101 protein-coding genes, 1 tRNA gene and 1 pseudogene (1 of these 103 running past the window's edge) are annotated in these 115,343 nt (G+C 64.0%); 49 read left to right on the top strand and 54 right to left on the bottom strand.

Going from position 1 to position 115,343, the window contains the following annotated elements; all coding sequences use genetic code 11:
• Positions 1-637 (top strand): annotated as a pseudogene (locus GPA25_RS08895) (DUF4384 domain-containing protein); the annotation flags it as partial.
• Positions 638-649: 12 nt separating this feature from the next.
• On the opposite strand, the gene GPA25_RS08900 reads toward GPA25_RS08895, so the two are convergent.
• Positions 650-1,885: a formylglycine-generating enzyme family protein gene (locus tag GPA25_RS08900; protein ID WP_425486373.1), complete on the bottom strand. Its 1,236-nt coding sequence runs from the start codon at positions 1,883-1,885 to the stop codon at positions 650-652.
• Between the two features lie 219 nt (positions 1,886-2,104).
• On the opposite strand from GPA25_RS08900, the gene GPA25_RS08905 reads away from it, so the two are divergent.
• The 3 genes from GPA25_RS08905 (at position 2,105) to GPA25_RS08915 (ending at position 3,835) form a co-directional block, all read left to right on the top strand.
• Positions 2,105-2,527 carry a DUF4399 domain-containing protein gene (locus tag GPA25_RS08905; protein ID WP_169260023.1) on the top strand — a complete coding sequence of 141 codons (423 nt, stop codon included), beginning with the start codon at positions 2,105-2,107 and terminating at the stop codon, positions 2,525-2,527.
• A gap of 72 nt (positions 2,528-2,599) precedes the next feature.
• Positions 2,600-3,022, top strand: coding sequence for a DUF4399 domain-containing protein (locus tag GPA25_RS08910; RefSeq protein WP_169260024.1), 423 nt, complete (start codon positions 2,600-2,602; stop codon positions 3,020-3,022).
• Between the two features lie 243 nt (positions 3,023-3,265).
• A complete protein-coding gene (locus GPA25_RS08915; RefSeq protein WP_169260025.1) occupies positions 3,266-3,835 on the top strand; it encodes a carbonic anhydrase in 570 nt (189 codons plus the stop codon).
• A gap of 42 nt (positions 3,836-3,877) precedes the next feature.
• Here the strand turns inward: GPA25_RS08915 and GPA25_RS08920 are convergent, their stop codons facing one another.
• The 10 genes from GPA25_RS08920 to GPA25_RS08965 all read right to left on the bottom strand — a co-directional run bounded on the left by GPA25_RS08920 (position 3,878) and on the right by GPA25_RS08965 (position 13,566).
• Positions 3,878-4,180, bottom strand: a complete 303-nt coding sequence (locus GPA25_RS08920; protein ID WP_169260026.1) for a chaperone modulator CbpM — start codon at positions 4,178-4,180, stop codon at positions 3,878-3,880.
• A 3-nt stretch (positions 4,181-4,183) separates the two neighbouring features.
• Complete coding sequence (locus GPA25_RS08925; protein WP_169260027.1) at positions 4,184-5,152, bottom strand: DnaJ C-terminal domain-containing protein; 969 nt, start codon at positions 5,150-5,152, stop codon at positions 4,184-4,186.
• A gap of 25 nt (positions 5,153-5,177) precedes the next feature.
• Positions 5,178-5,435, bottom strand: coding sequence for an acyl carrier protein (locus tag GPA25_RS08930; protein ID WP_169260028.1), 258 nt, complete (start codon positions 5,433-5,435; stop codon positions 5,178-5,180).
• 12 nt (positions 5,436-5,447) lie between these two features.
• Positions 5,448-6,575 carry a dihydrolipoamide acetyltransferase family protein gene (locus GPA25_RS08935; RefSeq protein WP_169260029.1) on the bottom strand — a complete coding sequence of 376 codons (1,128 nt, stop codon included), beginning with the start codon at positions 6,573-6,575 and terminating at the stop codon, positions 5,448-5,450.
• Positions 6,568-7,539 carry an alpha-ketoacid dehydrogenase subunit beta gene (locus GPA25_RS08940; protein WP_169260030.1) on the bottom strand — a complete coding sequence of 324 codons (972 nt, stop codon included), beginning with the start codon at positions 7,537-7,539 and terminating at the stop codon, positions 6,568-6,570. Before GPA25_RS08940 ends, GPA25_RS08935 begins: the two co-directional genes overlap by 8 nt.
• The gene (pdhA, locus tag GPA25_RS08945; protein WP_169260031.1) at positions 7,536-8,537 is read right to left on the bottom strand and encodes a pyruvate dehydrogenase (acetyl-transferring) E1 component subunit alpha; all 1,002 of its coding nucleotides are present in this window, start codon (positions 8,535-8,537) and stop codon (positions 7,536-7,538) included. The genes GPA25_RS08940 and pdhA overlap by 4 nt, the downstream gene beginning before the upstream one ends.
• Positions 8,534-10,297 (bottom strand): acetate--CoA ligase, encoded by a 1,764-nt coding sequence (acsA, locus tag GPA25_RS08950; RefSeq protein ID WP_169260032.1) that lies wholly within the window; start codon positions 10,295-10,297, stop codon positions 8,534-8,536. The genes pdhA and acsA overlap by 4 nt, the downstream gene beginning before the upstream one ends.
• 46 nt (positions 10,298-10,343) lie before the next feature.
• On the bottom strand, positions 10,344-11,771 hold the full coding sequence (locus GPA25_RS08955) for an RtcB family protein (RefSeq protein ID WP_169260033.1): 1,428 nt from the start codon (positions 11,769-11,771) through the stop codon (positions 10,344-10,346).
• Between the two features lie 162 nt (positions 11,772-11,933).
• Positions 11,934-12,359, bottom strand: a complete 426-nt coding sequence (locus GPA25_RS08960; RefSeq protein ID WP_169260034.1) for an archease — start codon at positions 12,357-12,359, stop codon at positions 11,934-11,936.
• 49 nt (positions 12,360-12,408) lie between these two features.
• Entirely contained in the window at positions 12,409-13,566 is a 1,158-nt protein-coding gene (locus GPA25_RS08965) for a methyltransferase (protein ID WP_246265527.1), read from the bottom strand.
• 629 nt (positions 13,567-14,195) lie between these two features.
• Between GPA25_RS08965 and GPA25_RS08970 the strand changes: the two genes are divergently transcribed.
• Entirely contained in the window at positions 14,196-14,618 is a 423-nt protein-coding gene (locus tag GPA25_RS08970; protein ID WP_169260036.1) for a hypothetical protein, read from the top strand.
• Between the two features lie 160 nt (positions 14,619-14,778).
• On the opposite strand, the gene GPA25_RS08975 is transcribed toward GPA25_RS08970, so the two are convergent.
• From GPA25_RS08975 to tig, 6 genes are all read right to left on the bottom strand, one after another.
• Positions 14,779-14,854, bottom strand: a tRNA-Val gene (locus tag GPA25_RS08975).
• A 40-nt stretch (positions 14,855-14,894) separates the two neighbouring features.
• The gene (locus GPA25_RS08980; RefSeq protein WP_169260037.1) at positions 14,895-15,167 is read right to left on the bottom strand and encodes an HU family DNA-binding protein; all 273 of its coding nucleotides are present in this window, start codon (positions 15,165-15,167) and stop codon (positions 14,895-14,897) included.
• A gap of 196 nt (positions 15,168-15,363) precedes the next feature.
• Positions 15,364-17,784, bottom strand: coding sequence for an endopeptidase La (gene lon, locus GPA25_RS08985; protein ID WP_169260038.1), 2,421 nt, complete (start codon positions 17,782-17,784; stop codon positions 15,364-15,366).
• 81 nt (positions 17,785-17,865) lie between these two features.
• Positions 17,866-19,134 carry an ATP-dependent Clp protease ATP-binding subunit ClpX gene (gene clpX, locus GPA25_RS08990; RefSeq protein WP_169260039.1) on the bottom strand — a complete coding sequence of 423 codons (1,269 nt, stop codon included), beginning with the start codon at positions 19,132-19,134 and terminating at the stop codon, positions 17,866-17,868.
• Positions 19,135-19,151: 17 nt separating this feature from the next.
• A complete protein-coding gene (gene clpP / locus GPA25_RS08995; protein ID WP_425486374.1) occupies positions 19,152-19,781 on the bottom strand; it encodes an ATP-dependent Clp endopeptidase proteolytic subunit ClpP in 630 nt (209 codons plus the stop codon).
• 28 nt (positions 19,782-19,809) lie between these two features.
• Positions 19,810-21,114 (bottom strand): trigger factor, encoded by a 1,305-nt coding sequence (gene tig, locus GPA25_RS09000; RefSeq protein ID WP_169260041.1) that lies wholly within the window; start codon positions 21,112-21,114, stop codon positions 19,810-19,812.
• Positions 21,115-21,385: 271 nt separating this feature from the next.
• Here tig and GPA25_RS09005 point away from each other — a divergent pair, with 271 nt between their 5' ends.
• From GPA25_RS09005 to GPA25_RS09025, 5 genes are all read left to right on the top strand, one after another.
• Positions 21,386-23,308: a PrkA family serine protein kinase gene (locus GPA25_RS09005; protein ID WP_169260042.1), complete on the top strand. Its 1,923-nt coding sequence runs from the start codon at positions 21,386-21,388 to the stop codon at positions 23,306-23,308.
• Between the two features lie 60 nt (positions 23,309-23,368).
• Positions 23,369-24,637, top strand: a complete 1,269-nt coding sequence (locus tag GPA25_RS09010; protein ID WP_169260043.1) for a YeaH/YhbH family protein — start codon at positions 23,369-23,371, stop codon at positions 24,635-24,637.
• Positions 24,634-26,181, top strand: a complete 1,548-nt coding sequence (locus GPA25_RS09015; protein WP_169260044.1) for a SpoVR family protein — start codon at positions 24,634-24,636, stop codon at positions 26,179-26,181. The genes GPA25_RS09010 and GPA25_RS09015 overlap by 4 nt, the downstream gene beginning before the upstream one ends.
• A 130-nt stretch (positions 26,182-26,311) precedes the next feature.
• Positions 26,312-27,817: an NAD(P)H-hydrate dehydratase gene (locus GPA25_RS09020; RefSeq protein WP_169260122.1), complete on the top strand. Its 1,506-nt coding sequence runs from the start codon at positions 26,312-26,314 to the stop codon at positions 27,815-27,817.
• A gap of 112 nt (positions 27,818-27,929) precedes the next feature.
• A complete protein-coding gene (locus tag GPA25_RS09025) occupies positions 27,930-29,180 on the top strand; it encodes a cyclic di-GMP phosphodiesterase (RefSeq protein WP_169260045.1) in 1,251 nt (416 codons plus the stop codon).
• A 59-nt stretch (positions 29,181-29,239) separates the two neighbouring features.
• Here GPA25_RS09025 and GPA25_RS09030 read toward each other — a convergent pair whose 3' ends face one another.
• Entirely contained in the window at positions 29,240-30,130 is an 891-nt protein-coding gene (locus GPA25_RS09030) for an EamA family transporter (RefSeq protein ID WP_169260046.1), read from the bottom strand.
• Between the two features lie 114 nt (positions 30,131-30,244).
• Here GPA25_RS09030 and nadC point away from each other — a divergent pair, with 114 nt between their 5' ends.
• A complete protein-coding gene (gene nadC, locus GPA25_RS09035; RefSeq protein WP_169260047.1) occupies positions 30,245-31,093 on the top strand; it encodes a carboxylating nicotinate-nucleotide diphosphorylase in 849 nt (282 codons plus the stop codon).
• A gap of 61 nt (positions 31,094-31,154) precedes the next feature.
• Here the strand turns inward: nadC and GPA25_RS09040 are convergent, their stop codons facing one another.
• The 4 genes from GPA25_RS09040 to GPA25_RS09055 all read right to left on the bottom strand — a co-directional run bounded on the left by GPA25_RS09040 (position 31,155) and on the right by GPA25_RS09055 (position 35,977).
• On the bottom strand, positions 31,155-31,772 hold the full coding sequence (locus GPA25_RS09040) for a class I SAM-dependent methyltransferase (RefSeq protein WP_169260048.1): 618 nt from the start codon (positions 31,770-31,772) through the stop codon (positions 31,155-31,157).
• Between the two features lie 5 nt (positions 31,773-31,777).
• Positions 31,778-33,223: a threonine synthase gene (gene thrC / locus GPA25_RS09045; RefSeq protein ID WP_169260049.1), complete on the bottom strand. Its 1,446-nt coding sequence runs from the start codon at positions 33,221-33,223 to the stop codon at positions 31,778-31,780.
• 99 nt (positions 33,224-33,322) lie between these two features.
• Entirely contained in the window at positions 33,323-34,633 is a 1,311-nt protein-coding gene (locus tag GPA25_RS09050) for a homoserine dehydrogenase (protein WP_169260050.1), read from the bottom strand.
• A gap of 45 nt (positions 34,634-34,678) precedes the next feature.
• On the bottom strand, positions 34,679-35,977 hold the full coding sequence (locus tag GPA25_RS09055) for a pyridoxal phosphate-dependent aminotransferase (RefSeq protein WP_246265530.1): 1,299 nt from the start codon (positions 35,975-35,977) through the stop codon (positions 34,679-34,681).
• Positions 35,978-36,149: 172 nt separating this feature from the next.
• Here GPA25_RS09055 and GPA25_RS09060 point away from each other — a divergent pair, with 172 nt between their 5' ends.
• The 6 genes from GPA25_RS09060 to GPA25_RS09085 all read left to right on the top strand — a co-directional run bounded on the left by GPA25_RS09060 (position 36,150) and on the right by GPA25_RS09085 (position 41,794).
• Positions 36,150-36,527, top strand: coding sequence for an Mth938-like domain-containing protein (locus GPA25_RS09060; RefSeq protein ID WP_169260051.1), 378 nt, complete (start codon positions 36,150-36,152; stop codon positions 36,525-36,527).
• Between the two features lie 113 nt (positions 36,528-36,640).
• On the top strand, positions 36,641-37,114 hold the full coding sequence (locus GPA25_RS09065) for a peroxiredoxin (protein ID WP_169260052.1): 474 nt from the start codon (positions 36,641-36,643) through the stop codon (positions 37,112-37,114).
• 52 nt (positions 37,115-37,166) lie between these two features.
• On the top strand, positions 37,167-38,573 hold the full coding sequence (locus GPA25_RS09070; RefSeq protein ID WP_169260124.1) for a PhoH family protein: 1,407 nt from the start codon (positions 37,167-37,169) through the stop codon (positions 38,571-38,573).
• A gap of 112 nt (positions 38,574-38,685) precedes the next feature.
• Positions 38,686-40,584, top strand: coding sequence for a DUF294 nucleotidyltransferase-like domain-containing protein (locus tag GPA25_RS09075; RefSeq protein WP_169260053.1), 1,899 nt, complete (start codon positions 38,686-38,688; stop codon positions 40,582-40,584).
• Complete coding sequence (locus GPA25_RS09080) at positions 40,581-41,225, top strand: 3'-5' exonuclease (protein WP_169260054.1); 645 nt, start codon at positions 40,581-40,583, stop codon at positions 41,223-41,225. Before GPA25_RS09075 ends, GPA25_RS09080 begins: the two co-directional genes overlap by 4 nt.
• A 17-nt stretch (positions 41,226-41,242) precedes the next feature.
• Complete coding sequence (locus tag GPA25_RS09085) at positions 41,243-41,794, top strand: C40 family peptidase (RefSeq protein WP_246265528.1); 552 nt, start codon at positions 41,243-41,245, stop codon at positions 41,792-41,794.
• Between the two features lie 182 nt (positions 41,795-41,976).
• Here the strand turns inward: GPA25_RS09085 and GPA25_RS09090 are convergent, their stop codons facing one another.
• The 3 genes from GPA25_RS09090 to ligD are packed head-to-tail and all read right to left on the bottom strand — an operon-like array spanning position 41,977 to position 46,504.
• Entirely contained in the window at positions 41,977-42,804 is an 828-nt protein-coding gene (locus GPA25_RS09090; RefSeq protein WP_169260055.1) for a tetratricopeptide repeat protein, read from the bottom strand.
• Between the two features lie 4 nt (positions 42,805-42,808).
• A complete protein-coding gene (gene ku / locus GPA25_RS09095; protein WP_169260056.1) occupies positions 42,809-43,687 on the bottom strand; it encodes a non-homologous end joining protein Ku in 879 nt (292 codons plus the stop codon).
• Positions 43,688-43,705: 18 nt separating this feature from the next.
• Complete coding sequence (ligD, locus tag GPA25_RS09100) at positions 43,706-46,504, bottom strand: non-homologous end-joining DNA ligase (protein WP_169260057.1); 2,799 nt, start codon at positions 46,502-46,504, stop codon at positions 43,706-43,708.
• A 25-nt stretch (positions 46,505-46,529) separates the two neighbouring features.
• Here ligD and GPA25_RS09105 point away from each other — a divergent pair, with 25 nt between their 5' ends.
• Complete coding sequence (locus tag GPA25_RS09105; RefSeq protein WP_169260058.1) at positions 46,530-47,243, top strand: DUF72 domain-containing protein; 714 nt, start codon at positions 46,530-46,532, stop codon at positions 47,241-47,243.
• A 217-nt stretch (positions 47,244-47,460) separates the two neighbouring features.
• On the opposite strand, the gene GPA25_RS09110 is transcribed toward GPA25_RS09105, so the two are convergent.
• On the bottom strand, positions 47,461-50,070 hold the full coding sequence (locus GPA25_RS09110) for a bifunctional aconitate hydratase 2/2-methylisocitrate dehydratase (RefSeq protein WP_169260059.1): 2,610 nt from the start codon (positions 50,068-50,070) through the stop codon (positions 47,461-47,463).
• 351 nt (positions 50,071-50,421) lie between these two features.
• On the opposite strand from GPA25_RS09110, the gene acnA reads away from it, so the two are divergent.
• From acnA to GPA25_RS09130, 4 genes are all read left to right on the top strand, one after another.
• A complete protein-coding gene (acnA, locus tag GPA25_RS09115; RefSeq protein ID WP_169260060.1) occupies positions 50,422-53,139 on the top strand; it encodes an aconitate hydratase AcnA in 2,718 nt (905 codons plus the stop codon).
• Positions 53,140-53,156: 17 nt separating this feature from the next.
• Entirely contained in the window at positions 53,157-53,543 is a 387-nt protein-coding gene (locus GPA25_RS09120) for a YchJ family protein (RefSeq protein WP_169260061.1), read from the top strand.
• A 109-nt stretch (positions 53,544-53,652) separates the two neighbouring features.
• On the top strand, positions 53,653-54,036 hold the full coding sequence (locus GPA25_RS09125; RefSeq protein WP_169260062.1) for a DUF6394 family protein: 384 nt from the start codon (positions 53,653-53,655) through the stop codon (positions 54,034-54,036).
• Positions 54,037-54,050: 14 nt separating this feature from the next.
• On the top strand, positions 54,051-55,781 hold the full coding sequence (locus GPA25_RS09130; RefSeq protein ID WP_169260063.1) for an NAD-binding protein: 1,731 nt from the start codon (positions 54,051-54,053) through the stop codon (positions 55,779-55,781).
• Between the two features lie 52 nt (positions 55,782-55,833).
• Here the strand turns inward: GPA25_RS09130 and GPA25_RS09135 are convergent, their stop codons facing one another.
• Positions 55,834-56,052: an RNA-binding S4 domain-containing protein gene (locus tag GPA25_RS09135; protein WP_169260064.1), complete on the bottom strand. Its 219-nt coding sequence runs from the start codon at positions 56,050-56,052 to the stop codon at positions 55,834-55,836.
• Between GPA25_RS09135 and GPA25_RS09140 the strand changes: the two genes are divergently transcribed.
• On the top strand, positions 56,018-57,028 hold the full coding sequence (locus GPA25_RS09140; RefSeq protein WP_343034881.1) for an ATP adenylyltransferase family protein: 1,011 nt from the start codon (positions 56,018-56,020) through the stop codon (positions 57,026-57,028). The genes GPA25_RS09135 and GPA25_RS09140 overlap by 35 nt on opposite strands.
• Before the next feature lie 8 nt (positions 57,029-57,036).
• Here GPA25_RS09140 and GPA25_RS09145 read toward each other — a convergent pair whose 3' ends face one another.
• Genes GPA25_RS09145 through GPA25_RS09160 form a run of 4 tightly spaced genes read right to left on the bottom strand, consistent with a single transcriptional unit; the run spans position 57,037 to position 59,852 of the window.
• The gene (locus tag GPA25_RS09145; protein ID WP_169260065.1) at positions 57,037-57,366 is read right to left on the bottom strand and encodes a YkgJ family cysteine cluster protein; all 330 of its coding nucleotides are present in this window, start codon (positions 57,364-57,366) and stop codon (positions 57,037-57,039) included.
• Positions 57,367-57,391: 25 nt separating this feature from the next.
• A complete protein-coding gene (locus GPA25_RS09150; protein WP_169260066.1) occupies positions 57,392-58,117 on the bottom strand; it encodes a UPF0149 family protein in 726 nt (241 codons plus the stop codon).
• A gap of 20 nt (positions 58,118-58,137) precedes the next feature.
• Positions 58,138-58,842 (bottom strand): tRNA (guanine(46)-N(7))-methyltransferase TrmB, encoded by a 705-nt coding sequence (gene trmB / locus GPA25_RS09155; RefSeq protein WP_169260067.1) that lies wholly within the window; start codon positions 58,840-58,842, stop codon positions 58,138-58,140.
• A 14-nt stretch (positions 58,843-58,856) separates the two neighbouring features.
• Positions 58,857-59,852 carry a tRNA dihydrouridine synthase gene (locus GPA25_RS09160; RefSeq protein ID WP_343034882.1) on the bottom strand — a complete coding sequence of 332 codons (996 nt, stop codon included), beginning with the start codon at positions 59,850-59,852 and terminating at the stop codon, positions 58,857-58,859.
• A gap of 222 nt (positions 59,853-60,074) precedes the next feature.
• On the opposite strand from GPA25_RS09160, the gene rpmE reads away from it, so the two are divergent.
• The gene (gene rpmE, locus GPA25_RS09165) at positions 60,075-60,293 is read left to right on the top strand and encodes a 50S ribosomal protein L31 (protein ID WP_169260068.1); all 219 of its coding nucleotides are present in this window, start codon (positions 60,075-60,077) and stop codon (positions 60,291-60,293) included.
• Positions 60,294-60,494: 201 nt separating this feature from the next.
• Positions 60,495-62,135: an ArnT family glycosyltransferase gene (locus GPA25_RS09170; protein WP_169260069.1), complete on the top strand. Its 1,641-nt coding sequence runs from the start codon at positions 60,495-60,497 to the stop codon at positions 62,133-62,135.
• Positions 62,136-62,339: 204 nt separating this feature from the next.
• Here the strand turns inward: GPA25_RS09170 and orn are convergent, their stop codons facing one another.
• Entirely contained in the window at positions 62,340-62,891 is a 552-nt protein-coding gene (orn, locus tag GPA25_RS09175; protein WP_169260070.1) for an oligoribonuclease, read from the bottom strand.
• Between the two features lie 75 nt (positions 62,892-62,966).
• Between orn and GPA25_RS09180 the strand changes: the two genes are divergently transcribed.
• The gene (locus tag GPA25_RS09180; protein ID WP_169260071.1) at positions 62,967-64,226 is read left to right on the top strand and encodes a M48 family metallopeptidase; all 1,260 of its coding nucleotides are present in this window, start codon (positions 62,967-62,969) and stop codon (positions 64,224-64,226) included.
• Between the two features lie 15 nt (positions 64,227-64,241).
• On the top strand, positions 64,242-65,192 hold the full coding sequence (rsgA, locus tag GPA25_RS09185; protein WP_169260072.1) for a ribosome small subunit-dependent GTPase A: 951 nt from the start codon (positions 64,242-64,244) through the stop codon (positions 65,190-65,192).
• Between the two features lie 84 nt (positions 65,193-65,276).
• Here the strand turns inward: rsgA and GPA25_RS09190 are convergent, their stop codons facing one another.
• A complete protein-coding gene (locus tag GPA25_RS09190; protein ID WP_169260073.1) occupies positions 65,277-66,458 on the bottom strand; it encodes an acetyl-CoA C-acyltransferase family protein in 1,182 nt (393 codons plus the stop codon).
• Between the two features lie 19 nt (positions 66,459-66,477).
• Positions 66,478-67,404, bottom strand: coding sequence for a CobD/CbiB family protein (locus GPA25_RS09195; protein ID WP_169260074.1), 927 nt, complete (start codon positions 67,402-67,404; stop codon positions 66,478-66,480).
• Between the two features lie 270 nt (positions 67,405-67,674).
• On the opposite strand from GPA25_RS09195, the gene GPA25_RS09200 reads away from it, so the two are divergent.
• The 9 genes from GPA25_RS09200 (at position 67,675) to GPA25_RS09240 (ending at position 73,651) form a co-directional block, all read left to right on the top strand.
• Positions 67,675-68,460: a DODA-type extradiol aromatic ring-opening family dioxygenase gene (locus GPA25_RS09200; RefSeq protein WP_169260075.1), complete on the top strand. Its 786-nt coding sequence runs from the start codon at positions 67,675-67,677 to the stop codon at positions 68,458-68,460.
• A 150-nt stretch (positions 68,461-68,610) separates the two neighbouring features.
• Positions 68,611-68,820, top strand: a complete 210-nt coding sequence (locus tag GPA25_RS09205; RefSeq protein ID WP_169260076.1) for a hypothetical protein — start codon at positions 68,611-68,613, stop codon at positions 68,818-68,820.
• 141 nt (positions 68,821-68,961) lie between these two features.
• Positions 68,962-69,540: a Tll0287-like domain-containing protein gene (locus GPA25_RS09210; RefSeq protein ID WP_169260077.1), complete on the top strand. Its 579-nt coding sequence runs from the start codon at positions 68,962-68,964 to the stop codon at positions 69,538-69,540.
• Between the two features lie 88 nt (positions 69,541-69,628).
• The gene (trxC, locus tag GPA25_RS09215; protein ID WP_169260078.1) at positions 69,629-70,072 is read left to right on the top strand and encodes a thioredoxin TrxC; all 444 of its coding nucleotides are present in this window, start codon (positions 69,629-69,631) and stop codon (positions 70,070-70,072) included.
• Positions 70,073-70,200: 128 nt separating this feature from the next.
• Positions 70,201-70,680: a D-aminoacyl-tRNA deacylase gene (gene dtd, locus GPA25_RS09220; protein WP_169260079.1), complete on the top strand. Its 480-nt coding sequence runs from the start codon at positions 70,201-70,203 to the stop codon at positions 70,678-70,680.
• 132 nt (positions 70,681-70,812) lie between these two features.
• Positions 70,813-71,133, top strand: a complete 321-nt coding sequence (locus GPA25_RS09225; RefSeq protein WP_169260080.1) for an MliC family protein — start codon at positions 70,813-70,815, stop codon at positions 71,131-71,133.
• 55 nt (positions 71,134-71,188) lie between these two features.
• Positions 71,189-71,836, top strand: coding sequence for a leucine efflux protein LeuE (leuE, locus tag GPA25_RS09230; RefSeq protein ID WP_169260081.1), 648 nt, complete (start codon positions 71,189-71,191; stop codon positions 71,834-71,836).
• A 266-nt stretch (positions 71,837-72,102) separates the two neighbouring features.
• Positions 72,103-73,137 (top strand): HD domain-containing phosphohydrolase, encoded by a 1,035-nt coding sequence (locus GPA25_RS09235; protein ID WP_169260082.1) that lies wholly within the window; start codon positions 72,103-72,105, stop codon positions 73,135-73,137.
• A 163-nt stretch (positions 73,138-73,300) separates the two neighbouring features.
• Complete coding sequence (locus GPA25_RS09240; RefSeq protein ID WP_169260083.1) at positions 73,301-73,651, top strand: Hpt domain-containing protein; 351 nt, start codon at positions 73,301-73,303, stop codon at positions 73,649-73,651.
• Positions 73,652-73,658: 7 nt separating this feature from the next.
• Here GPA25_RS09240 and GPA25_RS09245 read toward each other — a convergent pair whose 3' ends face one another.
• The 4 genes from GPA25_RS09245 to GPA25_RS09260 all read right to left on the bottom strand — a co-directional run bounded on the left by GPA25_RS09245 (position 73,659) and on the right by GPA25_RS09260 (position 79,001).
• Entirely contained in the window at positions 73,659-75,893 is a 2,235-nt protein-coding gene (locus GPA25_RS09245) for a PAS domain-containing hybrid sensor histidine kinase/response regulator (RefSeq protein ID WP_169260084.1), read from the bottom strand.
• A gap of 411 nt (positions 75,894-76,304) precedes the next feature.
• Positions 76,305-77,651, bottom strand: coding sequence for an NYN domain-containing protein (locus GPA25_RS09250; protein WP_169260085.1), 1,347 nt, complete (start codon positions 77,649-77,651; stop codon positions 76,305-76,307).
• A 160-nt stretch (positions 77,652-77,811) separates the two neighbouring features.
• On the bottom strand, positions 77,812-78,021 hold the full coding sequence (locus tag GPA25_RS09255; protein ID WP_169260086.1) for a hypothetical protein: 210 nt from the start codon (positions 78,019-78,021) through the stop codon (positions 77,812-77,814).
• An 11-nt stretch (positions 78,022-78,032) separates the two neighbouring features.
• Positions 78,033-79,001, bottom strand: coding sequence for a 2-hydroxyacid dehydrogenase (locus tag GPA25_RS09260; protein WP_169260087.1), 969 nt, complete (start codon positions 78,999-79,001; stop codon positions 78,033-78,035).
• A 294-nt stretch (positions 79,002-79,295) separates the two neighbouring features.
• Between GPA25_RS09260 and GPA25_RS09265 the strand changes: the two genes are divergently transcribed.
• Together GPA25_RS09265 and GPA25_RS09270 are read left to right on the top strand one after the other, a co-directional pair.
• Positions 79,296-80,414: an NAD(P)/FAD-dependent oxidoreductase gene (locus tag GPA25_RS09265; RefSeq protein WP_169260088.1), complete on the top strand. Its 1,119-nt coding sequence runs from the start codon at positions 79,296-79,298 to the stop codon at positions 80,412-80,414.
• A 174-nt stretch (positions 80,415-80,588) separates the two neighbouring features.
• Complete coding sequence (locus GPA25_RS09270) at positions 80,589-81,413, top strand: hypothetical protein (RefSeq protein WP_169260089.1); 825 nt, start codon at positions 80,589-80,591, stop codon at positions 81,411-81,413.
• A 33-nt stretch (positions 81,414-81,446) separates the two neighbouring features.
• Here the strand turns inward: GPA25_RS09270 and GPA25_RS09275 are convergent, their stop codons facing one another.
• Positions 81,447-82,373 carry a LysR family transcriptional regulator gene (locus tag GPA25_RS09275; RefSeq protein ID WP_343034883.1) on the bottom strand — a complete coding sequence of 309 codons (927 nt, stop codon included), beginning with the start codon at positions 82,371-82,373 and terminating at the stop codon, positions 81,447-81,449.
• A gap of 137 nt (positions 82,374-82,510) precedes the next feature.
• Here GPA25_RS09275 and aspA point away from each other — a divergent pair, with 137 nt between their 5' ends.
• The 3 genes from aspA (at position 82,511) to cuyB (ending at position 86,909) form a co-directional block, all read left to right on the top strand.
• Positions 82,511-83,929, top strand: coding sequence for an aspartate ammonia-lyase (aspA, locus tag GPA25_RS09280; RefSeq protein WP_169260090.1), 1,419 nt, complete (start codon positions 82,511-82,513; stop codon positions 83,927-83,929).
• 73 nt (positions 83,930-84,002) lie between these two features.
• Entirely contained in the window at positions 84,003-85,322 is a 1,320-nt protein-coding gene (locus GPA25_RS09285) for a dicarboxylate/amino acid:cation symporter (RefSeq protein WP_169260091.1), read from the top strand.
• A gap of 126 nt (positions 85,323-85,448) precedes the next feature.
• A complete protein-coding gene (gene cuyB / locus GPA25_RS09290; RefSeq protein WP_343034884.1) occupies positions 85,449-86,909 on the top strand; it encodes a cysteate racemase in 1,461 nt (486 codons plus the stop codon).
• A 295-nt stretch (positions 86,910-87,204) separates the two neighbouring features.
• Here cuyB and GPA25_RS09295 read toward each other — a convergent pair whose 3' ends face one another.
• From GPA25_RS09295 to GPA25_RS09360, 14 genes are all read right to left on the bottom strand, one after another.
• A complete protein-coding gene (locus GPA25_RS09295; RefSeq protein WP_169260093.1) occupies positions 87,205-88,251 on the bottom strand; it encodes a U32 family peptidase in 1,047 nt (348 codons plus the stop codon).
• 1 nt (position 88,252) lies between these two features.
• Entirely contained in the window at positions 88,253-89,155 is a 903-nt protein-coding gene (locus GPA25_RS09300; protein WP_169260094.1) for a hypothetical protein, read from the bottom strand.
• Entirely contained in the window at positions 89,152-89,841 is a 690-nt protein-coding gene (qhpE, locus tag GPA25_RS09305) for a subtilisin-like serine protease QhpE (protein WP_169260095.1), read from the bottom strand. Before qhpE ends, GPA25_RS09300 begins: the two co-directional genes overlap by 4 nt.
• The gene (locus GPA25_RS09310) at positions 89,838-91,556 is read right to left on the bottom strand and encodes an ABC transporter transmembrane domain-containing protein (protein ID WP_169260096.1); all 1,719 of its coding nucleotides are present in this window, start codon (positions 91,554-91,556) and stop codon (positions 89,838-89,840) included. The genes qhpE and GPA25_RS09310 overlap by 4 nt, the downstream gene beginning before the upstream one ends.
• A 236-nt stretch (positions 91,557-91,792) precedes the next feature.
• Positions 91,793-92,890, bottom strand: a complete 1,098-nt coding sequence (peaD, locus tag GPA25_RS09315; protein WP_169260097.1) for a quinohemoprotein amine dehydrogenase subunit beta — start codon at positions 92,888-92,890, stop codon at positions 91,793-91,795.
• Positions 92,891-92,893: 3 nt separating this feature from the next.
• Positions 92,894-93,214: a quinohemoprotein amine dehydrogenase subunit gamma gene (gene qhpC / locus GPA25_RS09320; RefSeq protein ID WP_169260098.1), complete on the bottom strand. Its 321-nt coding sequence runs from the start codon at positions 93,212-93,214 to the stop codon at positions 92,894-92,896.
• On the bottom strand, positions 93,211-94,641 hold the full coding sequence (peaB, locus tag GPA25_RS09325; RefSeq protein WP_169260099.1) for a quinohemoprotein amine dehydrogenase maturation protein: 1,431 nt from the start codon (positions 94,639-94,641) through the stop codon (positions 93,211-93,213). The genes qhpC and peaB overlap by 4 nt, the downstream gene beginning before the upstream one ends.
• 12 nt (positions 94,642-94,653) lie before the next feature.
• A complete protein-coding gene (gene peaA, locus GPA25_RS09330) occupies positions 94,654-96,258 on the bottom strand; it encodes a quinohemoprotein amine dehydrogenase subunit alpha (protein ID WP_169260100.1) in 1,605 nt (534 codons plus the stop codon).
• Positions 96,259-96,325: 67 nt separating this feature from the next.
• Entirely contained in the window at positions 96,326-97,828 is a 1,503-nt protein-coding gene (locus GPA25_RS09335) for an aldehyde dehydrogenase family protein (protein ID WP_169260101.1), read from the bottom strand.
• Positions 97,829-97,889: 61 nt separating this feature from the next.
• Positions 97,890-98,363, bottom strand: a complete 474-nt coding sequence (locus tag GPA25_RS09340) for a tellurite resistance TerB family protein (protein ID WP_169260102.1) — start codon at positions 98,361-98,363, stop codon at positions 97,890-97,892.
• Between the two features lie 26 nt (positions 98,364-98,389).
• A complete protein-coding gene (locus GPA25_RS09345) occupies positions 98,390-99,367 on the bottom strand; it encodes a WD40/YVTN/BNR-like repeat-containing protein (RefSeq protein WP_169260103.1) in 978 nt (325 codons plus the stop codon).
• Between the two features lie 10 nt (positions 99,368-99,377).
• Entirely contained in the window at positions 99,378-101,741 is a 2,364-nt protein-coding gene (locus GPA25_RS09350; protein WP_169260104.1) for an efflux RND transporter permease subunit, read from the bottom strand.
• Positions 101,742-101,801: 60 nt separating this feature from the next.
• Positions 101,802-103,604 (bottom strand): DUF1302 domain-containing protein, encoded by a 1,803-nt coding sequence (locus tag GPA25_RS09355; RefSeq protein ID WP_169260105.1) that lies wholly within the window; start codon positions 103,602-103,604, stop codon positions 101,802-101,804.
• A 27-nt stretch (positions 103,605-103,631) separates the two neighbouring features.
• Positions 103,632-105,011: a DUF1329 domain-containing protein gene (locus GPA25_RS09360; protein ID WP_169260106.1), complete on the bottom strand. Its 1,380-nt coding sequence runs from the start codon at positions 105,009-105,011 to the stop codon at positions 103,632-103,634.
• Between the two features lie 309 nt (positions 105,012-105,320).
• Here GPA25_RS09360 and GPA25_RS09365 point away from each other — a divergent pair, with 309 nt between their 5' ends.
• Positions 105,321-106,355, top strand: a complete 1,035-nt coding sequence (locus GPA25_RS09365; protein ID WP_169260107.1) for a helix-turn-helix domain-containing protein — start codon at positions 105,321-105,323, stop codon at positions 106,353-106,355.
• A 49-nt stretch (positions 106,356-106,404) separates the two neighbouring features.
• On the opposite strand, the gene GPA25_RS09370 is transcribed toward GPA25_RS09365, so the two are convergent.
• Positions 106,405-108,423, bottom strand: a complete 2,019-nt coding sequence (locus GPA25_RS09370; RefSeq protein ID WP_169260108.1) for a methyl-accepting chemotaxis protein — start codon at positions 108,421-108,423, stop codon at positions 106,405-106,407.
• Positions 108,424-108,807: 384 nt separating this feature from the next.
• On the opposite strand from GPA25_RS09370, the gene GPA25_RS09375 reads away from it, so the two are divergent.
• From GPA25_RS09375 to GPA25_RS09405, 7 genes are all read left to right on the top strand, one after another.
• A complete protein-coding gene (locus tag GPA25_RS09375) occupies positions 108,808-110,079 on the top strand; it encodes an HD-GYP domain-containing protein (protein ID WP_169260109.1) in 1,272 nt (423 codons plus the stop codon).
• Between the two features lie 136 nt (positions 110,080-110,215).
• Positions 110,216-111,076: an HDOD domain-containing protein gene (locus GPA25_RS09380; RefSeq protein WP_169260110.1), complete on the top strand. Its 861-nt coding sequence runs from the start codon at positions 110,216-110,218 to the stop codon at positions 111,074-111,076.
• A gap of 14 nt (positions 111,077-111,090) precedes the next feature.
• A complete protein-coding gene (locus tag GPA25_RS09385; RefSeq protein ID WP_169260111.1) occupies positions 111,091-112,698 on the top strand; it encodes a B12-binding domain-containing radical SAM protein in 1,608 nt (535 codons plus the stop codon).
• A gap of 115 nt (positions 112,699-112,813) precedes the next feature.
• Positions 112,814-113,029, top strand: coding sequence for a DUF465 domain-containing protein (locus GPA25_RS09390; protein WP_169260112.1), 216 nt, complete (start codon positions 112,814-112,816; stop codon positions 113,027-113,029).
• 28 nt (positions 113,030-113,057) lie between these two features.
• Positions 113,058-114,362 (top strand): O-acetylhomoserine aminocarboxypropyltransferase, encoded by a 1,305-nt coding sequence (locus tag GPA25_RS09395; protein WP_169260113.1) that lies wholly within the window; start codon positions 113,058-113,060, stop codon positions 114,360-114,362.
• Positions 114,363-114,365: 3 nt separating this feature from the next.
• Complete coding sequence (locus GPA25_RS09400) at positions 114,366-115,181, top strand: alpha/beta fold hydrolase (RefSeq protein WP_169260114.1); 816 nt, start codon at positions 114,366-114,368, stop codon at positions 115,179-115,181.
• 57 nt (positions 115,182-115,238) lie between these two features.
• Positions 115,239-115,343 carry the 5' portion of a DUF2189 domain-containing protein gene (locus GPA25_RS09405; RefSeq protein ID WP_169260115.1) on the top strand. It continues 708 nt past the right edge of the window, so the window shows 105 of its 813 coding nt (coding positions 1-105); the start codon lies at positions 115,239-115,241; its stop codon lies beyond the right edge, outside the window.

Genomic DNA, 115,343 nt, shown 5'->3' on the forward strand with positions numbered 1-115,343 from the left:
GCCGTGCTCCGCCTTCACGGCCGCGGTCAGCGAGCACTCACTCGAGGTGCAAGGTTATTTGCCGGAGCGATTCGGACTCGCGCGCCTCAAGGAGGTATTGAATGCAATCCCCGGCGTAACGCGTTTGACGACCGACGTGCAGCAGGTGAGCGACGACAAATGCAGTGTGATCGAGTCGTTCGCGCCCTACTGGAGCAGGAACCGGCAAGCCGGACGGGCCACCTCGATCCGAATGCGCGCCACCAATGCGGAGCTGACGGAAGGCGACTCCTTGATCGCCGACATCACGACGCCCGGCTACGAGTCCTACGTCCATGTCGATTATCACGTTCTGGACGGCAGCGTCGTCCATCTCGTACCGAGCCGGCGATCGCGGGCCAACCAGGCACCGCCCAACCACACGGCCACCATCGGCACCCTCGCCGGCTGGACGATTTCGAAGCCCTTCGGCTCGGAGTTGATCGTGCTGCTCACCACGCCCGTACCGCTGTTCGACAAACTGCGTCCGGAATCCGAATCCAGATCGGACTATCTACGCGCGGTAGAACTGCGGCTGCGCGAAATCTCGGCCAAGTACGGACAGGATCGCATCGCCGCGGATTTCGTCCAGATCACCACCCACGCGCGCGAACGGTGACGCGCTGCGGCGCTATTTCACGTCGCGTGCGACGCGAAATCCATTCTGGGAATGGCGGACGCTCGCGTCGTACTTGAAGCGGGTCGAAGACAGCATGTAGTCCACGCCGTCACGCCATGATCCGCCGCGGATCACGCGCACGCGGCAGTTCGCTTCGTCCCAGGAACGGCCGTCCTCCGGCGCCCCCTTGAAGGAGTTGTGCCAGCAGTCGCTGACCCATTCCCACACGCTTCCGTTCATGTCGTACAGCCCGTAAGGGTTGGCGGCAAAGGAGCCGACGCTGACGGGTCCGTCCGCAGTCCAGGGTTCGCCGCAGGCCTTGCAATTCGCATGGCCGGTGCGCATCTGGCCGCCCCACCAGTATCGCGTCGAGGTGCCGCCCCGCACCGCATACTCCCACTCCGCTTCCGTCGGCAGCCGATAGGATTTGCCGCTGGTCTTGCTCAGCCACTGGACATATTGCCGGGCGTCGTCCCAGCTCAGGTCGCGCACCGGGGCATTCTTCACGGCGTTCGCATCACCGCTCAAACGCGGGCACCCGCCGCCGTCCACACAGGCGGCCCACTGTTCGTTCGTCACCTCGTACTTGCCGATCGCGAAGGGCTGGGCGATCGATACCCGGTGCGCCGGCCTTTCCGTCGGATCATCGGTGTTGCTTCCCATCACGAACTCGCCTCGCGGCAGTCCGATCACGACCGGACAAGCGGGACAATCCTTGATCTCCGTGAGGGCGGCGACGGCGCTCGCGGCTACCGCCGGCGCCGGCGGGGCCGGCGGGGCCGATGGTGCGGCGCGCGCCCGCTCCGGCGCTGCAGGGGCAACAGGCGCCGGGCGCGCCCGTTCCGGAGCCGGTGGGGCGGCGGCAGGCGCCGGACGCGCCCGTTCCGGCGCCGGTGCTGCAGCAGGGGCCGGACGCGGTGCCGGCACCTCGACCTTCGGTGCCGCCGCGCGCAAGCGCTCGATGCGCGCCCGTGCCAGGGCAGCGAATCGCCCGTTCGGGTAGGCCTTCAGGTACGCCTCGTAATCGCTGGCGTGCTCGCTGTCCTTGACGGAGTCCCAGAACGTGAGCTCGTATTGCTCGGCGCTATCCTTGGGAAGGATCCCGCCCTGGACCTGTGCGCTCGCGCACACCCCCAACATCCCTATGATGAGCAGATTTCGCCACATGTCCGTACCCCGTTTGCTTTGCAGTTGAACTGGCAGCATCCGTCGGAAACGCAACTCTCCGGCGCCGCAGGGGCGATCCATCAGCCCCTCCGGGAAGCCGCACGGAGTAAGACATGGCCGAAACTGACAAGATTCGCTTGCTGTTTTGGTCGTCGAAGTCGCGCCATATCTCAGTTCATTATATGTATCTTTCTGCCAAGTTCCGTCCTAATCTGAACTCGTGATTAGCTCGGGCGGACCGGCCCGTTCATGGGGCCGTGCGACGCATGCGTCAGACATTTATCGCGGAGGATGCGCAAAATGTTGAGGAAAATCACTCTTGCCGCACTCGCAACTGCGGCCCTGACAATTGCGCCGGCGTTGGCAGCAGGGACGCCCTCGCCATCGAATGCCGAGGCCTACATTCTCTGGCCGCCGGATGGTGCGGTCATCGTCGGCGGCAAGCTATGGGTACGGATGGGCCTGCGCAATATGGGTGTTGCCCCGAAAGGCGTGGAAATGCCCAATGTCGGTCACCATCACCTCCTCGTCGACACCGAACTATCGACCGACGGGCAGATTCCGTCCGACAGAAATCACCTCCATTTCGGTGCAGGTGAGACCGAGGCACGCATCGAGCTTCCGCCAGGCAAGCACACCCTGCAACTGCTCCTGGGCGATCATGACCACAAGCCGCATGACCCCCCTGTGCATTCAAGGAAGATCACGATCACGGTCCCCTGAGCAGCCGGGTTGCCCACACGTCCGAGGTTTCGGTTTCATCGTCATGCAGGCAAAAAAACTGGGAGCGAATCCATGTACAAGTCATTCGTTGCCGCCGTCGCGGTCTTGCTCTTAACGGACTGCGCACTCGCCGGCAGTACCCCCGCCCCGGCAAATGCTTATCTATACATCGGCTGGCCCGTCGATGGCCAGGTCATGCCGGCCGGAAAACCGTTTCGGGTGTGGTTCGGACTACGCAACATGGGCGTCGCGCCGAAGGGCGTCAACTTCCCCAATACCGGCCACCATCATCTGCTGATCGATACGGATTTGCCCTCGGCGGACGCGGAAATTCCTTCCGACAGAAATCACCTGCATTTCGGAGCAGGTGAAACGGAAGCCATGGTGGAGTTGGCTCCGGGCAAGCACACCTTGCAGTTGTTGATGGGCGACGACAAGCACATTCCCCACAACCCGCCGATTCATTCCAAGAAGATTTCGATCACCGTCAGGTGACGGTCAGGGGGATCGCACGTTCCCCCGCACAACGGCATCGGCGATACCGACGTCGGACTGGAGCTGCCGAGCGGACAGTGCGCGCGCGGCCGGCAAGGCGCCGACGGCGCCAGCGCGTCTTGCATGATCCCGCAAGCCCAATCCCGCAGCATGAGCGCATGCGTAAATGCAATTCGCATTAATTCATTTACAATCCGTGACGGCAACATCCCGTCCCTGATCCCTTGAATGAATGCGAAAAAAATGAATCCCAGACACCCATGCGCCTGCCATCACGACCAGGCCAATACCCTTCCCACGTCCCGCCGCAACTTCCTGCAACGCGCCACCCTCGCCACCGGCGTCGCCCTGCTTGGCACCGTCGCCCATAGCGGTAAAGCCAGCGCCGGCGGCCATACCGACATCCTGCTGCTGACCTGCATGGATTTCCGCCTGATGGACAGCGTCGAGCACTACATGGCCGCCCGTGGCCTCACCCACAAGTACGACCACGTCGTGCTCGCGGGTGCGTCGCTCGGCGCCGTCACCGACAAGTACCCGGCATGGAACCGCACCTTCTGGGATCACCTCGGCGTCGCCATCCAGCTCCATGACATCCATAAGGTTGTTGTCATGGATCATCGCGACTGCGGCGCCTACAAGGCCATCCTCGGGGAAGACCTGGCGAACGACCCCGTCCGCGAGCAAGAGATCCATCGCGACCACCTCGACCGATTGGCGCTTGCGATCAAGACCCGGCACCCCGGTCTGGAAGTCGAGACCCTCCTGATGGCCCTCGACGGCTCGGTCGAAACCCTCGGCACTTTCGCATAAGCCCGGCGGGGACGCCGTCCGGGGCGAATCGCAAGCTTCCGCTTACCCCGGACGGCCCAGACGCGCCCGAAGTTCGTCCACCTCTTCGAGCAGGTCCGCCATCAGCGCCGCCAGTTCGGGTACCGCATCGAAGTCGCGCTCGAGCTGCCGCATGCGTCGCGCGCGTGACAGCATCGTGCCGGAAAAACGCCAGATGCCGGCGACGCTCTCGACATGCGGGAAAAGCCCCTCGTCGATGTGTCGCACCAGCCAGTCCGGCTCGACCTTGCAGGCCGCTGCGACCTGTTCGAGCGTGAGCCAGCTCTCTTCCATCAGGCTGCCGATCAGGATCTCTTCGTCGCGCATGGCTCATCTTCTCCCGTTACGAGGGGAATCGACGGCTCTGGGGTCGAACGCCAGCTCCCGCGCCATCGTTTCGTAGAATTGACGCGCCTCCGGGCTGTCGGCGGGCGGCAGCACGACCTCGATGGTAAGCAGTACGTCGCCTGCCGGCGTACCCGGAATCCCCTTGCCGCGCACGCGCAGCTGCCTGCCGCTCTGCGTGCCCTCCGGGATGCGTACCTTGATGCTGCCATCGGGCAGATCCACCGCCACGACCGCCCCCAGGGCCGCCTCCCACGGTGCCACCAGCAACGTCAGATGCAGGTCGCGTCCGTCCGGACGAAAACGCGCATGCGGGCGGAAATGCACCTCCAGCAGCAGATCGCCCGCCGGCGCGCCGCCTGCGCCCGGCGCTCCCTGCCCGGCGAGGCGGATCACCTGGCCTTCATGCACACCGCGCGGGATCTTCACATTGAGCGTGCGCGTCGCCAGCTGGACATGACCCTGCTCGTCCACCTGCGGCGCTCGCAGCGAGATCTGCCGCGTGGCGCCGCTGAACGCGTCGTCGAGATCGAGCAGTACTTTTGCGTGATGATCTTCGCCGCGTGCGCGAAATTGCCCACGGTGTGCGCGGAACCCCCCCGGCGCGGCGCCCATGCGGCCAAACAGCTCGGCGAAGAAATCGCTGTAGTCGGCTGCTTCGTGCGGCGAGGCGCCGTCACCGGAAAACTCGAAGCCCGCATCCCAGTCCGGCGGCGGACGGAATTCCTGGCCCGGGCGGTAGCCCCGCCCCAGCTGATCATACGCGGCGCGCTTCTCCGGGTCCGACAGCACCGTATAGGCTTCGTTGATTTCCGTCATCCGCCGCTCTGCGTCCGGCTCCTTCGAGACGTCCGGGTGATATTTCCGCGCAAGCTTGCGGAATGTCTTCTTGATGTTCTCCGCGGTCTCGTCGCGGGCGACGCCGAGGATCTGATAGTAGTCCCTGAATTCCATCTGTACTCCCTCCGGGGGCCTGCACCTAGCCAAGCTTCGTGCGCAGATAGTCGAGCAGGTCGCCGAGCGTCACGAGGCGGCCGTAATCCGCTTCGGGGATGCTCACGTTCAGCTGCTCGCTGATCCCGATCAAGAAGTTGAGCCAGTCCATCGAATCCAGATCGACCTGCTGGCGTAACGGGTGGTCGTCGCGGAGCTCCGCTTCCTCGATCTCGGGGGCGATGCTTCCGAGGATCGCGATCACCTTCCCGCGCAGATCCGGATTTGCTGCCGTCTTTTCCATTGCCACTCCCTTTTAGAGATCCTGCGGCTGCTGCAGCCGCGCGCGCAGTTCGGCGAGGAACAGCGCGCCGCGATGCCCATCGGAGACCCGGTGATCGGCCGCAAGACTCGCGACAACCGTCGGCATCACGCACAGCGCATCATCTTCGACCCACGGCCGCAGCGCGACGCGGCCGAAACCGACGAGCGCGACCTGCGGCGGATAGATCACGCCGACGACCGACTCGACGCCCTGTTCGCCGAGATTGGTCACGGTGATCGTCGGATCGCTCATCTCGGAACTGCGCAGCGAGCCGGCGCGCGTGCGTTTGACGAGATCGGTCAGCTCGCGCATCAGCTGGTCGAGCGGTTTCTTGTCGACCTCGTGCAACGCCGGCGCAATCAACCCGCCCTGCCGCAACGAAATCGCGACACCGAGGTGCGCCGCCGCAGCGGGCTCGAAACGGCCGTCACGGAAGAAGCCGTGCAGATCGGGGTATTTCGTCAGCGCAAGCGCCACCGCCTTCAACTGCAGCACTGCCATCAGCAGCCGCTCGGTGATCGGCCGCCCTGCGTTGATCCCGGCGAGCCATTGCTGCGCGCGCGCCATCGGAATCGTTTCGAGCAGGTAGTAATGCGGGATCTCGCGTTTCGAGCGGCTCATCGCCGCGGCAATCGCGCGCCGCATCTCGGTCTGCTTGTCGGCGTCCACGGCCTTCGCCGGAACCTGCGCGGGCGCTTTCGACCCTGCCGGTGTCGCGACTGCAGCGTCGACGTCGGCGAGCGTCAGCGCTCCGCCCGGGCCGCTGCCCTTGAGCCGTGCAACATCGACACCCAGCGCCTCGGCACGCTTGCGCGCGGCGGGCGAAATGCGCTGGCGCCCCGCCACCGGCGCCCTGGCCGTCGGTGCAGCGCCCGGCTTCTCGCCGGGCTCCAGCAGCGTCGCGAGCACCGTGCCCACCGGAATCGTCTCACCCGGCGCGATCAGCAGCTCGTGCACCGTGCCGTCCTGCCAGATCTCGACATCGACCGCGGCCTTGGAGGTATCGACGATCGCGACGACCTGGCCCTTGCGCACCGCGTCGCCGGGTTTGACCTTCCATTCGAGGAGCTTGCCCTCGTCCATGTCGGCGCCCAGCGAGGGCAGTTTGAATTCAAACATTCAGCACCTCTTTGACCGCGGCGACGATCTTCGCCACCTGCGGCAGCGCGGCATCCTCCATGTGCTTCGCGTACGGAATCGGCACTTCCTCGCTGCATACGCGCAGCGGCGGCGCATCGAGGTCAAAGAAGCATTGCTCGACGATGCGCGCCATCACTTCCGCCGCGAGGCTGCCGCTGCGCCAGCCCTCGTCGACGATCACGGCGCGATGGGTGCGGCGCACCGACTCGGCGATCGTGCGGGTGTCCAGCGGGCGCAGCACGCGCAGGTCCACAACCTCGACGTCGATGCTCTCGCGCGCGAGCGCCACCGCCGCGTCGAGCGCCTTCGGCAGGCTGCCGCCGTATGCGAACAGGCTCAGCCGGCTGCCCGGGCGGCGGATCGCGGCGCGTTCAATGTCGCAATGCCAATCGTCGAGGAGTTCGTCTTCCGTGTTGTAGAGCTGCGCATGCTCGAAGATCACCACCGGGTCGGGGTCGGCCAGCGCCGCACCGAGCATGCCGCGCGCATCGGCGACGGTCGCGGGTGCCAACACGCGGATGCCGGGGATGTGCGCGAACCAGTTCTCCAAGCTGTGAGAATGCTGGGCCCCGAGCTGGCGACCGGCGCCGGTGGCCATGCGGATCACGAGCGGCACCGAGAACTGCCCGCCCGACATGTGGCGCAGCAGGGCGGCACTATTGACGATCTGGTCGAGCGCCAGCAGGCTGAAATTGACCGTCATGATCTCGACGATCGGGCGCATGCCGCCGAGCGCCGCGCCGATGCCGGCACCGACGAAACCGAGTTCGGACAAGGGCGTGTCGCGGATGCGCTCGGGGCCGAACTCCTCGTAGAAGCCTTTCGACACCGCGTCGGTGCCGCCGTAGCGGCCGACGTCCTCGCCCATCAGGAACACCCGCGGGTCAGCGGCGAGCGCCTCGCGCAACGCCTGCCTGATCGCCTCGCGATAGCTGATCCTCATGCTGTCGCTCCCCGTGTGGTGACGTCCTTGAGCAGATCTCCGACCGGCTCCCACGCGGCGGCCTCGGCAAACGCGACCGCGGCGGCGACTTCCGAGTCGGCCGCCGCATCGAGTTCGAGGAAGCCCTCCTCGGTCAGCTCACCCGCAGCCTTCAGCTGCGCCGAGAAACTGTGGATCGGCCCGCGCTTCTTCCACTCCTCGACCTCGGCCTTGTCGCGGTAGAGTTCCGGGTCGAACATCGAGTGCGCGCGGAAGCGGTAGGTCTGCAACTCGACGAAGAACGGCCCGGCGCCGTTGCGCACCTGCTGTGCGGCCCGGCACGTCGCCTCATGCACCGCCACCACATCCATGCCATCGACCTTCAGCGTCGGCACCTTGTAGCTCGCCACTTTCTCGCACAGGTCGGTCTGCGACTCCGAACGCGCGAGCGCGGTACCCATCGCGTACAGGTTGTTCTCGCACAGGAACAGCACCGGCAGACGCCACAGTGCGGCGAGGTTCATGCCCTCATGAAAGGCGCCTTCGGCCATCGCCCCTTCGCCGAAGAAGCAGGCCGTCACACGACGAATGTCCTGCATCCGGTCGGCCAACGCGAGCCCCACCGCCAACGGCAGCCCGCCGCCGACGATCGCATTGCCACCATAGAAGCGCCGCGCCGCATCGAAGAGATGCATCGAACCGCCGCGCCCGCGCGAACAGCCCGCGGCCTTGCCGAACATCTCGGCCATGATCGCGTCCATCGGCACGCCGCGCAGTAGCGCGTGGCCGTGCTCGCGGTAGGTCGCGACGACGTTGTCGGTCGCGTCGAGCGCATGCATCGCGCCGCTTGCACAGGCTTCCTCGCCGATATAGAGGTGCAGGAAGCCGCGGATCTTGCCGGTGCCATACAGTTCGGCGCATTTTTCCTCCATGCGGCGGATGCGCAGCATATCGGCGAGCAGGCGTAGCGCGAACGGCTGCTCGCCCGCGGCAGCCTTGGCCTTGCGCTTCGCGTTCATGCTCCAGCCTCCAGCGTCGACGTATCGCCTTCGGGCAGCCCCAGTTCGCGCGCCTTCAGCAACCGGCGCATGATCTTGCCACTGCGCGTGCGCGGCAGCGTCGCGACGAAGTCGATCTCCTTCGGCGCGACCGCGGCGCCGAGCTTCTTGCGCGCGTGGCCGAGCAACTCCATGCGCAGCGCATCACCGGGTTCGAAGCCCTTCTTCAGCGACACGAAAGCCTTCACGATTTCGCCGACCATCGCGTCGGGCTTGCCGATGACGCCGGCTTCCGCGACCGCCGGGTGCTCCATCAGCGCGCTCTCGACCTCGAACGGCCCGATCAGGTGGCCCGCCGACTTGATCACGTCGTCGCTGCGCCCGACGAACCAGAAGTAGCCGTCGGCGTCGCGCCGCGCGAGGTCGCCGGTCAGATACCACACGCCGGAGAAGCACTTGCGATAGCGCTCCTCGTTGTTCAGGTAGCCGTGCAGCATCGACGGCCAGCCACGCATCAGTGCGAGCTCGCCTTCGACGTCCGGCTCGTGCACCACCTCGACCAGACCGTCTGCACCCTGGCGCACGATCGCCGCTTCGACGCCCGGCAGCGGCTTGCCCATCGAGCCGGGCTTGATGTCGAGCGCCGGCAGGTTCGCGATCATGATGCCGCCGGTCTCGGTCTGCCACCAGTTATCGTGGATGGGCAGGCCCAGCACCTCCTTGCCCCACCACACCGCCTCCGGATTCAGCGGTTCGCCGACGCTGGCGATGAAGCGCAGCTGCGGGAATGCGAAACGCCTCGCAAGTTCGGCGCCCGCCTTCATCAGCATACGGATCGCCGTCGGCGCGGTGTACCAGACGGTCACCCCCTGCTCCTGCAGGATGCGGTACCAGCGTTCGGCATCGAAATCGCCCTCGTCGACGATCGAAGTGACCCCATGCAACAGCGGCGCGATGATGCCGTAGGACGTGCCCGTGACCCAGCCCGGATCGGCAGTGCACCAGAAGACGTCGTGCGGATGCAGGTCGAGCGCGTAGCGCCCGGTCGCCCAGTGCGTCGTCACCGCACCATGCACGTGCATCGCGCCTTTCGGCGCGCCAGTCGTGCCGCTGGTGAAGTGCAGCAGCGCGAGCTCGTCGGGCCGCGTCGCGACGGTCGCGAAATCGTCCGCGGCGGCTGCCATCAGCTTCCCGAGATCGTGCGTACCGGGCACGTCCGTGGGCTGGCCGTCCTCGCCGACTAGCAGCACGTGGCGCAGCGTCGGCAACTGCTCGCGGATCTTCGCCACTTTGCGCTGGTACAGCAGCCCGCTCGTCACCAGCACCGCCCCTTGGCCGAGATTCAGCCGTGTGGCGATCGGCTCCGGGCCGAACGCGGAAAACAATGGCGACACCGCGCAGCCCATGCGCAGGCTACCGAGCACCGCGACGTACAGCTCCGGAATGCGCCCGGTCAGCACGAACACGCGCTCGCCGCGCGCGACCCCGAGCGACTGCAGCGCATTGGCGAAGCGCGCGGTGAGTGCCGCGAGCTCGCCGTAACTCACGTCGCGAACGATTCGCTGGCCGAGGAAGCGGAAGGCAAGGTGCTCGCGCAATGGCCCGCCTGCGTGGCGCACCACCGCCTCATGCGCGATGTTCAGCGCCCCGCCCGGCAGGCCGGAAAGCGCCTCCCGCGCCGCCTCCCACGAGAAGCTGCGACAGGTATCCGCATAGTCGGCGAGGTTCGGCGCGACGCGCAGGTCGGCGGCGGTCTTGTGGATGATTGCGGGACGCTGCATGAATCACTCCTTGGCTATCGACCGACGACGCTCACCCCGACGACACTCACCCCTTTACGCACACCAGCGGTTTCAACCGCGCCACCTTCACCGCCAGCCCGGCCTGCTCGGCAGCCTCGACGACCGCGCCGACATCCTTGTACGCGAGCGGCGCCTCCTCTGCGACACCGCGGAAGCTCGGGCTGCGGATCAGAATGCCGCGCGCCGCAAGTTCATCGACAACATTGCGTCCGTGCCAGCGCCGCAGCGCCTCGTGGCGACTCATCGCCCGCCCTGCGCCGTGACACGCGGATCCGAACGCGCGCTCCTCGGTACCCGCCGCGCCGGCCAGGATCCATGACGCGGTGCCCATGCTGCCACCGATCAGTACCGGCTGACCCGCCTCGCGGAATTCGCGCGGCAGCTCGGCATGACCGGGGCCAAAGGCCCGCGTCGCGCCCTTGCGGTGCACGAACAGGCGCCGCCGCTCCTCACCGACACGGTGCATTTCCTCCTTGCAGGTGTTGTGCGACACGTCGTACAGCAGCGGCAGGCGCACGCGCGGGAACACGTCGGCGAAGGCTGCGCGCGCGAGATGCGTGAGGATCTGCCGATTCGCCAGCGCGCAATTGATGCCCGCCCGCATCGCGCCGAGGTAGCGCTGGCCGAGCTTCGACTTCAGCGGCGCACAGGCGAGTTCGCGGTCCGGCAACGCGATGCCTGCGGGTGCTGCGATCACCATCTCGCGCAGGTAGTCGGTACCGATCTGGTGCCCCAGGCCCCGCGAACCGCAGTGGATGCTGACCACCACGTCGCCGACCGCGAGGCCGTAGGCCTGCGCGATCGCCGTGTCGAACACCGCTTCGACGACCTGCACTTCAAGATAATGGTTGCCCGAACCCAGCGTGCCCATTTCGTCACGCTGACGCTTCTTCGCCATGTCGGATACCGCAGACGGGTCCGCGCCGGCGACACAACCGGACTCCTCGATCCGTGCGAGGTCGGCCTCGCTGCCATACCCCTCCTTGACCGCCCAGCGCGCGCCGCCGTGCAGCATCGCGTCCAGCCCCGCGGCCGACAGGCGCAAGGCGCCGGTGCTGCCGATACCGGCAGGGATGCGCGCATACAGCACGTCCGCGAGTCGCGCCTTCGCGGCCTCGACATCGGCGAGCTTGAGCCCGGTATGCAAGGTGCGCACGCCGCAGGAAATGTCGAAGCCCACACCCCCCGCCGACACGACGCCACCCTCGTCGGCATCGAAGGCCGCCACGCCGCCGATCGGAAAGCCGTAGCCCCAGTGTGCGTCCGGCATCGCATAGGACGCCCCGACGATACCGGGCAGGCTCGCGACGTTCGCCACCTGCTCGGCGACTTTTTCGTCCATCGCCTCGATCAGGTCGCGCGACGCATAGATCACGCCCGGCACGCGCATGCGCCCCGTCGCGGGCATCACCCACTCGAAGGGGCCGCGTTGCCGGAATTTCGCGAGTTCCATCGTCGATCTCCTGCGGGCTTCAGCGCCTCGGTTCAGTGTCTCAACTCGCGCAATTGCCCTTACAACCTGCACCGGGCCGCCGACGAACCCGCTCTTTGTGCGGCACATCGCTCACCCCGGCGCACTCACTATTTCAGCATAGTCAAAACCGCGCGGCATGGCTCAGACATCTACCACACATTGTGCAAGCCACTGTCCATCGGCCTGCAGACCGACCTTGAGTTCGCAGTAAGAGACGCCTTTCACTTCCGCCGCAGGCTGGTGGCGGCCGACGTCCACCGGCTCGCCCCACACCGTCGCCAGCAGGCGGGAGTCGTCGCCCGCCACGTCGATGAGCACGTCGAAGCGCGAGAACAGCATCCGCCGCGTCGCCATCTCAAACACCAGCGCATTGAGCCAGTCGACCAGCAGCAACTCCACATCGGGTGCAGTGGACGCGATCGCGACCGCCTCGCGCGGCGCCACCGCGGCAGGATCGCAGATCGCCGCCGTCAGCGCCGTCGCCGCGCCCGCGAAAGCCTCGGCGAGCGTCGCGCCAGTCCCGCGCACGCCGATGTCAGCCTCGTGAGCGAAGGTCTCCCATGCCATGTCCCCTCCCCTGCACCGCCGACATACAACGACGAGCTACCGGCACACACTAACGATTCCGCACCCCGAGCCGCCACAGCGAAGTCACCTCCGCGGCCCGCGCCGCATGTAGCGGGTCACTGTCGTCCGACGCGCGCGGATGTTTCGGCCGCACGCCGGAGCGACCGATCACCACCAGCCCCGCCGCATCGATGAGTGCCAACAACTCCTCGCGCGAACGCAGTCCCAGGTGCTCGGCGAGATCGGACAGGATCAGCCAGCCCTCGCCGCGCGGCGTCAGGTGTGCCGCCAGGCCCGCGAGAAAACCGCGCAACATCTGGCTGTCCGGGTCATACACCGCGTATTCGATGGGCGAACTCGGCCGTGCCGGCACCCACGGCGGATTGCACACCACCAGCGGCGCCCGTCCTTCCGGGAACATGTCCGCCTCGATGACCTCCACCCGCTTGGTGAATCCGAGCCGGGCGATGTTCTCGCGTGCACAGGCCAGCGCCCGCGGATCCTGATCCGTCGCCACGATCCGCTTCACACCCCGCCGCGCCAGCACGGCCGCGAGCACGCCAGTACCCGTGCCCACATCGAAAGCCAGATCCTCCGCCCCCACCGGCAGCGCCGCCTCCGCAACCAGTTCGACGTATTCCCCGCGCACCGGCGAGAACACGCCGTAATGCGGGTGAATGCGCGCAACCAGCGGCTGAATCTCGACGCCTTTCTTGCGCCACTCGTGCGCCCCGATCAACCCGAGCAACTCGCGCAGCGACGCCACGAAAGGCTCGCCCGCCGCTGGCCCATATGCCTCCGTGCAAGCCTGAAGCACATCCGGCGCGCGCCGCAACGGGATACCGTAATTGCCGTCGAACGGCAGCAACAGCATCCCCAGTGTCCGCGCGCGCTGCGCCTGTGCCTGGCGATGCAGATGGAAGGCCTCGGTCGGCGACGCCACCGGCTTGCCGCCCTTTGCCGTCCCCCCCTTGCCCGGCTTGCGATCGATGCGCCGCACCAGCGCCTGCAGCAGCTGGCGCGCGTTCTGGAAATCGCCCCGCCACAGCAGTCCGGTCCCCTCGCACGCCAGTCGGTAGGCCGCATCGGCACTCATCGTGTCGTCCGCCACCACCACCCGCTTCGGCGGTCGTGCCCCGCTCTCCGAGCGCCAGCGCGCCGAGCGCTCCTCGCCGTCCTCGGTCCACGCAATCGTCTGTTCTTCCAAGAATTCTCTCCAGATCCTTTTCACGCGCCCCGGCACGCAAACGTCGGCATCGCCCCCGGCCCACGGTGGGCCATTCACGGGCGCTGACGAGCACGACGTCCTTGCCTGCTGCACGCGTACACCGGTGCACGGCATGCCGTCGACGCAAAAAAAACATCCTGGCACTTGGCCAGGGTGCGACTTGAACCAAGTCAATTCAGCAACAAGGGAACAATTCCCAGCATCTAATACGCGAAAAAGACCATTCGCACCATAGCCGGCAGGCACGGGCGGAAAGGAATTTGATCGATCCCCCTGCCGGTCATCACGTCGCCGCACGGGAGCAAGGTGATCTGCGTCACGCGAATCTCCAGTGGCCGGACTACGCCATCTGGCAAACACCTTCGTCATGACCAGCGAACTGTGCGATGTCGTCCCCGGTTCGATCCCGGGTGACGCAAGCGAACTCGTGCCCGTCACCAATGCAGCCTGGCGATAGCGCTAAGCCTGATGCACGCGGCCGGCTTCAAGCATAGCGTGATCCTGCTCAACCCGCGCGGCGCTCCTTCCTCTCATTACCTGACGATACCGGTCACATGCGACGCATGCGTGTTAGGGTTCAGCAACACTATAGGACGGAGAGCGCTGGGATGACTCTGAACACGGCGTCGCACTCGTCGACCACGGATCGTGGGGCACGCGTCGCATTAATCTATGCGCTGGTCGCCGAACGCTTGTCGACTTACTACGAACATGATCAGTGGCTGACCGAAGCCCAAGGGGCCAGCCTTTGCGCCGACTGGTTATCCAGGTCGAAACGCAGCCTGCCGCTTGCCGACAGAAAGCATCTGTCCGCCTTGAGCGATCAATTGGCCAGGCAAATTGCAGAGTCACTCTCCCGGGAAGCGGGTCTCTACACCGCCCACGAGATGATGGAGTCACTGGATCCGAACCATGATTCAGACATCGGCCGATCGCTCATGGTGGAATGCCAGCGTTTTCTGGACAGCGACGTGGCGGCCGACGCGTCTACAAAGCAAACCTGCAGCGTCTCGCCCATGAGACAGGCCTGATTCCCTTCATCCCCGCCGAGCAAGCAGAACGCCAGACTAAGGCAGGGTCTTGACGGTACGCCTTGCCTCTCGCTGACACAGCCTGACACAACAAAAAACCCGCAAAGCCTTGAGCTGTGCGGGTTTCTGGTACTACGTGACACGTGGTGAACCTTGTTTCTGGTGGGTGCTGACGGGGTCGAACCGCCGACATTCGCCTTGTAAGGGCGACGCTCTACCAACTGAGCTAAGCACCCGCACCGTACCGGACACCAAACATCTATCCGGTAAAGCCAGCTAGTTTACCGCATCTTTCAAAGCTTTACCAGGCCGAAATTTCGGAACTTTGGCGGATTTGATTTTGATGCTCTTGCCGGTGCGGGGATTGCGGCCGGTGCGGGCGGCGCGTTCACCTACGTGGAAGGTGCCAAATCCAACCAGGGTGACGGAATCGTCTTGCTGCAGCGCGTCCTTGACCGCCGCAATCGCTGCGTCGAGCGCCCTGCCGGCGGCCGATTTGGAGATCTCGGCCCTGGCGGCAATTTGGTCGATCAATTCGGATTTATTCACTTAAGTCCCCTCTTGGATATTAGTGCGATAGCCCGAAAATGCGCAAACCCTTTGCCGGTGGGGCACTCAGGCCAATTCCAGGTGCGTTGCGAGATGCACGGACTTTATAGCGCGCTGTATTCCAGAGTGTCAAGACGCGCTGCAGCGATTCCCGTCTGGCTGCAGCGCGTCTTGACGCGGGTTTCGGGGAAAACCCTTAGTGCGCCCTCACCGTCTTGGTGGATGAACCGTCATCACCCGATTCCGTCGCCGGCGCATCCCCGGCGGCAGGTTCGGGCAAAGGTTGCGGCCGACGCTCAAGAGCATGCTCAAGCACCTGGTCGATCCATCTGACCGGGATCAATTCGAGCGCGTTCTTGATGTTTTCCGGAATTTCGACAAGATCCTTGACGTTCTCCTCCGGAATCAGGGCAACCCCGATGCCGCCGCGAACCGCCGCGAGTAACTTTTCTTTCAGACCGCCGATCGGCAGAACTTCGCCGCGCAGCGTGATTTCACCCGTCATCGCAACATCACAGCGCACCGGGATCCCTGTCAGCACAGACACCAGGGCGGTACTCATGGCGGTACCAGCCGACGGCCCATCCTTCGGAATCGCCCCTTCGGGCAGATGGATGTGAATATCGCTCTTCTGGTAGAAATCCTCCGGAATTCCGAGCGAGCGGGCACGCTTGCGCACAACCGAAAGCGCCGCCTGGATGGACTCCTGCATCACCTCGCCAAGTTTGCCGGTGGTCATGATCTTGCCCTTGCCCGGCAGCACAACCGCCTCGACCGTGAGCAGTTCTCCACCAACCTCGGTCCATGCCAGACCGGTCACCTGCCCAACCTGGTTTTCCTTCTCGGCCATGCCGAAGGAGTACTTGCGCACACCGAGGTACTTGTCGAGGCTCTTCGCATTCACGACAATCTTGCTCGTGCGCTTGCGCAAAACCAGCGACTTCACAACTTTACGGCAGATCTTGGAGATCTCGCGCTCCATGCTGCGCACACCCGCCTCGCGAGTGTAGTAGCGGCATACATCGCGCAACGCCTCTTCGGTCACGGAAAGCTCATCGCGCTTGAGGCCGTTGTTCTTCATCTGCTTCGGCAGCAGGTAGCGCAACGCAATATTGACCTTTTCGTCTTCCGTGTAACCGGACAGGCGGATGACCTCCATCCGGTCGAGCAACGCGGCCGGGATGTTGAGGGTATTCGCTGTGGCAACGAACATTACATCGGACAGGTCGAAGTCGACCTCGATGTAGTGATCCTGGAAGGTATGGTTCTGCTCCGGATCGAGCACTTCTAGCAAGGCCGAACTCGGATCGCCGCGGAAGTCCATGCCCAGCTTGTCCACCTCGTCGAGCAGAAACAAGGGGTTCTTGACCCCGACCTTGTTCATGTTCTGCAAGATCTTGCCCGGCATCGAACCGATGTACGTCCGACGATGGCCACGAATTTCGGCTTCGTCGCGCACGCCACCCAGCGCCATGCGCACGAACTTGCGGTTCGTCGCCTTGGCAATCGATTGGCCGAGCGAGGTCTTGCCTACCCCCGGAGGGCCGACCAGGCACAGGATCGGCGCCTTGACCTTCTCGACTCGCTGCTGGACTGCGAGGTACTCAAGGATGCGTTCCTTGACCCGCTCCAGTCCGTAGTGATCCTTGTCGAGAATTTTCTCGGCCTCGACGAGGTCCTTGCTGACGCGCGATTTCTTCTTCCACGGCAGGCCAATGAGCGTGTCGATGTAATTGCGCACCACCGTGGCTTCGGCCGACATCGGCGACATCAGGCGCAGTTTTTTGAACTCTGCCTGGGCCTTTGCCAGCGCCTCCTTGGGCATGCCCGAGGCCTTGATTTTCTTGTCCATCTCCTCAAGATCGGCACCTTCTTCGCCTTCCCCGAGTTCCTTCTGGATCGCCTTGACCTGTTCGTTGAGGTAGTACTCGCGCTGGCTCTTTTCCATCTGGCGCTTGACGCGGCCACGGATGCGCTTTTCGACCTGCAGGATGTCGAGCTCGGTTTCGAGCTGGGACAGCAGACGTTCAAAACGCGCGCCGGTGTCCGACATCTCGAGCACTTCCTGTTTCTGCTCGAGCTTCAGCGGCAAGTGCGCGGCGATGGTGTCGGCGAGGCGGCCGGGATCCTCGATTCCAGCCAACGAGGCGAGAATTTCCGGCGGAATCTTCTTGTTAAGCTTCACGTACTGGTCGAACTGGGCGATGATCGCCCGCCGCATGGCTTCCAGCTCGTTGTTGTCGGTTTCCGGGACGGGCACCGGCGTGACCTTGGCAACGAAAACGCTGCGCAGATCTTCGACCGAATCGACGCGCGCGCGCTGCACGCCTTCGACCAGGACCTTGATCGTGCCATCGGGCAGCTTGAGCATCTGAAGGATATTGGCGATGCAGCCGATTTCGTACAGATCGTCGGCCGAGGGCTCATCCTTGGCAGCCGATTTCTGCGCCACCAGCAGGATACCCTTGCCCGCCTCCATGGCGTTTTCGAGTGCCTTGATGGACTTGGGGCGACCCACGAAGAGCGGAATCACCATATGCGGGAACACCACCACATCGCGGAGTGGCAGAAGGGGGAGTTCCATTTGCTCGTCGGGGAGGTCAAGCGGGCTTGACATGATTATTTTTACCTCGAAAGGACTGGTCGAGCCCACATGGGGACTCGACCAAAGAAAATCAAGCGGCGCGTGAATCCGGTTTCAGTTCGAACCCGAAACCTTCTGCTGATCGGCGTAAATGAGCAGCGGTTGAGCGCCCTCTTCGATGGTACCTTCGTCGACCACCACCTTTTCCACCCCTTTCATGGTGGGCAGGTCGTACATGATGTCGAGCAGCGCGGCTTCGAGAATCGACCGCAGGCCGCGCGCACCCGTCTTGCGACGAATCGCCTTGCGCGCCACCGAATGCAGAGCCGCCGGGCGTATCTCGAGCTCAACCCCTTCCATCGAGAACAGCTTCTGATACTGCTTGACCAGCGCGTTCTTGGGCTCGACCAGAATCTGGATCAGCGCAGCCTCATCGAGTTCCTGCAGGGTCGCCACGACAGGCAGGCGACCGACAAACTCGGGGATCAGGCCGAACTTGACAAGATCTTCCGGCTCGACCTGACGGAAGGATTCGGATACGTCCTTACCCTGCCGGCTCTTGATCTCGGCCCCAAAACCGATACCGATCTTCTCCGTGCGATTGCGGATCACCTTTTCCAGGCCATCAAAAGCGCCACCGCAGATGAAGAGGATATTCGTGGTATCTACCTGAATGAAGTCCTGGTTCGGGTGCTTGCGCCCACCCTGCGGCGGAATCGACGCAACCGTACCTTCGATTAGCTTCAAGAGCGCCTGCTGCACACCTTCGCCGGAGACGTCGCGGGTGATCGAGGGATTGTCGGACTTCCGCGAAATCTTGTCGATCTCGTCGATATAAACAATGCCGTGCTGTGCCTTGTCGACGTCGTAGTCGCACTTCTGCAGCAGTTTCTGGATGATGTTCTCGACGTCCTCGCCGACATAGCCGGCCTCGGTCAGCGTCGTGGCATCCGCCATCACAAAAGGCACATTGAGCAAACGCGCAAGCGTCTGCGCCAGCAGCGTCTTGCCGGATCCGGTCGGGCCGATCAGAAGGATGTTGCTCTTCGAGAGTTCTACATCATCCTTGCGGCCGGAAATGTGGCGCAGGCGCTTGTAATGGTTGTACACCGCGACCGATAGATTGCGCTTGGCCTGGGTCTGACCGATTACGTACTGGTTGAGGATCTCGCAGATCTCTTGCGGCGTGGGCAGACTGTTACCGGCGCCTTCCGTTTCGACGGCTTGCGAGATCTCGTCACGGATGATGTCGTTGCACAGTTCGATGCACTCGTCGCAGATAAAGACCGACGGACCCGCAATGAGTTTGCGAACCTCATGCTGGCTCTTTCCGCAAAACGAGCAGTACAGCAGCTTCTCGCTACCCGCCTTTTTTTCCGTCATGGTCTTCCTCTCGTAAATCAGGCTTCGGCCCGGGTCGTCAGCACCTTGTCGACGATGCCATATTCGACTGCATCCTTGGCCGACATGAAATTATCCCGATCCGTATCCTTCTCGATCCGCTCGACTGGCTGTCCGGTGTGCTTGGACAGCATCTCGTTGAGCCGCGAGCGAATGCTGAGAATCTCGCGGGCATGGATCTCGATGTCGGACGCCTGCCCCTGGAACCCGCCCAAGGGCTGATGGATCATGACACGCGAGTTGGGCAGGCAGAAGCGCTTGCCCTTCGCGCCGGCTGCGAGCAGGAAGGAACCCATGCTCGCAGCCTGTCCGATACATAGCGTGCTGACATCGGGCTTGATGAACTGCATCGTATCGTAGATGGCCATCCCGGCGGACACCGACCCCCCGGGGGAGTTGATGTAGAAGAAGATGTCCTTGTCCGGGTTTTCGGACTCAAGGAACAGCAACTGAGCGACGATCAGATTGGCCGTAACGTCGTTCACCGGTCCGACCAAGAACACTACCCGCTCTTTCAGAAGGCGCGAATAGATATCGTAGGCACGTTCGCCCCGACCGCTCTGTTCAACCACCATCGGAACCAGGCCGAGGCCGACCGGATCCCAGCTATTGCTTGATTGTGGCGCCATGTTGCTCATCACTTGGCCCTTTGCGGCGTCAGGCCGCGTTACCCATCAGTTCGTCAAAAGACACCGCGTTATCGGTGGTCTCGGCTTGGGAAACGACCCATGCAACCACATTGTCCTCGATCACGACAGCTTCGGCCTGTGCCAGGCGATCCGGTTGGGCGTAGTACCAGCGTACCAGTTCCGACGGATCTTCGTAGCTCTGCGCCATCTCTTCGACCAGGGCGCGAACCTGCTCTGGTTTGGCGTAGAGTTCCTTGGCCTTCACGAGTTCAGCCATGATGAGGCCGAGCTTGACACGGCGCACTGCCTGATCGGCAAACCATGCGGCCTCGACGGGTATGTCCTTTGTCTTCATGCCGCGCATTTCGAGATCGCGCTTGGCATTTTCGGCAAGCTGGCGGGACTCGGTTTCGACCAGGGCCTTCGGCACTTCGATCGGGTTGGCGGCCAGCAGCGCCTCCATGACCTGCTCCTTGACCTTGGCCTGGATGCGACGCTTCACTTCGCGTTCGAGGTTGGCACGAACCTCGTCACGCAGCTTTGCGACATCACCATCGGCCACTCCCAGCGCACGCGCCAGATCGCCGTCCACGGCAGGCAGCACCGGCGCCTCGACACGCTTCACGGTCACTTCGAACTGCACGGCTTGCCCGGCGAGATTACGGGCATGGTAGTCCTCAGGAAAAGTCATGTCGAAGGTCTTGCTGTCGCCGGCGGACAGACCGCTCACGGCAGACTCGAAGTCCTTCAGCATCGAACCGGCACCGAGCACGAACGGGAAGTCCTGCGCCTGACCACCTTCGAACAGCTCGCCATCCTTGCGACCGGCAAAATCGATCACGACACGGTCGCCATCCGCCACCGCGCGCTCGGCAACTTCGAAAGTGGTGCGCTGCTTACGCAACACTTCGATGGTCTTGTCCACTTCGGCGTCACCGACGGCCAGCACCGGACGCTCAATTTTCTGGCCGGACAGCTCACCCAGCGAGACCTGCGGGTAGACTTCGAAGACTGCGCTGAATTCGAGCGCCCCGTCGCCTGCCGCCTCCTTCGGTTCAATGCGCGGATAACCAGCAACACGCAGATTCTGTTCGCGCACCGTGTCGCCAAAGGCCTTCTCGACCGCGGCGCCGATGGCCTCGGAGCGAGCCTGCGACTCGTAGGTTTGAGCGACGATCTTCATCGGCACTTTGCCAGGCCGGAAACCCGGCATCTTCACGGTACGCGCCATGCGCTTGAGGCGTGCCTCGACCTCCTTGTCGATCTCGGCCATGGGCACGGACATGTCGATGCGGCGCTCCAGCGCGCCCAGCGTTTCCTGGTTGGTCTGCATTAAGTTAACAATCCCTGACAAGTCAAAATTTGCCACACGGCCGGAGAATGAGGCATCCACGCGATACCCCGACACTCAATGGACTCATGCAGCACGGACACGTAAATTTTAATTCTAACACAGCCCCGGGGCCTTCCTTCCAGCCTCATTCCCGACGCAAAATGGACCCTGAGAGCTTGCCCATGGGATGATAAACACGCGGAACTTGCAGCCGGATGCGCCCCTCTGACGGGTGTTGGCAAACGGCTCGACCATCACAGGAGACATCCAGATGAGTATCTTCAATGCCTACCAGGCTCGTTTCGAAGCGGCCCGCGAAGAGGAGATGTCGATCCAGGAATACCTCGAGCTGTGCAAATCCGACCGCTCGGCTTACGCCACCGCCGCAGAGCGTATGCTTATGGCGATCGGCGAACCGGGTTTGGTCGATACGCGCGTGGATCCACGCCTGTCGCGCATTTTCTCCAACAAGGTGCTCAAGCTCTATCCGGCTTTCCGCGACTTTTACGGCATGGAAGAGGTCATCGAGCACATCGTCTCCTACTTCCGCCACGCAGCACAGGGACTGGAAGAGAAGAAGCAGATTCTCTACCTGCTCGGCCCGGTAGGCGGCGGCAAGTCCTCGCTGGCGGAGAAGCTCAAGTCGCTGATGCAGAATGTGCCGTTCTATGCGATCAAGGGCTCACCGGTACATGAGTCGCCACTGGGGCTGTTTGACCTGACAGAGGACGGACGCCTTCTGGAGGATGATTTCGGCATTCCGCGCCGTTATCTCAACACCATCATGAGTCCGTGGGCAGTGAAGCGCCTGCATGAATTCAACGGCGACATCACGCGCTTCCGCGTCGTCAAGCTGCGGCCATCGGTACTCAAGCAGATCGCGGTGGCCAAGACCGAACCGGGGGACGAGAACAACCAGGACATCTCCTCTCTGGTCGGCAAGATCGACATTCGCAAGCTCGAGCAGTATTCGCAGGACGACCCGGACGCCTACAGTTACTCGGGTGGCCTGTGCCTGGCCAACCGCGGCTTGCTCGAATTTGTCGAGATGTTCAAGGCGCCGATCAAGGTGCTGCACCCCTTGCTGACCGCGACCCAGGAAGGTAACTACAAGGGTACCGAAGGCTTCGGTGCGATTCCGTTCGACGGCATCGTGATGGCCCACTCGAACGAGTCCGAGTGGGTGGCGTTCAAGAACAATCGCAACAACGAGGCTTTCCTGGACCGCATCTACACGGTCAAGGTTCCGTATTGCCTGCGGGTATCGGACGAGATCCACATTTACGAGAAACTGCTCTTCGAGAGCTCGCTGTCGGCCGCCCCGTGCGCACCGGACACGCTGCGCATGATGTCGCAGTTCGCGATTCTGTCGCGACTGAAGGAGCCCGAGAATTCCAGCATCTACTCCAAGATGCGGGTGTATGACGGTGAAAACCTCAAGGACACCGACCCGAAGGCGAAGAGTTTCCAGGAGTATCGCGACTACGCCGGGGTTGACGAGGGGATGACCGGACTGTCGACGCGCTTCGCGTTCAAGGTGCTGTCGAAGGTGTTCAACTTCGACCACCGCGAGGTTGCGGCAAACCCGGTACACCTTATGTACGTACTCGAGCAGCAGATCGAGCAGGAGCAGTATCAGCCGGAAACCGAGGCCCGCTACCTGGGCTTCATCAAGGAGTTTCTGGCGCCCCGCTACGCCGAGTTCATCGGCAAGGAGATCCAGACGGCTTACCTCGAAAGCTATTCGGAATACGGGCAGAACATCTTCGACCGCTACGTGACCTACGCCGACTTCTGGATCCAGGATCAGGAATTCCGTGACCCAAATACTGGCGAGATCCTTGACCGCTCTGCACTTAATGACGAACTGGAGAAGATCGAGAAGCCGGCCGGCATCAGCAATCCGAAGGACTTCCGCAACGAGGTCGTGAATTTCGTGCTGCGCGCACGGGCCAAACACGATGGCAAGAATCCGAGCTGGACGAGCTACGAGAAGCTGCGCGGCGTGATCGAGAAGAAGATGTTCTCGAATACCGAGGAACTGCTGCCGGTGATCAGCTTCAACGCCAAGGCAAGCGCCGACGACCAGAAGAAACACCAGGACTTCGTCAACCGCATGATCGAGAAAGGTTACACGGAGAAGCAGGTGCGTCTGCTGTGCGAATGGTATTTGCGCGTTCGCAAATCGTCGTGAAATAAGCGCCATCCAGCCTGTCGGCTCGGATGGCGCGGTGCAGCCTTGCCGGAGAGCGTAATGACCCGCATCATCGATCGGCGGTTCGACAGCAAGAAGAAGAGTGCGGTGAACCGCCAGCGTTTCATGCGGCGTTTCAAGCAGCAGATCCGTCGGGCAGTGAACGACGCGATCCAAGATCGCTCGATTCGCGATCTCGACAACGGCGAGCAGATTTCGATTCCGTCCAAGGATCTGAGCGAACCGCAGTTCCAGCATGGGCGCGGCGGAATCTGGGAGCAGGTATTTTCCGGCAACGACCAGTTTTCCAGCGGCGACTTGATCAACCGCCCTCCATCCGGCGGGGGCGGAGGTCGAGGTCAGGGCAAGGCGGGCAACGACGGTGAAGGCGAGGACGATTTCGTCTTTCACCTCTCGCGCGAGGAATTTCTCGACATTTTCTTCGACGACCTTGCCCTGCCCAACCTGATCCGTACACAACTCGCACGCGTGACGGATTACAAGACGCAACGCGCAGGCTTCACTGCGGACGGCTCTCCGGCCAACATCAATATAGTCCGTTCGATGCGCGGCGCACTTGGGCGTCGTCTGGCGCTTGGTTCACCGTTCTCGGCGCGCTTGCGGGAACTGCAGAAGGAACTCGATAAGGTCGTCGAGGCCGACGGCGAGGACTGTGACGAGTCTTTGCAGCTCAGAGAGGAAATCGCTCGCCTGCGCGCAAAGATCGAGGCAATTCCGTTCATCGACAGCTTCGACCTGCGCTACAACAACCGCATCAAGGTGCCGAAGCCGACGACTCAGGCGGTGATGTTCTGCGTCATGGACGTGTCGGGCTCGATGGATGAAGAGAAGAAGGCGACCGCAAAGCGCTTCTTCATGCTGCTGTACCTGTTCCTCAACCGCACATACGAGCACATCGACGTGGTGTTCATCCGCCACCACACGGTAGCCAAGGAAGTCGACGAGGAGGAGTTCTTCCACTCGCGCGAATCAGGCGGCACGGTAGTGTCGAGCGCGCTGAAGCTGATGCACGAGATCATCGCCGAGCGTTACGCGCGCGGATCATGGAACGTGTATGGCGCGCAGGCCTCGGACGGTGACAATTGGGACAACGATTCGCCGATCTGTCGCGAGTTGCTGGGATCGCAAGTCCTGCCTTACTGCCAGTACTTCGCCTACATCGAAATCACACCGGGCGAACCGCAAAATCTTTGGCGGGAGTACGAAAAGCTGTCGGGCGGGCACAAGAATTTCGCCATGCAGAGAATCGAGGAGCCGGCTGACATCTACCCGGTGTTTCGCGAACTGTTCAAGAAGACCCTCGTATGAAGCGCGCCACGGCAACGAAAACCAAGCAATCCAAACATCTGCCCGCCACCTCGGAGTGGAGCTTTGAGGCTATCGACGCCTATCACCGTGAGATCGCGCGAGTCGCCGCGGAATTTGGCCTGGATGTGTATCCACCGCAGATCGAGCTGATTACCGCCGAACAGATGATGGACGCCTACGCTTCGGTGGGAATGCCCGTCAATTATCACCACTGGTCCTTCGGCAAGCATTTTTTGTCCACGGAAAAGAGTTACCGACGTGGCCAGATGGGACTTGCATACGAAATCGTCATCAATTCGAACCCCTGCATTGCGTATCTGATGGAGGAAAACACGCTGACGATGCAGGCGCTGGTGATCGCGCATGCGGCTTACGGGCACAACAGCTTCTTCAAGGGCAATTACCTGTTCCGCACGTGGACCAATGCGGACGCCATCGTCGATTACCTGATCTTTGCGCGGCACTACATTGCAGAATGCGAGGAGCGTCACGGCGAAGAGGAGGTCGAGCTGCTGCTTGATTCCTGCCACGCACTGATGAATCTGGGAGTTGACCGCTACAAGCGGCCGCCCAAACTGTCGCTGGCGAAAGAGAAACTGCGCCAGAGCGAGCGCACGGAATATCTGCAGAGCCAGGTCAACGAATTGTGGCGCACGCTGCCCATACACGACACCAAACCGGGCAAGGCGCCGGCGCAGCGTTTTCCACCCGAACCCGAGGAAAATCTGCTTTATTTCGTCGAGAAACATGCGCCACTGCTTGAACCATGGCAACGCGAAATCGTGCGCATCGTGCGTAAGGTCGCGCAGTATTTCTTTCCGCAACGCCAGACTCAGGTGATGAACGAGGGCTGGGCATGCTTCTGGCATTACACCCTGCTCAATCATCTATACGACGAGGGCTTGCTTGCCGACAGTTTCATGCTGGAATTCCTGCAGTCCCACACGAACGTGGTGTACCAACCTGCTTATAGCGACCGCTGGTACAACGGCGTCAACCCGTACGCGCTGGGTTTCGCGATGTGGCAGGACATCAAGCGCATCTGCGAGAACCCGACCGCCGAAGACCGTGCATGGTTCCCCGACATCGCCGGCAGCAACTGGCGCGAGACTTTCGATTTCGCGATGCGCAATTTCAAGGACGAGAGCTTCGTCGCGCAGTATCTATCCCCCAAAGTGATACGCGATTTTCGCATGTTCGCGATTCTCGACGACGAGCACGAAGCGAAGCTGAAAGTTTCGGCGATTCACGACGATACCGGCTATCGCCGCGTCCGCGAGATCATGTCGGACCAGTACAACCTGGGAAGCCGCGAACCCAATATCCAAGTATGGAACGTCGACCTGCGTGGCGACCGGTCGCTGACGTTACGCCATCAGCAATATCGGCAACGCCCCTTGGGCGGAAACGTAGACGAAGTCATGAAGCACATGGCTCGCCTGTGGGGATTTACCGTCCGCCTCGAAACCCAGCACGAGGACGGGAGCGTCGAGCTCGTCCAGGAAACGCGCCTCGAGAAACGCCGCGGCCAAGCGGAGAATTGAAACGGCGGCCCCCGCCTCAGCGCACGCGTGAGCGCGGGGGTACCCATGGCAATGACAAATCGTTCAACGATCATCAAAAGCCCAGCACCTGCGCGTAAAATCCGGTGATTATGCGATCGTCGGAGTCATGATGTTTCCACAAGCCCAGCCGATTTACCCGGTCTCGGGGATTCGCACTATCGAAGCGCGGGTTGGGGCCCAGGCGCAACCGACCCTGATGGAGCGCGCAGGACGTGCCTCAGCCGAAGAAGCCGTCCGTCTGACGCAGGATCGCGCAGGACAGGTGCTGATTGCCTGCGGACCCGGCAACAACGGCGGAGATGGCTTTGTGATGGCGCGGCGACTGCTTCAGGCGGGCCGTCCCGTGACGGTTGCGTTCGCCGACGATCCCGCCAAGCTCCCGCCAGATGCCGCTGCAGCCCTGGCGGCATGGCGCGCCGCTGGTGGTGAAACAGTGTCCGATTTTCCCGCTGCCCCGGCCAATGGCTGGGCGCTGGTGGTCGACGCTCTGTTCGGCATCGGCCTGCGCCGCCCGGTAAGTGGACGCTACGCGACCTGGATTGACGCGCTGAATGCACAACCGGCACCCCGCCTCGCAATCGATATCCCGAGCGGGCTGGATGCTGACACGGGTCGCGTGCTCGGCACGGTGTTTCACGCTACTGCGACACTGACCTTCCTTGCGCTCAAACCGGGTCTGCTGACACTCGACGGCCCCGACATTGCCGGCGTGGTGCACCTTCATCGCCTCGACATTGACCCCGCCGCGTGGCTCGCGCCAATGGGAATGCAAATCCAGCCGGGACTCGTACGCCAGTTGATGAAATCGCGGCTGCAAAACACCCATAAGGGTTGTTACGGTGACGTCGGCATCGTTGGCGGTGCCCGCGGCATGACCGGGGCTGCACTACTCGCGGGACGGGCTGCGCTGAAACTGGGCACTGGACGAGTGCTGATCGGGCTCGTTGACGATGCCGGACCCGCGGTCGACTTCAACCAGGCGGAACTCATGCTGCAGCGACCTGAGGACGTTCTGGAACAGGCCAATGTGCTCGCCCTCGGCCCGGGCCTCGGACGTAGCACGGCGGCAGCCGCGCTCGTGGAACAAGCCGCCCGCAGCAACAAGCCGATCATTCTCGATGCCGACGCGCTCAATCTTGTTGCGGCCTCCGAAGTGCTCAAGTCTCTGATTGCAGCACGCGAAGCACCGACACTCATGACACCGCACCCGGGCGAAGCGGGCCGACTGCTCGGAACCGATACCGCCAACGTCCAAGCCGATCGCGTCGCAAGCACCCTGAAGATTGCAGGCTCTTACCAAGCACTCGTCGTGCTCAAGGGCAGTGGCAGCGTAGTGACATACCCGGACGGCCGCTGGCTGATCAACAGCACCGGACACCCGGGCATGGCGAGTGCCGGCATGGGTGACGTACTCACCGGCCTTATCGCTAGCCTCGTTGCACAGGGGTGGCCAGCGGAATCGGCCTTGCTCGCTGCGGTACATCTGCACGGTGCCGCGGCCGACCGTCTCGCGCGCGAAGGGATTGGCCCCATAGGGCTAACTGCCAGCGAAGTTGCTGAAGCCTCGCGAGGGGTATTCAACGGTTGGATCGTGCAAGCGGGCAAAGGGCGGTGAAATTCCATCCGCATGCTAAATGGCAGCGTACTTGGCGCCCGATGTCATGTTCCTGTCGAACCGGAAACTCCGAGGCTGTTAGAATCCGCACATCTCCAGTTGTAACAAACTCATGCCGCAAATCAGCGTCGATCGCCTCAGGCCCGGGATATTCGTCTCGCTCTCATCCCTCGGATGGATCGGGCACCCGTTCCTGCTGAACCGCTTTTGTCTTTCCAGCATGCAGCAGATTCAGGCGCTGCGCGAGATGGGCATTACGCAGGTTGAATGGGATCCGGCGCGCAGCACCGCAGAACCTCTGCCCGAAAGGACTCCAGGCGCCAGCACCCCGCAGGACGAAGATTTCGGCGCTGCCGCACTCGCGGGCATGCAGGACGAAAAACGCGTGCGACTGGAGCGTGTAAGACAGCAGCGCGACGGTCTGGCGCGACGCGAGCGCCTCTTCGAACAGCAAGCGGTTGCTGCGGGGGATATTTTCCGTTCACTGCTGGCGCGACCGCAGGATGCACAACGCCAGGCATCAGCGTTGGTAGGCGGGCTGGTGGAAAATCTGCTCGGCAGCGACAGCATGGTGATTCACCTGGTGAATCAGAAAAGTCGCGAGGGCGGCCTGGCATTTCACGCCCTCAACGTGATGGCCCTGTCGCTGATGCTGGGCAAATCCCTGGGACTCTCGGAAGAGGAAATGCGCCACTTGGGCCTCGGCGCCCTGCTCCACGACGTCGGCAAGCAGGACATCCCACCGCGCATCCTGCGCAGCGCCAAACGCACGGCACCAGAGGAGGAGTTCTATCGCGCTCACGTCGGCTACGGCATCAAGGCCATCAGCGGCATGCGCGAGCTCCCCGTTCCGGTGCGCAACGTCATCGCCTGCCACCACGAATACTTTGACGGCAGCGGTTTTCCCAATCGGCTGAGCGGTGAGAAGATCCCGCGACTGGCACGCATCGCGGCAATTGCCAACCGATACGACAATCTGTGCAATCCGTTCGACTTGCGTGAAGCGAAGGCTCCGGCCGAGGCACTGCGACACATTTTCCGCACGGAGAGCGCGCGCTATGACAATCAAATGATCCAGCTATTCATCAAGACGCTTGGGGTTTATCCACCGGGCACCTTCGTTGCGCTCTCGAACGGCGGAGTGGGCATGGTCGTGGAAACCAACCCGACCGACCTGCTACATCCGCTGGTCATGCTCCACGACCCGGACATCCCGCGCTCGGAAGCCCTGCTGATCGATCTTCGCGACGCCGACCTGAAAGTCGAGGCGGCTTTGAGTCCCGCCAAGCTACCGGTCGAAACCGTCGAATACCTCGCCCCCCGCGGTCGACTGGACTATTTCGTCGAGGGCAGCGAGGGCTGATGTCGCGCAAGTGTCATACCATGCACCGCGGCGCCGCGGACTGAAGACTCACACGCGCGTTACGTCTTTTCCGCCCGCGTCAGCGCCGGAAACCTGAACACACCGGTTGCAAGCCCGGTACCGCAAAGAATCACCGCGCAACCTGCGAGCATGTTTCCGGTGACCTGCTCACTGAGAAAAACTGCCCCCCACAGCATGCCGAATACCGGAATCAGGAACGTCACGGCGATCGCTCGCGCCGGTCCGATATGGGCAATCAGGCGGAAATACATCACGTAAGCGACACTGGTACACCCGACCGCGAGCAAGACGACTGCCAGCCACGCGTCAGCACCCGGATTCACATCCGGCCACAGCCACACCGCGAACGGCGCAAGCAGCACCGCAGCGTAGAACTGGCTACCAGCGGCAATTGCCATCGGGTCAACGCCAGTCAAATAGCGTTTTGTGAAATTCGCCGCGACACCGTAATTAAGCGTAGCAGCCAGGCAGGCGGCTACGGCCCAGCCGGAACCCCCTGCACGGAACGATGCCTTCCCCCAGACGAGGATAATAACCCCCAGCACGCCCACCAGCAGACCGACCAGCGTCCCCGGCGATAAGCGGTGCTTCAGCCATACCCAACCCACCCATGCCGCAAACAACGGTGCAGTGGCATTGACAATCGACGCGAAACCCGCGGTCACCGACAGTGCAGCCCACGCGTAGAGCACGAATGGCAAGGCGGAGTTGGTAATACCGACGAACACCAGCGCCGCAGCGTGCTGACGCAGCTGGCCGAGTTTGCCACGCCATGCGAGCAACGGTAGCAAGACCGCCGCAGCGAGTCCCACGCGCAATTCGATCAGCGGTACGGGTCCGAACAGTGGCGCAGCAATACGCATGAACAGAAAGGATCCGCCCCACAATGCGGCGAGGAGCAGCAACTCCAGAAAATCACGCGGTCTCACATATATGTCCAAAAAAATGAATACCAACCCGCCAGAGCCCGGACACCCTGCGAGAGTGCACCGGCGGATGACGGAACCGCTAAAATCACGGTTTCATCATACCGACACGCCGCCATGAACCTGTCACAGCAACTCCGCATCGAGATCCAGCGCAATGTTGCCGCGTCGCTTGCCGAGGACGTCGGCACCGGCGACCTGACGGCAAGGCTGATTCCGGTCGAAACCGATGCGCGCGGCCGCGTCATCACTCGCGAAGATGCCATCGTATGCGGCACCGCCTGGTTCGACGCTGCCTTCGCCGCGTTGAGTCCTGCCGCAGCCGTTATCTGGCATGTGCGCGACGGCAAACGTGTTGAGGCCGGTCAGGTGCTGTGCGACGTTGTCGCCGGTGCACGCGTGCTGCTCACCGCCGAGCGGACCGCGCTGAATTTCCTGCAACTGCTGTCCGGCACCGCCACGATCACGCGACGTTTCGTCGACGCCGTCGCCGGCACCGGAGCAAAGATCGTCGACACCCGCAAGACCCTGCCGGGCCTGCGTCTGGCGCAAAAATACGCGGTTGCCGTCGGCGGCGGCACCAACCACCGCATCGGCCTCTATGACGGCATCCTCATCAAGGAAAACCACATCATCGCCGCCGGCAGCATCGCGAAAGTGATGGAGCAGGCCAAGCAGATCGCCCCGTCGAACGTCTTCATTGAAGTCGAGGTCGAGACGCTACAACAACTCGAAGAAGCGCTCGCAGCCGGAGCGAAGATGATCCTGCTCGACAACATGAGTCTCGAGACCATGTACGAGGCGGTGAAAATTACCGCCGGCCGGGCCGAACTTGAAGCCTCAGGCGGAGTGAACCTGGAAAAAGTCCGCGCCATCGCGGAAACCGGCGTCAACCGTATCTCCATCGGCGGCCTCACCAAGGACGTGCGGGCACTGGATCTGTCGCTGCGACACATCGAGGAATAGGCAGGCATACCGCGGGCATCGCATCGGATCGGTGATGCCCGCGCGCCTGCCTCCTGGCGCTTCAGGCCGGCTTGCGTGCAACCAGGCCGATCAGGGCGGACTGCCCCTTGTGCCCCGCGCCTTCGTCAAGGACGTTTTCGTATTCGTGCAACTCGACGATCTCCAGATCGTCGAAAGCCTCGCGCAGGAGCTCCGGTGTATAAAGGTTCTCCACTGCTGACGGGCCGCCAGTGCGAAAGTCAAGCTGCTTCGGCGTGTAGCCCTGCAACAGCAAATAGCCGCCCGGCGTGAGCGCGCGCTTCATTCCCGAAAATATCGCCTTCCGTTCGGCCGGACTGGCGAACTGGATGAAGACGCCGACGACGAAGTCGAATGCCGCTGCCGGATAGTCCCAGCCCACGGCATCGGCAAGTACGAAATCAACTTCGACATGCCGCCCGGCAGCGAGCTTGCGCGCCTTCTCCAACGCAACCGGCGAAATTTCCGTCGCGGTCACACGCAGTCCCTGCTCCGCAAGCCATACCGAGTTGCGCCCCTCGCCATCGGCGACCGACAGCGCGCTCGCGCCGGCTGACAACAGGGCGGCATGACTTGCAAGAAAACCGTTCGGCTGCGTACCGAAAACGTAGTTTTCGCCTGCATCCCGATAGCGCGCCGACCAGAAGGCCTCGTGCTCCATGAGTCTTACGCTCCCACCCGTTCGACGATGAAGTGCTTGATCGCAGCCACATCCGGCGCCATCACTTCAACCCGCTGCGGCAGCTGTTCAATGCCTTCAAGTTCGGCAGGGCGCTCGGGTTCGCGCCCGAGGGCTTCGCGGATGGTTTCGGCGAATTTCACCGGCAGCGCAGTCTCAAGAACCACGAGCGGCACACCTGCCGGAACGCAGGCGGCGCAGTCCCACGCGACCTTGACACCATCGGCAGTGTGAGTGTCGATCATCGTGCCGTACAGTTCAAACACTTGGCGGATTGTCGCCAGACGATCGGCGTGCGAACTGCTTCCGGAAATGAAGCCGAAATTGCCGATGCGGGCAAAACCCTCCGACGCAGAGAGATCGAAGGGGCCACCGGCATCCACCGACTTCCACAGTTCGACGACCTTATGTGGGTCGCGACCGACGAGATCGAAGACGAAACGTTCGAAATTCGACGCCTTCGAGATATCCATCGACGGACTGGACGTGACAAGCGTTTCGGCGGCCTTGCGCGGACGATACATGCCGGTGCGGAAGAATTCGTCCAGCACGTCGTTCTCGTTCGTCGCCAGGATCAGCTTCGCAATCGGCAGCCCCATCTGGCGCGCGATGTGGCCGGCACAGATGTTGCCGAAGTTGCCCGAGGGCACGCAGAAGGCGACCTGTTGATCGTTGGACTGCGTTGCCGCGAAATAGCCTTTGAAGTAATAGACGATTTGCGCCGCGACGCGCGCCCAGTTGATCGAATTGACCGCGCCGATCTTGTACCGCGCCTTGAATGCCGCATCATTGGACACCGCCTTCACAATGTCCTGGGCGTCGTCGAACATGCCGCTGACGGCAATGTTGTAGATGTTGTCGTCCTGCAGCGAATACATCTGCGCGCGCTGGAATGCGCTCATCTTGCCGTGCGGCGACAGCATGAAGACGCGCACCCCGTGCTTGCCACGCATCGCGTACTCGGCCGCCGAACCGGTGTCGCCGGACGTGGCGCCGAGGATGTTGATCTGCTCGCCACGCTTGTCGAGCACGTACTCGAACAGGTTGCCCAGCAGCTGCATCGCCATGTCCTTGAACGCGAGCGTCGGGCCATTGGACAGCTCCAGCAGACCGAACTTGCCCTGCTCCAGCCAATGCACCGGCGTAATGTCGGCCGGGTCGTCTCCGGGACGCGCGAAGCAATACACGTCCGCGGTATAGGTCTTGTCGCAGATTGCCTTCAGGTCGTTTGCCGGGATGTCGGTGATGAACTTCGACAGGATTGCGAACGCCAGCTCCGCATACGACAGCCCACGCCACGCGTCGAGTTCGGCACGCGAAACTTGCGGATAGGTTTCGGGAAGATACAGCCCGCCATCGGGCGCGAGACCACCGAGCAGGATGTCGCAAAACTCGGGGCGTGCGGCATGGCCGCGGGTGGAGAGATACTTCACGAGAGATCCTTCAGGTATGCGGGGAGCGATTACGCCCCCGAATCAGACGCGGACGGAAACCGGCCAGGCACCGGCATCCGCCCTCCCTTCGCGGGAGTCTTACTGCAAGCTTTCCATACGCAAACGCGTGATCTTGCCCTGCACCACCGGCAAGGCCTCGATCTTGGTGATCGCCGCGTTGGCATTCTTTTCGATCGTCAGGTGCGTCAACATGATGATGTCGGTCTGCGAGGCGCCCTCGGGGGCTTCCTTCTGGATCATCGCTTCGATCGATATGCCGCTGTCGGCAAGAATGCGGGTGATGTCGGCCAGCACACCCGGCTTGTCGTCCACACGCATGCGCAGGTAATACGAGGTGTGCACCTCCTCGATCGGCAGCACCTTGAGATCACGCACCTGCTCGGGCTGGAATGCGAGATGCGGCACACGATGTTCGGGGTCGGCGGTGTGCAGGCGAGTGACATCGACCAGGTCCGCAATGACCGCGGAAGCCGTCGGTTCGGCACCGGCACCCTTGCCGTAGTAGAGCGTCGCTCCCACGGCGTCGCCGTGCACGACGACGGCGTTCATCGCGCCCTCGACGTTGGCAATCAGACGCTTGGCGGGGATCAGGGTCGGATGCACGCGCAGTTCGATACCTTCGGGACGCATCCGCGAGATCCCCAGCAGCTTGATGCGGTAGCCGAGTTGCTCCGCGTAGGCGATGTCGACGCTATCCAGTGCGGTGATGCCCTCGATGTGCGCCGCCTCGAACTGCATCGGTACGCCGAACGCAATCGCGCTCATGATCGTCACCTTGTGTGCAGCATCGATACCTTCGATGTCGAAGGTCGGGTCGGCTTCCGCATAGCCGAGCGCCTGCGCTTCCTTCAGCACCTCGGCGAAGGGCAGGCCCTTGTCGCGCATCTCGGACAGGATGAAATTGGTCGTGCCGTTGATGATGCCCGCAAGCCACTGGATGCGGTTTGCGCTGAGGCCTTCGCGCAGTGCCTTGATGATCGGAATGCCGCCGGCGACCGCCGCCTCGAACGCGACCATCACGCCCTTCTTCTGCGCGGCAGCGAAGATCTCGTTGCCATGCACTGCGAGCAGCGCCTTGTTGGCGGTGACGACGTGCTTGCCGTTCTCGATCGCCTTGAGCACCAGTTCCTTCGCAATCCCGTAGCCGCCGATCAGCTCGACGACGATGTCGATTTCAGGATCGGCGACCACCGCGAACGCATCGTCGGTCAGCTTGACGCCCTCACCCGCCACCTTGCGTGCAAGTTCAAGGTTCTTGTCGGCCACTGCGGTAATGCGGATCGGGCGACCGGCGCGACGGGTAATTTCCTCCTCGTTGCGTTTGAGAACGGTGAAAGTACCGCCGCCGACGGTACCGATGCCCAGCAGGCCAACATTGATCGGTTTCATAAAAGCTCGTTGAGTGGTTTGTGCAAGTAAGTGAAACGGGGTGCTTCAGGTGCCGTGGCGCTTGCGGTAATGCTCGAGGAAGCGCGCGATCCGCGCGATTGCGTCGCGCAGGTCGTCCTCGTGTGGCAGGAACACGAGGCGGAAATGATCGGGATGCGGCCAGTTGAAGCCGGTGCCCTGTACCAGCAGTACGCGCTCCTCTTCGAGCAGCTCGGCGATGAAGGCCTGGTCATCCTCGATCGGATAAAATTTCGGGTCGAGCCGCGGGAACATGTACAGGGTCGCCTTGGGCTTGACGCAGCTCACACCCGGAATCGCGGTGATGAGTTCATAGGCGAGATCGCGCTGCCGGCGCATGCGGCCTCCTTCCGCGACGAGGTCGTCGATGCTCTGATAACCACCCAGTGCCGTCTGGATCGCGTACTGACCGGGCACGTTGGCGCACAGGCGCATCGAGGCGAGCATGTTGAGCCCCTCTATGTAATCCTGCGCATGGCGCTTGTCGCCGCACACCACCATCCAACCGGCACGGTAGCCACAGGAACGGTAATTTTTCGACAGGCCATTGAAAACGATCGTCAACACGTCTTCCGACAAGGATGCGAGTGAGGTGTGTGTCACGTCGTCATACAAAACCTTGTCATACACCTCATCCGCATACAGGATCAGACCGTGTTCGCGGGCGATATCGACGATGCCGCGCAGGATTTCGTCCGGATACAGTGCACCGGTCGGGTTGTTGGGGTTGATGACCACGATCGCGCGCGTGTTCGGCGTGATCCGCGCACGCATGTCCTCGAGGTCGGGCAGCCAGCCCTTGGCTTCGTCACACAGGTAATGCACCGGACGGCCACCGGACAGACTTACTCCCGCCGTCCACAACGGATAGTCCGGCGCCGGCACCAGCACCTCGTCGCCCGCGTTCAACAGCGCGTTCATTGCCATCACGATCAGCTCGGACACGCCGTTGCCGATATAGATGTCTTCGATGTCCACACCCTTGATGTGCTTCTGCTGGGTGTAGTGCATCACCGCCTTGCGCGCAGCGAAGATGCCTTTCGAATCCGAATAGCCTGCCGAATTCGGCAGGTTGCGGATCATGTCCATCTGGATTTCTTCGGGTGCATCGAAACCGAACGCGGCCAGGTTGCCGATATTCAGCTTGATGATCTTGTGGCCCTCGTCCTCCATCTGCTTGGCACGCGTGAGCACCGGCCCGCGGATGTCGTAGCAGACGTTGGCCAGTTTGGCGGACTTGCGCACCTGTCGCTGGGTCGAGGGCTCCTGGGGGCCCTGCGTTTGTTCCACTGGGGGCGCTACCCGCAGTTTCGGCTCGACGCTCATCGCAATCCGTCCTTTCTTTTGCATGTTCTCGCTACTCCGCACCGTTCAGCCGGCGCGCCGGTGGTCATCGTCCGTCCGGAGCATGAAGTCTTCGGGTGGGCCGGAAAACCAAAAGAAGGTATCTTATCCAAGCCTGTATCCCCCGGCAATTTTGCCGACAGAGTGAAACCTGATGAAGCTGAATCTCGAACAGAATCCCAACCTGAAACTGGTCACCGGCTACGCTGCCGACCATCTCATGATCAACAAGGTGCGTCACGACGGCAATGTGATCCTGACCACCGACCGCGTCGTCGGCGCATGGGCGCCGGGCGGGTTCGAGGCGCTGCGCGCCGAAGACTTCGCCGCAGTGCTCGATCTGGCCCCGGAAGTGGTCATCATCGGCACCGGCTCCCGTTTGCGCTTCCCTGCACCGCAACTGCTGCGTCCGCTGATTGAAGCCCGCATCGGCTACGAGGTGATGGACTTGGCGGCAGCCTGCCGCACGTACAACATCCTCGCGACCGAAGGGCGTGCGGTCGCTGCCGCCCTGCTCTTCGATACGATCTGAGGCCGAAGGCGACCGCCAACCGCGCTCGGCAAGCTTCGCGCGATGCACGAGTGAATTGTCACGCAGCAGGCTCGTCAGCTACGCTGCACGCAAAAACCAACGCTGGAGCAGCCATGAATGCCACGATCAGCCCTGCCAGTCCCGCTGCGCCCGATTTCACCCTACCCGCCAGCGGCGGCAATACCGTCACCTTGTCGGCGCTACGCGGGCGCAAGCTGGTGCTCTACTTCTATCCCAAGGACAACACCCCCGGCTGCACCAACGAAACCGCCGACTTCCGCGATCACCATGCCGCATTTCAGGCCGCGGGGTGCGCGGTGTATGGCATTTCGCGCGACAGCCTCAAGTCGCATGAAAATTTCAAGGCCAAGCTTGGCCTGCCGTTCGAGCTGATTTCGGACACCGAAGAGGCGGCGTGCACTGCCTTCGGTGTAATCAAGATGAAAAACATGTATGGCAAACAGGTGCGAGGCATCGAGCGCAGCACGTTTGTCATCGATGCCGACGGCACCATCCGCCGCGAATGGCGCGGCGTAAAAGTCGGCGGCCACGCACAGGAAGTGCTCGATTTCGTGAAGAGTCTGTAACGTGCCTGCTCCCGTTCAACCCACCGCCGCAGACATCACCCGCCCACACGCCATGATCAAACGCGCCCCACGCAACCGGAAAACCAAGCTCTTCGTCCTCGACACCAACGTGTTGATGCACGATCCGACCAGCCTCTTCCGCTTCGAGGAGCACGACGTTTTCGTGCCGATCATGACGCTGGAGGAGCTCGACAACAACAAGAAGGGGATGTCGGAAGTCGCTCGCAACGCGCGCCAAGCGAGCCGCACGATGGACGAGGTCGTCACTTCCTGCCTCGACGGCATCGATGCCGGAATCGACCTCAAGGGCCCTTCGCACGATCTCGCCACCGGCAAGCTGTTCCTGCAGACCGAAGCCATCAACGTGGTATTACCGGCGGCTCTGCCCACCGCCAAGGGCGACAACCAGATTCTCGCGGTGGTGATGCACCTCGTCGAACGCTTCCCGAAGCGTCCGGTGATTCTGGTCTCCAAGGACATCAACATGCGCATCAAGGCCCGTGCGCTGGGCCTGGCCGCGCAGGACTACTTCAACGACAAGGTGCTGGAGGATACCGATCTCCTGTACACCGGCTGGCTCGAACTGCCTGCGGACTTCTGGGACACCCACGGCAAGGGCATGGAGTCGTGGAAAGAAGACGGGCGGACCTACTACCGCATCAAGGGTCCGCTGGCGGCCGGCATGCTGATCAACGAGTTCCTGTTTCAGGATGGCGGGACGCCGCTACAAGCCTGGGTCAAGGAAAAGAACGGCCGCAGCGTTCTGATCGAGACGCTGACCGATTACGCCCACACCAAGAACAACGTGTGGGGCATCACGGCGCGCAACCGCGAGCAGAACTTCGCCCTCAATCTGCTGATGAACCCGGAGATCGACTTCGTCACGCTGCTCGGCCAGGCCGGTACCGGCAAGACGCTGCTGACACTGGCGGCAGCGCTGACGCAGGTGCTCGAAGCGAAGCGCTACTCGGAGATCATCATGACGCGGGTGACGGTGCCGGTCGGCGAGGACATTGGATTTCTGCCCGGCACCGAGGAAGAGAAGATGGCGCCGTGGATGGGCGCACTGGAAGACAACCTCGACGTGCTCAACGGCACCACCGGCGAAGGTGGCGACTGGGGCCGCGCCGCAACGCGCGACCTGATCCGCTCGCGGATCAAGATCAAGAGCCTGAATTTCATGCGCGGGCGCACCTTCATCAACAAGTTCCTGATCATCGACGAAGCGCAGAACCTCACGCCGAAGCAGATGAAGACCCTGATCACCCGCGCGGGTCCCGGCACCAAGGTGGTCTGTCTGGGCAACATCGCGCAGATTGACACGCCCTACCTGACCGAAGGCAGTTCGGGCCTGACCTTCGTCGTCGACCGCTTCAAGGACTGGCCACACTCCGGCCATATCACGCTGCAGCGCGGCGAGCGTTCGCGCCTCGCCGATCACGCCGCCGAGGTGCTGTAAGCGGCTGAACACGCTGCAAGGGTGACCGCAAGATCGCCAAAGATTGTCATGGATCATCCCGGGGAAGCGGTGTGCGCCCTATAATGGACGGGTTTTTGTCAAGAAAGCCGCCATGATCGCCACCGCCCCCGAGATGTTGATCGGTGCCAGCTCGGACTTCCTCAAGCGCTTCTCGCCGTTCAACCGGATGGAGCCGGAGGCGCTCGAATTTCTCACCGAGCGGGCGGTACTGGCGTTCCACGGCAAGGGCAGCGAAATTCTGACCCCGGACATGGGGCAGCCGAGCCACTTCCACATTGTGCAGCGGGGCAAGGTGCAGGCGCGGCAATCCGGTCCAGCCAGCGTTACCGATTACAACACGATGACCCTTGGCCCGGGTGAATGCTTCCCGATCGGTGCCATCTCGGCGCAACGCCCGTCGACAAACGCTTATGTAGCGGTCGAAGACAGTTTCGTATTCCAGTTGCCGGCCGATGATTTCCTCAAGCTCATTCAGATGAGCCCGGTCTTCCACCTGTTCTGTACCCAGTACATCGCGAGCCTGCTCAATCAGTCACGCCAACAGCTACAAAGCACCTTCTCGCAACGCGCCGCCGAGCAGCAGTCGATGACGACGCAGCTTGGCCAACTGGTCAAGAAGGTGCCGGTCTTCGTCACGCCCGACAGCACGATCCGCGCCGCGCTGGAAAAGATGTCGGAGATGCGAATCGGCTGCATGGTGGTCGCTGATGCCGAACACAAGCCCGTCGGCATCCTTACGCAAAGTGACCTTCTGCCGCGTGTCGTGCTGCCCGAAATAGACCTCAAACGTCCGATCAGCGACGTGATGACGCAGACGCCGCACGTAATGTCGGCCGCGGCATCGGCTTACGATGCCGCGCTTGAAATGGCCACCCACGGCGTACGCCACCTGCTCGTAATCGACAGCGAGGGCAAGCTCAGTGGTGTCGTCTCCGAACGCGACCTGTTCACCCTGCAGCGCATCAGCCTGCGTCAGATTCGCGCGAGCATCGAAGGCGCGAGCGACGTCGAATCGCTACAGCGCGCGAGCCGCGACATCCGCCAGCTCGCCCTCAACCTGATCGCCCAAGGCATCGGTGCCGAACAGCTCACGCAGTTCATTTCCGCCCTCAACGACGCGCTGACACGTCGCATCATCGATCTGGCACTGGCGCGGCATGAACTTTACGGCATCGACTACGCCTGGCTCGCCTTCGGATCGGAAGGCCGCCACGAGCAGACTCTGTCCTCCGATCAGGACAACGGCGTGATCTACGTCTGCCCGGAGAATACCGACGGGGCCACACTCAAGCAGCGCCTGATTGCGTTTGCCAAGGAGGTCAACGAAAACCTCGCCGAGTGCGGCTTCCCGCTGTGCAAGGGCAACATCATGGCGAGCAACCCGGAGCTGTGCCTGACCCTGGATGAGTGGAAGAGCCGCTTCGGCGACTGGATCCGCGAACCCGATCCGCAGGCTCTGCTCAACGCGTCGATCTTCTTCGATTACCGCGTGTTGTGCGGCAATGAAAGGCTTGGTGACCAGCTGCGCAACTGGTTGAACCGTACTGCCAAGGCGAATACGGCCTTCCTGCGCATGATGGCCGTCAATGCCCTGCAAGTGGTGCCGCCGCTGGGCCGAATCCGCGATTTTGTGCTTGAGGACGACGGCACCATCGACCTGAAGAAATACGGGGCCAGACTGTTCGTCGACGTTGCGCGAATTCTTGCTTTGCGTGCCGGCGTTGCATCGAGCAGCACGGTACAGCGTCTGCGCCAGGCGGGTGCCAAAATGGGAATGCAGGCTGATGAACTTTCCGCGCTCATCGACGGATTCCACTTCATCCAGCTGTTGCGGCTGCGTTCGCAGCATCTGGAGACCGAGCACGATGCGCCGGGCGACAACCGGATCAATCCGGACGACCTCAATGAGCTGGACCGCCGCATCCTCAAGGAAGCGTTTCGTCAAGCCCGCAAGTTGCAGCTGCGACTCAAGCTCGATTACCAGCTATGAATTGGCTTACGAGACTGCTCAGCAACCGGGTCGATACCGCCTCGCTCGATGCTCCGCTGCGCGACGCTCTCATCCGGTGGCAGGCACTGCTTCAGCCGGACCTCGGGAAGGCGCACTTTGAAACCCGCTATGTAGTCATCAACACCGAAGCCACCGGACTCAATCTCGAAAGCGACCGTCTGCTCGCGGTCGGCGCCGTTGCCATCGACGGCGCACTGCTATCACCCCACGACAGCTATTACGCGCGTCTCGATCCGGACCCCGCCACAGCCCTGACCAATCTGCTCACATTTTCCGGGGCCGGCCCCGTCGTGGTTTTCAATGCCGCATTCAACCGCAGCATGCTGGAAGGCGCACTTACCGAACATCTCGGCATCACGCCGGAATGGGCCTGGCTGGACCTGCACTGGCTACTGCCTGCGCTGTACGATGAACGCATCGACAGGGCGGCACGCCTGGGCGACTGGATGAAGGCATTCAGCATCGAGACCTTCCAGCGCCACCATGCACTGGGCGACGCCTGGGCGATTGCCCAGTTGATGCTCGCCGCCCAGTCACGCGCACTCGCCGAAGGCCTGAACACCCCACGCAGCCTGGCAGAACTCGAACGCACACGCCGACAATTGAGGCGCCACGGATGAATCAATCAAGTTCCACAATGAACCGCCACCGCATTTTCGCCACTCGATTTGCCCCGCTGGCCATCGCATTGGCGTTGATGGCTGCAGCCCCTGCCCGGAGCACCGAGAACACACCGTCCCCGCAGGGCGAACCCTCTGCACTTTCGCTCGAGCGTGCCGGTACGACGGCACAGGGACTAATCAATCAGGGAATGGAATACCTCGGTATCCGCTACCGTTTCGGCGGAAACTCCCCTGAAACCGGACTCGATTGCAGCGGTCTGGTACAGAACGTGTTCCGTAACGCCCTCGGACTCAACCTCCCCCGTACTGCGCGCGACATGGCGCGCCTCGGCGACAAGGTCGGAATGCAAGACCTGAAACCCGGCGATCTGGTATTTTTCAACACCATGCGCCGTGCCTTCTCGCATGTGGGCATCTATATGGGGGATGGTCGCTTCCTCCACGCCCCGGCACGCGGCGGTGAAGTTCGCATCGAAGAGATGGACAAGAGCTACTGGGCCAAACGCTTCAATGGTGCCCGCCGCCTGGTGCCCGAAGCGGACGTGGGACTTCCGCAGGCAAACTGAGTCTCACGCAACAATTGGAGTCCACGTAGCAAGAATTTGACGGACCTCGTTCGTTCCAACTCCTGCACACGGGATCATCGCGGCGAGCTGGATCGCCTCGTTCACATCGTGCATTGATGAGGATGAAACCGCCGAACTGGTCAATTTGGCCGGCGCCAACCCACTCGGTTCCCCCGCAATGCCTATCCCGGCTTCGCCTCGACCAGCCTGCGATACTGCGCCATGTGGCGGATGGCTTCCCTGGGCTTTCTGAACTGCTCGCATAACAACGCCAAGTTGTAGTGGCAATCGGCCAGGCCGGGATCGCCGCGAAGCGCCGCCTCGTAGGCGTCCATCGCTTCGTGCTTGCGATCCATGTCGTCAAGAAGGACACCGAGGTTATACATCAGAGTCGGGTCGCCGCCGCACGCCGCGATCGCATCGCGGTAGACGCTTTCGGCTTCCGTCAGGCATCCGACCTCGTGCAGGAGCAATCCCAGATTGATGCGTGCATCGAGCAGGTTCGGCGCCTCGGCGATGGCTCGCTCGTAGGCCCGCCTCGCGGACTCGGGTTCGTCGCGTTCCAGAGCGAGGGCCTGCTCGAACCAGTGCTGCGCATTCGTGGGTGGTTTGGCGGCAGCCGCCTTGCGCTCGATCACGCTCAGGGAGCCGTCGGCAGGATCGCCTTCGAACGCGAGCAGATACTGGCCCGAGTCGGCCTGCCAGTGGCTGCGGCCTTCCCTGACGACCACGCGGTCGGCCACCGCGCAGACGGACAGCCCCGAGAGGGGCATCTCCTCAGGAAGGCTGCGGCGAAGCGCCTCCATGGACCTCAGGATGCGCTTGGGCGGCACCTGCGCCTCGGTGAGCGTTTGAGCGGTGCGTAGGACGACCAGATCCTGGAAGGAGAATAGCCAGGCATTGCGTGGGCCGCGCGCTGGCGAAACGAAGCCGGCCGCGATCAGCGCACGGATCGTGCTGCGCCGCAGGCGCAGGAGTTTCTCGACCTCGCGCACGCCGTAGCGGGGCATGTCGCTACTTCTTCGCCGCCTTGCGCACCGTCGGCTCGGCGGCAGGCTGCGCCCGCTTGGGTGGTTTGCGCGCCTCGGCCTGCGGCTGGGAGGGTTGAACCACCGTCGGCGCCTTCTTCTCCAGGCTCGCGCGCAGCGCTTCCATGAGGTCGATCACCTGGCCGCCGCGTTCGCCCTCCTCCGCCAGGGTGATCTCCTGGCCCTCGACCTTCTTCTGCACCGCCGCCTCGATCCGCGCGCGAACCGCGTCGGTGTAGGCGTCGGGATCGAAGCGGTCGACGGCCTGCTGATCGATCAGCTGCTGCGCGAGCTTTAGCTCGGCCTCCTTGACTTCGGTCGGCGGGATGTCGATGTCCTTGATCGACCGCACCTCCGCGCCGTAGAGCAGTTGCTGCATGACGAGTCCCCCCTCGACGGGGCGGATCATCACGACGTGCTGCTTTCCGCGCGCCGCCCAGCGGCCCAGCGCACAGCGCCCCGAAGCGCGCAGCGCCTGGGCGAGCAGCGCGTAGGGCTTGGCGCCGCCCTTGTCGGGGGCGAGGTAATAGGCCTTGTCGAAATACACCGGATCGATCGACTCGATCGGCACGAATTCGGTGATCTCGGCGCTGTGCGAGCCCGCCTCGTCGAGCGCCTTCAGCTCGTCGGCGCTGAACATCACGAACTGGTCCTTGGCGAATTCGTAGCCCTTGACGATGTCCTCGCGCGCCACCACCACTTCCTCCTTCAAGCACACGTACTGCTGCTTGAGCCGCGATCCGCAGCCCTTGTGCAACAGGTTGAACGACAGGGCCTTGCTCGCCTCGGTGGCGGAATAGAGCTTCACCGGGATGGCCACCAGTCCGAACGAGACCGTGAGCGATGCAATTGATCGTGCCGTCATGTTTGCCTCCAGGAGGGATCAGGTTCTCGCGCCCGACAAAGCCCGTTCCAGGCTGAGTTTGCGCGCCAGGGCGTCGTGCCACCGATCACCCGTTTGCGACAGGCGCTGCGCGACGTTGGTGATCCTGAAATCGAGCGGGTGCGCGCTGGCCAGCTCGTCCCAGGTGAGCGGCATCGACACCGGCGCGCCGGGCACCCCGCGGGGCGAGTAGGCGACGTTCAGCGTCTTGCCGCGGACGTTCATGTTGTGATCGAGGAAAATTTTCCCGATCCGCTCCCGCACACTCCACTCCATCGTGATGTCCTTGGGATGGTGGCGCAGCAGGTGCCGCCCGACCAGCTCGCACACTTTGCGTGCGGCGTCGAAATCGATCGTGCGCCGGATCGGCACGAAGATATGCAGCCCGGTCTTGCCCGAGGTCTTGACGATGGCGTCCAGCGCCATGCTTTGCAGCAGCTCGCGCAGGTGGAAGGCCACTTCCTTGCCCTTCTCGAAGGCGACCGTGTTGAGCTCCGGCTCCGCCCCCGGCGCCTCGTTGCCCGAATAGATGTAGGGGTCGAGGTCGAACACGACGTAGTCGGGGAAGTTCAGCACCGAAGCCTCCAGGGCGGCAAGCGAACTGTCGTAGTCGGCCCCCTGGGTCGCCGCATCGGGTCCTGGCCGCGCCCGCGAATGCCAGACGTGGAGTTCGAGAGTCCCGGACTGCGCGAGCCACAGCAGCGTCGCCAGGTTGTTGCACAGGAGCGCCTGATGGCTCTCGTCCTTGTGCTCGGAAAACACACTCATGGTGTCCACGAACTCGGGCCGTTCCTGCTCCCAGTGCTTCTGGAAGAAACGCTGCCCGAAGATGCCGTCGGGCATGCGGATCAGCGTCAGCGGACGATCCGCGAGGTGCGGCAGCAGGTAGGGCGAAACTTGCGCGAAATAGCGCAACAGGTCGCGCTTGGTCACCGCCGGCTGCTTGAGCGCCGGATCCGCCGGCCAGTAGACGCGATCGAGATGCGTCAGCCGGATCCGGTGCGGGCCGACCGCGAGGGGGAAGGCCACCTTATTGTTCTCGAGTTGCCGCAGGACGTCGCCGATCTCGCCGAGCTCTTTGTTCGCCCTCGGCGGTCCGGCCGCGTGCGGCAGCTGGTCATGCATCGGGCGGCGCACCGCCTTCGGGTCGATGTCGTCGCGCACGCGCAGAAGAACCGGTGCGCGCAGGCTGTCGTCCTCGGTCCACTGCTGGAACTTCACTTCGACCACGACTTCCGGCGCGACCCAGGTCGTCGGGCCATGCAGCTCGGGCTTCTCCACGAACGGGCAGGCATCGGTTCGCAAGCCATCGAGCCGCGCCCTCATTTGCGCCAGCGTTTCGGCGTCGAAGCCGGAGCCGACGTGCGAGGCGTAACGCAACCCGGCTCCGTCCCAGAACCCGATCAGCAGGGCACCGAGCGGCGCGCGCGAACCCTTGCCTTTGGTGTAGCCGCCGACCACGAACTCCCCGCTTTGCGTCGCTTTGACCTTGAGCCAGGCGCCCGAGCGCCGTCCGCCCTCGTAGCGGCTGTCCCTGCGCTTGCCGACGACGCCCTCGAAGCCGCTGGCGAGCGCCGCCCGATAGAGCGCCTTTCCGTCCTCCGCGGCATGGACGAGCTGCAGCAGGTGCGAAGGCAGCAGGCATTGGGTGAGGTAGCGGCGGCGGTCACGATAAGGCGTCAGGCGCAGGTCGACGCCCCCGAAGTGCAGCAGATCGAAGCAGCAGAAGACCGCCGGCGTCGTGCGGTCGGCCGCGGCGATGTCGCGCTCGTTCTTCAGCTGAAAGCGATTCTGCAGCGCGTTGAACGAGGGGCGGCCGCTCGCATCGAAGGCGACGAGTTCGCCGTCGAGAATCATGTCCGCCGCCTGAGCGCGCAGCTCCGCGCAAAGCCCCGGGAAGGTCGCGGTCAGGTCGAGGCCCCGGCGCGACAGCAGTTTCACCTCATCTCCCGCGACGAACGCCAGCACGCGGTAGCCGTCGAGCTTCGGCTCCCACAGCCAGCCGGCATCGGCAAACGGCGCTTCGCCGATCTCGGCGAGCATCGGCGAGAGCTTCGCGGGCATTGCCGAAGGCGGGCCGTGGGGAGCCAGCGTCGCCGCAGGCACGCGGTGCGCCGGCAGGACCTTGATCTCCTCGACTGCCAGCCCGCTGAGCACCGAACGATTCCGCTCGGTGATGTCACCCAACCCCGCGGCCGGCCCCGTGAAGCGGTCCTTGTGCTTGATCAGCAGCCAGTTTTTCGAGTCCGAGGTACGGACCAAGGCGAACGAGCCCTTCACCTTCTCCCCGCGCAGTTGAAAACTCAGCTTGCCTTTCGCGAGGCCGTCGCGCACCCGCTGCTGCGCTTCGTCGCGATCGGCGAACGAGTACGCCTGCTCCTCGTCGGGTGAATAAACGCCGCAGTCCCAGACGATCACCTCCCCGGCGCCGTACTGCCCGGGCGGGATGACCCCTTCGAAGGAGGCGTAGTCGTAGGGATGGTCCTCGGTCTGCACCGCGAGCCGCTTCTCGCTGGGGTCGAGCGACGGGCCCTTGGGAACTGCCCAGGATTTCAGCACTCCATCACATTCGAGGCGGAAGTCGAAATGCAGCCGCCGAGCCGAGTGCTGCTGGATGACGAAAAGGAGGGGCCCGCCAGCTGCGGGCGCTGCCGACGGCGCCGGCTCGGGCGTCGCAGCAAAAGTCCGCTTGGCGGCGTATTCATCGAGCTGACCGAGTTCACTGAGCGCCTTGGCCGCGGACGGCCGGGCCACGCGCCGAACCTTGCGCGAAGGAGCAACCTCAACCCCGCGCGGCATGGGGCCTGTCCTGGGAGCAGAAGCGATGCGATTGTCGACCGGAACGAGCGGCTTTTCTTACAAGGAGTGGCTCGGCTCCTTCTATCCGGAAAAGCTCCCTCCCGACGCGATGCTCCACTACTACGCCGAGCGCTTCACGACGGTTGAGATCAACAACACCTTCTACCGCATGCCCGACGAATCGATGCTCGCGCGCTGGGCGGAGCAAGTGCCGCCGGAGTTCTCCTTCACGCTCAAGGCACCGCGGCGGATCACGCACGAGCAACGTCTGCGCGAGAGCGAATCCAGCGTGACCGAATTCGTGCGCCGCGCCGCTGCGCTGGGAGACAAGCTCGGCGTGCTCCTGTTCCAGTTGCCGCCGTTTCTCAGAAAGGATGTTCATCGGCTGCGCGATTTCCTGGCGGGGTTGCCATCAGACAAGCGCTACGCCTTCGAGTTTCGCCACGCCTCCTGGCAGGACGACGAGGTCTACGAAGCGCTTCGCTCCCTCGGCGCCCTGTATTGCGTCACCGACACTGACGAAGGCGAAACCCCGTTCGTGGCCACGACCGAGTGCGCGTACATCCGCCTGCGGCGAACCCACTACGACGACGCCGACCTGCGTGCCTGGGTCGAGCGCATCGCTGCACAGCCGCTCACCCGCGCCTACGTCTACTTCATGCACGAAGACGAGGCACTCGGAACGCGCTTCGCCAGGCGCCTCGACGAGTTGTGGCACGAAGCGGGAGGATCGCGTTGAATGTCGAGTGCCCCTTTGTGCCGGCACGCACGGGGCGCAAGGATTCCCAAGTCAGAGCGGAAGGAAATGTCGGATGCATTGACGGGGAGCAGAAGGGACTCCTCCGCACCACGCTTGACGGTTTAGGCATCCCATAGACGGAAAGTCTAAAAACAAAAACCCGCATCAGTAACGATGCGGGTTTTCGAGATGCTGAAGGCAGCTTACGGCTTAGACATCAGACCGTAACGGTAGCGGCCACTTCGCTGAACTCCTTGATTTGGTCGAAGTTCATGTAGCGATAAACGTCGGCCGCCTTGGCGTTCACCACCTTAACCTGCTCCATGTACTCGGCCACAGTCGGGATCTTGCCCATCAGCGCGCAGATCGAGGCCAGTTCGGCGGAGCCGAGGAAGACTTGGGTGTCGATGCCGAGACGATTCGGGAAGTTGCGCGTCGAGGTCGACATCGCCGTGCTGCCCTTGCGGATTTGCGCCTGGTTACCCATGCACAGCGAACAACCCGGCATTTCCATGCGTGCGCCGGACTTGCCGAGGATCGCGTAGTAGCCTTCCTCGTTGAGGATCATGGCGTCCATCTTGGTCGGCGGGGCCACCCACAGGCGGGTCGGGATGTCCGACTTGCCTTCGAGGACCTTGCCGGCAGCACGGAAGTGGCCGATGTTGGTCATGCACGAACCGATGAACACTTCATCGATCTTGGTGCCGGACACTTCGGACAGCAGCTTCACGTCGTCCGGGTCGTTCGGGCAGGCAACGATCGGTTCCTTGACGTCGGCCAGATCGATCTCGATCACGGCGGCGTACTGGGCGTCCTTGTCGGCCTGGAGCAGTTCCGGCTTGGCGATCCACGCTTCCATGGCCTTGATGCGGCGGCCGAGCGTGCGCGCGTCGGAGTAGCCGTTGGCGATCATCCACTTCATCAGCGTGATGTTCGAGCGCATGTATTCGATGATCGGCGCCTTGTCGAGCTGTACGGCGCAGGCGGCAGCGGAACGTTCGGCGGCAGCGTCGGAGAGCTCGAACGCCTGCTCGACCTTCAGATCCGGCAGGCCTTCGATTTCGAGGATGCGGCCGGAGAAGATGTTCTTCTTGCCCTGCTTGGCGACGGTCAGCAGCCCCTGCTTGATGGCGTAGTAGGGAATGGCGTTGACCAGGTCACGCAGCGTGACGCCATCCTGCAGCTTGCCCTTGAAGCGCACCAGCACGGATTCCGGCATGTCCAGCGGCATCACGCCGGTGGCGGCGGCAAAGGCCACCAGACCGGAACCGGCCGGGAAGGAAATGCCGATCGGGAAGCGGGTGTGCGAGTCGCCACCGGTACCGACGGTGTCGGGCAGCAGCAGGCGGTTGAGCCAGGAGTGGATGACGCCGTCACCCGGACGCAGCGCAACGCCGCCACGGGTGCTGATGAAGGACGGCAGTTCGCGGTGCATCTTGACGTCGACCAGCTTCGGATAGGCGGCGGTGTGGCAGAAAGACTGCATCACCATGTCGGCGGAGAAGCCGAGGCAGGCCAGATCCTTGAGCTCGTCGCGCGTCATCGGGCCGGTGGTGTCCTGGGAACCGACGGTGGTCATCTTCGGCTCGCAGTAGGTTCCCGGCAGGATGCCCTTGCCTTCCGGCAGGCCACAGGCACGACCGACCATCTTCTGCGCCAGCGAGTAGCCCTTGCCCGGATCCTGCGGCTGGGCCGGCAGACGGAACAGGGTCGACACCGGCAGGCCCAGCGCTTCACGCGCCTTGGTCGTCAGGCCACGGCCGACGATCAGCGGAATGCGGCCACCGGCGCGCACTTCGTCGAGGATGACCGGGGTCTTGAGCTGCGATTCGGCGATCACGGCGCCGTTCTTGAGCGCGGTGACCTTGGCCGTGGCGGCGTCGATCTTGAGCTCGATCTCGTCGCCCATGTTCATGTCTTCGACGTTCAGCTCGATCGGCAGCGCGCCGGCGTCTTCCATCGTGTTGAAGAAGATCGGGGCAATCTTGGAACCGATGCAGACACCACCGAAACGCTTGTTCGGCACGAAGGGGATGTCTTCGCCGGTGAACCACAGCACGGAGTTCGTCGCGGATTTGCGCGACGAACCGGTGCCGACCACGTCGCCGACGTAGGCGATCAGGTTGCCCTTCTTGGCCAGCGCTTCGAGTTGCTTGACCGGGCCGCGGGCGCCGGCTTCGTCGGCTTCGATACCCGGACGCGGGTTCTTCAGCATGGCCAGCGCATGCAACGGAATGTCGGGGCGCGACCAGGCGTCCGGCGCCGGCGACAGGTCATCGGTGTTGGTTTCGCCGGTGACCTTGAAAACGGTCAGTTTCTGCGAAGCCGGCACTTCCGGACGCGAGGTGAACCACTCGGCGTCGGCCCAGGACTGCATGACGGCCTTGGCGTTCGCCGCAGCTGTCACATTCGCCGATTTCGCCAGTTCGGCCACATCGTGGAAAAAGTCGAACACCAGCAAGGTCTTCTTGAGACCTTCGGCGGCCACGCCACCAACTTCGGCGTCGCCCAGCAAGTCGATCAGCGGCTTGACGTTGTAGCCGCCAAGCATCGTGCCAAGCAGCTCGGTGGCCTTGGCGCGGGAGATCAGCGTGCAGGCCTCCTCGCCTTTGGCAACTTTGGCCAGGAACTCGGCCTTGACCTTGGCGGCGTCATCCACACCGGCCGGTACACGGTAGGTGATCAGCTCGACGAGGGCGGTTTCTTCGCCCTTCGGCGGGTTCTTGAGCAGCGCAACGAGATCGGCGGTCTGCTGCTTCGACAGCGGCAGCGGCGGGATGCCGAGGGCGGCACGCTCGGCGACATGGGCACGGTAGGCTTCAAGCACGGCGAATTCCTTCCTTTATCGTGACAGTGGCTGGGCGTCCGGGCGCTGACCCGAACGAGGCTGCGAGATTATATGTCTTTTATAAGACTTGAGGTGCAATGCAGCAACGAATGCCTTGCAGCGGCGGAATTCTACTCCTCCCGATGTGCCTGCGCGTGCAATGGCCGGACTTGCGGCCCCAGTCATTCATTGCAATCGCCGGGGCAATCGACTAGACCGGGCAAAGGGCCCCAAGGGGAACGCATCGCGCAAGCGGACGTTCCAACGAAGAGTCAATGGGTTGCATATTCGCGTGGATGACACGCCCCCGCCAGACATGACAACGTTCCACTGCTCCGCAGGAGATTGACCATGCTCCACAATCTTTTCGACGCCCGGAAGACCTTTTCGACCGCATTCGGACGCGAGGGCCAGTTCTACTCGCTCCGCGCGCTTGAGGCCGCCGGCATCGGCAAAGTGTCGCGCCTGCCGGTATCGATCCGCATCGTGCTGGAAGCGGTGCTGCGCCACTGCGACGGCAAGAAGGTCACCGAGGAGCATGTGCGTCAGCTCGCCAGATGGACGCCGAACGCAGAGCGAACCGACGAGATTCCATTCGTCGTCGCGCGGGTGGTCCTGCAGGACTTCACCGGCGTGCCGCTGCTGTGCGACCTGGCGGCGATGCGCAATGTTGCCGCCGAAATGGGGAGGGATCCCAAGCTGATCGAGCCGCTGGTGCCGGTCGACCTTGTCGTCGACCATTCGGTGCAGGTGGACCACTACGGCACGCCGATCGCACTGCGCCAGAACATGGAACTCGAGTTCCTGCGTAACCGCGAGCGCTACCAGTTCATGAAATGGGGCATGCAGGCGTTCGACACCTTCAAGGTGGTGCCGCCGGGGATCGGCATTGTCCATCAGGTGAATCTCGAATACCTGTTCCGCGGCGTACGCGGACACAAGACCACCGAGGGTGATCTGTACTACCCGGACACCCTGGTCGGCACGGATTCGCATACGACGATGATCAACGGAGTCGGCGTGGTCGGCTGGGGCGTGGGCGGCATCGAGGCCGAGGCCGGCATGCTCGGCCAGCCGGTGTATTTCCTCACGCCGGATGTCGTCGGCGTGGAACTCAAGGGACGCCTCAACGAAGGCGTGACCGCGACCGATCTGGTCCTGACCGTCACCGAGATGCTGCGACACCAGAAAGTGGTCGGCAAGTTCGTCGAATTCTTTGGCGAAGGCACCGCCACCCTGTCCGTCACGGACCGCGCAACGATCGCCAACATGGCCCCCGAATATGGCGCCACGATGGGATTTTTCCCGGTCGATGAGAAGACGATTGCGTATATGCGCGGCACGGGGCGCACGGACGCTGAATGCGAACTGTGCGAGACGTATTTCCGTGAACAGGGCTTGTTCGGCATCCCGCGCGCGGGCGACATCGACTATTCGACGACGTTGACGCTGGATCTGACATCCATCGTTCCCTCGCTCGCAGGCCCCAAACGCCCTCAGGACCGCATTGCGCTGAAGGACATGGAAGAGGTGTTCGACCGCCTGTTTTCGCAGCCGGCAAGCGAAAACGGCTTCGGCCAGCCCGAGGCCGCGCTCGGCACGCGTTTTCCGACGAGACTACCGGGCGTCGACCTCGGTCATGGCGACGTGCTGATCGCGGCGATCACGTCGTGCACCAATACCAGCAACCCGGCGGTATTGATCGCAGCCGGCCTGCTGGCAAAAAAGGCGGTCGACAAGGGCCTGTCGGTGAAGCCGCACGTCAAGACCTCGCTCGCTCCCGGTTCGCGCGTGGTAACGGAGTACCTTGGCAAGGCCGGGCTGCTCGAACCACTGGCACAACTGGGTTTCGCGCTGGCGGGCTATGGCTGCACGACCTGTATCGGCAATGCGGGCGATCTGGCGCCCGAACTGAACGACGCGATCAACGAGAACAACGTGATTGCGGCCGCCGTGCTATCCGGGAACCGCAATTTCGAGGCACGCATCCACCCCAACCTGCGCGCCAACTTCCTCGCCTCGCCGCCCTTGGTGGTGGCCTTCGCAATTGCCGGACGCGCCAACGTCGATCTCACCGAAAACCCGCTAGGCCGAGGCAAGGACGGCCGTCCAGTATATCTCCGGGATATCTGGCCGACCTCGGACGAAATCGCGGCGGTGATGCCCTATGCGATGGACCCGGCAACGTTCACGCGCCTGTACGCCGACTTCACCAGAGATCACGACCTATGGAACGAGATTCCCGCGACGACCGGTCAGATCTACGAGTGGCCCGATTCCACCTATATCGCCCGCCCGCCCTTCTTCGACGGCTTCTCGTTGCAGCCGGGTACCGTCGGTGACATCACCGGCGCGCGCATGTTGCTGATGCTCGGCGACTCGGTCACCACCGACCACATCTCGCCTGCAGGCTCATTCAAGGACACCACCCCTGCCGGCCAATGGCTGATTTCACGCGGCGTCGCGAAACAGGATTTCAATTCCTATGGGTCGCGCCGCGGCCATCATGACGTAATGGTGCGCGGCACCTTCGCTAATGTGCGGGTAAAGAACATGATGCTGCCGCCGCGTGAGGACAGCTCGCGCGTCGAGGGCGGCTACACCTTGCTCGACGGCACACAGACCACCGTGTTCGACGCGGCGATGGCCTACATGGCCACCGCCACACCGACAATCGTTTTTGCCGGCGAGGAATATGGCACCGGCTCCAGCCGCGACTGGGCGGCCAAGGGCACGCAGTTGCTCGGCGTCAAGGCCGTCGTCGCCAGAAGTTTCGAGCGCATTCACCGCTCAAACCTCGTCGGCATGGGCGTATTGCCCTTGCAGTTCAAGGGCGAGGATTCGTGGGAGAATTTAGGCCTGACCGGCGACGAAACTTTTGACATACTGGGAATCAATGCGAGACTCCTGCCCCGCCAGGATCTGACCCTGAGGTTCGGGCGCCGCGACGGCACGGTGCAAGAGGTTTCCGTGCTATGCCGCATTGATACGCCGATCGAAGTTGATTACTACCGCCACGGCGGCATCCTGCCTTACGTGCTGCGCGAAATTCTCGGACGCCCCGGATAATTCCGGACACTCACACCATGGTCGCCCTTTCCTGCCCCTGCCAATCAGGCAAGTCCTTTGACGATTGCTGCGCCCCCGTGATCATGGGCGAACTTCCGGCCAAGACCGCCGAAGCGCTGATGCGCAGCCGTTACACCGCCTTCACGCTGCGCGATGAGGCATATCTGCTCGCCAGTTGGCATCCGTCGACGCGGCCCACCGCACTGAATCTGGCCATCGAACCGGTTCCGAAATGGATCGGACTGCAGGTCAGGCAGCAAGTCCAGACGGGGGATAACACCGCCATTGTCGAATTTGTCGCCCGCTACCGCATCGGCGGAAAGGCGCACCGCTTGCACGAAACCAGCCGCTTCGTGCGCGAAGAACACCGGTGGTTCTACGTTGACGGCGAGTTGCATGATTAACGCCACACACGGCGGAGTTCATAGGCGCATATAATCAAGCCGAAATATGCCTTCCACGTGAGCAGATGCCGCGCCTGTTCGCAAAGCGTGCCCTGACAGCGAGATCGACATGAACCTCGAAAAAGTCATCTTCGGCTTCTTCATCGTACTCGCCGCCACCTTGAATTTCGGCTTTTTCGTCGGAGATATCGACGATCCGGCGCACCACGACATCTATGAACTTTTCGCGGCAATCGTCGTAAGCCTGATCGCGACAGTGCTCAAATTCGGCGATCGCACCCAGATCGGTGCGGTGCACCTGTCGACCAGTCTGGTTGCCGACCTGCAGTTGCTTGCCGCTGCAATGGTGTGGGGCTATGCCGCCCATATTTCGGCAAGCGGGTTGACGCCCGAGATGGTCGCGCGGGTGGTTTCACTGTCAGGTGGTGCGCTGTTTGCCAACGTGGTTTCGGTGGTGATCCTGATCGCCGAAACCATCATGCAGCGACGCTAGTCCGAGACCCCGCGATGACGCCATTGCCGCGCCATCAAAGCATCTTCTTCCTGATCATGCGCCGCATGCGGGCGCCACTGATCCTGCTCATCAGCATCATGGCCATTTCGGTGCTCGGGCTGACACTGGCCCCGGGGGTCGACGCGGACGGCAATCCCGCACACCTGAGCTTTTTCCACTCGCTCTACTTCATCAGCTACACCGCGACGACGATCGGCTTCGGCGAGATTCCATACGCCTTCTCGGATCAGCAGCGGTTGTGGGTAATCCTGTGCATCTATATGTCGGTGGTGGGCTGGGCCTATACCGTGGGAACCGTGTTCGCGCTACTCGCCGACCGCAACCTGCAACAGGCGATCCGCACACAGCGCTTCCTGCGCGCGGTTCAGCGCCTGCGCGAACCCTTCTATCTGGTATGTGGTTATGGCGAAACCGGCCGGCTGATATGCGACGCGCTGGATCGCCTGGGCTTCCGTGCAGTCGTCGTCGAACAGGACGACAGCAAGGTTGGCGAGATCGAACTGCACAGCTACCACGCCGACGTTCCGGCCCTCAGCGCAGACGCGCGCAATCCGGAGACACTGAAGTTCGCGGGACTGACGCACCCGAACTGCATCGGCATCATCGCGCTGACGAACGACGACGGGACCAATCTCGCCATCGCCATTGCTGCGCGCCTGCTAGCACCGAAGGTGCCGGCGCTGTGCCGTGCCGAAACACAGGAAACAGCGGCCAATATGGCGTCCTTCGGTACACGCCATATCATCAATCCGTTCGAGAAGTTCTCCGAATATCTTGCGCTGGCGCTACATGCTCCGGCTGCGTGGAACCTGCTGACATGGCTGACCGGGCTGCCGGGAACCACCATGCAGCGCGAGCGCGATCCACCCCATGGCGAATGGATCCTCTGCGGGCACGGGCGTTTCGGGCGGATGCTGGCGCATGTGATGGAACAGGCGGCAGTACCGGTCACGATCATCGACCGACAGGCGCCGTCGATTCCGAGCACACGCTGGGTGCAAGGCGACGGCACCGGCGCGCCCGCACTGGAGGCGGCGGGGGTTCGCCGTGCAGTGGGCATCGTCGCCGGAACCAGCAACGACGTGGACAATCTGTCGATTGCAGTCACCGCGCGCGAATTGAATCGCGGCCTGTTCGTAATCCTGCGTCAGAACCACTATGCAAATCACGCATTGTTCGAGGCCTTCAATTACGACGTCAATGTGGTACCGAGCCAGATCATCGCGCACGAGTGCCTGGCGATCCTCACCACACCACTGCTCGTGCCCTTTCTCGAAGAGATGAAGCGACGCGACGAGGCCTGGTGCGACCGACTGCTGAGGCGCCTGACCGAACGCTTCGGCTGGGAAGTTCCCGCGGTATGGAGCGAACGCATCAATCTGGCACGTGCTCCGGCACTGTATCGCAGGCTGATGAAGGGAGTCGAACTGCAGTCGCTGTTGCGCGACCCCTCGAACCGCGACGAGCCACTCGCCTGCGAAGTTCTTTACCTGCATCGCGACGACGACGATCACCTGCTGATCCCGGAACCGGACACCGAACTGCGTGCGGGTGACGAATTACTGCTGATCGGCTCGCCGGATGCGAGGCGCGAATTCGGACTGATCCTGTCGCATGAACATGCGCTCGCCTACGTCTTGTCGGGAAAGGATCTTCCCGGCGGCTGGATCTGGGAGCGACTGTCCCGACGCAAACCCTCCGACGCGGCCTCAAGCTGCAACTGACGCTGCAACGAACGCGCGCATTCGGGTCGCGCAAGGCCGCGGCAAGCGAGGATTACTCAGCCGCGACGAGTACTACGGTCTCGCCGGCGAAGCTGACCGTTGCCCCGGGGCGCAGTTTGGCACGCTTGCGCGACTCGACCTGTCCGTCGACCAGGACCCGCCCGGCCTCGACCGCGGCATGCGCCTCGCCGCCGGTACCGGTGAGGCCGGAAGCTTTGAGCAGTTGATCGAGCTGGATGTACTCGCCGCGCACGGCAAAGGAAACGGTCATGGCATACTCCGGCGCGCCTCATCGGGGCGCGCGATTGAAATTGATCGATCGAAAGGCGCCAGCCTACACTGCCTGTTATCCGTTTGCCGCCATTTACCCCCTGAACATGTCCGATGACCTGCTGCACCGGATCGACTGCACGATCAGCCGCGCCACCGAGTCAGGCGCGCTTCAGCCCATCCGTACAGAACAGACGCTGATTCGTGATGCCGGCATCGACTTCACGGTGCGCTGGGTTTCATCTCTAGCCCACAAGGATGCCGCACGTGTCAGCGCCGCCACACGCCGTATTCCGGCCTTCAACCCCTTCCTGCCCCCCGAACCCGAACTTGCCATCGGACCATTGGGCGAGCGGCATCTGGCCGTGCTCAACAAGTTCCCCGTCATCGAGCGCCATCTACTCATCATCACCCGTGCCTTCGAAGAGCAGACAGCACCGCTGACGCACGCTGATTTCCTCGCCCTGGCCTCGGTGATGAACGTGCTCGGCGGCCTGGGCTTTTACAATGGCGGCACCGAGGCGGGCGCAAGCCAACGACACAAGCACCTGCAATGGATTCCGCAGGCCGGAGAGAGCGCCGCACTCAGCGCCTTCACCGACAGACTGCCAGCGAACCTCCCGGCCGGTGCGGTGGCGACGCACCCCGACCTCCCCTGGCAACATTGTTTCGTGCGCCTCGCGCTTGAAGATGCCCGCGACACCGGACAATTCGGCGAATTGCTCTGCGATTCTTTTCGGCGCGCATGCCGCGCCGTGGGCATTGACCATGGCCTCAATCCGATGCCACCTTACAACCTGCTGGCGAGTCGCGAGTGGCTGACGGTGATCCCGCGCCGCTGCGAGCGCCACGAGCACATTTCGATCAATGCCCTCGGCTTTGCCGGGTCGCTATTCGTGCGTCAACCGGCACAGATCGACACCGTGCGCAACATCGGTCCGCTGCAACTGCTCACGGCGGTTGCACACCGGCGCTGAAAATCGATTCACAGCGGGCGCAGACCGTGGCGTGAACGCGCACGGTCACAAGCATCCTCGCCGATACCCAACGCAGCGTAGGGGGCGAAGTCACGGCAAGGCGAAGGGCGGCTGGCGTAGATCGAGCAGCGTGCCTTGACGCCAATCTCGCCGTCGAGAGCGATGCAGCGCGGCGGCGCCTCGTCCGTGCCGCGCATGCGCACCAGCCGGGCGGTGAGCGGAACGGTCAATGCATCGGACACCCCGCCCGGCGTTACGCTGGCAAGTTCAGAGGGATGAAAGTCGACGCGAAATGCGGCGCAGCAGGCACCGCAGCGGGTGCAGTAGTCGTCGCTCATGATTGAAGCCGGACCGTGTTCGGCCCTACTCCGGGGCTCCGCAACATTTCTTGTATTTCTTGCCGCTACCACAGGGACAGGGGTCGTTCCGCCCCACACCTGACGGCGTGGGTATCGAAGGCCCGTCCACCGAAAGCAGCTCAAGCGAACCCAGATCGAGCTTGCGCCACTGCCTGACGATCGCACCCAGATTGCTCACGGCCAACTCCAGCCACTGCATGCGAGTACTGTCGTCCACCTGGACCGATGCCTCATCCGCCCACGGCGCCATCAACGCATCCAGCGCGTGGCGCACGGCTTGCGCCGCATCATCGGGCACGCCGGCCTCCCAATCCTCGGGCCACAGTTCGAGTCCCTGCGCGAAACCCTCGATCCACTCCTCGCCAATCTCCAGCGAATCGCCCTCGCTGGACGCATAGCAGAACGGCTCCCAACCTTCCGGCTCACCCAGCGTCGTCGCCAATTCGTTGTAATAGCGCCGCACCAACTGGATTGCACGCTGCATCTGGCTGCCCGAGCCGAACGATACCTCGTCACCGTGCGCCGACCACACGGCCGGCAACCAGTCCTCGGCGGCGATCTGCACCGGCGAAGCCAGCACGGCGGCGAGAAAGCCGTCAAGCATCTCAAGATTCATGCAGTCTTCGGGCACGACATCCGATGTCAGCAGCTCTTCAAGTGCCTCGAACTCATCGTCATCGAGCAATTGCGGGTTGTTCGTATCCACGGATTCGGGGGCTTCGGTCGTCATCGTTTTCTCCGTCAGGCCGCTCAGCGTGCGCCATCCGACACGCGTGCGCAAGCGTCATTATCCAGATCGCAGCACACGCGATACAGCATCTGGCCGGAATCGCGATACTTCCGTTCAAACGGCGTCAACGGCAACGGCGCCTCGAACACTTCCCAGCCAGTCTCGTGCCCCGTTACCAATCCCAGCGCACTGGCAAACTCCTCGATATACACACGCCAGTTGCTGCGGCATTCAAGCAGGCCGCCGAGTCTTGGGATGAATGGAAATACCGGGTGAGCGTGCCAGCGACGCGCCAGATGGCCAATCTTCGGCCACGGGTTCGGGTACAGGATGTAATGACGCGCCAGACGCAGACCGGCATCGCAGGCGAGACGCCAATAATCGACCAGATCGGCACGCACGAACACCATGTTCGTCGGCAACAGCGCGTCCGGATAAGGCTTGCGCCGGTTCAGGCGGTCTTCGGACTGATCCACGCCGATCACCCAGTGGTCCGGGAACATGCGCGCGAGCTGGATGGTGCTGTGCCCCACACCGCAGCCGGCGTCGAGAATCAGTGGCGCGCGCCGGTCCCAACCCGCCAGGCTGGCATCGAAGGCGGCACGGTTGTAGTCCGCGTAGGGCTTGCGAAACGGCTCGGCGACGTGCCGCTCGACGCGGCGCGCGAGCTGCTCGTGGATGCCGGCCTGGGCACTTTCTGGGATACGGGAATTTGCGTAACTCATTGAATCCTTGATATTCACGCTGCAAGCGCGGTGGGCTCTGCGACGATGCCGTGGCGCATCAGCACCGCGTTGATTTCAGGCGGGCGACGCATAGGCCGGATTTCCTGGAAAAGGGTCTCGGCATGCGGGAAGTTCCGCTGCAGCAGGTTCAACCACTGCTTGAACCTGCCCGGGGCGTGAGCCGGCAGCACCTTGTCCTGCACCTGCCGCCAGAATGACGCCAGCAACGGACACAGTTCGCGCCACTCGGCAGTGCGATCGGCGGCGGGAAACAGCGCGGGTGACGCGGCGCGGTGCATGCGAATCCGGCGCACCATGAACGGATCGGCCACCGCCCCTCGCCCCAGCATGACATCGGCCACTCCGCTTTCAGCACGACAACGCAACCAGTCCGTCTCCGACCAGACCTCGCCATTGGCAATCACGGGGATCGGCACCGCTTCCGCAATACGCGCGATCCACGGCCAGTGGGCAGGCGGACGGTATCCCTGAAGTTTGGTCCGCGCATGCACGACGATCTCCTCGACCCCGCCATCAGCGAGTGCCCGCGCGCAATCGAGCGCCTTGGCGGCATCGGACACGCCCAGCCGCATCTTGGCGGTGAAAGGCACGCCCGGCGGCACGACTGACCGCACCGCGGAAGCGATCGCAAACAGAAGTTCGGGCTCATCGAGCAACACTGCGCCGCCGCGGTGACGATTCACCGTCGGCGCCGGACAACCGAAATTCAAGTCGATCCCGGCCGGCTGAAGTTCCACGAGATGCGCGGCGTTATCCGCCAGGCAGGCGGGATCCGAGCCGAGCAGCTGCACGCGAACCGCCGTTCCGGCCGCCGTCCGGCCACCGTTCAGCAGTTCGGGGCAAACGCGCCGGAAATAACGATGCGGCAGCACGGTGTCCGACACGCGTGCAAATTCGCACACAGCCCAATCGTAATCCCCGGCGCGAGTCAGGACGTCGCGCAGCACCGCGTCGAGCAAACCCTCCATCGGCGCGAGCAGCAGACGCACCCCAGACCCCTGAACAGAAAGGGCTTATTGTACGGGCAATCCCGTAGCGACGAAAAATCCGCGACGCCGACAAGCTAGCGATCGCGGTGCGCCCAGCCCCTTGCGGGTTCCGCCATGACTCTCCTTTTACTTGCCATGGACTGCGCGATGTCCGATAATTCATGGTTTCCACTCGGCTTTTTGGGCGGCCACACTCACCGCCCGCTCGTTCAAGGAACCACCATGAAAGCGGACATCCATCCCAAGTATGCAGAAGTCCAGGTCACCTGCTCCTGCGGCAATAACTTCACGACCCGCTCCACGATGAGCAAGCCCGCCCTGCACGTGGAAGTCTGTGCAGCGTGTCATCCGTTCTACACCGGCAAGCAGAAGATCGTTGATACCGCAGGCCGAGTGGAGCGTTTCCGCCAGAAGTACGGCAGCGTTCAGCGCCTCGGCTGAGCCCCCGGCATCCGGTTCAAGAAAAAGGCAGCTTCGGCTGCCTTTTTTGTTCCCGGCCCTCACGGCATCCATCCCCCTGCTCCCTGATGTAATTTGGTTGCGCACCGCAGCAGACGCGCCGCCCACGGGCCATTTTGCCAGCTAGAATTCGCACCTGACGATCAAAGACTCCGGAGCCCGTGCGCCCCGGGGCGACATAACATGACTGGTGAATCACCTCCAACCTCCCCGCTGCGACGCAATCTGTTTGGCGCGACGGGACTTGCGCTGCTAATCGCACTGTATCTGCTGACCGGCGTGACCGGTCACGACCCTTGGCGGGGCGACGACGCACGGCACTTCGGCCCGATTTTCGAAATGCTGCAGGGTAACAACCTGCTGTTTCCCGCCATCGCCGGCCAGCCCCAGACTGACTTCCCGCCCTTGTACTACTGGTCCGGGGCCGTGCTCGCACGCCTGCTTGGCCCCTTCCTGCCGCTGCACGACGCGGCCCGTCTGGCGTCCACGCTATTCACGGCACTGGCGATTTTCTGGATCGCGCGCGCCGCAGCACGTCTCTATGGCCGACCGACCCGCACGCCCGCAGCGCTACTCACACTGGGTACGCTCGGACTGGTGCTGCATGCCCACGAAACACAGCCGATGATTGCGCTGATGGCGATGCAAGCGATGACCGTGGCGGGGCTGTCACTGGTCCCGACGCGCCCCGCACTGGGCAGCCTGCAGGCCGGCGCCGGCGCGGCATTGGCATTCCTGGCTGGCGGCCTTCCCGGCATACTGCTGACTGTTCCGCTGTTTCTGGTCGTCGTCGTCGGATGCCCGGAATGCCGCAATCCGCGCGCCAGCGGGGGCCTGATTCTCGGCCTGAGCCTGGCAATCGGCGCGTCCGCCTTGTGGCCGCTGGCGCTGCACTACCAGGCCCCCGAACTGCTCGTGCTGTGGTGGCGCACCGAATGGTCACAGCTGTGGAGCGACCCGCTCGGCGGCGGCGAGGCGTCACGACTGATAGAACTGCTCGTTTGGTTTGCGTGGCCCCTGTGGCCGATCGCGCTGTGGTCATTGTGGCGCATGCGGCGCCAGCTCGCACGCATTTCGTGGACGCTGCCGATTGCCGCTTTGCTACTCGCCTTCGGCTGGATCATCGCAAACGGCAGCCTCAGCCCCGCATCGATGTTGCCGCTGATCCCGCCGCTGGCACTACTCGCCGCTTCGGGAGTCCCCAGCCTGCGGCGCGGCGCGGCGAATGCCTTCGATTGGTTCGCGATCATGACCTTCAGCGTGTTCGCGCTGCTGGCATGGATAGCCTGGAGCGCACAGGTATTCTCCTGGCCACCCGGCCTCGCCCGCCACCTCGCCAGGATCGCGCCGGGTTTTGCGCTCCAGTATCCCGCCGTATCGGCCACCGCCGGCGTGCTGATCTGCGCCGCATGGGTGACACTGATGTGGTGGCTCCCCCGCTCCGCCAACCGCGGCCCGGCCAATTGGGCCATGGGCATGACAATGTTGTGGTGCCTCACCATTGCACTGCTGAAGCCCTGGTTCGATCACGACCGCAGCTACCGCCCCGTCGCCACCTCGCTCGCCATCGCGCTGGCGGGCGAGCGCGAGGGCTGCGTCGCAACCATGGGACTATCGACGAGCCAGCGGGCATCCTTCCATTACTTCGCGGGTCTGCGCCCGGAGAAGGTAGCGGGCAACACGACCCCCTGCGGCTTCCTCCTCGTATATGACGATCGCAACTCCACGACGCTCAAGCCGGCCGCCGAGTGGCAGCAGATCTGGGAGCACCGCCGCGGAGGTGGCAAACAACTCGAAATCTTCCGGCTCTACCGTCGTGACTGAGCCCTGCAGGCCCCCGCAACGTCTTCCCGCATGAGCCCTCCGTGCTCACGCCAAGCGTCTGCGCCAGGCTCACAACCCGTCTGAAACCCGCGCAAACGCAGTTCAGGCCGATGTCGGCACGCACCGGCAGCTTGAGCTGCGTCACTCGTGAGGAACAGTCTGCGGCGCCGGGCAAGCAAGGACGCCGCCGGCGTCGGCAGAAAATCAGGCTTCGAGGCGCAGGAAGTTGTCGCGGTAGTGACGCAGTTCGCCGATCGATTCGTAGATATCGGCGAGCGCCTCGTGCTTGCCCTTCTTCTCGACCCCCTTGTACACCTCCGGACGCCAGCGCTTCGCGAGCTCCTTGAGGGTCGACACGTCGAGGTTGCGGTAGTGGAACCAGGCCTCGAGTTGCGGCATGTAGCGCGCCATGAAGCGGCGGTCCTGGCACACCGAATTGCCGCACATCGGCGAGGTACGTGCCGGCACATATTGTTGCAGGAAGGCGAGCATCTGCGCCTCCGCATCCGCCTCGCCGACGGGCGAGGCCTTGACGCGATCGATCAACCCGGACTTGCCGTGGGTGTTTCGATTCCACTCGTCCATGCGCTCGAGCACGGCGTCGGGCTGATGCACGGCAATGACCGGCGCCTCGGCAACGGTGTTGAGCTGCGAGTCGGTGATCACGATCGCGATCTCGATGATGCGGTCGGTATCCGGCTCGAGTCCGGTCATCTCCATGTCCAGCCAGATGAGGTGATTCTGATCCTGTGCCATAATCGTTCGGCCCGCTTAAGCAAAGGCGCGATTGTGGCATAGATGCCCTTACCGACGCCTCCCCCCTGCCCACGAATGCCTCCCGATACCTTCTCGACCCTGCTCCTAGCCGCTGTCGCCCTTACCGTGCTGGTCAAGCTCGCGCTGATGCTGCGCCAGATCCGCCACGTGCAGTCACGGCGCGAGGCAGTCCCCGGCCCGTTCGCCGAGGCAATCAGTCTCGACGCGCACCGCAAGGCGGCGGACTACACTGCCGCGCGGATGCGGCTCGGCATGATCGACACAGTCGTCGGCGCGCTGTTCGTGCTGGCGCTAACCCTGGGGGGTGGCCTGCAGGGCCTTTACAGAGCACTCACCGCGATGTTCGATGCCGGCGGCCTCACGCACGGTGTCGCCCTGCTCGCCAGCATCGGCGTGATGGGCTGGCTGATCGATTTTCCGTTGGCGCTGTATCGGACTTTCGTCATCGAAAAACGCTTCGGTTTCAACCGCATGACGCCGGCGCTGTATGTTGCGGACCTCGCGCGCGAGGCCCTGCTCGCCACGCTGATCGGCCTGCCGGTGCTGGCCGCGGTATTGTGGCTGATGAGCGCGATGGGCGAACGCTGGTGGCTATGGGTGTGGCTGTTCTGGCTGGGCTTCAACCTGCTCGCGCTGTTCATCTGGCCGACCTTCATCGCGCCGCTGTTCAACAAATTCACGCCCCTCGCCGATGAGGCGCTGAAGGCACGTGTCGAGAACCTGCTCACGCGCTGCGGCTTCCGTTCGCGCGGCCTGTTCGTGATGGACGGCTCGCGCCGTTCGGCGCACGGCAACGCCTACTTCACCGGCTTCGGTGCCGCCAAGCGCATCGTGTTCTTCGACACCCTGCTCGACAAACTGAAGCCCGAAGAGGTCGAAGCGGTCCTCGCCCACGAACTCGGCCATTTCCACCACCGGCACATCTGGAAGCGGCTGGCGGCGATTGCTGCGATGAGTCTCGGCCTGCTGTGGCTGCTAGGCTGGCTGATGGCCCAGCCGTGGTTCTTCGCCGGGCTGGGCGTCGTGGATATGACCATGGGCGGCACGGCGGTGGCGCTCGCCCTGTTCGCCCTCGTGCTGCCCTTTTTCAGCTTCCCCGTGGCGCCGCTGATGAGCCACTGGTCGCGCGTGCACGAATTCCAGGCCGACGCCTATGCGGCGCGACAAACCCGCGCAGAAGATCTGGCCGAGGCTCTGGTCAAGCTGTATCGCGACAACGCCTCGACGCTGACACCGGATCCGCTCTTTTCGCGCTTCTTCGACTCCCACCCCCCTGCCGCACTGCGCGTCGCGCGCCTGCGCGCCAGTTCCTGAGGAACCCGACTTCCCGTGAATTCACCGCACCCGCGCCAAGGCGACGACACGCTCAACGGTGTCATTACCGCAGCCTTCGGCCGCCAGTATGAGGTCGACGTTTCAGGACAGTCCGCCGCAGCCAGTTCCGGCACCGCGCAGTCTCTTCTGAAGTGCTATCCGCGTGGCAAGAAAAGCGTTTTCGCCTGCGGGGATGAGGTCGAAGTCAGCCCGAACAGCAAGGATCAGGGCGTCATCACGCAGTTGCATCCACGGCGCAATCTGCTGTGGCGCTCGGACGCATTCCGCGAAAAACTCATCGCTGCAAACCTGACCCAGGTCATCATCGTCACCGCGACCGAGCCGGGTTTCTCGGACCTGCTAATCTCGCGCTGCATTGCCGCGGCGGAGAACCAGCAGATCAAGCCACTGATCGTACTCAACAAGGCGGATCTGACCGATGCACTGCCCGCAGCGAGAAAGATTCTCGCCCCGTTCGAAAGACTGGGCTACCGGGTGGTAGAACTGAGTGCACGTGAAGGCGCAGAACGTCTGCGCCCCTACCTTGCCGGGGAGCGCAGCATTTTCGTCGGCCAGTCCGGCATGGGCAAATCGACGCTCACCAATGCACTGATCCCCGAAGCCCGCGCCGCCACGCGCGAGATCTCGGAGGCGTTGAACAGCGGCAAGCACACCACGACGTTCGCCCGTCTCTACCCGATGGACGGCGGCTGGCTGATCGACAGCCCGGGCCTCCAGGCATTCGGTCTGGCGCACCTGACGCCCGACGATCTTGCCGCCAGTTTCATCGAATTCCACAATCATCTGGGCAAATGCCGCTTTCGCGACTGCCTGCACGACTCCGAACCCGGCTGCGCGCTACGCGCGGCGATTGAAGCAGGCACCATCGACCCACGCCGCTTCGAGCATTTCAAGCTGATTCGCGAAGAAATCACCCAGGCAAAGCGGCAGACGCAGGGCTGGTAGCGCGGCCCGTTTCCCTGCACCCGATCTGCCGCACGAAAAAAAACCCGCCGAAGCGGGTTTTTTCCTGTCCGGATACCGGATCGATCAGATACGTTCCCAGATCGTCGTGATGCCCTGGCCGCCACCGATACACATCGTGGCCATGCCGTAGCGGCCGTTGGTGCGGATCAGTTCGTGCAGCAGCTTGGTGATGATGACCCCGCCGGTCGCACCGACCGGGTGGCCGAGGGCGATCGCGCCGCCGTTCGGGTTGGTCTTCGTCGGATCCAGTTCGAGACCCTTGTTGACTGCGATCGACTGCGCCGCGAAGGCTTCGTTGGATTCGATCACATCGATCTTGTCCAGCGACAGACCCGCACGCTGCAACGCGAGCTTGGACGCGGGGATCGGGCCTTCACCCATGACGTCGTTGGGCACGCCGGCGATGGCGTAAGCAACCAGGCGGGCGATCGGCTTGTGGCCACCGGCCGCGGCCTTGGCAGCGTCGGCCAGCACCAGGAAAGCGGCAGCGTCGTTGATGCCCGAAGCGTTGCCGGCAGTCACCGAACCGTCCTTCTTGAACGCCGGCTTCATCTTCGCCAGCGCTTCCATCGTCGTCATGCGCGGATGCTCGTCGGTGTCGAACACCACCGGGCCCTTGCGGGTTTCGAAGGTGATCGGAACGATCTGGCTCTTGAAACGGCCTTCGGCAATCGCAGCGGCGGCGCGTTTTTGCGACTCCAGCGAAAAGGCGTCCTGATCCTCGCGGCTGATGCTCCACTTGGCGGTGAGGTTTTCAGCCGTGATGCCCATGTGGCCGACCCCGAACGGGTCGGTCAGCACGGACACCATCGCATCGATGGCCTTGGTGTCACCCATGCGCGCGCCGCTGCGCAGCGCCGGCATCAGGTAGGCACCACGCGACATCACTTCGACACCACCGCCGATCGCGAAATCAGCGTCGCCGAGCATGATCGCCTGGGCCGAATTGATGATGGCCTGCTGCGCCGAACCGCACAGACGGTTCACCGCAAACGCCACGGAATCCATCGACATGCCGCCCTGGACCGTCGCCACGCGGGCAACATAGGCGTAGCGCGATTCGGTGGGAATGCAGTTACCGACGGTGGCAAAGGTCACTTGCTTGGGATCGACGCCGGCACGGGCGATCGCTTCCTTGACGACCACACCGCCCAGTTCGGCCGGTTCCATGTCCTTCAGCGAGCCGCCGAAACCACCCACTGCCGAGCGGACTGCGCTCAAAACCACAACTTCACGATTCGCCATCTGTGCTCCCTCCTCGAAATTAAGCACCGACCCAGCCGGCAATCACCAGCAGGGCCAGCATCAGCAGGCAAAGCACCAAGGCACGCCAAACGAGGCCAACGGTACTTTGCATGTAGTCGGCGTCGGCTTCTTCACCCACGCCCATTTCCGGTCGCTCGACGATCTCGCCGGATTCATGCACCGGCATTCCGAGGCGTACACCCAGAGCCCCGGCGCCTGCTGCAATCAGTATACCGGACGCCCTGTCTGCCCAAAGCATCGACTGCGTACGCCAGCAGAACACCGCATCCTCAAAATCGCCCACTACGGAAAACGATGCGGCGGTGAGCCGCGCCGGCAGCCAGTCGATGAACTCGAAGGCTTTTCTTGCGAAACGGCCGAACTCGCCGAATTCGGCATCACGCCGCGCCCCCCATTCCTCCCCGAGAAAACGCGCCAGGCGGTAGAGCAACGCGCCGGTCGGACCGGGAAGTACGATGAACCAGAAAATCACCCCGAACACATTGCGATGCGCGGCGACGAGCGCCTGCTCGATGGCGAGGCGCGCGACTTCACTGGAGCTAGCCCCGACATACTGGCCACCGCGCCATTCACCAAGCAATGAGCGGGCACGATCCAGTTCCCCCATGCGCAGGGCCAGGTGGATGTCGGTAAAGAAGTGACTTTCCTGACGGAAACCCATCGTCAGGTACAGCACCGCGATGTTGAACGCGAAGGCGACGAGCGGATGGATCAGCCACAGCAGGAAGAACACCACTGCGCCGACCACGACGACAGCGAGCACGAGCAGCGTCCACGCCACTGCGCCGTTACGCGCCTGGCCGTCATTGAAGCGGTCGACCAGCATGCCGGACAAGCGCCGCAAGGGATCCAGAATGATCTGCCGCACGGGCAGCGGGCGTACCTGCTCGAGCAGTAGTGCAACAATCAACGAGAAGAGCGTCATGCGAATTGCAGTTGGGGTGGAAAGGCACGTGGCCCGGTCGTTTTCGGCCAAGATACCATAAAAGCACAGTAGGATTGTGCATCGCGGAATATGCGGTTACCCAATCGCGGCGATGGCGCGCGATAACGTTTGTTGCAATCCCGGGAACAGTGTTTGCCGGTACCGCCTGTTTATCCGTGTCAGGGTGCCTCCTAGACTGTGGCCATCGGGGTAAGGCGAAGGACGCGACAGTCCGGCTTATCCACTCGGCAACCACGCTACGGAGTCTTCATGCCCATTCTGCCCACCCTGTTCGTCTCGCATGGCGCTCCGACTTTCGCCCTGGAACCGGGGGTGGCCGGACACGAACTCGCGGCGCTGGCGCGTTCCTTGCCCGTTCCGCGTGCCATTCTCATCGTCTCGCCACACTGGACGAGCCCTGCTCTCTCGCTCACGTCCAGTGCGAAGCCCGCGACGATTCACGATTTCGGCGGTTTTCCGGAGCCGTTGTACGAGCTTCGTTACCCGGCACCCGGCGCGCCCGAACTCGCCGCTCACGCGACTGCGCTGCTGGCAGCGGCCGGTCTCGCTGCGGGCACGGATGCGAAACGCGGCCTGGATCATGGGGCGTGGGTGCCACTGTTGCACATGTATCCCGATGCGCAGATCCCGGTCGTGCAGGTTTCAATGCCTGCGCAACGGTCGCCGCGCTATTTCCACGAACTCGGACGGGCGCTTGCGCCCCTGCGCAGCGAAAGCGTGCTGATCGCCGGCTCGGGCAGCATCACGCACAATCTATACGAGTTTTCCGGCCCCCGCGATGACGCCGAACCCTACGTCACAGCCTTTATTGACTGGATCGCCGACACCCTGGCCGCCGGCGACGTCGAAGCATTGCTGGATTATCGCCGTCGCGCACCGCACGCCGAACGTGCGCATCCCACCGACGAACACCTGCTGCCGTTGATGTTCGCGCTGGGGGCGGCAGGCGAGCGAGCCGTCGCGCGACGCCTCGCCGAACGGGACGTGCGTTACGGCATGCTGGCGATGGACGCCTACGTCTTCGAAGGCTCCTGATCGAGGTCGACTCGCCGCGCGAAGGATTTATTGGCTTGCCTGCACTCGGTGCACGGCGTCTAATCCGTCTGACATGGACGGGGCACAAGGACGAGCCCCGATCCGGCTACCCCGGCAAGTCATGGTGAGAATATTTCGGGAGGGTCGAAGATGGATCAATTGCTGCTATTGGCGGGCCGAATCGCGGGCATCGTCGGCCTCGTACTATGCGGCACGGCGGGTGCAGTCCGCCTGGCCGGACATTTCTGGATGGGCGGCTTCCAGCTGGCGACACTGCTGCAGGGGGGTATCGCGGCATTGGTCGCCGCGTGTTTCTTCATGCTGTGGGTGTTGTGCCGGCGCTCGGACCCGGGGGCTTGAGCGGCTGACGATTCCTTTGCAATCGGGGCCAATAAGCGGGCGCAGCGTCGCCGGTGAACTGTGGCACAACGAGGTGACGCATTTGCCGCAGGATCGGGTTAATATAAGCAACTGCTTCTATATCCGATCAAGGAGATCTCGATGAAGACCCGCTCCATTTCCGCCGCCGCTGCCCTGGCATGCGCCTGTCTTGCGCTCCCGGCGATTGCCGACGACGCGTCGATGATGACCGAGGCCCGCAGCGCTGCATCAAGCCTGCCACCGAAACTCGTCGCGGCACTCAACGAGGAAATCGCCCGTAGCGGCCCCGAGGGCGCGATTCCGGTGTGCCGCGACCTGGCACCGAAGATGGCGAAGGACGTTGCCGCCAGCACGGGGTGGCAGCTCAAGCGGGTGAGCCTCAAACCGCGCAACGCGCAGCGCGCGACGCCGGACACTTGGGAACGGGCGGCGCTGGAAGATTTCGACCGGCGCGCCGCGGCCGGTGAAAGCCCCGCGACGCTGGAAAAGGGCGAGATCGTCGAACAGGACGGCAAGCGTGTCTATCACTACGCCAAGGCACTGCCGACCCAGACGCTGTGCCTGAACTGCCACGGCCCGCAGGAGACCCTGTCGCCCGAGGTGAAGGCACGTATTGGCGAGCATTACCCGGACGACCGCGCCACCGGTTACCGTGAAGGACAGATTCGCGGCGCAATCATTGCGACCAAAGCACTCTGATCGGCCGACGGGTTGACGCGACTGTCCGTGAAGTCCGCATGTTTCCCTCGCGCAGTCATCCGACATGCCCAATCCCCCGGAGATCCTGATGCCCGCTGACGCCCTGACCCTACCCTGCCCTCATTGCCACGCCCTCAACCGCGTGCCGGCCGCACGGCTCGGCGAGCACCCGAGCTGCGGCAAGTGCCACCAGCCGCTGTTCATGGGCCATCCGGTCGTGCTGGATGCGACAAGCTTCGGCGCCCACGCCGGCCGCAGCGACCTGCCCCTGCTGGTCGATTTCTGGGCACCGTGGTGCGGCCCTTGCAAGATGATGGCGCCCGCCTTCGAGGAGGCGGCGCGGACCCTTGAACCGCAGCTTCGCCTTGCCAAAGTGAACACTGAAGAGGTGCAGGACCTCGCCGCCCGTTTTGCAATCCGCAGCATCCCGACGATGGTGCTGTTTCGCGGGGGTCGAGAGGTGGCGCGACAGTCCGGGGCGATGAGCGCCGCGGGGATCGTGCAGTGGGCACGAGCGCACGCGCAGGCATGAGGATGAGGCGACCGCCGCGGCGCATCCGGTATGGCGCGATGCGCTGCCGGTGTTGCGGTGGCGAATGGGCGCGAGTATGGTTGCGCGCCGGGTATGCCCGCCCGGTCACGACTGGGAACTCGGCGCATATGATTGCGGTATTGCAGCGCGTGTCGGAAGCGCGCGTGGTGGTGGATGAACGCATAACCGGCGAAATCGGTGACGGTTTGCTGGTGCTGGTGTGTGCCGAGCGCGGCGATACTGCGGCCGAAACCGACAAGCTGCTGGGGAAGATCCTTAAACTGCGGATATTTTCCGACGAGGCCGGCAAGATGAATCGTTCCGTGCAGGACGTCGGCGGCGCTCTGCTGATCGTCAGCCAGTTCACGCTCGCTGCCGATACATCCGGCGGCAACCGGCCGAGTTTCACCGGTGCCGCCGCGCCTGACGAGGGCCGGGTCTTGTATGAGCATTTCGTTGCGCAGGCGCGCAAGGCACATCCACAGGTCGAAACCGGCGAGTTCGCGGCAATGATGCAGGTGCATCTGGTCAATGACGGTCCGGTGACAATTCCCTTGCGCATCGCGCCGGCAAGTGAGCGCGCCACTCCGACGGATCCGCCAATGTGAGCGGGGTTACAGACCCGCCGGACAGCATCGTTCATCGTGTGGGCCGATCAAATTCCGCGGAAGCGCCGTTGCTGATCGGTAATGAAAGCCGCGAGGCGACACGCCCGCCAACAAACTGACTCTGGCCCGACCATGAAATTTTCCGTACGCGATGCCGTCCCTGCCCTTCTCATGGCGCTATCGGCCGGCTGCTCGCAGATTCCGTCAGCGACACCGCAACCTGTCAGCTACGTCTGTGACGGCGGGAAGCATTTTTCGGTGATCTACGCACCGGCACGCGATGCAGCGACGATCGACATCGCGGGGAGCCGCTTCGGCCTTCAGGCCGAGCCCACGAACGGGGTCGGCGAACGCTATGGTTGCGGAGTGCTGACCCTGTGGCGCGACGGCGATGGCACCCGCGTCGACATGCAGGGGGCTGGCATGTTCGAGAATTGCCGCCGACGCGAGTGAAACCAGGCGCACGAACTTGGTAAGATTGCCGGGGTATTGGCGGAGACCTGCGACCATGTTTTACGGCGTGACTGACCTGACGACCTTCATCCTCGGCACGATCTTCATCGTTCTGCTGCCCGGCCCGAATTCGCTGTATGTGATGTCGGTGGCCTCGCGCTGGGGTATCTCGGCGGGCTATCGCGGCGCTTGCGGGATTTTCGTCGGCGATACGGTCCTGATGGTCCTGTCGGCAACCGGGGTCGCTTCCCTGCTGCAGGCGACCCCGGCACTTTTCATGGTCATCAAGTATGCGGGCGCGGCCTATCTGGCATGGATGGGGATCGGGTTGCTGCGCTCGGCATTCCGGACCTGGCGTCGCAAGGGCGAAGAAACACTGCCGCAAGCGCCGGTCGATGCGTCGCGGCCGTTCCGCACGGCGCTGTTGATCAGCTTGATGAACCCCAAGGCGATCCTCTTCTTCGTATCCTTCTTCATCCAGTTTGTCGATCCGGGCTATGCCCACCCGGCCCTGTCTTTTGCCATTCTCGGGGTGATCGTGCAAATTTGCAGCGCGATCTACCTGTCGCTGCTGATTTTCGGTGGCGCTCACCTGGCGGCGCAGTTTCGCCGTCGGCGCAGGCTCGCGGCGGCTGCCACCGGCGGGGTCGGCGGACTGTTCATCGGATTCGGCGCAAAGCTGGCGAACGCGACCTTGAGCTGACCGCCAGTTTCGCGACTGGCACGACTGCAAGTGCGGCAATCGTGCCTCGGAGGCTGCCGCGGCCTCGCCCTCCATGCATTCAGAATCGTGCGGACGACATAATCACTTCCCCGTCCGGCGCACCCAGCCTGATTGCGGCCCGAAGCCGCGTCATACAGCGGCATGACCGCTTTCTGTCGCCAAGCGTGAGTCTTGCCACGGCGGGAATGGCCCGATGACGCTATGTTGAGATCGCCTTTGACATAACCTCATCGGGACCGCCAATCATGAACGTCGTCATCGTCGACGACACACCCACGAATCTGCAGCTGATGCGTGCCCTCGTCCAGCGACTGGAGGGCTGTCAGGCGATCCTGTTCGCCGACTCCGGCTCAGGACTGACGTGGTGTCTGGAGCATGACCCGGATCTGATCATCGTCGATTACATGATGCCGAATCTGAACGGTATTGAATTCATTCGGCACGTCCGGCGGGAACCGCGGCACGAGGATCTCCCGATCCTGATGGTCACCGCCGACCACGAAAAAAGTGTGCGCTACGCAGCGCTGGAAGAAGGCGCTGCCGATTTCCTCAACAAACCGTTGGATCGCATGGAGTTTCTTGCGCGGGTCAAGAACATGCTCGCGTTGCGCCGCAGCCGGCAGGCCCTTTCCTGTCGCGCGGCGACACTGGCCGAGGAAGTGAAGCGCGCGGTCGCCGAAATACATGACCGTGAACGTGAGACCATCGTACGGCTGGCCCGCGCGGCAGAATGCCGCGACCCGGAGACCGGCGCCCATATCCTGCGCATGGCCCACTATGCGCAGCTGATTGCGGCGCGAATGGGCTTGCCGCAGGACTTCCAGGAGACAATGCTGCATGCCGCTCCAATGCATGACGTCGGCAAGCTCGGGACGCCCGACCACATCCTGCTCAAGCCTGGCCGGCACACTGCCGCGGAATTCGAGATCATGAAGCAGCACACCGGGATCGGCTACGAGATTCTCCGGGAGAGCAGCTCGCACGCCCTTCAGCTGGCGGCATCGATTGCGCTGCATCACCATGAGAAATTCGATGGCTCCGGCTATCCGCATGGCCTGGCAGGTGAAGCCATCCCGACCGAGGGACGGATCGCCGCAGTCGCCGACGTGTTCGATGCATTAACGTCCGAGCGCCCATACAAGAAGGCGTGGAGTCTTGAGGATGCATCCACCTATTTGCGCGAAAACCGCGGCGCGCACTTCGATCCGGTCTGCGTGGATGCCTTCCTGGACATGTGGAGCACGGTACTCGATATTCGCCGGCGGTTCAGCGACGGATGAGCCGGCACATGCGTGGGGATTCCGTCTACTCAGGCACGTTCGCCTCTTCACGCAGCGTCCGCGGTTCGCCTGAGCGGAACGAGCGGATATTCGTGGAGGATGCATACGTTCCGCGTCTCAACTTCAGTTAACGTCTGGATGCCGCGCCCAGGAGTACTCCCCGATGTCGAATGAACCGCTGTTCGATCGCCGCGCGCTACTCGACAACCTCGGCGAGGACGTTGAGCTCATGCAGGTGATGGCCCAGACCTTTGTGGACGACACACCGCGCCTGATCTCGGAACTGCGCGACGCATTGGCGCGCGGGGATGCGCCTGACGCCGTACGCGCGAGTCACAGCGTCAAAGGTTCCGCAGCGAACTTCGGCGCAGCGCCGCTGATCGGCGTCGTCGGTGCAATGGAACAGGCCTGCAGGGCCGGCAATCTCGCGACGGCCAGCGGTTCGCTAACAGAGGCGGAACGGCTCATCACCGCGCTCGTTGTCGAACTCCGTCAGGAACTGCACGCGCCCTAGGCCGCACTCAGTTTTCCCAATGCTGCAACAGCTCGCTCCATTGGGCATTCGGCGCGCTACGATGCTCGATCGCCCGCTTCAGCACGTCGTGTAGCGCTTGGCGCCGGATTGGTTTGGATAGGTAGTCATCCATCCCCGCTGCCAGGCAGCGTTCGCGGTCGCCTTCCATCGCATGTGCCGTCATCGCGGCGATGTAGCACAGTCGCCGGCTTTCCCCGACAACCCAGCTGCGGTTCGTTTCCCGCGCCCGGATCTTTTCGGTGGCTTCCATGCCGTCGACGACCGGCATCTGGAGGTCCATCAGGATCAGGTCGAACCGCTGCTTTTCGAACCACTCGAGCGCCTCGAGGCCATTATTCGCCACCGTCACGCGATGCCCGGCCTTGTTCAGCAACTGAAGCGCAAGCATCTGATTGACCGGCGTGTCCTCGACCAACAACACGTTGAGCGGATCGGACGAGTCGGTGGCTTCAGCAATAGCTTCGTCAAGTTTGAAAGGGTCCAGTTCGATCGTGGCGAGCTCCTCGACCCCACAGGCGGCACGCAGTGCATCAAGCAGGTCGGCCTCGAAGACTGGCTTGACCAGATGCGCCCGGACCACCGCGGCGCCGCAGTGATCCAGTTCGGGACGCTGCGCGTGGTTGGCCAGCAGCAGGACGATCGACTCGCTGCCGCCTGTTGCGGCAGCCAAGGCAAGCGCGAATCCGCCCGGTGGCGGCATGTCGGCATCAAGGAGCAGGACATCGAATGGCTGCTCCGCCTCCCGCCTTGCGCCGACTTGTGCCGCGACCTGCACCGGATCGGCAGCGACTTCGACTTCCATGCCAAGGTGCTGCAGCATGCGCGCGGTCAGCTCTGCGGCGTGCGGGCAGTCGTCGACGACCAACGCCCGGCGGCCGCGCAGACCGGTTGGTGGCGAGAGCGGTGACGCCGATGCATTCGGATCGGCCGCGACCCGCACGGTGAAGTAGAAAATGGTGCCCTTGCCTGGCTCGCTCTCAAGCCAGAGGTGCCCATCCATCAGTTTGACGAGCCGATTGCTGATCGCGAGACCGAGGCCCGTTCCGCCAAAGCGCCGGGCCGTGGAGACATCCGCCTGTGCGAAAGCGTCGAAGATCTGCTCGTGGTGACCGGCTGCGATACCGATGCCGGTGTCGTGCACCGCAAACTGCAGATACAGCGACAGTTCGCTGCGCCGCAGCACACTGACCTTGACCAGTACCTCGCCGTGCTCGGTGAATTTGATCGCATTGCCGACGAGGTTGGCGAGGATCTGGCGCAGGCGGGTCGGGTCACCGAAAAGGCGCTCGGGTACGTCGGGGGCAACATCGAGCAGCATCTCCAGACCCTTGCGATGCGCAGACACGGCAAGGGCTCGAATTACGTCGCCGAGGGTTGTGCGCAAGGGAAAAACGACCGTCTCGAGCTCGATCTTTCCGGCCTCGATTTTCGACAGATCGAGGACGTCGTTGATGATCGTCAGCAGGGCCTCGGCCGAGGACTTCACCGTCGTGAGATAGCCGCGCTGCGCCTCGTCCAGCGGGGTATCCAGCGCGAGCTCCGTCATACCGAGGATCGCGTTCATCGGCGTACGGATTTCGTGGCTCATGTTGGCGAGGAACGCGCCCCGCGCCCGGTTGGCGGTCTCGGCCTCTTCCTTGGCGCGCAACAGGGCGGCCTCGGCGCGTTTCTGGTCGGTGATATCCCGGTGCAGCACGAGCAGCCGCGTCGGCTTTCCGTCCGCATCCCGTGTGGCCGCGCGGCCCCGCAGGAGCCACCAGCGCCACTCGTCATCGCGGTCGCGCATGCGGTGCTCGACCTCCATCAGGGGCGCACGACCCTGCACGACGGTCGCGATCCGGTCGCCGACCAGCGCACGATCATCCGGATGAAGCCAGGCGTACCAATCCTCGATGTGGCAGCCGGCCACATCGTCTTCGGATCCAAAGCGTCGCTTCCACGCCGTCGATTGCTTGATGGTCCGGGAGACCAGGTTCCACTCGCACAGGATGTCCCCGGTGAGATCGAGGCAACGCACGAGTTGCTTTGCCTTGTCGGCGCGCCGCTCGACCAGCGCGAATCCCGTATAGGTGTCTTCCACCGCGACGAGCAGACTCACGAGGTTCGCCGCAAGATCCGAGAGGCCTGCGGCCCGCAGCGAATCAAGGGTTTCCTTGAGGGGCGCATCCTCGGGCGCGCCGAAGGCGGCCGCAATTTGGCGATTGAGGAGCTGGGATCTCATCGGTAAGTCGTGGCTCTGAAAAACGTCGCGAACACGGGACCGCCGAGGGAGGACGCTTGCCTGCAAACACCAACCGCCCCGCCAGCGTGACCGGAATTCTATAATTGCCGCCACCAATCAGCTGTGCGGAAATACCGCTGTCCTTGAATTGCTCATGCGACGGACGCTTGCGTGGGCGCTGCGCGCCTTACCTGGCGAGCGCGTGCCGGCCGACGCGTCGGCCGCCAGCGGGACCGCCCCTGCCACTCCGCTGAAGATTGCCTGATTGACGCCGGCGATCATGCTGTTCCGCCACTGCGACTGTGCCTGCAGCAGCGGATGACGAGGGACAGACCCTCGAACGCGTTTTGTCCCGGCTGTTTGCGGTGGCGGCCTAGTCTTGCGTACGGCCTAGCCCCGCGAGGCTTCGTGCTAGGTCTGTTGCGTCTCGGTCTTGCGCGGTCGGCGGCTGCGCGGTGCAGATTTTTTTGCCGGCTTGGCCGGCGCTTCATCCTGCTCCGGCTGGATTGATGGCTCGGCCATCGCCCGGGCCTCGGGCATCGCGGCGACAGGCTCTGCCTGCGCCACGTCCGGCCTGGCGTTTTCGGGTTTTGCCGCCTGGGACTTACCGCGTCGCGTCCTGCGACCGTCCGGCTTGGCAGTTTCCGGGAGGCCCCCTCCCGCTTCGGTGATTGCCGCCTCCGGCATGGCGACCTCGGCCCTGACTGCTTCCGCTGTGACGGCTGCCGCCTCGGCCTTCTTCGGCGACGACTTGCGGCCACCGCGGCTCTTGCGGCGCGGCTCGTGGCGGGCACCCGTTTCGTCGGCCGTTGTCGCCTCGGGAGCGGCCTCCGCGACGATCGCCGACTTTTCGCTCGTTTGCGGGCGGGTGTCGATTACCTGCCCGGGGTGCACGGCCTCCGGCGCCTCGGCCCCGACCTCACCTGCGGCGGGCTTGCTGCTGCGATACACGTAGGCACCGGATTTTTCATCACGACCGAATTCGAGCAGACCGCGGGCCTGGGCTTCTTCGAGCAGGTTGCCGAAGGCGCGGAAGCCATAATAGGACTCGTTGAAGTCGGGCTTGCGACGCTTGATGGCCTCTTTGAGCATCGAAGCCCAGATGCGCACCCCGCTGTCACCGCGTTCCGACACCAGCGCATCGAAAGTCTCGACCGCCATTTCGATGGCCTTGGTCTTGCGTGCTTCGAGTTCGTCCTTGCGGCGCTTTTCCTCTTCGGGCGGACGCTTCGCGGCGGGCTGCGCTTCGCGGGTCTCGCGCTTGGCCGCGGTGCGCTGGATCTCGCGCACGAGGTCATCGTAGAAGATGAATTCGTCGCAGTTGGCGATCAGCAGGTCGGACGTCGACTGCTTGACGCCGACGCCGATGACTTGCTTGGCGTTCTCGCGCAGTTTGGAGACGAGGGGCGAGAAATCCGAGTCACCACTGATGATGACGAAGGTATTGACGTGCGATTTCGTGTAGCACAGATCGAGTGCATCGACGACGAGGCGGATGTCGGCGGAATTCTTGCCGGACTGGCGCACGTGCGGGATTTCGATCAGTTCGAAGTTGGCCTCGTGCATCGCGGCCTTAAAGCCCTTGTAGCGATCCCAGTCGCAGTAGGCCTTCTTGACGACGATGCTGCCCTTGAGCAGCAGGCGTTCGAGTACCGGCTTGATGTCGAATTTTTCGTATTTGGCGTCGCGCACGCCGAGGGCGACGTTTTCGAAGTCGCAGAACAAGGCCATGCTGACGTTATCGTGGGATGAAGCCATGGGGTTCTCCTGTGAGGTGTCGGGCCTGATCGCCACGCGGTACGAAAGGCGCACATGATAGCCATTCCTGTCGCACACGCGTGCTGTATTCCCCTGCTCGGCGTATGCGATTCATCGGGCGATCACGGCGCGCGCAGACCGCGTCGCACCGCGGCCGCCGTCATGTCTCCCCGTCATCGCGGATCAGCCGCCACGCAAGCCACATTCCCATGAATGCATTCGCGAGAGCAAGACTGGTGATCACGACAAGGCCCACCGAGCTGAGCGGATAGCTGCGAAGCGCCCATGCGAGCACCGATGACAGCAGGTTGAACACCAGCATTAGCCAGAACAGGGGATTGCGCGGCTGAAAGAGACGGGAGAGTTTCATAGGCAAGGAGCTCAGGCGACTTTGTCGGGGGGAGTGCGTCCGTCGAAGTACGCAGTCACGTTGTCGAGCACCCGCATACCCATACCAACACGGGTTTCGCGTGTTGCGCTGCCCAGATGCGGTAGCAGCACGACATTTTCCATGGTCAGCAGGGCCTCGCTGACGCGCGGTTCGGCTTCAAACACGTCGAGTCCTGCGCCGGCGATCGTGCCATTGTGCAGGGCGTCGATCAGCGCCTGCTCATCGATGACTTCACCGCGTGCAGTGTTGATCAGGAAGGCCTCGCGACGCATTGTCGCCAGCCGTTCTCCATTGATCAAATGATGTGTGGCCGCGCCACCGGGACAGTGCAGCGAGACGAAATCCGCCTGCGCGAGCACCTCCTCGACCGAATCGCACTGACGGGCGTCGAGCCCTGCAAGCTGCTCCGGTGCAAGCCGGCTGCGGTTGAAGAACACGATCTTCATGCCGAAGCCGTGCTGCGCGCGCATCGCGACCGCCTTGGCGATGCGCCCCATGCCGATGAGGCCGAGGGTCTTGCCGGTGACGCTGGTGCCGATCATGTGGGTCGGCCGCCAGCCGGTCCAGCTGCCGCTGCGCACTTCGCGCTCGCCCTCGCCCGCACGGCGGGCGGTCATCAGCATCAGGGTGATCGCGAGGTCGGCAGTGCAGTCGGTCAGCACGTCGGGGGTGTTGGTGACCGTGATGCCGCATGCCTTCGCCGCGTCGAGGTCGATGTGGCTGTAACCGACACCGTAATTCGCGAGGAGCTTTGCCCGTGGCGCCGTGCGGAGCACGCTGGCGTCGATGCGGTCGGACACGGTGGTCAGCAGCGCGTCACAGGACGCGAGCGCCTGCTGCATCTCCGGCGGGGTGAACGGGTGGTCGTCGTCGTTGAAAGACACGTCGAAGCGTTCCGCCAAGGCACGCTCGACTTCGGCAGGCCAGCGGCGGGTGACGATGAGTCGGGGTCGGGTCATGGTCTTTCCTGATCATTGTGGGGTGCCGGAGATCAGCACGGATGCTAAACCATCGGCACGCGCACGGCGCCCCATGATGTTACTGGCGTGCGGTGTCCGTGGTCGTGCCGCGAAAGCGAGCGACGTCCGTTTCAGACACCGGGGGATGATCAATTCTGGAATTCCGGAATCGTTCCGAATAAACGGCTCGCCGGCGTCGGGCGAGGTCATTTGCACGCACTCGCCGATCTGGTAAAACCCTGTCCCGGCGATGGCTTGCCGACCATCGCGATCAACAGCAAGGACGGAAAACGGATGGAGACAGTCGATTGCGCCGTCATCGGCGCAGGCGTCGTCGGACTGGCGTGCGCCCGTTCGCTCGCCGAGGCGGGCCGCGAAGTGACGGTGCTCGAAAGCGAAACAGCGTTCGGGACCGGCATCAGTTCGCGCAACAGCGAGGTGATCCACGCAGGCCTCTACTACCCGCCCGGCTCGCTGAAGGCGCGTCTGTGCGTCGAAGGGCGCAACGCGCTGTATGAGTACTGCGCTGACCGCGGCGTTGCGCACGCGCGCTGTGGCAAGCTGGTCGTCGCGGCGAAGCCCGACCAGGCCGACGCGCTGCAGGCGATCCGCTCCCGCGCCGAAGCGAACGGCGTGCAGGATCTTGCGCTGCTCGACCGTGCCCGGATCCGCGAACTCGAGCCGGCGCTCGACGCCCACGCCGCGCTGCTGTCGCCCTCGACCGGCATCGTCGACAGCCACGGCCTGATGCTGGCCTTGCTCGGCGACGCCGAACGACACGGCGCGCTGCTCGCCCTCGGCAGCCCGGTGATCGAAGGCCAGGCCGACGGCGACAGCGTCGTGCTGCACGTCGGCGGCGCGCAGGAGATGGAAATCCGCGCACGTTGGGTGATCAATGCGGCTGGCCTCGATGCCGTCGCTCTTGGCCGGCGCATCCGCGGCGCGGCGGCCGAAACCCTGCCGCAGGCGTGGTTCGCGCGGGGTGTGTATTTCACGCTCAGCGGCAAGGCGCCATTCTCGCGTCTGATCTACCCGATCCCCGAAGCGGGCGGCCTGGGCGTGCATCTGACGCTCGATCTCGGCGGACAGGCCAAGTTCGGCCCCGATGTCGAATGGATCGCCGCGCCCGACTATTACGTTGATCCGGCCCGCGCCGAACGCTTCTACACTGCGATCCGTTCGTGGTGGCCGCAGCTTGAGGACGGGCGACTGCTTCCCGGCTATGCCGGCGTGCGCCCGAAGATCGCCGGTCCCGGCATGCCGGACGCCGATTTCCGTATCGACGGGCCGATGCAGCATGGCACACCGGGGCTAATTCACCTGTTTGGCATCGAGTCGCCGGGACTGACAGCGGCGCTCGCGATCGGGGAGTATGTTGCGCGGATGGTCGCAGGCGCCCCGAAATCATCCTGAATGCAGAAAGATGAAGCTGGCACTGCCGCAATTTAACCGCTGCAGAGCGCCCGGCCGGCGCGCGCTCCCGAACCTTCCGATCCTCGCGGTGGTCTAATCACCACGGTCAGCACCTGACCGTGGCAATGCGCCGGCGACGCCTCAAGGCTGTCCGGCGTCGCGGGAGTCCGCGGCATGACCATCTTTCCTTCGATTTCGCCAATCAGCCTGTTCGGGCTCGGAGCGCTAAGTCCCGTCTCCGCCCCCCTGGCGACGACGCAAAGCAGCCTGTCGTTTCTTGGCGGCGGATCGACCATTGTCGAACTTTCAGGGCTGGGGCAGTTACTGTCGGCCGTCGCGACTTTCCAGAACCGCCTCGCCGTGCTGCAACCCGGCTCGACCGACAGCGGCATCGGCCGGAATTTCGGCACTGACTTTGGTAGTCTGGCCGCGGAAGCGCAAAGCTTCGTCGACACCTTCAACGGCCTTCAGGGCAGTGTGAACGGGCTGAGCGGAATTTTTGGCGGATTCGCCACGTCCTCATCGGTCACACAGTTGGCCCGCGATCTCAACGAGCGCATCGCAAGCGTCTTCGACAACGGAGATTCGTCGCTCACCACCTTGTCCGATCTCGGTATCGAATTCCAGCCGTCGCCGTTTCCCGGCTTCGTCGGCAGCCCGAGCATCGACATGACGGCAATGAAGGCCGCATTCGACGCGGACCCTGAAGGCAGTTTCGCGCTGCTCGCACGCGCGGTCGACGCGTTCGAGAAGCTTGCAGCCGACGTCACCGGCCCGGCTAACGGCATATCGTCGATCCTCGCCACCCAGATGCAGATCAGCGCGACACAGCTGTCGCTGAACCTGTTCGGCGACCAATCGGATGGTTCGCGCTCCGGCCTGCAGGGCATGACCGACCTCTTCGCCCTGGCCTCGCTCGGTGAAGGGCGAAACGAGACCCAGGCGCGCCTGCTGATCGCGATGAACGAATTCTCGCTGGTGTCATCGCTGCTGTCGTGACAACTCCGGTGCCCACCGGGCGATCCGCAGTCCCTAACCCGCGTCCCGGTTCGCACTGAGTAAAGCCCAGATCTTGTCGACCATGGGATTGCTGTTTTCCGCGGCGCGATGAAGCCGTACTTCCAGCGGGCAACTCCACTGCGACGGACCGGCCGGCACCAGCCGCCCTTCGGCGATTTCCCGGCCGACGCAACTCTCCGGCAGCCATCCGAGGCCGTGGCCCTCGACGATCATCGCCTTGAGCGCCTCCGACATGTGCGTATCGAACGAGCGGTCGAAATAGCAGCGTTCGTTCGCGCCCAGCAGGATCATCTCGACCACGTGCCCGAGATAAGTGCCTGACGAATAGGCGAGAAACGGCACCGCCGCCTCGACCCGCCCGGGCAGCTTGTAGCGGGGCCGGCCGTCGTCGCGCGGCGCCGAGAACGGCAGCATGCGATCGGTGGCGAGCGCGAGATGCGGAAAGCGGATCGGATCGAGCAGCACCGGCAACTGCGGATGGTGGTAGACGATGAGCAGGTCGGTCGCGCCTTCGATCAGCGCGCTGGCCCCTTCCGGCACGTTGACGGCGCCGACGCGGGCGACGACGTTCCCCAGCGCTTCCTTCAGGCGGCCCAGCCAGCGCGGGAAGAAGGTCAGCGACAACGTGTGGGCGACGGAAAAGCGCACGGTGTCGACGTTGCTGGGCGACTGACCGCGCAGCACGGTGCGCATGTCGTAGGTGCGCCGCAGGATATCGGCGGCGAAACCGCGGAAGATCCGGCCGGCCGCCGTCAGGTGCACGCCTTGTGCCCGGCGGTCGATCAGTTCGACGCCAAGCCAGTCTTCCAGCGCCTGGATGTGGCGGCTGAAAGTGGGCTGCGACACATTGCGCCGCTCCGCCGCGCGCGAGAACGCCCGCGCGTCGGTCAGCGTCAGAAAATCCTCGATCCATTTTATTTGCATGTTCCACCCCGCCACCGGGCACCGGCAGAGAAATCCCGCCTGCCGCCCCTATTCGGCTTTCTTGGGCATGTTATGCGTTTTTTGCATGGCGCGACACGGAATCGCACGGCGCTCCGTAGCATTCATGCGTCGCAACCCCCACTGGAAGAAAAATGTCCCTGAAAGCCGAACGCATCGAACACGACCTCCTTGGCGACCGCACTCTGCCCGCCGACTCCTATTACGGCGTGCACACCCTTCGTGCCGTCGAGAATTTTCCGATTACCGGCACCCCGATTTCGATCTACCCCGACCTCGTCGGCGCGCTCGCCGCGATCAAGCAGGCCGCCGCGCTGGCCAACAGCGAACTCGGGCTCCTCGACCACGAGCGGGCCGACGCGATCATCCGCGCCTGCGAGGAAATCCGCGGCGGCGCGCTGCACGAGCATTTCGTCGTCGATGTGATCCAGGGCGGCGCCGGCACCTCGACCAACATGAATGCCAACGAAGTGATCGCCAACCGCGCGCTGGAACTGCTCGGCTACCGCAAAGGCGACTACGCCCGCCTGCATCCGAACGAGCACGTCAACATGAGCCAGAGCACCAACGACGTGTATCCGACGGCGCTGAAGCTGGCCGGCCACCAGGGCATCGTCGAGCTGATCGAGGCGATGGAAGTGCTGCGCAGCGCCTTCCACGACAAGGCGGTCGAGTTCGCCGACGTGCTGAAGATGGGCCGCACGCAGCTGCAGGATGCGGTGCCGATGACGGTCGGACAGGAGTTCTCGACTTACGTCGTGATGCTCGGCGAAGACATCGACCGGCTCAAGGAAGCGGTGCTGCTGATCCGCGAAATCAACCTCGGCGCCACCGCCATCGGCACGGGCATCAACGCTCACCCGGACTATGCCGGCCTGGTTTGCCGGCATCTGGCCGAGATCAGCGGGATTCCCGTGCTGACCTCCCCCAATCTGGTCGAAGCGACGCAGGACTGCGGCAGCTTCGTGCAGCTGTCGGGCGTGCTGAAGCGCGTCGCCGTGAAGCTGTCGAAGGTCTGCAACGACCTACGCCTGCTGTCGTCCGGTCCGCGTGCCGGCTTCGGCGAGATCAACCTGCCGCCGATGCAGGCCGGCTCGTCGATCATGCCGGGCAAGGTGAATCCGGTGATCCCGGAAGTGGTGAACCAGATCGCCTTCGAAGTCATCGGCAACGACCTCACGATCTCCTTCGCCGCCGAAGCGGGGCAACTGCAGCTCAACGCCTTCGAGCCGATCATCGCGCACAGCCTGTTCAAGAGCGTCACGCACCTGCGCGCGGGCTGCCTGACGCTGGCCGAGCGTTGCGTCAAGGGCATCACGGTGAACCGCGAATTCCTGCGCCGCAGCGTCGAGAACTCGATCGGCCTCGTCACGGCGCTCAATCCCTACATCGGCTACGCCAACGCGACCGAGATCGCGCAGGAAGCGCTGGTCGGCGGCCACAGCGTGTATGGACTCGTGCTGAACAGGGGCCTGCTGACGAAAGCGCAGCTCGACGAAATCCTCAAGCCCGAGGTGCTGACGCAACCCCGCGCGCTGGTCGGACTGCAGTGACAGGGCGCTGACGCGCTGACGTGAAAAGCGCGCGCAAATAACTCCAAAGAAGTTCGTGTCGAGGAGACTCAAATTGAAACTGAATAAACTCACCACCTGGATCTTCATCGCCCTCGTGCTCGGCATCGTCGTCGGCTACGTGTGCAACACGACGGCGCCCGATGCCGCGGCGGCGAAGGAAACGGCCAGTTATTTCTCCGCCCTGGCGGATATCTTCCTGCGCATGGTCAAGATGATCATCGCGCCGCTGGTGTTCGCGACGCTGGTGTCGGGCATCGCCAGCCTCGGCGACACCAAGGCCGTCGGCCGCATCGGCCTGAAGGCGATGGGCTGGTTCGTCACGGCGTCGTTCGTCTCGCTGGTGCTCGGGCTGCTGTGGGCCAACCTGCTGCAACCCGGACACAGCCTGAACCTGCCGCTGCCCGACGCGGGTGCCGTGACGAACCTGAAGACGGCATCGCTGAACTTCAAGGACTTCATCGTCAATGTGTTTCCGAAGAGCGTCTTCGATGCGATGGCGACGAATTCGGTGCTGCAAATCGTCATCTTCTCGCTGTTCTTCGGCTTCGCGCTCAGTTCGCTGAAGGACGCGACCGGCAAGGCGATGGTGTGCACGATCGAAGAGCTGGTGCACGTGATGATCAGGATCACCGACTACGTGATGCTGTTCGCCCCGATCGGCGTCTTCGCCGCGGTGGCGGCCGCGATCACGGTACAGGGCCTGGGCGTGCTGTCGACCTATGCGACGCTGATCGGCAGCTTCTACCTCGGCCTGGCCTCGCTGTGGCTGGTGCTGATCGGTGTCGGCTACTTCATCCTGAAGGGTCGCGTGTTCACGCTGCTCGGGCTGGTCAAGGAACCGACCGTGATCGCCTTCTCGACGGCGAGCAGCGAGGCGGCCTATCCGAAGACGATGGAGCAGCTCGAGAAGTTCGGCGTCAAGGACGAGGTGACCGGCTTCGTGCTGCCGATGGGCTACGCGTTCAACCTCGACGGATCGATGATGTACCAGGCGTTCGCGATGATCTTCATCGCCCAGGTCTATGGCATCGAGATGTCCTTCATGACGCAGGTGTCGATGCTGCTGGTGCTGATGGTAAGCAGCAAGGGCATGGCCGGCGTGTCGCGCGCCTCACTGGTCGTCGTCGCCGCGACGCTGCCGATGTTCAATCTGCCGGAGGCGGGCCTGCTGCTGATCATGGGGATCGACGTCTTCCTCGACATGGGCCGCACCGCCACCAACGTCATCGGCAACAGCCTGGCGACCGCGGTGATCGCGAAGTGGGAAGGGAAACTCGGGCCGACCGTCGCCGATGAGGACGAGCTCGACGACCTGGTTCCGGAACCCGCGCTGCCCGCGACGGCGACCGCTGCCGAAGCCATGCGGGCCTGATCCGGCTTCGGCATCGACGGCGCCCCGCGAGTCCGCATGGGTTCGCGGGGCGTTTTCCTTCATTCCGTCCGGATCGCCGTCCGTCGCAGCCCGCGATCGCGGCATTCCGATTCACAGGAGAACCAAGTGCAAAACACTAGCAGCCCGCGCCGCTTCGGCATCGTTGGCGGTCTCGGCGCGCTCGGCGCCGCCGATGTCTTCTTCAAGCTGGTCAAGGCGCTGCCGGCACGCAGCGGACAGCAGCAGCCGGAACTCATCTTCGAACAACATCCATTCCGTGAGGAGGACAAGCCCGGCGAGAAAACGGCGTCGCAGAACGGACGCAAACTCTATGTCTTCGACATGATCCGGCAGTTCGAGTCGCGCAAGGTCGATGCGGTCGTGCTGCCCTGCTTCATCAGCCACACCTTCCTCGACGAACTGCAAGCCGAGATCCGGCTGCCGATCGTCGACCTCATGGAGGCGCTGCACTGTCATATCTCGCACCGGCATGCCGGCGTCCGGAGGCTCGGCATCCTGACCTCGGACCACGTCCGCGCGAAGGGCCTGTTCGAGCGCCATTTTACCGCTGCGGAATGGGATCTTTGCTACCCGCACACGGCCATCCAGCGCGACTGCGTGATGCCGGCCATTTATGGCCCGGACGGAATCAAGGCGGGACACCTGCAAGGCCGGTCGGTCGAGCGGCTGGCCAAGGCGTGCATGGACCTGCTGGAACAAGGCGCGGAATTGATCGTTCCCGGTTTCGCCGAGGTTCCCATCGTCATCGACGCGCTGCGCGAGCGCGGCATTCCGATCCTCGACGCGAACCGGATCTACGCCCGCCATGCCGTCTCCCACGAGGCGGCGGCGAAGGCACGACCGTTCAAGGTGGGCGTGGTGGGCGGCGTCGGGCCCGCGGCGACGGTCGATTTCGTCGCCAAGATCGTGCGCAACACCGCTGCGCGACGGGACCAGGAACACGTCAAGCTGGTGGTCGAACAGAATCCGCAAATCCCCGACCGCACCGAAAATCTGCTCGGCGACGGTCCCGATCCGACCATCGCACTTTATTCGACGTGCAAGAAGCTCGAAGCCGCGGACGCGGACATCATCGCGATTCCGTGCAACACCGCCCATGCCTTCGTCGAGCGCATCCAGCCCTACCTCTCGATTCCCGTCGTGCACATGCTGTTCGAGACGGTCGAACATATCCGGAAGTACCTTCCGGATCGCCGGCGCATCGGCCTGCTGGCCACCAGCGGGACGGTCAGGAGTGGCGTCTACCACGACGTCGCGACGAAGGCGGGTTTTGAATTGCTGGTCCCGGACGAGGAGCACCAGAACCTGGTGATGTCTGCCATCTATGGGGCGCAAGGCGTAAAGGCCGGCTTCACCGAAGGGGCGTGCCTGGACGAGCTGTTACGCGCGCTCGCGTCGCTGGCCCGGCGTGGCGCGGAAGTCGTCATCCTCGGATGTACGGAACTCCCCCTTCTGCTGAAACAGGACGATGCGTTTCCGGCCGGCGGACGAACCGTCGTCATCCTCGACCCGACCGAAATTCTCGCAAAGAAATGCGTGAGCCTCCGCGACCGGGCCAACGCTTGACGCTTGGACGAAGCGACCGGCGTCATCGCCTGACCGCATGATGCTGCAATGCACCATGCCATTGGATTTTTTTAGCAGCTCCAATCGGCCTATTTTAGAGGCTTATTTGAATATCTTATCGCAACATAAGAATATTTGAAGCGATTATTGTTGCGTCGCACAAGGCTCTTGATTATGATTTGAACCGTCTCCTCCACCCTCCTCCTTTGGTGTGGATTTAAGCCCGGGCATCTTCGATGCCCGGGCTCTTTCTTTTTGCGCGTCCGACACCGCGATCCGGACCCATGTCCGGGTACTACGCCGGGACTTCGACCTTCGCCTCGACCTCCCCGACAACCGCCCGGCTCCGCACCTCCGGGTAGTAGCACATGTACCCGCTCGCACAATGCCCCGGCGCGCCGCGCAGGCCGACGGCGAATTCGCGGACTTTCTCCTCCGACTCGCCCGCCTCGATGCGGCGCAGCACCTGGGCGACGAGTTCGACGCTCTTGATCTTGCGTTCGCTGGCGCCTTCGCGGCCGGCGATCTTGACGGAGTGGACGCCCGCAGCGTGCATTGCAGGCATCGCGCAAGTGCCACAGGGCCCCCACGGGTAGCCGTTGGGGGCGACGGAGAAGCCGTTGCCGAAGCGGTACCAAAGCCAGCGTTTGTAGTCGAGGTCGTTCTGTTCGAGGCGGCGCAGCGCGCGTTCGTGAGGCTGACCACCGCCGGCGGACTGGTACTCGAACTGGTAGTTGTCGATGCAGATCGGCCCGCCCTTGTTCATCGGCAGGTGCACCGTGTGGCAGGTTCCCTCCTCGAACACGCAGCCGTCGTTGAGGACGAAGGCCTCGATTTCGAGCTCCGGGAGTTCGGTCGTGATCGCGGAAATTTCAGCGACGGTGACGTCGCGCGGCAGGATGATGCGGCTCGCGCCGAGCCCGGCGAAGAAGCGCGCGGATTCGACGTTGCGGCAGGTCGCGACCGAGCTGACGTGGATCGCGAGGTCCGGCACGTTGGCGGCGAGCGACGCGATCAGCGAGATGTCGGCGACGATCGCGGCGTTGCCGCCGATGCTGCGGAAGCGCGCGCCGATTTCGGTGAGCGCGTCGAGATGTTGCTCGCCGTATTGCTGCGCGTTGAGGACCAGGAAGACGTCGGCGTCGAGCGCGTGGGCTTTCTCGACGACGCGTTCGAGGTCGGCGTAGCCGTTGAGATTGCCGAACACGCGACGATTGACGCCGGAGGTGTTGAAGCGCTGGATCCAGTCCGGCGGGACGACGCCACAGTAAAGTTCGCGGGCGCCGGCGCGCACCAGCGGCTCGACTTCGGCAGGGGTGCTGATGGGGGCTGTTATCTTCATCTCAGGCTCCGGAGAGGACGATGCGGCTGACCCAGCCGTTCGCGACGGCTTCGGCGACCGCCGTGGCCATGCCCGCGGCGTGGCGGTAATACATCGTGTTGCCGCGCTGCGAGGTGTGGAGTTCATGGGTGCCGGGGCGTGCGCCGACTTCGGAGAAGCCGAGGCATTCACGGCGGCATTTGTGGCCGGGCGAGAACTTCTCCGGGGTGTCGAGCGACAGCGACCCGAGCTTGCAGATGCGTCCCTTGGCGATGTAGCCGTAGGGCGCACGCACCCCGACCGGAAAGTCGATGCCGGCGTACATGTCGGCGGCACCGAAGGGCGGGAAATCGAGCTCCAGGCGGCCAATGCCGAGGCCGTCGAGGATCTCGCGGAACGGCCCGGCACGCAGGCCGTTCGGGTACATGCGCGCCCAGGTGGCCGACGGCAGACGCGGGTCCTTGAGCATCTTGCCGAGAAGCCGCCCGGCAACCGGGCGCAGGTCGGGAAACTCGCGCTGCACAAGGCGCGCGACGCCCCAGTCGTTGATGGTGACCTCGGAACCGGCCGGCAGACGCGCGAGCGCCGCGCGCAGCGGTTCGAAGAGACCGTCGCAGGCGATCGGCGTGACGAGGCCGAAGGTCAGGCCCCAGCGCTCGCACAGCGCGACAGCGCGGTCGATCGATTCGACGCTCGGCAGCAGGTGTTCGCAAAATTCGCTACCGAGGAAGAAGTGCGTCGGTTCGGCGTTCTCGGGCAGCGAGACGCAGTCACGTGCGTCACCCAGCTGGTCGAGGTAGTCGTCGCGCGTGAGGCGATCGTGCCGCGCGAAGGCGGCAAGCTCGCGCTCATCGACGAGGGCGAAGCCGAGTTCGATCGGGCCAGGGGGGGCTGGGAGGGTCGGGGTGCTCTGTGGGATGGTCATGAATCGATCTCCGCGATTCTTCTGTTTTCGCGCCCGCGCCAGGTGGCGAAGGTCGCGAGGTGGTCGGCGAGCCCAGCAAGGCCCACCTCGGGGTAATTCACGACAAATTTCGCGACGATGCCGGTGAAGCGCGCGGTGGCCAGGCTGGCGCCCCCGCGGGCACCGCCGGGCGCGTCGGGACAGGTGCCCCAGGCGGCGCCCGCAGGGGCATCGAGCACCGACCACTGGCCGGGGCGGCAGCGCGCATCGCCGCTGACCGCGAACACGCCAGGGTAGCTCGCCGGGTACACCGGTGCGCCGCGTGCCGGGGCTGCGGCGACAAGCACGACGCCCTGCCCGACCGTACGCGCGCAGGCTTCACGCAGTACGCTGCGATCCTCCGCGAGGCCGAGGCTCAGATTGACGATGCGCGCACCTTCGGCGACGCACCAGTCGATCGCTTCGGCGACGAGCCGGGGCGTGGGCGGGCGCGTCGTCGTGGCGATGCGGGCGTCGATCAGCCGGACCGACGGCGCGGCGCCGAGAACCAGCGCGGCGACGCATTCGCCGTGCGGCAGCGCCCGCCCGCACGGCACCTCCCGGCGCACCGCGCCATCGTCGCCGGCGACAAACTGCGCGGCGGCGTGCAGCGACGCGCGCGGCACGCGCTCGAAGCCGCCATCGACGACGCCGACCGTCACGCTCATACGACCCTCAGCAGCGGTGCCACCGCTCGGACCGGCGACTGCACGAGCAGGCCGCCGTCGCGCAGTTCGACGACGCGATCGACGTCGCCAACCGAGGCGAGGTTGTGCGTGATGACGATGCGCGTGCGGCCGGCAAAGACGCGATCGACCGCTGCCACGATCGCTTGCGCGACCGGCAGGTCGAGGCCGGAAGTCGTCTCGTCGAGAATCAGCACCGCCGGGTCCTGCAGGATCGCGCGCGCGAGCGCGATGCGCAGGCGCTCGCCGCGCGACAGCGCCGAGGCCGACGCGCCAACCGGCTTGTCGAGGCCGCCGGCGTGGGCGAAGTTGGCAAGGCCGGCGAGCGACAGCGCGCGCAGCAGCGCCACATCGTCGGCATCCGGGGCGACGAAGCGCAGGTTGTCGCGCACGCTGCCGGGCATCAGCACCGGATCCTGATCGACAACGACGACCTGCCGGCGCAGTTCCGCGAGCTCGAGCAGATCGAGCCGCAGGCCATCCAGCAGAATGCGGCCCGCGGCCGGATCGTAATGGCGCTGCAGCAGGTCGATCAGCGTCGATTTGCCGACGCCCGACGCGCCGACCAGCGCGAACTTGGCTCCGGCGACAATGTCGAGCGACGCGCCATCGAGCACCACCGCGTCGCCATACCCGAACGTGACCGCGTCGAGGCGGATGCCACCGCGCACCGGCTGCGCGAGTGCCAGCGGATGCGCCGGCGACGTAACCGTCGGCCGTTCGGCGGCAATCTCGCGGATGCGCTCGAGACTCACCTTCGCGCGCTGCCAGCCCATGAAGACGCCGGCCGCAGTCTGCAGGGGACCCGCGGCGCGCGTCGTATAGGCGATGAAGGCGACGACGACACCGACCGACAGCTCGCCCGCCGCCGCCATCGAGCCGCCGACGGCGAACACCAGCAGCACGCCCAGCCCCGACAGGATGCGCTGCACGCCGCCGGCGCCGAGCGACGCGAGCTGCGAGCGGCGCAGCGCCGCGAAATAGTCGCCGTGATGCGCGCGCAGCCCGGCTTCCTGCCGCGGTGCGGCGTTCGTCGCCTGGATGAACTTCATCGCCCGCAGCGACTCGACGAAAAAGCTCGACATCGCCGCACTCTGCTGGCGCACCGCGTGCGTGCTGCGTTCCAGCCACGGCCGCGACAGCAGCAACGCGGCGACGTGCAGCGGCACCAGTGCGAACACCAGCGCGGTCAGCAGCGGACTCAAGGACAGCATCAGCACAAGCGCAACGACGAGCGAAAACACCGCGTTGAGCAGCCCCATCGGCGCATCGATCGCGAAGCGCTGCACCTCGGCAACGTCGCCATCGAGCCGCGACAGGATCTCGCCGCCGCGGGTGCGTGCGTAATAGGTCGGCGCGAGCGTCTGCAGGTGGCGATAAACCTGCTCGCGCAAGCCGAACAGCACATGCGCGGAAAGCTTCAGGTAGGCAAGCCGCGAAACGGCCTCGACCACGACGCCGGCGACGAGCAGCACGAGGAAGGCGCCGCAAAGCTGCAGCACTACGTCCCCTCGCCCGCCGACGATGCCGTCGTCGACGAGGCGCTGGGTCAGGTAAGGCGGCAGCAGCGCGGCGGCCGACGCAAGGAAGGAAAGCGCGACGATGCCCCCCACCGCCCCGCCGCGCTCGCGCACCATCGGCCACGCCCAAGCGAGCGCCTGCAGCGGCAACCGACGGTCTTCCCGCAGCGCGATCACCGCCCTGCCCTCCGAGTCTGCCGTGCCGACCGACCAATAGCGGCATACGGCCTCAGCCCCGCACGCGGCAGCCCCCGGCGGGAGGTATTTCGTGCCGAGGCGTCCACCATGCGTTCAACGAGGCGCGGAATACCTCCCGACGGGGGCGGGTTTTCACCCCGCAGCGAGACTGAGACGTCCCAGCACATCACGATTCCGACTCGGCCACCGACGCTCATCGCCATCACCGTCAAAGCTCAGCGCTTCACAACCCGCAACCAGCCGATCGCCTGGTCCGCGCCGCCGGGCATCATGATCTCGCCCTTCTTCGCGAAGGTTTCCGCATCGTGAATCGCGATCTTGTCGAGCGCGCCGCCGAGATAGATCTCCTTGCCGTCGCCAGAGATGTTGATCGCGTAAAAGGTCTGCTCCAGCTCGACACGCTTGAGCAGCTTGCCGGTGTCTGTATCGACCTTCGACAACTGGTTCATCACCAGGAAGGCCTCGTTGCGCGCGGCCGGATTCACGACCGACGAGAAGATCGCCGTCTGGGCATTTTCGAACTCGACCGTCTTGAGCGTCTCGGCGTCCAGGTCGAACACCGCGATGCCCGCCTTGAAGGCCTCCGGCGAATCAGGCGGCACGTCGGTCTTCGCGACGTAGTATGGCGTGGAGAGCGCGCGGGCCTGCTCGAAGGTGCCCCACATCGCCAACACATCCGGCTCGCCGAGACCGGGGCGATCCCAGTGGCGGACCGGGAAGGTCTTCTCGAGCTTGCCGCTCTTCGTGTTGAAGAGATACATGTCCCACCCCAGCGCGATCAGGTGGTCCGGATTGCCGGTGGCCGCCATCAGGCTGATGCGGCGTGGCGCCGGGAAGGTCCGGCGCGGCTTCGCTTTGAGCCCGTCGGCGGTGTCGAACACCGCAATATAGGTGTCCTCGACCTTGTACTCCGAGCGCCCCAGCACGACCGGCGCCTGATGCACGTACAGCTCGCGGCCGTCCTCGCTGACCGCGACGGCGAAAAAGCCCTTGATGCGCCGCTCGGGACTCGAGAAATCCGCGCGGAACACCTGTTTGCCGCTGTCGAGCTCGATGCCGACGACGCTCTCCATGCGGTTCGTCAGCACGTAGGCGATCTTGCCGTCCTTCGGCACGACGATCGAACCGGGCACGCCGTCGCCGGGGATCGCGATCGAACGCACGACCTCGCGTTTGGCCGGATCGATGATGTGCAGACTGTTCGGCCGCGTGACCGTCAGCAGGTATTCGGCCGCGAAGGCCGAGGCCGAAGCCGCGGCGCAACACAGCGCCACCAGCGCCATTCGCGCCTTCTTCAGATGCAGCGTCCTCATGGCTCAGTCTCCCGGAAACAGCGTCTGCAGTTCGCGCCAGTCGCGCAACGCCGAGTTCTTGCCATCGGTCCAGTCGCGCGCGGTGTTCATGCTGTCGGCAAGCTGCGCCGGCCACCAGCAGGGGTCGGTGCAGCCGTACAGGTCTGCCTCCATCGGCTGGCACAGGCTCGCCAGGCCGCCGAAAGCGTCCACCTCCCAGCCGGGGTCGAACGTCGTCGTGCAGCCAACGACACTGCTCATCAGTTGCACTTCCTCGCGGTTGCCGTCGTGCGCCGCCTGTTCGAGCAGGTGCGCCTTGTGGTTCAGGGCTCGCAGTCGTTTCATTGCAGGGCACTCCTCTGTTCGATGGCGGCGTTGAAGAACGCCGGGTTGGCGAGCGCGATTTCGCCGAAGGCTTCGAGGCCGAATCCGGTCCACTCGCGGATCTGCTCGCAGTACTCGAAAGTCGGCAGGAAGGGGTCGCCGTAGCGGGAATAGGACTCGTGGTAACAGCCGCCGGCGCACAGGCTGCGCGCCGGGCAGGTCTGGCAGGCGGCGTGCGGGTTCTGCGCGGCGGTCATGAACTCGGACAGCGACGCGCGTTCGATGCCGGTCGTCACGTCGCCGAAGCCCGGCAAGTCCGAGCCGGTAAAGCGGTGGCACAGCGAGATCTTGCCGCCGGTCCCGACCGCCAGCAGGCCGACGCCGGCACCGCAGGGCAGCACCTTGCGGGTGCCCATCCACAAGTCGGTCATCAGCTGCTGCATGTTGCCAAAACCGTGGCGCTTGCCACGTTTGGCCTCGCTGACGTACTCGCGGCCGAGCGCCTTGAAAGCGGCGAAGACCGTGTCGAGTTCGTCCTTGCACAGCCCGACGGGCGAATCCGGCCCCGCCGTCGCGGGCGCGAAGCCGACCTCGAAGAAGCCCAGTTCATCGTGCAGGTGCTTGTAGATGCCCGCAACGTCGAGGTTGCCGGTGGCGAGCGTGACGCGTGCGCCGACCGGGCGCGACTTGTAGCGTTCGAGCAGACGCTTCACGCGCATCGCCACCGTCTTGTAGGTTCCCCCACCGGCAATCGTGCGGCGATGCCGGTCGTGCTGCGCCTGGTCGCCGTCGATGCTGATGGTGATGCCGAAGCGGTGCGCATCGAGGAAATCGATGATCTCGTCGGTGAGCAGCGTCGCATTCGTCGTCAGCGTGAAATCCACCTGCTTGTTCGCCGCAGCGGCTTGCTCCTCGGCGTACTCGACGAGATCGCGGATCACCGCGATGCGCGTCAACGGCTCGCCACCGAAGAACACCACGCCGACGCGCTCGTTTTCGCTCGCTTCGCTGAACAGCAGGTCGATCGAGCGCGTGCCGGTCTGGTAGTCCATCACCGACGAGTTCTTCGGCGAGGTCAGATCCTCGCGGTAGCAGTAGCTGCAACCGAGGTTGCAACCCGTGGTCAGCGTCAGCACCAGCGTCTTCAGCGGCGAACGCTCGACCAGCCGCGCGGGGATCTCGTAGTGCTTGGGCTGCGGTGCGACGATGCCCAGGTCGATGAAATCGCTTAGGCTGTCGCACAGCTCGCCCGGCGAATAACGGCCGTCGAATCGCGACTGGATGTCGTCGGGGCTGACCGCGGGAACGGATTCGAACAGCCCGAGCAGGTCGGCAGCAGCCGGGTCGAGCTCGAAGATCGAGGTCGTCGGCACGTGCAGCAGCACCTGCCGGCCGCCGCTGCGGATCGCGCGGTAGTTGTGGGGTTGGACCTGCAGTGTTGTAGTCATTATGTAATCTCCTCAGCGCAGCGGGGTCGGGTTCCAGCGCTGCACGGTCACGACCAGCTGGCCCTTGGCGTTCAGCGAGCGCCCGCCGTCCGCGACCGTCGCAACGACCGCCAGGTTGCCGACGTTATTGAGGCCGCGCCGCGCCGGGTTGGGGCCGGCGAAGGACGGCAGAAACTGGCCATGCGGCTCCATGTGGCCGGCGAATTTGAGGTCCTCGTCGTGCTTCGCGCGCTCGTTGAAAGGCTCGGTCGACCACGTCGCCGGCACGCTGCCGAGCCGGATGTCGTCGTCGGTGCCGGGTTTGCCGTCAGCACCGTCGAGGAAGGCGACCGCGTCGAACTGCGCGGTCATCGGCGGATTCGTGCCGCCGCCGACACGCGCGACGCCGAACGCGGGCTCGACGCGCACCGAGTCGATCTGCCGGTACACCGCCAGCGTCCGCTCCGACTCGCGCCCGCCGACCGACAGCTTGCGCACGCCCTGCGGCGCATCGCTGGCAACCTTCACGCGGACTTTCAGCTCTTCGGCGGACTTATCGAGCCATTCGACGACCTCGACGCCCGGCCCGAGATCGATCTTCGCATCGAGCCCCGCGCCTGCCAGCGTCAGCTCGACGGTCTCGCCAGCACGCAACATCTGCGGGTTCACCGACACCAGCGCGTTCTTCGTCGCCTTGTCCGCGCGCACCGCCTCGAAGCTCGCGCCGATTTCGTCGGCCCCCTTCAGGAACCAGCGCCCGCCGATGCGCGAGCCATCCTCGCTCAATGCGAAGATCGAGCGCGTATCCTCGTTGCCGATCTGCGCCGAGCCGCGCCATTCGTAGCCGGTGTAGATCACCGCATCGCCCTGGCCGCGCACCGTGTTGCCCGCGCCGAAACGCAGCTCGTAGCTGACCTCGTAGCGGTCCTTGCCCTTTGCTTTCGCCGTCATCGTCCCGGTATAGCGGCCCCAGCCCGGCCGTTCCCCTGCGACGACCCAACGCCCGGCGGCCGGACGGTGCTTCGCACGGCTCCAGTCGCGCCACGCGTCGGTGTTCTTCGGGTACAGCCCGGCGAGCTTCGCCGGCAGCTTGTCGCGGGCGATTTCCCACCAGTTGCGGTCGCGCCCCAGCGCCGAATACTCCGCGCTCGGGAACTGGCCGAGGTGGGTGTGCATCAGCTTGCGCCACTCGTTCTCGTCACGCCGCTGCAGCGCGACGCGGCCGTAGCTGTGGCAGCGCCCGCACATCTGCGCGAGCTCCTCGTCGGGCGGCGCATCCTGCATGTTCGGCCGCCGCTCGGTCAGGAAGCGGAACGGTGCACTTTCCGACGGCGCCAGCCCCTGCCGGTCCGCGAGGTACTTCACCACCGCGCGGCGCTCATCCGGCGTCAGCTCGACCTTGTGCCAGACGCCCATGCGCACCACGGTCATATCCCAGCCTTCAGGCGTCTTGCGGATCTCGGGGATGCGCGTGAGCTTGCCGTTTTCGAGGTGACAGCTGGCGCACTTCTTGTCGATCACGCGACGGCCATCCTCCTCCGCGTGCGCTGGCAGTACACCTGCAACGCCCAGGGCCAGCGCCATCGCGCCGGCGATGCGCAAAGGTCTGCGCATGCGATTCATTGTCTTAGCCTTCACATCAGTCTCCACTCTCCGGTGAGGAAATGCGCCGCCCCCTCAATTGCCACGAGGCGGCGCCCCGCACTCACAGCGCCATGATCACGGACTTGGATTCGGTGTACAGGTCGAGCACCGCGCGCCCCATCTCGCGACCGATGCCCGATTGCTTGAAGCCGCCGAACGGCATCGCGTTGTCGAGGATGTTGTGGCAGTTGACCCACACCGTGCCGGCCTGAATCTTCGGGATCAACCGATGCACGCGCGACAGGTCGTTCGACCAGATGCTCGCCGCGAGCCCGTATGGCGTATCGTTCGCACGGCGCGCGACTTCATCCAGATCGTCATACGGCATTGCGACGACGACCGGCCCGAAGATCTCCTCGCGCACGACCTTCATGTCGTCGCTCGTATCGACCAGCACCGTCGGCTTGACGAAGAAGCCGACACCCTCGCTCGCCGCTCCGCCGGTCGCGGCACGCGCGCCCTCGTTGAAGCCGCTCTGGATATAGCCGAGCACGCGCTTCTGCTGTGCCGCCGACACCAGCGGCCCGATCTGGGTCGTCGGGTCGATGCCGGCACCGAGCTTCATGCCGGCGGCGATGCCCGACAACCCCTCGACGACTTTGTCGAAGCGGCTCTTGTGCACGAAGAGGCGCGAGCCGGCGGTGCACACCTGCCCCTGGTTGAAGAAGATCGCCTGCGCCGCACCGGCGGCAGCCTGCGCGACGTCAGCGTCGTCGAGCACGATCACCGGGCTCTTGCCGCCGAGCTCCAGCGACACGCGCGTCATGTTGTCGAGTGCGGCCTTGCCGACGAGCTTGCCGATCTCGGTCGAGCCGGTGAAGGCGACCTTCTCGATGCCCTTGTGCGACGCCAGCGCCGCGCCGGCCGTGTGGCCGAGGCCGGTGACGACGTTCAGCACGCCCGCCGGATAGCCCGCCTCCAATGCCAGTTCGGCGAAGCGCAGCGCCGATAGCGGCGTCTCCTCGGCGGGCTTCAATACCATCGTGCAGCCGGTCGCGAGCGCCGGCGCCACCTTCCACGCCGCCATCAGCAGCGGGAAGTTCCACGGGATGATCGCGCCGACGACCCCGACCGGCTCGCGCCGTGTAAAGCCGAAGAACTCGCGGTCGCGGATGATCGGCACCGAGACGTCCATCGTCGAGCCTTCGATCTTGGTCGCCCAGCCCGCCATGTAGCGCAGGAAATCGACCACCAGCGCGACGTCGACGTGGCGCGCCATCGTCACCGGCTTGCCGTTGTCGAGCGACTCGATCTCCGCCAGTTCCTGCGCGTTCGCTTCGACCAGGTCGGCGAACTTCAGCAGCAGGCGCTCGCGGTCGACCGGGCGCATCTTCGGCCAGTCGCCGGATTCGAAGGCGCGGCGCGCGGCGGCGACCGCGCGGTCGATGTCCGCCGCACCGCCCGCCGGCACCGTGGCGAATTTCTCGCCATTGGCCGGATCGATCACCGCCAGCGTCTCGCCGCTCGCCGCCTCGACCCAGTCGGCGCCGATCAGCATGCGCCGGGGGCGCTCGAGAAAGCGGCGCGTGGCCTCGCTCAGCAGTTGTCCGTGGTAACGCTCCATGTATCTGTCTCCTCTGTCTTATGGTCTTTGTCGGTAAATGGTTTTCGGCCGGGCGTCCGTGCTATCCGCCGTCGCCCAGCAATCCCGCACGCGCCACCGCGGTCGCGCGCGCGGCGTCGGCCGCCTCCGGATCGATCTCCAGTTGCTGCGCGAGCCGCGACACGAGCCGGTCCTCGAGCCGCACGAGATCCCCGTCCGCGTAGGCAACCTCCCACAGCATCGTCAGCACCTCATGGCGCTCTGCCAGGTTGAAGCCCGCCCGCACCGCCTCGGCGAACTCCCAGTCGTCGAGCACTTCGGCGAAGCGCTCATCGGCCACGGCGACGAGCTGCTGCGCGGCCTCCTCGGGCAGCGCGAAGTGCTCGCGCAACAGCCGGCTGATCGCCGCGTGCTCACGCTCGCTGGTGCGGTGATCGATATACATCGCTTCCAGCAGCAGGGCCGCGACAGCGATGTGGCGACGCTCGAAGGGTCCGGTCTCGAGCCCTTCGGCCTGGATCTCGCCGGACAGCAGGGCCATCAGTTTCGTCAGCATGCAGGGGTCTCCCTTGTTGTCGTTTCTTATCGGGCAGGCGCCAGGCGCTCGACGCCGAGTTGACCGGCGACGACGACCGCTCCGGTCGGCGCCGCCATCACTGCGGCGAGGTTCTGCCGGTCGGGACGGATCTCCAGCTGCATCGGACCGTCGCCGTTGCCGCGCAATACCACGCCGCCGGCCCCGACGATGATCATCCCGCCATTGGGGAGTGCGATCGCGGAGGTCAGCGACTGCTCGGTGCCGGTCTCGCGCACCTGCCACGTATTGCCGCCATCGCGACTCGCGATCACCCTGCCGCTCATGCCCAGCAACACGACCTCCCCGTTACTGCGTTCGAGCCCGCTCCACAACGATCCCGAGACGCCGGTCGCGAGCTTCGTCCAATGCCCCCCGCGATCGGTCGAGCGGAACGCCACCCCGGTCTCGGCAGCGAGGAACAGCGCACCCTCGCGCGTCGCGAACACGTGGTTCAGATGCAGGTCCGCATCGTGTCCGCTGCCAACCGCCATCGGCGCCCAGTTGCGCCCGCCGTCCGCGGTGACGAAGGCCACGCCGTAGGCCCCGACGGCGTAGCCGCGCTGCGCGTCCGTGAAATGCACCGACAGCAGCACCGGCTTCTCGTCGAGTGTCGTCTGCAGCTGCCAATTCGCGCCGCCGTCGCTCGTCACAAGAATCACGCCGCCATGGCCCACCGCCCACCCGCGCTCGTCATCGACGAAATGCACCGCCGTCAGCAGCGCGCTCACGGGCACCTCCGCTTGCTGCCAGGTCTTGCCCTCGTCGGTGGAACGCACGATCGTGCCGTAATCGCCAACCGCGATCAGCGCATTGCCGGCGCGCGCGATGCCCGTCACCGGCACCTTCGCGGCGAGCCGAGCCTTCATCGCCGCCACGGCCGTCGTATTCCTTGCCGCATCGGCGGGCGCAGCAGCAAACGCGACCGCGCTCGCCGCCAGACACAGGCCGACGACCGTCCGTCCGATTTGCATGGTTTTTTTCATGACCATCTCCTCAATGCGCCATCAGTGGCGCGCGCACCGGGCCACGCCGCGGAATCAGCACGTCGAGCGTCACCGCCAGCGCCGGCAGCAGCGTGATCGCCATGATCATGTTCATCATGAACATGAAGGTCAGCAGCATCCCCATGTCGGCCTGGAACTTCAGCGCCGAGAACGACCAGGTCGCGACACCGATCGACAGCGTCACCGCGGTGAACACGGTGGCCACGCCGATCTCGCGCAGCGCCTGCTTGAATGCGGTGACGATGTCCTCGCCGTGCGCCAGATGCATCTGCAGCCGGTTGTAGATGTAGAACGCGTAATCGACGCCGATCCCCACCGCCAGCACCATCACCGGCAGCGTCGCGACCGTCAGGCCGATGTCGAGCTCCTTCATGAACCAGTAGCCGAGGAAGGTCGCGAGCGTCAGCGGTACGCAGCACGCCACCATCGCGCGCCAGTCGCGATACACCGCGAACACCAGCACGAGGATCGTCGCGTATACGTAGAGCATCATCGGCAGCTCGGAATGCTCGACGACCTCGTTGGTCGCCGCCTGCACGCCGGCGTTGCCGCTCGCAAGGCGCACGGTCACACCCGGGAAAGGCTGGGTCTCGCGGAAATGCTTCACCGCGGCGACCACTTCCTTGATCGTCGAGGCCTTGTGGTCGGCGAGATACAGATTCACCGGCAGCAGCGTGCAATCCGCGTTGAAGAGCCGCATCCCTTCCGGCACCTGGCGCACCGCCTCGCCGAGCGTCAGCTCCTCCTGCGGCAGCGCCGCCCACTTCGGATTGCCCTCGTTCACCCCGGACGCCGCGAGCTTCGTCATGCCAGGCAGCGACTGCGCCGACAGCACGCCCGGCACGTTCGCGAGATACCAGCTCAGGCGATCGAGATGGCTCATCACGTCGTGCCGGTAGCACCCGTCCGCGGGGGTCTCGACGACCACCGTCAGCATGTCCAGCCCCAGCGCATAGCGATCAACCACCGCCTCGACGTCCTGGTTGTAGCGCGAATCGTCATGCAACTCCGGCGCGCCCGGCAGCACATGGCCGACGTGACGCCCCTGGCTCTGCCACACCGCGATCGCCATCAGCGCCAGGCACACCAGCGTGCCGATCGCCGCGTTGCGCGGGTTCGCGATATGCACCCCCAGCGAAGCCATCATGCGGTTGCGCAGCGCCTCGACCTTGCTCGCGCGCACCACGAAGGCCTCGTCGAAGCGGAAGTAGCTCGCGACCACCGGCAGCATGATCAGGTTGGTAACGATCTTGTACGCCACGCCGACCGAGGCCGTGATCGCCAGCTCGCGGATCATCGGGATCGGCACCAGCACCAGCGTCGCGAAACCGACGAAGGCGGTGATCAGCGCGAGCGTCCCCGGCACCAGCAGCCCGGTGAAGCTGCGGCTCGCGGCGGTGTAGCCGTCCGCGCCGTTGATGACTTCCTTGGCGATGTAGTTCACCTGCTGGATGCCGTGCGACACGCCGATCGCGAACACCAGGAAGGGCACCAGGATCGCCAGCGGATCGAGCCCGAAACCCAGCAGCGTGATCGTGCCGAACTGCCACACCACCGACACCAGCGAGCACGCCAGCGGCAGGAAGGTCAGCAGCAGCGAACGCGTGTACCAATACACGGCGCCGGCGGTCAGCAGGAAAGCCAGCGCGAAGAACTCGATGACGCTCGTCGCGCCCTCCGAGATGTCGCCCATCTGCTTGGCGAAGCCGATGATGCGGATACGGATGTCGTCATCGCTGAACGCGTCGCGGATCTCGCGTTCGAGCCGCTGGCTGAACTCCGAATAGTCGAGCCGCTCGCCGGTCTGCGGATCGGGATCCGCAAGTTCCGCGACCACCATCGCCGACGTCGAATCGTTCGCGACCAGGCTGCCGATGAAGCCGCCGACGATCGTGCGCTCACGGATCGCCGTGATGTTCTCGGGCGTCAGCGCCTTCACCGTCACGTCGCCACCGATCACGTCCTCGGCCTTCATGCCCTCCTCGGTGATCTGCACCGCGCGGGTGTTCGGCGTCCATAGGGAGGTCACCGTGCGACGATCGACGCCCTTCATGAAGAACAGCGCCTGCGTGACGTCATACAGCCTGGTCAGCGCCTTCTCGTTCCAGATGTCGCCCTTCTTCGTTTCGACCGTGACGATGATGCGGTTCGCGCCGAACAGCACTTCGCGATACTGGTTGAAGGTCTGGATGTATTCGTGGTTCTGCGGCAACTGCTTGTCGAAGCCCGCGCTCATGTTCAGGCGCGACGCGAACAGCGCCATCACCGCCGTGAACCCGAGCAGCGCAAGCAGAATCAGCAGGCGGTGCCTGAAGCAGAATCGCTGCAGGCCAAGCACCAGTCTCTCTATCATTTTGGGTATCCGGTGAGCCGGCAGCGCGGGACGCAAACCCCGCGCTGCCGGCGCTTCTCGTCAGAACGAGTAGGAAACGCTGGCCGAAACGAAGTCCCGGTCACGCATCAGGTTGTTGGCGCCGCCGCCGTAGAAGGTCACCCACTGGATCGCCCCCTTCCACGCATCGCGATAATTCGCGAACAGCGACAGCGTCAGCGCCTTGCGGCCTTCGACGAAAGGCAGCCCGTTCGGCGTCGTGCCATCGACGTCGTGGTACCAGTCGACCTGCGGCGTCAGCGTTACACCGCTACCGCCGACGTTCGGGTAGTTCAGCGCCGCCTCCACCACATAACCCCACGACGTCTTGTCCGGCAGCGCGTAGTTCGGCAGGAAGTACGGCGTCACCCCGCTGGTATCCAAGCCCGGGTAATGCGCCACCGCCGCCTCGGCGAGAATGAAGCCGTCCGTCGCGCCCAGCGCCTTCGCGACACCGCCGAGCGGGTCGTTGTGCGAGAAAGTGTAGAAGCCGGTCAGGTGGAACTGGTACTTCTCCTCCTCGACGAAACCCGGATGACTGCCGTGCTCGTAGATGCTGAACTTGCTCGACGGTCCGCCGAAGATGTTGCCGAAGGGTACGGTCGGGTCGACGCCCACGCTGTCGTTCGGCCGGTACGACAACTCCGCCCCGACCGCGATGTTGGCGAGCTTGGTGTTCGCCGAAATCGCGTACAGGTCCTTGTCCTCGCCGTAGGCGATGAAGTAGCCGGTGACCGCACCGAGGTTGTTGCCGGTGAAACCGAGGAAGGGCAGCTTGTCGTGGTAGCGCTGGTACGTGAAGGCGAACTCGGTGTCGATCTCCTCCGCGTTGTAGCGGAAGTTCACGCCGTACTGGCCGTTGTTCTTCGGCTTGTTGGTACCCAGATAAGGCAGCGCCAGTCCGGCCGCGACGGCATCGGCGTCCGACAGCCCCGAATCGTCGCCGCAGCGCCCATTCGGCAAGCCGGCGCAGGCGCCCGGCCCGAAGAAGTCCTCGGCAATGCTCGTTGGCACGTAGGCCACGCGCCGCCCCTTGCCGAGCACATCGGCGGCCGAGAAGAACGTACCCGCCGGATCGAACTTGAAGCCGTTCCAGCCGAACTGGTAGTAGCCCTCGACACCGAGCTTCTCCGTCACCCCCAGCGACGCCGACAGCATCGGCGCAGGAATGAAGATCTCCTTCAACTGCGTGCCCGGCACGTGGAACTTCTGCAGGTCGATCGCGTTGATCTGGTTCACGCCGCCGATGATGAAGATGTCCTCGCCCCAGGAAATCACCTGGTTGCCGAACTTCACCTTGCCGCGCCGCTCGCCGACGGTGAACTCCTTGGCGATCCACGCGTCGAGCAGGGTCATCTCGCCCGAAGCCTCGTCCGCGACCGACGTGCGGCGCGTGTCGTCCGACTTCGAATCGACGAACCAGTTGAAGCGCGCAAGCGCACTCCAGCCGCCGGGGTACTTCAGCGACAGGTCGTGCGTGCCCTTCAGCACCGCCGAGACGATGTCCCCCTTCTTGTAGTTCAGGTTGCCATCGTCGAAGTTCGTGTAGTTGAAGTCGGCATTTGCATAACCGGCGCCGTTGGTCAGGTTGTACACCTGCGACAACTCGTTGTTCGTGCCGTTGTTGCAACCGCCGCTGTCATTGCCGACCGTCTTGCAACCCGCCGACTGCAGGCGGCTCATCACGCCGTAGGACACGGTACTGTCGAAACTGCCCGAGATCCCCTCCTCGGACCCGAAGCGGAACGCATGGCTCGCCGGCGACCAGCACGCCGCCGCAACCGCGACAGCCAGAATCGACGGCGCGAGCGCGCCCCGACGATGCGAAATCGTCCTTGTTTTCATCGAGATTCTCCCTTGAGTGGGCTGTGGTCAGCGCTCGCCGCGGCGGCGCATTTCGTCCTGGGTGAAGTTCGCTGCCGTCACGCGGCCGTCCTTGGCCGCAGTCAGGTCCAGCACTTCGCCCTCGGCGGTCCAGTTGTCGACGACGTAGCGGCGCGCGACCAGGTCGTACATCTGGGTCTCATACGCCATGCACGCCCCGACATCAGGCGCAGCCCACAAGCTGCCTTCCTGCACGCGCCACAGGTTGCCCTTGGCGTCGTACATATCCACCTGCAGCAATGCCCAGGAGTCTTCGTCGAAGTGGAACACGCGCTTCGCAAAGGAATGCCGCTTGTCCGCCTTCACCGTCGCCTCGACCACCCACACACGATGCGGCTCGTAGCGCATCAGGTCGCGATTGACATACTCGGGCCCGAGCATGTCCTTGAACTTCTGCTTCTTGTCGATCAGGCGGTAGGAGTTGTACGGCACGTACATCTCCTTTTTGCCCACCAGCTTGTAGTCGTAGCGGTCCAGCGCCCCGGTGAACATGTTGATCTGGTCGACGAAGTACAGGTTGTCGAAGCCCGCGATCGGGTTGTCGTAGGCGAAGGTCGGCGAGCGGCGCACGCGGCGCTGGCCCGGGAAATAGATCCACGCGTCCTGCGGCTTGTCGATGTAGGCGTGGATCAGGTAGCCCTCGCCGGCACGCGACGGCGGCGTCAGCACGTCATACAGCAGCTTCGACTCGACCCCGCCCACGTCCGCCGGCCCGGTGACCTTCGGATCGTTGAACGGGTACATCTCGTACGCCCACTGCTTGTTCTCGACGTAGCTGCCGTCCTTTTCCGGCATCAGCGCCGAAATCTGTGCACGCCGGCCCAGGCCCGTGTAGCGCAGCTTGTAGTTCCACATCGCCTCGGCGCCGCTCTTCGGAATCGGGAACGGCACGCCCGCCCCGAACACCTGCTCGAGCTGCCAGCCATCCGCCCCGAGCTTCGCGGCCGTCGCGTTTTTCTTCGTCTGCGTCGCCACGAAATCCGGCACCGGACAACTGCGCCGGCTCGGATACACATCCATGCGATAGCCCTTGTACGCCTTGATCAGCGCAAGCTGGCCGGCCGACAGCTTGTCCGCGTACTTGTCGACGTTTGCCGCGTCGATCGAATACAGCGGCTTGTCATCCTTGAAGGGGTCGAGACGCCCGGGTTTCCAGCCTGACGGCACTTGCGTCATGCCACCGCTCCAGGCCGGAATCGCGCCATCCTTGCTCGCCCCCGTCTCGGCCCCGATCGGCGTCAGGGTCTTGCCAAGATTTGCTGCCTCTGCCTCGCTTGCCGCCGCCTGCACCACCGTACAGCCAAGCATGGCGGCTACGGTAATGCAGATGAGGCCGAGGCGAGGCGATGTCCTTTTCGTTATCGTCATGGTTTGTCGTCTCCTCTTTTATGTGGTGTTGCCGTCGCGTCAGCTGAATATCGGGTTCCCGTTCCGTCGCGCCTCCACGCATCGAACCATCGATTGCCGGCGATTGTAGGAACGCTCTTCGGAAAGCCGTTATCCGAAATCGGCAAGCGGCTGCACGGCGCCGGATCGCAGCGAAGGTGCACCTTTTACGCTGCACCGCAACAACAAAGACCTCTGTTCCGGATCTCACTTTTGTATTAGTGTGTTAAAAATAAGAAAGACTCTAACCACAACAATCATCAGCACTTTCCGGTCAGGAGACAGTCGGAAATGAATGCTTCTTCCCTCGCAGCGAGCGGCGCCACCGCGCGCACCGTGGGCGATGACGCGTATTCGGTCGTACATCTGGACACACGGGATGCGGACGACCACGCGTCCTGCCTGCAGCACTGGAATCAGCGCTACGATCAGCTTTCGGCCGGAAGTTTTTCCGGACGCTTCGACGAATTCTGGTTCGGCAACGTCCAGGTATTTCGCGAACGTACCAATCAGGTCATCCATGAGATCGGCATGTCGTGGGAAGGCTCGCGCACCATCGGCGTACCGGTAGCCGTCGACGGCGCCGGCTGGTACTGCGGCGAACCCTGCACTCTTGATTCGGTCATCACGCTCAAGGGCGGCGACGAACTCGACTACCGCACCGCGCGCAGCCACGACATCGTCGCCGTCACCACCGACAGCCAGGCCTTCATCGACTACGCGCTACATGTCGAACACCGCGATATCGAAGCCGAAATCGGCAAGCAGCGGATCATCGCCACCACGTCGGAACAGGCAGCAACCCTGCGCGGCTTCCTGCTGACCGTGCTCGCCAGCCTCGAAGCCACACCGGAACTGCTACGCCACCCGCAGATGCGCAAAGGCCTGGAACAGGCGATCTACGGCAGCCTGATCGCCGCGATCGCCCCGCGCGAGGACACGCCGCGCGCCGCCACACCTTGCCGCACACGCCAGCTCATTGTCGATCGCGCACGCGAATACATGCGCAGCCACATCGATGAACCGATCACCGTCGCCGATCTATGCACGGAACTCGAAGTATCACGGCGCACGCTGCAATACAGCTTCCAGGACATTCTCAACCTGAACCCTGTCAGCTTCCTGCGTGCATTGCGGCTCAACGGCGTACGCCGCGAGCTGAAGAAGGCCGAGCCCGCCAGCCATCAGATCGCCGATATCGCCGCACGCTGGGGTTTCTGGCACCTGTCGCACTTCGCCGCCGATTACAAGGCGATGTTCGGCGAACTCCCGTCGGACACCCTGCGCCAGGAAACACGCTCGCATCCTGTCCCGCTCATAGTCTGAACACGTCACCGCGCCACGGCGCCGTCGCGCAGCCCTGCGGGCACCGGCTTCACATCACCTTGAAACGGCTCACGTCCTCCAGCAGGCTGTTGGCCAGCCCTTCAAGGTGATCCGCGGTGTGGTGACTGTCGCCCGCGATGGAGCTGTTTTCTTCCGCCATCCGCGCGATCGTTTCCACGTTGCGTGCGATCTCCGTCGAAGCGGCGCTCTGTTCGCGCAAGGCATCGGAAATCTCCGCGACGGTATGCACCACCCGACCCGCCTCTTCGCGAATGCTTGCCATCGCCTCGCCCGCCTGCTGCGCCCGCGCGACGCCGGCATTCACCTGCGTCACGCCACGATGCATGCTCTCCACCGCAACGCGCGCGCCGTGCTGGATCGATTGCACCATCTGCGCAATTTCCTGTGTCGAGTGCGTCGTGCGCTCCGCCAGCTTGCGCACCTCGTCGGCCACCACCGCGAAACCACGCCCCTGTTCGCCCGCTCGTGCCGCCTCGATCGCGGCATTCAGCGCCAGCAGGTTGGTTTGATCGGCGATCTCTTTGATCACGCCGACAATTGCCGAAATCTGTTCTGAACTGCGGCCCAGCTCTTCGATGGTGCGGGCGGACCCCGAAACCGACTCGGCTATCTCGCCGATATCCCGAACCACCGATTCGACGATCTCCCCGCCCTCGCTCGACAGCTTGCCCGAGACGCGCGCCAGATCGTTCGCGTTGGTTGCGTTACCCGCAATGTGATCGATGCCGACAGTCATCTGCTCGACCGCCGCGGCCATGCTCGACGCCGCCTCGCTTTGCCGCTGCGACGCCGTGTCGATCTGCTGCGCCGATGCAACCATGCCGCGCGCCGTATTGGCGACCTGTCCCGAATTGTTCTGGATACTCGAAATCAGACGGCACATCGCGACCGCCATGTCATTGAAGCTGCCTGCCACCAGACGCAACTCGTCGCGCGCCTTGAGCTCGATGTGGGTCGTCAGATCGCCCGCGGCAAAGCGATGACTGCCATCGGCGAGGCGACGCACGCTGCCCATGATCGACAGGTAGGCGCCAACCGACAGATACGCGATCAGCACCAGCACCACCAGCAGCACTGCAACGTTGAAGTGCAGGGTGCGCTCGGCCTTGGCAATCCGCTGATGCAGCAGTTCGTCGAGCGTCGGCAGCAGGATGTCATACATCTGCGCATAGCCCACGGTGATCGCCTCGGTCGCCATGCCGAAGTACGCGGTCGACAGGGTGCCGTGGAAATTGCCGCCGAGGATCTCGCTCACCACTTTCTGCACATCGCCCAGCTTGTCCTTCAGCGCCGCCAGCGTCGATTCGAGCCGCGGCTTCAAGTCGGGGCGCCGCGCCGCGATTTTGCCGATATTGATTTCCAGATCGCGCAGCGCCTCGTTCACGTCGCCCGACAGAACGCTGATATCAAGCCGCCCCGCATCCTCGATGCTGCCGCGTGCGAGCACCGCCGAGCCTTTCGCCCGCAGCTGCCCCATGCGCTCCAGCAGATACGGCATCCGGACCACCGCGGTGGACATCAGGTAATAGCTGTCCTGTTGCGGATCAAAGGTCAGCCCGTATTCGTCCGCCAGCGCAATCTGGAAATCCAGCAGACGCCCGATCATGTGCGTATGCGCCTTGATGTTCACCGCCTGGGCCCAACCGAGGCCTTCGCGCTTCAGCCGGGTCCATTCCGTCTGGATTGCATTCCACTCCCCCGCCGCCCGTGCCGACTCCGGCAGCGCCTTGTCGAGCGCCTCCACTGCGCGATCCACCTCCGCCTCCTTCGCCGCCCGCGCCGCAGCGATTGTCGACAGCCCGCTGAGTAGCGAGGCCGACATGCCGCGATGCTGCTGCATGAACTCGACGGTCCTGGACAATGGCCGCGACAGTTCCGACGCGACCAGTTCCCGACGTGTGCGGTCGATCGTCGCGTTGAGTTCGCTCGCCAGCGTGACCATGAGACTGGCGAAAGCGGCAAAAATGATGATCCCCAACAGACCGAACTTCACCGGGTAGGCGAAGCGGTTCATCAAGGCTTCAGCCGGCGTAAAAAGTGCTCGCACGGTTCGCTCCGGAAATTGAATTGACTTCCACCGATCGGGCCGCTGTGTCGGGCGCCGACGCCATGAAATCAGCCGTTCAGTCTCGCCCGGCACGGTGGTTACGAAGGGTTCAAGTTATAGGACGAATGCAAGAATGTATGTGATCTGCGTCAAGAATCACTTTTCATTACCCTGATTGCATCCCGATCGGACGGATTGGGAAGGTCGCCAGGCCATCGGTGCCGCCTGCGCCCTGTGATACACAACACAATTTAACAAGGCTTCGGATGGTAGGATCTGCGCTTGGCGCTCCCTACCCTCGATAGCGAGCCTGGGATCCCGCTGGCACGCCGCACACCAGCCCCAGGCAGCCCGATCGCGGACACCCCGGACATCCCGCAAATCATGTTATTCAACTCGGTCAACCAGCACTGCCTCAAGAGCATTGTCGAACTCGCCGAAACGCACACGGTAGAGGCGGCGGAAGACATCTACGACGACCGTGGGATGAAGCTGTGGGCAAAGGGCAAACCGGTATCCGCCGAGTTGCAGGACAAATTGCTGCGCCGCAAGCTCGCCAAACCGCTCGAATCCACGCTGGCGGTCGAAGGTGCAGTAGCGTTTGGCGACATCGTCGGCGCCTGCCGCACCCACCTCGACGAAAACCCCCTGTTCGGACGAATCGTCAATCGCGACGCACTGGCTCTGATCAACGGCATGAAGAACATCGCGCTGCCACAGCCGCTGCGCCTGCTCCTTACCACTGCGTACGCCAAGGGCAACAGCAGCTTCAAGCACTCGCTGGCGACGATTCTCGTCAGTGCCGGCATCGCCGCCCGCCTCAAGGCCAGCGAACACGACGCACAACTCCTGCTGATGGCCGCCCTGCTGCACGACCTGGGCGAGATATATATCAATCCGGATTACCTGCGCGACAGTCATCGACTGCGGCCCGCCGAATGGAAACACGTCGCCAGCCATCCGCGCGTCGGCCAGCTGTTGATTGCCGAGCTCACCACGCTTCCGGCAGCCGTCGGCCAATGCGTCGCGCACCACCACGAGCGACTGGACGGCAGCGGTTATCCCCATCAGGTGGAACGCAGCAAACACAGCCGGCTGGGCAGCTGGCTCGGGGTCGCAGACTCGGTTGCAGCGATCCTGTCGCGCGGCGACTACGGTGCGCCACTGCGGGCGGCTCTCGCGCTGCGCATCGTGCCCGAAGAGTTCGACCATGACGCGGTCGCCGTCGTCACACAGGCGATGCGCAACGGCGATGACAGCTTCGGCGCTCCGCCAGTTGGCGATTTCATCTCGCGCGCACACGCCAGCGGCGAACGCATCAAGCTCACAATCCGTTGCGCCGAATCGCTGCAATCATCCGCCAGCGACGCATTCACTCGCCAGACCGCCGGCTCGGCGCTGAGCCTGCTGCAGAACCTGCAGAAATCCTTGCGTTCGACCGGTGTCATGGAAGCAGGCTCGCTCGGCACCGACGGACTCGACGCAGAACTGGTCGCCGAGATCAACCTCGTCGTACGCGAAGTTGACTGGCGCATGCGCAACCTCGCACGCAACCTGCATCTGCGCACCGAAGTCCACGCCGATGGGGCGTGCCTGGAGCATATCGCCCCGCTGATCCAGGCGCTCGACAGCAACGAAGCCCCCGGCAAGGCGTAAGACAGCCGGCGGCCCCTTCGGATACCGTCGATCACCTGCCGTCCACGGGGCGACGGAGGGCCGATCCTCACCACGCGCCCCCCGGCACGGCGGATGCGCGCTAAACTCGTCGCGATAGAATCCACCGGGGATCGACATGCAGGACTTTGAAGCTCAAGCCCACGCATTCGGCGAGCAGATCGAAGCCGAACTCGCCGAGGGGCACCTCAGTTTCCCCACTGCGCTGGACATATCGCTACGCATCAAGCGCCTGGCAGACAGCCCGGACTCGTCGCTGGACGAAATCGCGACCGTCGTGAAGGCCGAGCCGGTACTCAGCGCCAAGGCGGTGCGCATGGCCAACGCCGTTGCGCTCAATCCCTACAGTGCCCCCATCACCAATGTCAGCGACGCCGTGCAACGCATTGGTCTCGCCTCGCTGCGCTGCCTGGCATTCGCCGTCGCCGCCGAACAACTCGCCCAGGATCACCGATCGCCGCGCATGCGCACGCTTGCATCGGGCCTGTGGATGCATTCCGTCGACGTCGCCGCATGGGCATACGCCCTCGCCCACGAACTCAAGATCGCCAATCCCGACACCGCGATGTTTGGCGGCATGATGATCGACATCGGCCAGTTCCTGCTGGTGGCCCGCGCCGCCGACTATCCCGCACTCGAAACCAATATCGAGCGTTTTGCCGAGTTCGTCTCCACATGGAACGAACCCATCGGCCGTGCCGTGCTGGAAACCTTTGAACTGCCCGAATCCATCCTCGATGCCTTCGAGTGTGGCAACCCCTATGGCGGCTCCTGGCCCCCCACCGACCTTTCGGACCTCATCTTCGTCGCCTCGCTGGCGGCCGAAACGCCCAACCCCTTCGACAAGCTGCTCGGCAATGACCGCCGCCTGTCGCTGCTGGACACGGCATCCAGCCGAATCGACAAACTCGAACTCGAGGAACTGCTCGACGCTGCACGTACCAAGCGCCAGATCGTTCTTGCCGCCGTCTGCGGCTGAAACACCGACTTCCAATGCGCATCACCCTCGTACATCCCGCCGGCTTCAATTTCGTCCCCGGCCAGCCCGATTTCTCGGTGCTCGCCAACCGCATGGCTCCGATCGGCATCCTGTCGCTTGCCGCGTGGCTCGAAAAACACGGCTACCCGACCGCGGTACACGACTGTCTCGGCCCGCAAGCCCCCGCGAGCCTGGAAGCCAACGCCGAGATCGTGCTCGCCACCAACCCCGAACTCGTCGGCTTTTCCGCCACCACCTCGGGCTACATGGACGCCGTCGACATCGCGGCCTGCATCAAGCGCAAACGCCCGCAAGTGCGAATCATCTTCGGCAACGTGCACACCTCCTCGATCGGTGCACCGCTGCTCGAACACTTTCCGGAAATCGACTTCCTGTGCATCGGCGAAGGCGAAGGTGCGTTGCTCGACCTCGCAGACGGCAAACCACTCCATGAAATCGCCAACCTTGTGTACCGGGATGGCGAGCGCATCGTTGCCAATCCGCGCCGCCCGCGAATCATCGATCTCGACGAACTCCCCTTCCCCGCGTACGAAAAGCTCGCCGGATTCCCGACCGGCTACCATCTGCCGCTTTTCTCCTACGCCAGACGCCACGGCGCAACGATGGTCACGTCGCGCGGCTGTCCCTACACCTGCTCCTTCTGCGACCGCACCGTGTTCGAGCGGCTCTACAAGGTCAACTCCGCCGCCTACATCTATGCGCACATGAAACACCTGCGCGACAACTTCGGCGTGTATCACATCAACTTCTATGACGACCTGTTCACCGCCAGCAAGAAGCGCGTCGACGAATTGTGCCGCCTGCTCATCGAAAAGCCGCTCGGCATGCAGTTCAACTGCGCCATCCGCACCGGCCACACGTCCGATGAAATGCTCCGCGAGCTCAAGCGCGCCGGCGCGCTGATGGTATCCATGGGCATCGAGTCCGCCGACCCGGCAATGATGGAACGCCACAAGGCCGGCGTCACCCTCGACGCCGTGCGCGACACCGTGCACAAGATCCACGCCGCGGGTCTGCGCGCCAAGGGCCTGTTCATCTTCGGCCTGCCCGGCGAAACCCCGCAAACGCTGCGCGCCACCAGTGACTTCATCCTGTCGCTCGACCTCGACGAGATGAACATGACCAAGTTCAGCCCGATGTATGGCGCGCCGATCTGGGACGAATGCACCCGTGGCACCACCAGCGATTTCCGCGAAGACTGGCGCCTGATGAACTGCCTCAACTTCGTCTATCGCCCCGAAGGCTTCGCCTCGCGCGAGGAAATGGATGCGCTCTATAACTGGCATGTGCGCCGTTTCTATGACAGCAAGGGCTATCGCCGACGTTTTGCCCGCCGCCTGTGGGAACACCGCTGGAGCCTCTGGCATCTGATCCGGAATCTCCCCCGCGCGATCAAGGCGGCGCGTTATTTCAGCGCCAACCGCAAGCAACTCGAAGCCGCACGGCGCGACTTCCCACTCCACCCGCGCCAGCCAAGCGGCCTGCAAGCCCACCTCAGCGCCGAACTCAAGGCCGACGCGCTCAGCGCCATGGCCCCGGTCACGCTGGTGCACCAGTCGCGCGCGCAGGCCACGCCAGGTGCTGCAACGCCCACCGTGTAACACGCCGCGATCCGGCGCATCACAACGAGTTGTCATCAACCGGCGCGGCGCATACCATACTTGGCTGAACCGACCCCCTAACGGCGTGCATTCGCCCTGTTTTAGCAGGTACCCGATGAGCGAGGAAGCATTCGACCACGTCACCAGCCTGCAGATCCGGCTCACCGAACTGCGGAACGAGCACCGCGATCTCGACGACGCCATTTCGCGTCTGCAAGATTCGCCTCAGGAAGACGAACTGCTGCTGCGTCGCCTCAAGAAACGCAAGCTTGCGCTGAAGGACCGGATCGCCGTCGTCGAGCGCATGCTCGAACCGGACGAACTGGCTTGAGCCCCGCCGACAGGAATCCGCGCCACCGATGACCCAGCCCAAGACATTCGGCCCCGAGACGCTCGCGCTGCACGCGGGACAGTCCCCCGACCCGGCCTTCGGCGCCCGCGCCGCCCCCATCTACTTCACCACCAGCTACGTCTTCCCCGACGCCGACCACGCCGCCGCGCTGTTCAACCTCGAACGCCCCGGCCACGTCTACACGCGGATTTCCAACCCGACCAACGCGATGCTCGAAGAGCGCATCGCCGCACTCGACGGCGGTGTCGGCGCGATTGCCGTCGCCAGCGGCCAAGCCGCGCTGCACCTCGCGATCACTACCCTGATGGGCGTCGGCGGCCACATCGTCGCCTCGCGCGCCCTCTACGGCGGCTCGCACAACCTGCTCGCCTACACGCTGCCGCGTTTCGGCATCACAACCACCTTCGTCGACCCGCGCGATCCCGCTGCCTGGCGCGCGGCGGTCCGCCCCGAAACGCGCCTGTTCTTCGGCGAATCGCTCGGCAACCCCGGCCTCGACGTGCTCGACATCCCGACTGTCGCAGACATCGCCCACGCCCACCGCGTGCCGCTCCTCGTCGATGCGACGCTGGTGTCGCCCTGCCTGCAGCGCCCCCTGTCGCTCGGCGCCGATCTGGTGCTGCATTCGGCCACCAAGTTTCTCGGCGGACACGGCGTCGCGGTTGGAGGACTGCTCGTCGACGGCGGGCGCTTCGACTGGGAAGCCTCCGGCCTGTTCCCGACACTCACCGAACCCTACGACGGCTTTCACGGCATGGATTTCGCCGAAGAATCCCCGATTGCGGCCTTCCTCCTGCGCGCCCGCCGCGAGGGTCTGCGCGACTTCGGCGCCTGCCTGTCGCCGATGAACGCCTTCCAGATCCTGCAAGGCATGGAAACCCTGCCGCTACGCATGCGCGCTCACGTCGCCAACGCGCGCGCCGTCGCCACACACCTTGCCGCGCATCCGCTCGTCGATCGCGTCGCCTACCCGGGCCTCGCCGACCACCCCGACCACGCGCTCGCCACCCGCCTGCTGCCCGATGGCGCGGGTTCGGTGCTGTCCTTCGAACTCACGGGCGGGCGCAGCGCCGGACGCGCCTTCATCGAAGGACTGAAAGTATTTTCGCATCTCGCCAATGTCGGCGACGCCAAGTCACTGGTCATCCACCCCGCCAGCACCACCCATTTCCGCATGTCCGCACAGGACCTGCTTGCCGCGGGCATCGGCGAAGGCACCGTGCGCCTGTCTGTCGGACTCGAGAGCCTCGACGACCTGATCGAAGACCTGAATCGCGGCCTGTACGCCGCGGGCCGCGCCGTACAGGGATAAGCCATGGAACTCACCGTCAACGCGGCACCCGCCTTCGTATACACCGGCGGCCGGTCGTTCGACAGACAACTACCGGTGGTCGTGCTGATCCACGGCGCCGGACACGATCACAGCGTCTGGAATTACCAGGCCCGCCATCTCGCACACCACGGCCTTTCGGTGCTTGCGCCGGACCTCCCCGGTCACGGGCGTTCGGCGGGCGAACCGCTCGCCAGCATCGAATCGCTCGCCGACTGGGTCGAGGCCCTGCTCGATGCCGCGGGCGTCACGCAGGCGGCACTCGCCGGCCACAGCATGGGATCGCTGATCGCCCTCCAGACCGCCGCGCAGGCACCGACCCGCGTCACCCGACTGCTGCTGCTCGGCAGCGTCGCCCCGATGCCCGTCGCCGCTCCGCTTCTCGACGCCGCCCGCGACAACCGCACCGCCGCGCACACGATGATCAACCAGTGGTCCTACACACCGGCCTCGCAGCTCGGCGCCAGCGCCACGCCCGGCATCTCGCTCACCGGCCTCAACCTGCGCCTCATGGAACGCCAGCGCGAAGGTCTCCTGGCCAATGATCTTGGCGCCTGCAACGCATATCAGGCCGGACTCGATGCCGCCAGCCGGATCTGCGTCCCCTGCGCAATGCTGTGCGGCGAGCGTGATCAAATGACACCACGACGCGCGGTAAAACCGCTTCATGATGCTTTGGTTAACGCAGCAGGCGGCGCGCGTATGATAATCATTCAGGGCGCGGGCCATGCAATGATGGCCGAAGCGCCGGATGCGGTCAGCGACGCCATGCGCGGCTTCCTCAATAGCGCACCGACATAAGGACAAGGGAAGCCCCGTTCGCTGGATCGACGGCAAGAACCACAACAGGAGAGAGCCATGTCGCAGCAGAACGAAGCCGGTCCGGTGGCGGACGAACAACCCTTTCCGAGCGTCCGGGAAGTTGACGCAGCCGCACCGCTGCGCTGGGTGTCGCGCGGATTC

Origin of the sequence: Aromatoleum diolicum (assembly GCF_012910955.1) — a bacterium.
Taxonomy (GTDB): Bacteria; Pseudomonadota; Gammaproteobacteria; order Burkholderiales; family Rhodocyclaceae; genus Aromatoleum; species Aromatoleum diolicum.

What these genes read in the sequence shown, in the direction of transcription:
- GPA25_RS09085 (WP_246265528.1), top strand. Translation starts at nt 41,243, where the DNA reads ATGAACCGCCACCGCATTTTCGCCACTCGATTTGCCCCGCTGGCCATC.
- clpP (WP_425486374.1), bottom strand. Translation starts at nt 19,781, where the DNA reads ATGGCGCCACAATCAAGCAATAGCTGGGATCCGGTCGGCCTCGGCCTG.
- peaD (WP_169260097.1), bottom strand. Translation starts at nt 92,890, where the DNA reads ATGAGGACGCTGCATCTGAAGAAGGCGCGAATGGCGCTGGTGGCGCTG.
- GPA25_RS09210 (WP_169260077.1), top strand. Translation starts at nt 68,962, where the DNA reads ATGAAGACCCGCTCCATTTCCGCCGCCGCTGCCCTGGCATGCGCCTGT.
- GPA25_RS09065 (WP_169260052.1), top strand. Translation starts at nt 36,641, where the DNA reads ATGAATGCCACGATCAGCCCTGCCAGTCCCGCTGCGCCCGATTTCACC.
- dtd (WP_169260079.1), top strand. Translation starts at nt 70,201, where the DNA reads ATGATTGCGGTATTGCAGCGCGTGTCGGAAGCGCGCGTGGTGGTGGAT.
- GPA25_RS09020 (WP_169260122.1), top strand. Translation starts at nt 26,312, where the DNA reads ATGTTTCCACAAGCCCAGCCGATTTACCCGGTCTCGGGGATTCGCACT.
- GPA25_RS08915 (WP_169260025.1), top strand. Translation starts at nt 3,266, where the DNA reads ATGAATCCCAGACACCCATGCGCCTGCCATCACGACCAGGCCAATACC.
- GPA25_RS09145 (WP_169260065.1), bottom strand. Translation starts at nt 57,366, where the DNA reads ATGAGCGACGACTACTGCACCCGCTGCGGTGCCTGCTGCGCCGCATTT.
- GPA25_RS09385 (WP_169260111.1), top strand. Translation starts at nt 111,091, where the DNA reads ATGCGCATCACCCTCGTACATCCCGCCGGCTTCAATTTCGTCCCCGGC.
- GPA25_RS09200 (WP_169260075.1), top strand. Translation starts at nt 67,675, where the DNA reads ATGCCCATTCTGCCCACCCTGTTCGTCTCGCATGGCGCTCCGACTTTC.
- GPA25_RS09335 (WP_169260101.1), bottom strand. Translation starts at nt 97,828, where the DNA reads ATGGAGCGTTACCACGGACAACTGCTGAGCGAGGCCACGCGCCGCTTT.
- GPA25_RS09365 (WP_169260107.1), top strand. Translation starts at nt 105,321, where the DNA reads ATGAATGCTTCTTCCCTCGCAGCGAGCGGCGCCACCGCGCGCACCGTG.
- GPA25_RS09245 (WP_169260084.1), bottom strand. Translation starts at nt 75,893, where the DNA reads ATGAGATCCCAGCTCCTCAATCGCCAAATTGCGGCCGCCTTCGGCGCG.
- GPA25_RS09025 (WP_169260045.1), top strand. Translation starts at nt 27,930, where the DNA reads ATGCCGCAAATCAGCGTCGATCGCCTCAGGCCCGGGATATTCGTCTCG.
- GPA25_RS08935 (WP_169260029.1), bottom strand. Translation starts at nt 6,575, where the DNA reads ATGTTTGAATTCAAACTGCCCTCGCTGGGCGCCGACATGGACGAGGGC.
- qhpE (WP_169260095.1), bottom strand. Translation starts at nt 89,841, where the DNA reads ATGAGCGTGACGGTCGGCGTCGTCGATGGCGGCTTCGAGCGCGTGCCG.
- GPA25_RS09235 (WP_169260082.1), top strand. Translation starts at nt 72,103, where the DNA reads ATGAACGTCGTCATCGTCGACGACACACCCACGAATCTGCAGCTGATG.
- GPA25_RS08970 (WP_169260036.1), top strand. Translation starts at nt 14,196, where the DNA reads ATGACTCTGAACACGGCGTCGCACTCGTCGACCACGGATCGTGGGGCA.
- GPA25_RS09295 (WP_169260093.1), bottom strand. Translation starts at nt 88,251, where the DNA reads ATGAAGATAACAGCCCCCATCAGCACCCCTGCCGAAGTCGAGCCGCTG.
- GPA25_RS08925 (WP_169260027.1), bottom strand. Translation starts at nt 5,152, where the DNA reads ATGGAATTCAGGGACTACTATCAGATCCTCGGCGTCGCCCGCGACGAG.
- pdhA (WP_169260031.1), bottom strand. Translation starts at nt 8,537, where the DNA reads ATGAACGCGAAGCGCAAGGCCAAGGCTGCCGCGGGCGAGCAGCCGTTC.
- GPA25_RS09090 (WP_169260055.1), bottom strand. Translation starts at nt 42,804, where the DNA reads ATGCCCCGCTACGGCGTGCGCGAGGTCGAGAAACTCCTGCGCCTGCGG.
- GPA25_RS09345 (WP_169260103.1), bottom strand. Translation starts at nt 99,367, where the DNA reads ATGAAAAAAACCATGCAAATCGGACGGACGGTCGTCGGCCTGTGTCTG.
- GPA25_RS08930 (WP_169260028.1), bottom strand. Translation starts at nt 5,435, where the DNA reads ATGGAAAAGACGGCAGCAAATCCGGATCTGCGCGGGAAGGTGATCGCG.
- GPA25_RS09050 (WP_169260050.1), bottom strand. Translation starts at nt 34,633, where the DNA reads ATGAAACCGATCAATGTTGGCCTGCTGGGCATCGGTACCGTCGGCGGC.
- GPA25_RS08940 (WP_169260030.1), bottom strand. Translation starts at nt 7,539, where the DNA reads ATGAGGATCAGCTATCGCGAGGCGATCAGGCAGGCGTTGCGCGAGGCG.
- GPA25_RS09355 (WP_169260105.1), bottom strand. Translation starts at nt 103,604, where the DNA reads ATGAAAACAAGGACGATTTCGCATCGTCGGGGCGCGCTCGCGCCGTCG.
- acsA (WP_169260032.1), bottom strand. Translation starts at nt 10,297, where the DNA reads ATGCAGCGTCCCGCAATCATCCACAAGACCGCCGCCGACCTGCGCGTC.
- GPA25_RS09040 (WP_169260048.1), bottom strand. Translation starts at nt 31,772, where the DNA reads ATGGAGCACGAGGCCTTCTGGTCGGCGCGCTATCGGGATGCAGGCGAA.
- orn (WP_169260070.1), bottom strand. Translation starts at nt 62,891, where the DNA reads ATGGCACAGGATCAGAATCACCTCATCTGGCTGGACATGGAGATGACC.
- rpmE (WP_169260068.1), top strand. Translation starts at nt 60,075, where the DNA reads ATGAAAGCGGACATCCATCCCAAGTATGCAGAAGTCCAGGTCACCTGC.
- GPA25_RS08920 (WP_169260026.1), bottom strand. Translation starts at nt 4,180, where the DNA reads ATGCGCGACGAAGAGATCCTGATCGGCAGCCTGATGGAAGAGAGCTGG.
- tig (WP_169260041.1), bottom strand. Translation starts at nt 21,114, where the DNA reads ATGCAGACCAACCAGGAAACGCTGGGCGCGCTGGAGCGCCGCATCGAC.
- GPA25_RS09005 (WP_169260042.1), top strand. Translation starts at nt 21,386, where the DNA reads ATGAGTATCTTCAATGCCTACCAGGCTCGTTTCGAAGCGGCCCGCGAA.
- GPA25_RS09125 (WP_169260062.1), top strand. Translation starts at nt 53,653, where the DNA reads ATGAACCTCGAAAAAGTCATCTTCGGCTTCTTCATCGTACTCGCCGCC.
- GPA25_RS09360 (WP_169260106.1), bottom strand. Translation starts at nt 105,011, where the DNA reads ATGACGATAACGAAAAGGACATCGCCTCGCCTCGGCCTCATCTGCATT.
- GPA25_RS09105 (WP_169260058.1), top strand. Translation starts at nt 46,530, where the DNA reads ATGCGATTGTCGACCGGAACGAGCGGCTTTTCTTACAAGGAGTGGCTC.
- GPA25_RS09380 (WP_169260110.1), top strand. Translation starts at nt 110,216, where the DNA reads ATGCAGGACTTTGAAGCTCAAGCCCACGCATTCGGCGAGCAGATCGAA.
- ligD (WP_169260057.1), bottom strand. Translation starts at nt 46,504, where the DNA reads ATGCCGCGCGGGGTTGAGGTTGCTCCTTCGCGCAAGGTTCGGCGCGTG.
- GPA25_RS09170 (WP_169260069.1), top strand. Translation starts at nt 60,495, where the DNA reads ATGACTGGTGAATCACCTCCAACCTCCCCGCTGCGACGCAATCTGTTT.
- peaB (WP_169260099.1), bottom strand. Translation starts at nt 94,641, where the DNA reads ATGACTACAACACTGCAGGTCCAACCCCACAACTACCGCGCGATCCGC.
- acnA (WP_169260060.1), top strand. Translation starts at nt 50,422, where the DNA reads ATGCTCCACAATCTTTTCGACGCCCGGAAGACCTTTTCGACCGCATTC.
- GPA25_RS09070 (WP_169260124.1), top strand. Translation starts at nt 37,167, where the DNA reads ATGATCAAACGCGCCCCACGCAACCGGAAAACCAAGCTCTTCGTCCTC.
- clpX (WP_169260039.1), bottom strand. Translation starts at nt 19,134, where the DNA reads ATGACGGAAAAAAAGGCGGGTAGCGAGAAGCTGCTGTACTGCTCGTTT.
- aspA (WP_169260090.1), top strand. Translation starts at nt 82,511, where the DNA reads ATGTCCCTGAAAGCCGAACGCATCGAACACGACCTCCTTGGCGACCGC.
- GPA25_RS09140 (WP_343034881.1), top strand. Translation starts at nt 56,018, where the DNA reads ATGTACTCGCCGCGCACGGCAAAGGAAACGGTCATGGCATACTCCGGC.
- GPA25_RS09015 (WP_169260044.1), top strand. Translation starts at nt 24,634, where the DNA reads ATGAAGCGCGCCACGGCAACGAAAACCAAGCAATCCAAACATCTGCCC.
- GPA25_RS08955 (WP_169260033.1), bottom strand. Translation starts at nt 11,771, where the DNA reads ATGGAACTCGCGAAATTCCGGCAACGCGGCCCCTTCGAGTGGGTGATG.
- GPA25_RS09120 (WP_169260061.1), top strand. Translation starts at nt 53,157, where the DNA reads ATGGTCGCCCTTTCCTGCCCCTGCCAATCAGGCAAGTCCTTTGACGAT.
- nadC (WP_169260047.1), top strand. Translation starts at nt 30,245, where the DNA reads ATGAACCTGTCACAGCAACTCCGCATCGAGATCCAGCGCAATGTTGCC.
- trxC (WP_169260078.1), top strand. Translation starts at nt 69,629, where the DNA reads ATGCCCGCTGACGCCCTGACCCTACCCTGCCCTCATTGCCACGCCCTC.
- GPA25_RS09390 (WP_169260112.1), top strand. Translation starts at nt 112,814, where the DNA reads ATGAGCGAGGAAGCATTCGACCACGTCACCAGCCTGCAGATCCGGCTC.
- GPA25_RS09340 (WP_169260102.1), bottom strand. Translation starts at nt 98,363, where the DNA reads ATGCTGACGAAACTGATGGCCCTGCTGTCCGGCGAGATCCAGGCCGAA.
- GPA25_RS09080 (WP_169260054.1), top strand. Translation starts at nt 40,581, where the DNA reads ATGAATTGGCTTACGAGACTGCTCAGCAACCGGGTCGATACCGCCTCG.
- GPA25_RS09150 (WP_169260066.1), bottom strand. Translation starts at nt 58,117, where the DNA reads ATGACGACCGAAGCCCCCGAATCCGTGGATACGAACAACCCGCAATTG.
- ku (WP_169260056.1), bottom strand. Translation starts at nt 43,687, where the DNA reads ATGACGGCACGATCAATTGCATCGCTCACGGTCTCGTTCGGACTGGTG.
- GPA25_RS09190 (WP_169260073.1), bottom strand. Translation starts at nt 66,458, where the DNA reads ATGGCGAATCGTGAAGTTGTGGTTTTGAGCGCAGTCCGCTCGGCAGTG.
- GPA25_RS09180 (WP_169260071.1), top strand. Translation starts at nt 62,967, where the DNA reads ATGCCTCCCGATACCTTCTCGACCCTGCTCCTAGCCGCTGTCGCCCTT.
- qhpC (WP_169260098.1), bottom strand. Translation starts at nt 93,214, where the DNA reads ATGAAACGACTGCGAGCCCTGAACCACAAGGCGCACCTGCTCGAACAG.
- GPA25_RS09055 (WP_246265530.1), bottom strand. Translation starts at nt 35,977, where the DNA reads ATGAGCGTCGAGCCGAAACTGCGGGTAGCGCCCCCAGTGGAACAAACG.
- GPA25_RS08910 (WP_169260024.1), top strand. Translation starts at nt 2,600, where the DNA reads ATGTACAAGTCATTCGTTGCCGCCGTCGCGGTCTTGCTCTTAACGGAC.
- GPA25_RS09350 (WP_169260104.1), bottom strand. Translation starts at nt 101,741, where the DNA reads ATGATAGAGAGACTGGTGCTTGGCCTGCAGCGATTCTGCTTCAGGCAC.
- GPA25_RS09205 (WP_169260076.1), top strand. Translation starts at nt 68,611, where the DNA reads ATGGATCAATTGCTGCTATTGGCGGGCCGAATCGCGGGCATCGTCGGC.
- leuE (WP_169260081.1), top strand. Translation starts at nt 71,189, where the DNA reads ATGTTTTACGGCGTGACTGACCTGACGACCTTCATCCTCGGCACGATC.
- GPA25_RS08900 (WP_425486373.1), bottom strand. Translation starts at nt 1,885, where the DNA reads ATGGATCGCCCCTGCGGCGCCGGAGAGTTGCGTTTCCGACGGATGCTG.
- GPA25_RS09240 (WP_169260083.1), top strand. Translation starts at nt 73,301, where the DNA reads ATGTCGAATGAACCGCTGTTCGATCGCCGCGCGCTACTCGACAACCTC.
- GPA25_RS09135 (WP_169260064.1), bottom strand. Translation starts at nt 56,052, where the DNA reads ATGACCGTTTCCTTTGCCGTGCGCGGCGAGTACATCCAGCTCGATCAA.
- GPA25_RS09250 (WP_169260085.1), bottom strand. Translation starts at nt 77,651, where the DNA reads ATGGCTTCATCCCACGATAACGTCAGCATGGCCTTGTTCTGCGACTTC.
- GPA25_RS08960 (WP_169260034.1), bottom strand. Translation starts at nt 12,359, where the DNA reads ATGGCATGGGAGACCTTCGCTCACGAGGCTGACATCGGCGTGCGCGGG.
- GPA25_RS09060 (WP_169260051.1), top strand. Translation starts at nt 36,150, where the DNA reads ATGAAGCTGAATCTCGAACAGAATCCCAACCTGAAACTGGTCACCGGC.
- trmB (WP_169260067.1), bottom strand. Translation starts at nt 58,842, where the DNA reads ATGAGTTACGCAAATTCCCGTATCCCAGAAAGTGCCCAGGCCGGCATC.
- GPA25_RS09225 (WP_169260080.1), top strand. Translation starts at nt 70,813, where the DNA reads ATGAAATTTTCCGTACGCGATGCCGTCCCTGCCCTTCTCATGGCGCTA.
- GPA25_RS09260 (WP_169260087.1), bottom strand. Translation starts at nt 79,001, where the DNA reads ATGACCCGACCCCGACTCATCGTCACCCGCCGCTGGCCTGCCGAAGTC.
- GPA25_RS09300 (WP_169260094.1), bottom strand. Translation starts at nt 89,155, where the DNA reads ATGACCATCCCACAGAGCACCCCGACCCTCCCAGCCCCCCCTGGCCCG.
- GPA25_RS08905 (WP_169260023.1), top strand. Translation starts at nt 2,105, where the DNA reads ATGTTGAGGAAAATCACTCTTGCCGCACTCGCAACTGCGGCCCTGACA.
- GPA25_RS09195 (WP_169260074.1), bottom strand. Translation starts at nt 67,404, where the DNA reads ATGACGCTCTTCTCGTTGATTGTTGCACTACTGCTCGAGCAGGTACGC.
- GPA25_RS09130 (WP_169260063.1), top strand. Translation starts at nt 54,051, where the DNA reads ATGACGCCATTGCCGCGCCATCAAAGCATCTTCTTCCTGATCATGCGC.
- lon (WP_169260038.1), bottom strand. Translation starts at nt 17,784, where the DNA reads ATGTCAAGCCCGCTTGACCTCCCCGACGAGCAAATGGAACTCCCCCTT.
- GPA25_RS09010 (WP_169260043.1), top strand. Translation starts at nt 23,369, where the DNA reads ATGACCCGCATCATCGATCGGCGGTTCGACAGCAAGAAGAAGAGTGCG.
- GPA25_RS09400 (WP_169260114.1), top strand. Translation starts at nt 114,366, where the DNA reads ATGGAACTCACCGTCAACGCGGCACCCGCCTTCGTATACACCGGCGGC.
- GPA25_RS09395 (WP_169260113.1), top strand. Translation starts at nt 113,058, where the DNA reads ATGACCCAGCCCAAGACATTCGGCCCCGAGACGCTCGCGCTGCACGCG.
- GPA25_RS09255 (WP_169260086.1), bottom strand. Translation starts at nt 78,021, where the DNA reads ATGAAACTCTCCCGTCTCTTTCAGCCGCGCAATCCCCTGTTCTGGCTA.
- GPA25_RS09075 (WP_169260053.1), top strand. Translation starts at nt 38,686, where the DNA reads ATGATCGCCACCGCCCCCGAGATGTTGATCGGTGCCAGCTCGGACTTC.
- GPA25_RS09375 (WP_169260109.1), top strand. Translation starts at nt 108,808, where the DNA reads ATGTTATTCAACTCGGTCAACCAGCACTGCCTCAAGAGCATTGTCGAA.
- GPA25_RS09270 (WP_169260089.1), top strand. Translation starts at nt 80,589, where the DNA reads ATGACCATCTTTCCTTCGATTTCGCCAATCAGCCTGTTCGGGCTCGGA.
- GPA25_RS09265 (WP_169260088.1), top strand. Translation starts at nt 79,296, where the DNA reads ATGGAGACAGTCGATTGCGCCGTCATCGGCGCAGGCGTCGTCGGACTG.